The sequence below is a fragment of the Micromonospora sp. NPDC049101 genome (genome assembly GCF_040648675.1).
Lineage (GTDB): Bacteria > Actinomycetota > Actinomycetes > Mycobacteriales > Micromonosporaceae > Micromonospora.
On sequence record NZ_JBEZED010000009.1, the window covers coordinates 1 to 110518 of the forward strand.

113 protein-coding genes and 1 pseudogene (1 of these 114 cut by a window edge) are annotated in these 110518 nt (G+C 72.0%); 57 read left to right on the forward strand and 57 right to left on the reverse strand.

Features of this window, described 5'->3' with window-relative positions; all coding sequences use genetic code 11:
* The 3 genes from AB0B57_RS14230 to AB0B57_RS14240 form a co-directional block, all read right to left on the reverse strand.
* A partial coding sequence (locus AB0B57_RS14230) for a DUF222 domain-containing protein (protein ID WP_357068985.1) occupies positions 1-456 on the reverse strand: 456 nt, incomplete at its 3' end.
* Between the two features lie 94 nt (positions 457-550).
* A complete protein-coding gene (locus AB0B57_RS14235) occupies positions 551-820 on the reverse strand; it encodes a hypothetical protein (RefSeq protein WP_357068987.1) in 270 nt (89 codons plus the stop codon).
* Positions 821-894: 74 nt separating this feature from the next.
* Entirely contained in the window at positions 895-3504 is a 2610-nt protein-coding gene (locus AB0B57_RS14240) for a glycoside hydrolase family 9 protein (protein WP_357068989.1), read from the reverse strand.
* Between the two features lie 260 nt (positions 3505-3764).
* Here AB0B57_RS14240 and AB0B57_RS14245 point away from each other — a divergent pair, with 260 nt between their 5' ends.
* Entirely contained in the window at positions 3765-4490 is a 726-nt protein-coding gene (locus tag AB0B57_RS14245; protein WP_357068991.1) for a protein phosphatase 2C domain-containing protein, read from the forward strand.
* 9 nt (positions 4491-4499) lie between these two features.
* On the opposite strand, the gene hrpB is transcribed toward AB0B57_RS14245, so the two are convergent.
* The 3 genes from hrpB to AB0B57_RS14260 are packed head-to-tail and all read right to left on the reverse strand — an operon-like array spanning position 4500 to position 8213.
* The gene (hrpB, locus tag AB0B57_RS14250; protein WP_357068993.1) at positions 4500-7118 is read right to left on the reverse strand and encodes an ATP-dependent helicase HrpB; all 2619 of its coding nucleotides are present in this window, start codon (positions 7116-7118) and stop codon (positions 4500-4502) included.
* Between the two features lie 28 nt (positions 7119-7146).
* On the reverse strand, positions 7147-7347 hold the full coding sequence (locus AB0B57_RS14255) for a DUF397 domain-containing protein (RefSeq protein WP_357068995.1): 201 nt from the start codon (positions 7345-7347) through the stop codon (positions 7147-7149).
* A gap of 41 nt (positions 7348-7388) precedes the next feature.
* Positions 7389-8213 carry a helix-turn-helix transcriptional regulator gene (locus AB0B57_RS14260; protein ID WP_357069434.1) on the reverse strand — a complete coding sequence of 275 codons (825 nt, stop codon included), beginning with the start codon at positions 8211-8213 and terminating at the stop codon, positions 7389-7391.
* A gap of 184 nt (positions 8214-8397) precedes the next feature.
* On the opposite strand from AB0B57_RS14260, the gene AB0B57_RS14265 reads away from it, so the two are divergent.
* The 3 genes from AB0B57_RS14265 to AB0B57_RS14275 are packed head-to-tail and all read left to right on the forward strand — an operon-like array spanning position 8398 to position 11162.
* Positions 8398-9024, forward strand: a complete 627-nt coding sequence (locus AB0B57_RS14265) for a GPP34 family phosphoprotein (RefSeq protein WP_357068997.1) — start codon at positions 8398-8400, stop codon at positions 9022-9024.
* 45 nt (positions 9025-9069) lie between these two features.
* Positions 9070-10575 carry an APC family permease gene (locus AB0B57_RS14270; RefSeq protein WP_357068999.1) on the forward strand — a complete coding sequence of 502 codons (1506 nt, stop codon included), beginning with the start codon at positions 9070-9072 and terminating at the stop codon, positions 10573-10575.
* Complete coding sequence (locus AB0B57_RS14275; RefSeq protein WP_357069001.1) at positions 10572-11162, forward strand: GNAT family N-acetyltransferase; 591 nt, start codon at positions 10572-10574, stop codon at positions 11160-11162. The genes AB0B57_RS14270 and AB0B57_RS14275 overlap by 4 nt, the downstream gene beginning before the upstream one ends.
* A 108-nt stretch (positions 11163-11270) precedes the next feature.
* Here the strand turns inward: AB0B57_RS14275 and AB0B57_RS14280 are convergent, their stop codons facing one another.
* The gene (locus AB0B57_RS14280; RefSeq protein WP_357069003.1) at positions 11271-12095 is read right to left on the reverse strand and encodes a SigB/SigF/SigG family RNA polymerase sigma factor; all 825 of its coding nucleotides are present in this window, start codon (positions 12093-12095) and stop codon (positions 11271-11273) included.
* Between the two features lie 373 nt (positions 12096-12468).
* Between AB0B57_RS14280 and AB0B57_RS14285 the strand changes: the two genes are divergently transcribed.
* The gene (locus AB0B57_RS14285) at positions 12469-13221 is read left to right on the forward strand and encodes a hypothetical protein (RefSeq protein ID WP_357069005.1); all 753 of its coding nucleotides are present in this window, start codon (positions 12469-12471) and stop codon (positions 13219-13221) included.
* On the opposite strand, the gene AB0B57_RS14290 is transcribed toward AB0B57_RS14285, so the two are convergent.
* Complete coding sequence (locus AB0B57_RS14290; protein WP_357069007.1) at positions 13170-14759, reverse strand: phospholipase D-like domain-containing protein; 1590 nt, start codon at positions 14757-14759, stop codon at positions 13170-13172. The two genes, AB0B57_RS14285 and AB0B57_RS14290, sit on opposite strands and share 52 nt — an antisense overlap.
* Before the next feature lie 133 nt (positions 14760-14892).
* Between AB0B57_RS14290 and AB0B57_RS14295 the strand changes: the two genes are divergently transcribed.
* Positions 14893-15021, forward strand: coding sequence for a hypothetical protein (locus AB0B57_RS14295; protein WP_255508778.1), 129 nt, complete (start codon positions 14893-14895; stop codon positions 15019-15021).
* Between the two features lie 64 nt (positions 15022-15085).
* On the opposite strand, the gene AB0B57_RS14300 is transcribed toward AB0B57_RS14295, so the two are convergent.
* Entirely contained in the window at positions 15086-16072 is a 987-nt protein-coding gene (locus AB0B57_RS14300; protein ID WP_357069009.1) for a pirin family protein, read from the reverse strand.
* A gap of 10 nt (positions 16073-16082) precedes the next feature.
* Positions 16083-16565, reverse strand: coding sequence for a MarR family transcriptional regulator (locus tag AB0B57_RS14305; RefSeq protein ID WP_357069011.1), 483 nt, complete (start codon positions 16563-16565; stop codon positions 16083-16085).
* Positions 16566-16723: 158 nt separating this feature from the next.
* Here AB0B57_RS14305 and AB0B57_RS14310 point away from each other — a divergent pair, with 158 nt between their 5' ends.
* Entirely contained in the window at positions 16724-17257 is a 534-nt protein-coding gene (locus AB0B57_RS14310; protein ID WP_357069013.1) for a GNAT family protein, read from the forward strand.
* Between the two features lie 49 nt (positions 17258-17306).
* On the opposite strand, the gene AB0B57_RS14315 is transcribed toward AB0B57_RS14310, so the two are convergent.
* A complete protein-coding gene (locus AB0B57_RS14315; RefSeq protein ID WP_357069015.1) occupies positions 17307-17795 on the reverse strand; it encodes an FBP domain-containing protein in 489 nt (162 codons plus the stop codon).
* Between the two features lie 59 nt (positions 17796-17854).
* Between AB0B57_RS14315 and AB0B57_RS14320 the strand changes: the two genes are divergently transcribed.
* Positions 17855-18424, forward strand: a complete 570-nt coding sequence (locus tag AB0B57_RS14320; protein WP_357069017.1) for a WHG domain-containing protein — start codon at positions 17855-17857, stop codon at positions 18422-18424.
* A gap of 54 nt (positions 18425-18478) precedes the next feature.
* Here AB0B57_RS14320 and AB0B57_RS14325 read toward each other — a convergent pair whose 3' ends face one another.
* Together AB0B57_RS14325 and AB0B57_RS14330 are read right to left on the reverse strand one after the other, a co-directional pair.
* On the reverse strand, positions 18479-18892 hold the full coding sequence (locus AB0B57_RS14325) for a VOC family protein (RefSeq protein ID WP_357069020.1): 414 nt from the start codon (positions 18890-18892) through the stop codon (positions 18479-18481).
* The gene (locus AB0B57_RS14330) at positions 18889-19896 is read right to left on the reverse strand and encodes a hypothetical protein (protein ID WP_357069022.1); all 1008 of its coding nucleotides are present in this window, start codon (positions 19894-19896) and stop codon (positions 18889-18891) included. The genes AB0B57_RS14325 and AB0B57_RS14330 overlap by 4 nt, the downstream gene beginning before the upstream one ends.
* Before the next feature lie 94 nt (positions 19897-19990).
* Here AB0B57_RS14330 and AB0B57_RS14335 point away from each other — a divergent pair, with 94 nt between their 5' ends.
* Both AB0B57_RS14335 and AB0B57_RS14340 read left to right on the forward strand, forming a co-directional pair.
* Entirely contained in the window at positions 19991-20395 is a 405-nt protein-coding gene (locus tag AB0B57_RS14335) for a helix-turn-helix domain-containing protein (RefSeq protein WP_357069024.1), read from the forward strand.
* Entirely contained in the window at positions 20392-20979 is a 588-nt protein-coding gene (locus tag AB0B57_RS14340; RefSeq protein WP_357069436.1) for a DUF1684 domain-containing protein, read from the forward strand. Before AB0B57_RS14335 ends, AB0B57_RS14340 begins: the two co-directional genes overlap by 4 nt.
* A 51-nt stretch (positions 20980-21030) precedes the next feature.
* Here AB0B57_RS14340 and AB0B57_RS14345 read toward each other — a convergent pair whose 3' ends face one another.
* Positions 21031-21618, reverse strand: a complete 588-nt coding sequence (locus AB0B57_RS14345) for a general stress protein (protein ID WP_357069026.1) — start codon at positions 21616-21618, stop codon at positions 21031-21033.
* 110 nt (positions 21619-21728) lie between these two features.
* Here AB0B57_RS14345 and AB0B57_RS14350 point away from each other — a divergent pair, with 110 nt between their 5' ends.
* On the forward strand, positions 21729-23555 hold the full coding sequence (locus AB0B57_RS14350) for a glycoside hydrolase family 15 protein (protein ID WP_357069028.1): 1827 nt from the start codon (positions 21729-21731) through the stop codon (positions 23553-23555).
* An 84-nt stretch (positions 23556-23639) separates the two neighbouring features.
* Positions 23640-24140, forward strand: coding sequence for a metallophosphoesterase (locus AB0B57_RS14355; protein ID WP_357069030.1), 501 nt, complete (start codon positions 23640-23642; stop codon positions 24138-24140).
* Between the two features lie 94 nt (positions 24141-24234).
* Here AB0B57_RS14355 and AB0B57_RS14360 read toward each other — a convergent pair whose 3' ends face one another.
* Positions 24235-24459 carry a DUF3072 domain-containing protein gene (locus AB0B57_RS14360; protein WP_357069032.1) on the reverse strand — a complete coding sequence of 75 codons (225 nt, stop codon included), beginning with the start codon at positions 24457-24459 and terminating at the stop codon, positions 24235-24237.
* Positions 24460-24538: 79 nt separating this feature from the next.
* Here AB0B57_RS14360 and AB0B57_RS14365 point away from each other — a divergent pair, with 79 nt between their 5' ends.
* Positions 24539-25498, forward strand: a complete 960-nt coding sequence (locus AB0B57_RS14365) for an FAD-dependent oxidoreductase (protein WP_357069034.1) — start codon at positions 24539-24541, stop codon at positions 25496-25498.
* Between the two features lie 110 nt (positions 25499-25608).
* Here the strand turns inward: AB0B57_RS14365 and AB0B57_RS14370 are convergent, their stop codons facing one another.
* The 3 genes from AB0B57_RS14370 to AB0B57_RS14380 all read right to left on the reverse strand — a co-directional run bounded on the left by AB0B57_RS14370 (position 25609) and on the right by AB0B57_RS14380 (position 29853).
* A complete protein-coding gene (locus AB0B57_RS14370) occupies positions 25609-26904 on the reverse strand; it encodes a cation:proton antiporter (protein WP_357069036.1) in 1296 nt (431 codons plus the stop codon).
* A gap of 106 nt (positions 26905-27010) precedes the next feature.
* The gene (locus tag AB0B57_RS14375) at positions 27011-27688 is read right to left on the reverse strand and encodes an HAD family hydrolase (RefSeq protein ID WP_357069038.1); all 678 of its coding nucleotides are present in this window, start codon (positions 27686-27688) and stop codon (positions 27011-27013) included.
* Positions 27689-27714: 26 nt separating this feature from the next.
* Entirely contained in the window at positions 27715-29853 is a 2139-nt protein-coding gene (locus AB0B57_RS14380; protein ID WP_357069041.1) for a SpoIIE family protein phosphatase, read from the reverse strand.
* Between the two features lie 198 nt (positions 29854-30051).
* Here AB0B57_RS14380 and AB0B57_RS14385 point away from each other — a divergent pair, with 198 nt between their 5' ends.
* Positions 30052-30864, forward strand: a complete 813-nt coding sequence (locus AB0B57_RS14385) for a hypothetical protein (protein WP_357069043.1) — start codon at positions 30052-30054, stop codon at positions 30862-30864.
* Positions 30865-30936: 72 nt separating this feature from the next.
* Here AB0B57_RS14385 and AB0B57_RS14390 read toward each other — a convergent pair whose 3' ends face one another.
* Positions 30937-31290, reverse strand: a complete 354-nt coding sequence (locus AB0B57_RS14390) for a DUF6401 family natural product biosynthesis protein (protein WP_357069045.1) — start codon at positions 31288-31290, stop codon at positions 30937-30939.
* 162 nt (positions 31291-31452) lie between these two features.
* Between AB0B57_RS14390 and AB0B57_RS14395 the strand changes: the two genes are divergently transcribed.
* Positions 31453-31902 carry a hypothetical protein gene (locus AB0B57_RS14395; protein WP_357069047.1) on the forward strand — a complete coding sequence of 150 codons (450 nt, stop codon included), beginning with the start codon at positions 31453-31455 and terminating at the stop codon, positions 31900-31902.
* Here AB0B57_RS14395 and AB0B57_RS14400 read toward each other — a convergent pair.
* Positions 31899-32108, reverse strand: coding sequence for a hypothetical protein (locus AB0B57_RS14400; RefSeq protein ID WP_357069049.1), 210 nt, complete (start codon positions 32106-32108; stop codon positions 31899-31901). The genes AB0B57_RS14395 and AB0B57_RS14400 overlap by 4 nt on opposite strands.
* Positions 32109-32266: 158 nt before the next feature.
* Here AB0B57_RS14400 and AB0B57_RS14405 point away from each other — a divergent pair, with 158 nt between their 5' ends.
* Positions 32267-33664, forward strand: coding sequence for an MFS transporter (locus AB0B57_RS14405; protein ID WP_357069051.1), 1398 nt, complete (start codon positions 32267-32269; stop codon positions 33662-33664).
* On the opposite strand, the gene AB0B57_RS14410 is transcribed toward AB0B57_RS14405, so the two are convergent.
* From AB0B57_RS14410 to AB0B57_RS14425, 4 genes are all read right to left on the reverse strand, one after another.
* Positions 33622-33882 (reverse strand): hypothetical protein, encoded by a 261-nt coding sequence (locus AB0B57_RS14410; protein WP_357069053.1) that lies wholly within the window; start codon positions 33880-33882, stop codon positions 33622-33624. The two genes, AB0B57_RS14405 and AB0B57_RS14410, sit on opposite strands and share 43 nt — an antisense overlap.
* Positions 33883-33985: 103 nt before the next feature.
* A complete protein-coding gene (locus AB0B57_RS14415) occupies positions 33986-34447 on the reverse strand; it encodes an SRPBCC family protein (RefSeq protein ID WP_357069055.1) in 462 nt (153 codons plus the stop codon).
* 53 nt (positions 34448-34500) lie between these two features.
* Positions 34501-34917 carry a DUF2795 domain-containing protein gene (locus AB0B57_RS14420; protein WP_357069057.1) on the reverse strand — a complete coding sequence of 139 codons (417 nt, stop codon included), beginning with the start codon at positions 34915-34917 and terminating at the stop codon, positions 34501-34503.
* A 101-nt stretch (positions 34918-35018) separates the two neighbouring features.
* The gene (locus AB0B57_RS14425; protein WP_357069059.1) at positions 35019-36005 is read right to left on the reverse strand and encodes a YihY/virulence factor BrkB family protein; all 987 of its coding nucleotides are present in this window, start codon (positions 36003-36005) and stop codon (positions 35019-35021) included.
* A 179-nt stretch (positions 36006-36184) separates the two neighbouring features.
* Here AB0B57_RS14425 and AB0B57_RS14430 point away from each other — a divergent pair, with 179 nt between their 5' ends.
* On the forward strand, positions 36185-36586 hold the full coding sequence (locus tag AB0B57_RS14430; RefSeq protein ID WP_357069061.1) for a ChaB family protein: 402 nt from the start codon (positions 36185-36187) through the stop codon (positions 36584-36586).
* 70 nt (positions 36587-36656) lie between these two features.
* Here the strand turns inward: AB0B57_RS14430 and AB0B57_RS14435 are convergent, their stop codons facing one another.
* Positions 36657-38090, reverse strand: coding sequence for an aldehyde dehydrogenase family protein (locus AB0B57_RS14435; RefSeq protein ID WP_357069063.1), 1434 nt, complete (start codon positions 38088-38090; stop codon positions 36657-36659).
* 72 nt (positions 38091-38162) lie between these two features.
* Here AB0B57_RS14435 and AB0B57_RS14440 point away from each other — a divergent pair, with 72 nt between their 5' ends.
* A complete protein-coding gene (locus AB0B57_RS14440; RefSeq protein WP_357069065.1) occupies positions 38163-39770 on the forward strand; it encodes an NAD(P)/FAD-dependent oxidoreductase in 1608 nt (535 codons plus the stop codon).
* 160 nt (positions 39771-39930) lie between these two features.
* On the opposite strand, the gene AB0B57_RS14445 is transcribed toward AB0B57_RS14440, so the two are convergent.
* The 3 genes from AB0B57_RS14445 to AB0B57_RS14455 form a co-directional block, all read right to left on the reverse strand.
* On the reverse strand, positions 39931-40698 hold the full coding sequence (locus tag AB0B57_RS14445) for a polyprenol monophosphomannose synthase (RefSeq protein ID WP_357069067.1): 768 nt from the start codon (positions 40696-40698) through the stop codon (positions 39931-39933).
* A gap of 147 nt (positions 40699-40845) precedes the next feature.
* Positions 40846-41847 (reverse strand): SDR family oxidoreductase, encoded by a 1002-nt coding sequence (locus AB0B57_RS14450; protein ID WP_357069069.1) that lies wholly within the window; start codon positions 41845-41847, stop codon positions 40846-40848.
* Positions 41844-42290, reverse strand: coding sequence for an SRPBCC family protein (locus AB0B57_RS14455; RefSeq protein WP_357069071.1), 447 nt, complete (start codon positions 42288-42290; stop codon positions 41844-41846). Before AB0B57_RS14455 ends, AB0B57_RS14450 begins: the two co-directional genes overlap by 4 nt.
* 154 nt (positions 42291-42444) lie before the next feature.
* On the opposite strand from AB0B57_RS14455, the gene AB0B57_RS14460 reads away from it, so the two are divergent.
* The 8 genes from AB0B57_RS14460 to AB0B57_RS14495 are packed head-to-tail and all read left to right on the forward strand — an operon-like array spanning position 42445 to position 51039.
* On the forward strand, positions 42445-44121 hold the full coding sequence (locus AB0B57_RS14460; RefSeq protein WP_357069073.1) for an HAD-IIIA family hydrolase: 1677 nt from the start codon (positions 42445-42447) through the stop codon (positions 44119-44121).
* On the forward strand, positions 44118-45092 hold the full coding sequence (locus AB0B57_RS14465; RefSeq protein ID WP_357069075.1) for a glycosyltransferase: 975 nt from the start codon (positions 44118-44120) through the stop codon (positions 45090-45092). Before AB0B57_RS14460 ends, AB0B57_RS14465 begins: the two co-directional genes overlap by 4 nt.
* Positions 45077-46294: a glycosyltransferase gene (locus AB0B57_RS14470; protein ID WP_357069077.1), complete on the forward strand. Its 1218-nt coding sequence runs from the start codon at positions 45077-45079 to the stop codon at positions 46292-46294. Before AB0B57_RS14465 ends, AB0B57_RS14470 begins: the two co-directional genes overlap by 16 nt.
* Entirely contained in the window at positions 46291-46983 is a 693-nt protein-coding gene (locus AB0B57_RS14475) for an SIS domain-containing protein (RefSeq protein ID WP_357069438.1), read from the forward strand. Before AB0B57_RS14470 ends, AB0B57_RS14475 begins: the two co-directional genes overlap by 4 nt.
* A gap of 16 nt (positions 46984-46999) precedes the next feature.
* Positions 47000-48424: a PfkB family carbohydrate kinase gene (locus tag AB0B57_RS14480; protein WP_357069079.1), complete on the forward strand. Its 1425-nt coding sequence runs from the start codon at positions 47000-47002 to the stop codon at positions 48422-48424.
* Entirely contained in the window at positions 48421-49122 is a 702-nt protein-coding gene (locus tag AB0B57_RS14485) for an SDR family oxidoreductase (RefSeq protein ID WP_357069081.1), read from the forward strand. The genes AB0B57_RS14480 and AB0B57_RS14485 overlap by 4 nt, the downstream gene beginning before the upstream one ends.
* Complete coding sequence (locus tag AB0B57_RS14490) at positions 49119-50072, forward strand: glycosyltransferase family 9 protein (protein ID WP_357069083.1); 954 nt, start codon at positions 49119-49121, stop codon at positions 50070-50072. Before AB0B57_RS14485 ends, AB0B57_RS14490 begins: the two co-directional genes overlap by 4 nt.
* Positions 50056-51039: a DNA topoisomerase IB gene (locus AB0B57_RS14495; RefSeq protein ID WP_357069086.1), complete on the forward strand. Its 984-nt coding sequence runs from the start codon at positions 50056-50058 to the stop codon at positions 51037-51039. Before AB0B57_RS14490 ends, AB0B57_RS14495 begins: the two co-directional genes overlap by 17 nt.
* Positions 51040-51052: 13 nt before the next feature.
* Here AB0B57_RS14495 and AB0B57_RS14500 read toward each other — a convergent pair whose 3' ends face one another.
* The gene (locus tag AB0B57_RS14500; protein WP_357069088.1) at positions 51053-51817 is read right to left on the reverse strand and encodes a TetR/AcrR family transcriptional regulator; all 765 of its coding nucleotides are present in this window, start codon (positions 51815-51817) and stop codon (positions 51053-51055) included.
* A gap of 91 nt (positions 51818-51908) precedes the next feature.
* Here AB0B57_RS14500 and AB0B57_RS14505 point away from each other — a divergent pair, with 91 nt between their 5' ends.
* The gene (locus AB0B57_RS14505) at positions 51909-53531 is read left to right on the forward strand and encodes an MFS transporter (protein ID WP_357069090.1); all 1623 of its coding nucleotides are present in this window, start codon (positions 51909-51911) and stop codon (positions 53529-53531) included.
* Positions 53532-53655: 124 nt separating this feature from the next.
* Here AB0B57_RS14505 and AB0B57_RS14510 read toward each other — a convergent pair whose 3' ends face one another.
* From AB0B57_RS14510 to AB0B57_RS14525, 4 genes are all read right to left on the reverse strand, one after another.
* Entirely contained in the window at positions 53656-54159 is a 504-nt protein-coding gene (locus AB0B57_RS14510) for a hypothetical protein (RefSeq protein ID WP_357069092.1), read from the reverse strand.
* A gap of 67 nt (positions 54160-54226) precedes the next feature.
* A complete protein-coding gene (locus tag AB0B57_RS14515; RefSeq protein ID WP_357069440.1) occupies positions 54227-55858 on the reverse strand; it encodes a RecQ family ATP-dependent DNA helicase in 1632 nt (543 codons plus the stop codon).
* 75 nt (positions 55859-55933) lie between these two features.
* Positions 55934-56884, reverse strand: a complete 951-nt coding sequence (locus AB0B57_RS14520) for a TIGR03557 family F420-dependent LLM class oxidoreductase (protein WP_357069094.1) — start codon at positions 56882-56884, stop codon at positions 55934-55936.
* Positions 56885-56972: 88 nt separating this feature from the next.
* Entirely contained in the window at positions 56973-57098 is a 126-nt protein-coding gene (locus tag AB0B57_RS14525) for a hypothetical protein (protein WP_255421242.1), read from the reverse strand.
* Positions 57099-57314: 216 nt separating this feature from the next.
* Between AB0B57_RS14525 and AB0B57_RS14530 the strand changes: the two genes are divergently transcribed.
* Positions 57315-58805 (forward strand): glycoside hydrolase family 3 N-terminal domain-containing protein, encoded by a 1491-nt coding sequence (locus AB0B57_RS14530; RefSeq protein ID WP_357069097.1) that lies wholly within the window; start codon positions 57315-57317, stop codon positions 58803-58805.
* 9 nt (positions 58806-58814) lie between these two features.
* On the opposite strand, the gene AB0B57_RS14535 is transcribed toward AB0B57_RS14530, so the two are convergent.
* Both AB0B57_RS14535 and AB0B57_RS14540 read right to left on the reverse strand, forming a co-directional pair.
* Positions 58815-59102, reverse strand: a complete 288-nt coding sequence (locus AB0B57_RS14535) for a GNAT family N-acetyltransferase (RefSeq protein WP_357069099.1) — start codon at positions 59100-59102, stop codon at positions 58815-58817.
* Positions 59099-60325 (reverse strand): cysteine desulfurase-like protein, encoded by a 1227-nt coding sequence (locus tag AB0B57_RS14540; RefSeq protein WP_357069101.1) that lies wholly within the window; start codon positions 60323-60325, stop codon positions 59099-59101. Before AB0B57_RS14540 ends, AB0B57_RS14535 begins: the two co-directional genes overlap by 4 nt.
* Before the next feature lie 96 nt (positions 60326-60421).
* Between AB0B57_RS14540 and AB0B57_RS14545 the strand changes: the two genes are divergently transcribed.
* The 7 genes from AB0B57_RS14545 (at position 60422) to AB0B57_RS14575 (ending at position 64754) form a co-directional block, all read left to right on the forward strand.
* Entirely contained in the window at positions 60422-60787 is a 366-nt protein-coding gene (locus AB0B57_RS14545; RefSeq protein WP_357069103.1) for a hypothetical protein, read from the forward strand.
* Between the two features lie 60 nt (positions 60788-60847).
* Positions 60848-61669: a DUF1206 domain-containing protein gene (locus tag AB0B57_RS14550; RefSeq protein WP_357069105.1), complete on the forward strand. Its 822-nt coding sequence runs from the start codon at positions 60848-60850 to the stop codon at positions 61667-61669.
* Positions 61670-61752: 83 nt separating this feature from the next.
* Positions 61753-62934: a mechanosensitive ion channel family protein gene (locus AB0B57_RS14555; RefSeq protein ID WP_357069107.1), complete on the forward strand. Its 1182-nt coding sequence runs from the start codon at positions 61753-61755 to the stop codon at positions 62932-62934.
* Positions 62935-63188: 254 nt separating this feature from the next.
* On the forward strand, positions 63189-63623 hold the full coding sequence (locus tag AB0B57_RS14560) for a phage holin family protein (RefSeq protein WP_357069109.1): 435 nt from the start codon (positions 63189-63191) through the stop codon (positions 63621-63623).
* On the forward strand, positions 63620-63994 hold the full coding sequence (locus AB0B57_RS14565) for a DUF3618 domain-containing protein (RefSeq protein ID WP_357069111.1): 375 nt from the start codon (positions 63620-63622) through the stop codon (positions 63992-63994). The genes AB0B57_RS14560 and AB0B57_RS14565 overlap by 4 nt, the downstream gene beginning before the upstream one ends.
* Positions 63991-64263: a DUF4235 domain-containing protein gene (locus AB0B57_RS14570; protein ID WP_357069113.1), complete on the forward strand. Its 273-nt coding sequence runs from the start codon at positions 63991-63993 to the stop codon at positions 64261-64263. The genes AB0B57_RS14565 and AB0B57_RS14570 overlap by 4 nt, the downstream gene beginning before the upstream one ends.
* Positions 64264-64550: 287 nt before the next feature.
* On the forward strand, positions 64551-64754 hold the full coding sequence (locus AB0B57_RS14575) for a cold-shock protein (RefSeq protein WP_030338233.1): 204 nt from the start codon (positions 64551-64553) through the stop codon (positions 64752-64754).
* A 123-nt stretch (positions 64755-64877) separates the two neighbouring features.
* On the opposite strand, the gene AB0B57_RS14580 is transcribed toward AB0B57_RS14575, so the two are convergent.
* Together AB0B57_RS14580 and AB0B57_RS14585 are read right to left on the reverse strand one after the other, a co-directional pair.
* The gene (locus tag AB0B57_RS14580; RefSeq protein WP_357069116.1) at positions 64878-65072 is read right to left on the reverse strand and encodes a hypothetical protein; all 195 of its coding nucleotides are present in this window, start codon (positions 65070-65072) and stop codon (positions 64878-64880) included.
* 88 nt (positions 65073-65160) lie between these two features.
* Entirely contained in the window at positions 65161-66144 is a 984-nt protein-coding gene (locus AB0B57_RS14585; RefSeq protein WP_357069118.1) for an aldo/keto reductase, read from the reverse strand.
* Positions 66145-66226: 82 nt separating this feature from the next.
* Between AB0B57_RS14585 and AB0B57_RS14590 the strand changes: the two genes are divergently transcribed.
* Positions 66227-67021, forward strand: a complete 795-nt coding sequence (locus AB0B57_RS14590; RefSeq protein ID WP_357069120.1) for a trans-aconitate 2-methyltransferase — start codon at positions 66227-66229, stop codon at positions 67019-67021.
* Entirely contained in the window at positions 67018-68040 is a 1023-nt protein-coding gene (locus AB0B57_RS14595) for an adenosine deaminase (protein ID WP_357069122.1), read from the forward strand. The genes AB0B57_RS14590 and AB0B57_RS14595 overlap by 4 nt, the downstream gene beginning before the upstream one ends.
* A 292-nt stretch (positions 68041-68332) precedes the next feature.
* Here AB0B57_RS14595 and AB0B57_RS14600 read toward each other — a convergent pair whose 3' ends face one another.
* Positions 68333-69736: a HAMP domain-containing sensor histidine kinase gene (locus AB0B57_RS14600; protein ID WP_357069124.1), complete on the reverse strand. Its 1404-nt coding sequence runs from the start codon at positions 69734-69736 to the stop codon at positions 68333-68335.
* Positions 69737-69765: 29 nt separating this feature from the next.
* Positions 69766-70455, reverse strand: a complete 690-nt coding sequence (locus tag AB0B57_RS14605) for a response regulator transcription factor (RefSeq protein WP_030489108.1) — start codon at positions 70453-70455, stop codon at positions 69766-69768.
* Positions 70456-70528: 73 nt separating this feature from the next.
* Between AB0B57_RS14605 and AB0B57_RS14610 the strand changes: the two genes are divergently transcribed.
* Positions 70529-71449 carry an ADP-ribosylglycohydrolase family protein gene (locus tag AB0B57_RS14610; RefSeq protein WP_357069126.1) on the forward strand — a complete coding sequence of 307 codons (921 nt, stop codon included), beginning with the start codon at positions 70529-70531 and terminating at the stop codon, positions 71447-71449.
* A 192-nt stretch (positions 71450-71641) separates the two neighbouring features.
* Here the strand turns inward: AB0B57_RS14610 and AB0B57_RS14615 are convergent, their stop codons facing one another.
* Positions 71642-72628: a DUF1775 domain-containing protein gene (locus AB0B57_RS14615; RefSeq protein ID WP_357069128.1), complete on the reverse strand. Its 987-nt coding sequence runs from the start codon at positions 72626-72628 to the stop codon at positions 71642-71644.
* 189 nt (positions 72629-72817) lie between these two features.
* Between AB0B57_RS14615 and thrS the strand changes: the two genes are divergently transcribed.
* A complete protein-coding gene (gene thrS / locus AB0B57_RS14620) occupies positions 72818-74827 on the forward strand; it encodes a threonine--tRNA ligase (protein WP_357069130.1) in 2010 nt (669 codons plus the stop codon).
* Between the two features lie 153 nt (positions 74828-74980).
* Here thrS and AB0B57_RS14625 read toward each other — a convergent pair whose 3' ends face one another.
* Positions 74981-75709 (reverse strand): D-Ala-D-Ala carboxypeptidase family metallohydrolase, encoded by a 729-nt coding sequence (locus AB0B57_RS14625; RefSeq protein ID WP_357069131.1) that lies wholly within the window; start codon positions 75707-75709, stop codon positions 74981-74983.
* 177 nt (positions 75710-75886) lie between these two features.
* Between AB0B57_RS14625 and AB0B57_RS14630 the strand changes: the two genes are divergently transcribed.
* Complete coding sequence (locus AB0B57_RS14630) at positions 75887-76399, forward strand: HIT domain-containing protein (protein ID WP_357069442.1); 513 nt, start codon at positions 75887-75889, stop codon at positions 76397-76399.
* Between the two features lie 48 nt (positions 76400-76447).
* On the opposite strand, the gene AB0B57_RS14635 is transcribed toward AB0B57_RS14630, so the two are convergent.
* A complete protein-coding gene (locus AB0B57_RS14635; protein ID WP_357069133.1) occupies positions 76448-76930 on the reverse strand; it encodes a hypothetical protein in 483 nt (160 codons plus the stop codon).
* Between the two features lie 98 nt (positions 76931-77028).
* Here AB0B57_RS14635 and AB0B57_RS14640 point away from each other — a divergent pair, with 98 nt between their 5' ends.
* On the forward strand, positions 77029-78087 hold the full coding sequence (locus tag AB0B57_RS14640; protein ID WP_357069135.1) for an aldo/keto reductase: 1059 nt from the start codon (positions 77029-77031) through the stop codon (positions 78085-78087).
* Between the two features lie 354 nt (positions 78088-78441).
* On the opposite strand, the gene AB0B57_RS14645 is transcribed toward AB0B57_RS14640, so the two are convergent.
* Positions 78442-80598 carry an elongation factor G-like protein EF-G2 gene (locus AB0B57_RS14645; protein WP_357069137.1) on the reverse strand — a complete coding sequence of 719 codons (2157 nt, stop codon included), beginning with the start codon at positions 80596-80598 and terminating at the stop codon, positions 78442-78444.
* 250 nt (positions 80599-80848) lie between these two features.
* Between AB0B57_RS14645 and pgsA the strand changes: the two genes are divergently transcribed.
* The 10 genes and pseudogenes from pgsA (at position 80849) to AB0B57_RS14695 (ending at position 88317) form a co-directional block, all read left to right on the forward strand.
* Positions 80849-81478, forward strand: coding sequence for a phosphatidylinositol phosphate synthase (gene pgsA, locus AB0B57_RS14650; RefSeq protein ID WP_357069139.1), 630 nt, complete (start codon positions 80849-80851; stop codon positions 81476-81478).
* A 46-nt stretch (positions 81479-81524) separates the two neighbouring features.
* Positions 81525-82457 (forward strand): phosphatidylinositol mannoside acyltransferase, encoded by a 933-nt coding sequence (locus AB0B57_RS14655; RefSeq protein WP_357069141.1) that lies wholly within the window; start codon positions 81525-81527, stop codon positions 82455-82457.
* A 58-nt stretch (positions 82458-82515) separates the two neighbouring features.
* Positions 82516-83676, forward strand: a complete 1161-nt coding sequence (locus AB0B57_RS14660; protein WP_357069143.1) for a glycosyltransferase family 4 protein — start codon at positions 82516-82518, stop codon at positions 83674-83676.
* Between the two features lie 84 nt (positions 83677-83760).
* Complete coding sequence (locus tag AB0B57_RS14665) at positions 83761-84264, forward strand: hypothetical protein (RefSeq protein ID WP_357069145.1); 504 nt, start codon at positions 83761-83763, stop codon at positions 84262-84264.
* Positions 84265-84412: 148 nt separating this feature from the next.
* Positions 84413-85330 (forward strand): pyridoxal 5'-phosphate synthase lyase subunit PdxS, encoded by a 918-nt coding sequence (gene pdxS, locus AB0B57_RS14670; protein WP_357069147.1) that lies wholly within the window; start codon positions 84413-84415, stop codon positions 85328-85330.
* Positions 85331-85332: 2 nt separating this feature from the next.
* Positions 85333-85935 carry a pyridoxal 5'-phosphate synthase glutaminase subunit PdxT gene (pdxT, locus tag AB0B57_RS14675; protein ID WP_357069149.1) on the forward strand — a complete coding sequence of 201 codons (603 nt, stop codon included), beginning with the start codon at positions 85333-85335 and terminating at the stop codon, positions 85933-85935.
* A gap of 264 nt (positions 85936-86199) precedes the next feature.
* Positions 86200-86952 carry a YebC/PmpR family DNA-binding transcriptional regulator gene (locus AB0B57_RS14680; protein ID WP_357069151.1) on the forward strand — a complete coding sequence of 251 codons (753 nt, stop codon included), beginning with the start codon at positions 86200-86202 and terminating at the stop codon, positions 86950-86952.
* 291 nt (positions 86953-87243) lie between these two features.
* Positions 87244-87939, forward strand: coding sequence for a class I SAM-dependent methyltransferase (locus AB0B57_RS14685; RefSeq protein WP_357069153.1), 696 nt, complete (start codon positions 87244-87246; stop codon positions 87937-87939).
* 23 nt (positions 87940-87962) lie between these two features.
* Positions 87963-88127, forward strand: a pseudogene (locus AB0B57_RS14690) (Scr1 family TA system antitoxin-like transcriptional regulator); the annotation flags it as partial.
* Positions 88120-88317: a DUF397 domain-containing protein gene (locus AB0B57_RS14695; RefSeq protein WP_357069155.1), complete on the forward strand. Its 198-nt coding sequence runs from the start codon at positions 88120-88122 to the stop codon at positions 88315-88317. The pseudogene AB0B57_RS14690 and the gene AB0B57_RS14695, both read left to right, overlap by 8 nt.
* A 246-nt stretch (positions 88318-88563) precedes the next feature.
* Here the strand turns inward: AB0B57_RS14695 and AB0B57_RS14700 are convergent, their stop codons facing one another.
* Complete coding sequence (locus tag AB0B57_RS14700) at positions 88564-90039, reverse strand: RICIN domain-containing protein (protein ID WP_357069157.1); 1476 nt, start codon at positions 90037-90039, stop codon at positions 88564-88566.
* A gap of 200 nt (positions 90040-90239) precedes the next feature.
* A complete protein-coding gene (locus tag AB0B57_RS14705; protein ID WP_357069159.1) occupies positions 90240-93332 on the reverse strand; it encodes an RICIN domain-containing protein in 3093 nt (1030 codons plus the stop codon).
* A gap of 459 nt (positions 93333-93791) precedes the next feature.
* Between AB0B57_RS14705 and AB0B57_RS14710 the strand changes: the two genes are divergently transcribed.
* Complete coding sequence (locus AB0B57_RS14710; RefSeq protein WP_357069161.1) at positions 93792-94412, forward strand: DUF402 domain-containing protein; 621 nt, start codon at positions 93792-93794, stop codon at positions 94410-94412.
* Between the two features lie 89 nt (positions 94413-94501).
* On the opposite strand, the gene AB0B57_RS14715 is transcribed toward AB0B57_RS14710, so the two are convergent.
* From AB0B57_RS14715 to AB0B57_RS14745, 7 genes are all read right to left on the reverse strand, one after another.
* On the reverse strand, positions 94502-95563 hold the full coding sequence (locus tag AB0B57_RS14715) for an ABC transporter permease (RefSeq protein ID WP_357069163.1): 1062 nt from the start codon (positions 95561-95563) through the stop codon (positions 94502-94504).
* Positions 95560-96453, reverse strand: a complete 894-nt coding sequence (locus AB0B57_RS14720) for an ATP-binding cassette domain-containing protein (RefSeq protein WP_357069165.1) — start codon at positions 96451-96453, stop codon at positions 95560-95562. The genes AB0B57_RS14715 and AB0B57_RS14720 overlap by 4 nt, the downstream gene beginning before the upstream one ends.
* 80 nt (positions 96454-96533) lie before the next feature.
* Positions 96534-97253: a response regulator transcription factor gene (locus AB0B57_RS14725; protein ID WP_357069167.1), complete on the reverse strand. Its 720-nt coding sequence runs from the start codon at positions 97251-97253 to the stop codon at positions 96534-96536.
* Entirely contained in the window at positions 97250-98584 is a 1335-nt protein-coding gene (locus AB0B57_RS14730) for a sensor histidine kinase (protein ID WP_357069169.1), read from the reverse strand. Before AB0B57_RS14730 ends, AB0B57_RS14725 begins: the two co-directional genes overlap by 4 nt.
* A gap of 123 nt (positions 98585-98707) precedes the next feature.
* Entirely contained in the window at positions 98708-99655 is a 948-nt protein-coding gene (locus AB0B57_RS14735; RefSeq protein ID WP_357069171.1) for a permease prefix domain 1-containing protein, read from the reverse strand.
* Positions 99652-99993, reverse strand: a complete 342-nt coding sequence (locus tag AB0B57_RS14740; protein ID WP_110564981.1) for a PadR family transcriptional regulator — start codon at positions 99991-99993, stop codon at positions 99652-99654. The genes AB0B57_RS14735 and AB0B57_RS14740 overlap by 4 nt, the downstream gene beginning before the upstream one ends.
* A 128-nt stretch (positions 99994-100121) precedes the next feature.
* The gene (locus tag AB0B57_RS14745) at positions 100122-100721 is read right to left on the reverse strand and encodes a hypothetical protein (RefSeq protein ID WP_357069173.1); all 600 of its coding nucleotides are present in this window, start codon (positions 100719-100721) and stop codon (positions 100122-100124) included.
* Positions 100722-100841: 120 nt separating this feature from the next.
* Here AB0B57_RS14745 and AB0B57_RS14750 point away from each other — a divergent pair, with 120 nt between their 5' ends.
* Positions 100842-102407 carry a protein kinase gene (locus tag AB0B57_RS14750; RefSeq protein ID WP_357069175.1) on the forward strand — a complete coding sequence of 522 codons (1566 nt, stop codon included), beginning with the start codon at positions 100842-100844 and terminating at the stop codon, positions 102405-102407.
* Positions 102408-102442: 35 nt separating this feature from the next.
* On the opposite strand, the gene AB0B57_RS14755 is transcribed toward AB0B57_RS14750, so the two are convergent.
* Positions 102443-102586, reverse strand: coding sequence for a hypothetical protein (locus AB0B57_RS14755; RefSeq protein WP_357069466.1), 144 nt, complete (start codon positions 102584-102586; stop codon positions 102443-102445).
* Between AB0B57_RS14755 and AB0B57_RS14760 the strand changes: the two genes are divergently transcribed.
* The 3 genes from AB0B57_RS14760 to AB0B57_RS14770 all read left to right on the forward strand — a co-directional run bounded on the left by AB0B57_RS14760 (position 102571) and on the right by AB0B57_RS14770 (position 104022).
* Positions 102571-102882: a hypothetical protein gene (locus tag AB0B57_RS14760; RefSeq protein ID WP_357069177.1), complete on the forward strand. Its 312-nt coding sequence runs from the start codon at positions 102571-102573 to the stop codon at positions 102880-102882. The two genes, AB0B57_RS14755 and AB0B57_RS14760, sit on opposite strands and share 16 nt — an antisense overlap.
* Positions 102883-102958: 76 nt before the next feature.
* A complete protein-coding gene (locus AB0B57_RS14765) occupies positions 102959-103693 on the forward strand; it encodes a hypothetical protein (protein ID WP_357069179.1) in 735 nt (244 codons plus the stop codon).
* Positions 103690-104022, forward strand: coding sequence for a transcriptional regulator (locus tag AB0B57_RS14770; protein ID WP_357069181.1), 333 nt, complete (start codon positions 103690-103692; stop codon positions 104020-104022). Before AB0B57_RS14765 ends, AB0B57_RS14770 begins: the two co-directional genes overlap by 4 nt.
* 60 nt (positions 104023-104082) lie before the next feature.
* Here AB0B57_RS14770 and AB0B57_RS14775 read toward each other — a convergent pair whose 3' ends face one another.
* The 3 genes from AB0B57_RS14775 to AB0B57_RS14785 form a co-directional block, all read right to left on the reverse strand.
* Complete coding sequence (locus AB0B57_RS14775; RefSeq protein WP_357069183.1) at positions 104083-104646, reverse strand: hypothetical protein; 564 nt, start codon at positions 104644-104646, stop codon at positions 104083-104085.
* The gene (locus tag AB0B57_RS14780) at positions 104643-105182 is read right to left on the reverse strand and encodes an RNA polymerase sigma factor (protein ID WP_357069185.1); all 540 of its coding nucleotides are present in this window, start codon (positions 105180-105182) and stop codon (positions 104643-104645) included. The genes AB0B57_RS14775 and AB0B57_RS14780 overlap by 4 nt, the downstream gene beginning before the upstream one ends.
* 90 nt (positions 105183-105272) lie before the next feature.
* Positions 105273-105893 carry an L-threonylcarbamoyladenylate synthase gene (locus AB0B57_RS14785; protein ID WP_357069187.1) on the reverse strand — a complete coding sequence of 207 codons (621 nt, stop codon included), beginning with the start codon at positions 105891-105893 and terminating at the stop codon, positions 105273-105275.
* Positions 105894-106042: 149 nt separating this feature from the next.
* On the opposite strand from AB0B57_RS14785, the gene dnaE reads away from it, so the two are divergent.
* A complete protein-coding gene (gene dnaE / locus AB0B57_RS14790; RefSeq protein ID WP_357069189.1) occupies positions 106043-109573 on the forward strand; it encodes a DNA polymerase III subunit alpha in 3531 nt (1176 codons plus the stop codon).
* Between the two features lie 57 nt (positions 109574-109630).
* Here dnaE and abc-f read toward each other — a convergent pair whose 3' ends face one another.
* Positions 109631-110518, reverse strand: partial view of a ribosomal protection-like ABC-F family protein gene (abc-f, locus tag AB0B57_RS14795; RefSeq protein ID WP_357069191.1) — the 3' portion only. Its footprint extends 750 nt past the window's final position; the window shows 888 of its 1638 coding nt (coding positions 751-1638); its start codon lies off the right edge, out of view; the stop codon is at positions 109631-109633.

The following is a 110518-nucleotide window of genomic DNA, read 5'->3' on the forward strand; positions in this document are numbered from 1 at the left end:
GCGCAGCAGGGTGGCGTCGAACTGTGTTGCCCAGTCGACGAGGACGCCGACGGCCTTGTCGGCGGCCTCCGGGCCGGCGCTGGCCTGGACGGTCTCGACGGTGCCGGCGATGACCCGCACCTGCTCCACGTCGACCGACCCGCCGGCCAACGCGTCCCGCACGCCGGGCGGGGCGGTGTCGAGCGTCGCGGCCAGCTCGACCAGGCGGCGGGCCGCGCCGACCCCGAGGCGTAACCGGTCGCGGAGCCACACCGCCGTCGAGGACGCGCCCTGCGCCGTCGCGGTGCCGCGACCGTCCAGCTCGCGCACGAGGGTCAGCTTGACTGCGGCCAGTCGCTGCTCAAGGCGGTGCGTGGCATCCAGCGCCGCCACGAGATCGTGCTCGCTGGCGGCCCAGGCCGCTGTGTCGAAGCAGGCCGCCACGGCAGCCTCGGCCTGCTCCAACGTTTCAATCACGCCAATAGATTAGAACAGGCGTACGACATTCTTCTGTCGTCTGCTCGCCCTGGCGGTAGCGGTGACAGGCCCGGATCAGCGCGCGGGACCGCGGTCAGGGCTCGCCGCCGGAGTCGCTGGCGATGCCACTGTTGTAGGCCTGGTTGTCGTCGCCGCCGTACCCCTCGCCGCGCATGGTGCCCCGGCGGTGGCGGCGCTGACGGTGCCCGCTCGCCTGGATCGCCTGGCGGGCTCGGCGCATCGTCTCGCCGGCTCCGGCCGGTGCGCGACGCCTGCGCCGCCCGACGACCAGCAGCGCGGCCACCAGGAACACGGCGAGCAGCAGGGCGCCCACCCCGACCAGGATCCACACTCGTCCATCCATGTTCGCGATGGTAGGGATGCGGATCCGGCCGAGCTGGTGGCCGCCCGAGGGGGGCGGCCACCAGCCGGGCGTGCTCAGGAGAGCGAGCAGGGGCTGCCGTTGACGGTGACCAGGCCCGGGTTCGGGTTGGCGCCGCCGGAGGTGGTCGCGTTGAAGCCGAACGTCACAGTGCCGCCAGGATTGATCTTGGCGTTGTGTGACTCGTTCTTCGCGGTCACCGTCGCACCGGACTGGGTGACCTTCGCCAACCATGCCTCGCGCACCCGCTGGTCGCCGGTGAACGCGAAGCGCACGCTCCAGCCGTTGACGGCCGTGGCACCGGTGTTGCGGATGGTCAGCTGGGAGGTGAATCCGGTGCCGCCCTGCCAGGTGCCGTAGTTGCTGTAGGTCACCGAGCAGGTGGTGGCCGGCACCGCGCCGGCGTCACCCTGGTCGGCCAGGAACGAGGCGATCCAGGTCAGCGCCGAGTTCCAGTTGATCGCCACCTCGTTCGTCGAGTACGAGTTGATGTCGTCGACGTAGCAGAACTGCGGTGCGCAGCCGGCGAGCAGTTTGGCCACGAACGGGTCCTGGAGGGCGGCGTTCGCGCCACCGGCGAGGGAGCCGGCGGGCGGGCGGGGCAGGTTCGGGTCGAGCTGGTGGCCGAAGATCCGGCTGTGCTGGTTCTCTGCCGCGTGCTCGCCCCACCCGGTGACATAGGAGATGTTGAGGGCGTTGCGGCCGAGCACGTAGTCCATCGCCTGCGTCGCGCCGTCGCGGTAGACGGGGTTGCTGGTCAGGTCGAAGGCGGTGCCCAGCACGATCGCGTTGTTGATGATGCTGCTGTTGCCGCCCCAGAAGTAGCTGTTGGCGTCGCCGGGCATCGGCAGCCCGTACGCCTGCCGGCGGAGCTCGGCGAGGTACGCGTCGGCGGCGGTGGTGACCGAGGCGCGGATCCGGGTGAGGTCGGCGGTGGGCAGCCCGCTCGGCACGGTGGCCAGGTCGAGGCGGCCCAGCGCCGCCGTGCTCTGCCAGCCGAAGCCGCGCGGGTCGAACACGTCACCGGTGTGGTGCGGCGACGCGGTCAGGTCGGTCAGGTAGGTCTGCGCACCGGTGCTCAGGTACAGCTCGGCCGCCGCCCAGTAGAACTCGTCGGTGACATTGCTGTCGTCGTACGCGCCGCCACCGGTGCCGTCGGTCGGGCTGGCGTACACCGCGGGGTGGGCCTTGGCGGCGGCGTAGGCCGTCTTCGCGGCGGTGCCGCAACGGGTCGCGAACGCCGCGTCGTAGGGGGCGAAGAGCCGCGCGCACTGGGCGGCGGTGGCGGCCAGGTTGAGGGTGGCCGCGGTCGACGGCGGGTGCAGCTCACGCGGCTGCGGGTCGTCCTGCGGGGCGAGCGGCAGCCCGGTCCAGTTCTGGTCGTGGATCTTGTGGTGGACCATGCCGGCGAGCGGCTTGCCGGCCGGCACCTGCATGCGCAGCAGGAACTCCAGCTCCCAGCGGGCCTCGTCGAGGATGTCCGGCACGCCGTTGTTGCGCTCGGGCACCCGCAGCGTGCTGTCGGCGAGTGCGGCGCCGCCGTCGGCGGTGGCCGCGGTCTTGGTGCGCTCGAAGGTGTTCAGCAGTTGGTAGGTGGCGATGCCGCCGTTGACGACGTACTTGCCGTGGTCACCGGCGTCGTACCAACCGCCGCGCACGTCCAGCGAGTAGTCGCAGACGCCCGGCTGGCAGGGCACGTTGGTGTCGCCCTTGTTGGGCGCCACGTCGAGGTGCCCGGCGGGGCGGGCGTACTCGTCGCCGATCAGGTCCCCGTCGATGGCGATGCCGCTGCGCTGGGCGTAGAAGAACTGCAGCGAGTCGGAGCGCAGTTGGTCGTAGAGGGTGCCGGAGATGTCGAACGGGCGGCTGGTCTCGCCGTCGACGGTGAGCGTCAGCCCGCTGCCGGGGGTGCGGTAGCTGGAGAAGTCGACGGTCTGCACGTTCTGCCCGGAGGCGGCGTCGACGCCACGCGCGGTGGTGGTGCCACTGGCCACGACGGCACCGGCACCCGTGCGCAGCTGCCAGGGCAGCGGATCGGTGGACTCGGTCACGACCGTGGCGTTCTTCGGGCCGCCGGGCAGGTAACCGACCTGGTTGACGCGGACCCGCGGCCCGGTGTCCGGCACGTACGGCTCGGGCGGTTCGCCGCCGCGCAGCGAGACGTCGTCGAGGCAGATGGTCTGCGTCTGGGCGGAGCCGCCGACCTGGAAGATCAGCTGGGCGCCGGGGTTGGTCTCCGGGACGGTGAAGGTCTGCTCGACGCGCTGGAGAGTGCCGGTCGCGGTGGCGTCCACCGCCGCGTACGTGGTGTACGGGGCGCTGCCGAGTTGCAGCACGGCCTTGAGGGAGGCGCCGGGGGAGGCGGAGACGTCGAAGCCGAGGGTGTATTCGGCGCCCGCGATCAGCGGCACCCCGTCCTGGCCGATGCCGGCGTCCCAGGGGTTGGCCAACCCACCCGCCACTGTGGTGCAGAGCTGGCCGTCGGTGACCGCGAGCGCGCCGGTGCCGAAGGAGAACCAGGGGCTCACGCCCTCGCTGAAGTCGCCGTTGTCGATCTGCTCGGGGGCGTCCGGTGGTGGCTCGGCGTGGGCCGCGCCGGCGCCCGCGCCAGTGAGGGCCAGGGTGGTCGCCGCGGCCAACAGGAGGCGGCGTCGGGATCTCGTCACGGGGAGTCCTTCCGGACGGGTGGGGGACGGTGGTGGTGGCGGATTCCTGGGAGCGCTCCCAGGTATCGGCTCGATGTTTCCAGCGGCGGCACGCCGTGTCAATTGATCTGACTGGATGGTTTCTGGCGTGTGACGAGGGCGGGTGCGGCGGCCGCCGCATCCCGGGACACCGGCGTGCGGACGTGAGATTCACCGCGCCACGCGCCGTCGTCCTGATCTCCTAGAGACAACTGCGCCCTTCGCCTGGCAGGCTGCCTCCCATGACCCTGAAGCTGCGTTCCGTCGGAACGAGCGACCGTGGGCTGATCCGCAGCGGAAACCAGGACGCCCTGCACGCCGGCGACTGGCTCGTCGCCGTCGCCGACGGCATGGGCGGGATGGCCGCCGGCGACCTGGCCAGCGCCCTCACCATCGACGCGGTGGCCCCGCTGGACGTGGAGACCCCCGAGGACGCCCTGGTGGCCGCGCTCGAAGGTGGCATCGCGCTGGCCACCTCCCGGATCCGGCAGGCGGTCGCCGAGGATCCCGAGCGTCAGGGCATGGGCACCACACTGACCGCCCTGCTCTTCGCCCGTACCGGCAGTTGCCTGGCCCTCGCGCACGTCGGCGACTCCCGGGCCTACCTGTTCCGCGAGGGCGTGCTCAAGCAGGTCACCCGGGACGACACGTTCGTCCAGATGTTGGTGGACCAGGGTGTGATCACCGCGGACCAGGCCAGCAGCCATCCGCGCCGGGCCGTCGTCACCCAGGCCCTACAGGGTGACGAGGTCACCCCGTCCTACTCGACGATGGTGCCCCGCGTCGGCGACCGGTGGCTGCTGTGCAGCGACGGGCTCTCCAACGTCGTCCGCCCGGACACCCTCGCCGAGGTGCTCCGGGACTATCCCGATCGGACGGCCTGCACGGCCAAGCTGATCGATCTGGCACTGCACGCCGGCGCACCCGACAACGTGAGTGTCGTGGTGGCCGACGTCCTGCAGGAGTAGGGCCGCCGCTCACCGTCGGCGTGGCGTGACGCGCCGGGTGGGCGTCGCCGTCGCGGGGTCCTCCGGCCACGGGTGCCGGGGATAGCGCCCGCGCAACTCGGCGCGCACCTGCGGGTAGCCGGTACGCCAGAACGACTCCAGGTCGGCGGTGACCGCCACCGGCCGGCCCGCGGGGGAGAGCAGGTGCAGCAGCACCGGCGTCCGCCCGGCACCGACGCGGGGAGCCGTCGACCAGCCGAACGTCTCCTGGAGCTTCACCGCGAGCACCGGTGCGGCCGGGTCGGTGTAGTCCACCCGGACCCGGGAACCGCTCGGCACCTCGATCCGCTCCGGGGCGAACTCGTCCAGGCGGGCGGCCTGCGCCCAGGGCAGCAGCCGGCGCAGCGCCGAGGTCACGTCCACCCGGGCCAGGTCGGCCCGCCGCCGGGCCCCGGTCAACTCCGGGCCCAGCCAGGTCGGCGCGGCGTCGAGCAACGCCTCGTCGCCGACCTCCGGCCACGGTGCGCCCAGATGGTGCCGGAGGAACCCGAGACGCTCACGCAGTGCCCGCGCCGCCGGCGTCCAGGTCAGCAGCCCCAACCCCTCCTGGCGCAGGCCGGTCAGCACCGCCGCCGCCACCTCCGCCCGCTCCGGCCGGTCCAGTCGCCGCTGGAGCAGCTCGATCGCGCCCAGTCGGGTCACCTCCCGGGCCACCACGTCGCCGTCGGACCAGCCGACCTCGCGGCTCGTGCGCAGCAGCGGCCCGGCCGCCTCCCGGGCCGTCGCCTCGTCCACCGGCGAGGCCCGGCGGATCCGGGCCGACGGCGCGCCGGGGGTGCGGTCCGCGACGGCCACCGCCAGCCAGTCGGACCCGGCCAGCCCCGACCCGGCCGCCAGCTCCGCGGCGGTCCCGCCGGTCATCAGGTACGCCGAGCCGCCCGGCCGCCGCACCCGGGCCAACCGCTCCGGGTACGCCAGACCGACGAGCAACCCGGCGGCGAGATCGTCACTCAGGCCACCCGTGCGGTCAGCCCGGTGCCCTTCGGCGCGGTCGGCCGTGGTCCGGTCGCGCTCGGTCCGGTCGCGCTCGCTCCGGCGGCGTGTGGGGCTCGCTTCGGCGCTGGCCGGGGCGGGGCCGTCGGAGCCGGAGGGCAACGCGGCGCGCAGCCGGCGTACCTCGGTGCGCCACCGGGCGGTCGCGCCCGCGTCGACTCCGGTGCGTAGCCGACGCCAGCCGGCGACCAGGTCGTCACCGGGGCCGGCAGCGCTCTCCTCGGCGAGCAGGGCGACCACCTCGGCCGCCCGGTCGGCGCCGACCCGACCGGCGCCGTCGAGCAGCGCCCGGGCCAGCCGTGGGTGCGCGCCGGCGGCGGCGATCGCCCGCCCGCGCGCGGTGATCCGACCGTCGACGTCGACCGCGCCCAGGGTGCGCAGGGTGTCCTGGGCCACCGTGAGCGCGGCGGCCGGTGGCGGGTCGGGCAGCGCGAGCCCGACGCCGTCCGGCGAGCCCCAGGCGGCCAGCTCCAGTGCGAAGCCGGTCAGGTCGGCGGTGGCGATCTCCGGCTCGGCTCGGGCGGGCAGCCGCTCGTGGGTCGCGGCCGACCAGCAGCGGTAGACGTAGCCGGGGGCCTCCCGGCCGGCCCGGCCCGCCCGCTGGGTGGCGGCGGCTCGGGAGACCGGCACGGTGACGAGCGCGCCCAGCCCACGGGCGAGGTCGATGCGGGGCACCCGGGACAACCCGGCGTCCACCACCACCCGTACGCCCGGCACGGTCAGGCTGGTCTCGGCCAGCGCGGTGGCCAGCACGACCCGGCGGCGATCGGCGGGGCGCAGGGCCGCGTCCTGCTCGGAGCCGCGTTGCCGACCGTGCAGCGGCAGCAGCGCGACGGTGTCCCGCAGATCGGCCAGCCGGCCGCTGACCGCCGCGATCTCGCCGGCTCCGGGCAGGAAGACCAGCACGTCACCGGCACGCTCGGCCAGCGCCCGCCGGACGGTGGCGGCCACGTGGTCGAGCAGGGCCCGATCCACCGGCCCGGCTCCGGACGGGGCGATCGGACGCGCCGGCGGCGCCCAGATCCGCTCGACCGGGTGCAGCGCCGAGTCGGCCCGGACCACCGGGGCCGGGACGGACCCGCCGAGCAGCGCGGCGAAGCGGTCCGTGTCCGGAGTCGCGGACATCGCCAGCAGCCAGAGATCCGGGCGAAGGGTGGCCCGCGCCTCCACGGTGAAGGCCAGCGCCAGGTCGGCGTCGAGTTGCCGCTCGTGGCACTCGTCGAGCAGCACCGCGCCCGTGCCGGGCAGCTCCGGGTCGTGGTGCAGTCGGCGGACCAGCAGGCCGGTGGTGACCACCTCCACCCGCGTGGCCGGGCTGGCCCGGCGCTCGCCGCGCACCGCGTAGCCGACGCGTTCGCCGACCCGCTCGCCGAGCAACTCGGCCATCCGGCGGGCGGCTGCGCGCGCGGCCACCCGGCGGGGCTGCGCGATCACCACCCGACCGCTCACCTGGTCGGCCACGGCCAACGGCGCGAGGGTGGTCTTGCCGGTGCCCGGCGGGGCGACCAGGACGCCGGCCCCGGCCGCGTCGAGTGCCGCGACCAGCGCCGGCAGCACCGGGCGTACCGGCAGGTCCAGGGTTACGTCGGAGAGCACGGCCCAGTCTCGCACCGGCGCGGGCGCCTCAGGGGCGACGGACCTCGCCGACGCCGAGCACGAAGGCCCGCCAGGCCGTCGGGCCGAAGGCGAGCGCGGGACCGGAGCGGTCCTTGCTGTCCCGGACGGCGACCTGGCCAGCGGCCGTCGCGACCTCCACGCAGTTGCCGTTGCCGCTGCTGCGCGTGCTGGTGCGCCAGTCCAGCCGGGTCAGGTCGTGCGCCGTCATCTGCGGTACCCCTCGTCTGCGTCGGCATGCCGCCGAAGCGGTCACGCAAAGTAACGAGAAGCGTCCTCCAGGCGGATCAACGATGCCGCCGGATCGAGCGCCAGACGGCACAGCTCCTCGTGGAGAAGGCTATACCGGAGCACCTGGTCGACATCCTCCAGCGCCAGTCCCATCGATAGGTTATCCAGGTAAACCACGGATGCGTCGGCGGTGTCGGCGAAGTTGAGGAGCACGTATGGGGTGCTCATCGCGGGATGCCCGCCGGCCGCGAATGGAAGTACCTGAACTATTACGTTGGGTAGCTGCGCGATGCGACTCATGTGGACCAACTGGTCGGCCATCACCGCGGTGCCGCCCACCGGGCGCAGCAGCACCGCCTCGTTCAGTACCACCGACAGGTGGACCGGGTCGTCGCGGCGCAGCACCTCCTGTCGGCGCAGTCGGGCGGCGACCTTGCGCTCCAGGCCGTCCTCGCCGGCGGTGCGCCGGAAGATCTCCCGGGCGTACGCTTCGGTCTGCAGCAGCCCGGGCACCGACTCGGCCTCGTACGTGCGCAGCGCCGCGGCCTCGGCTTCCAACCCGACGTAGAACTCGAACCACTCGGGCAGCACGTCGCTGTAGCTCTGCCACCAGCCGCGCTGCTGGGCCCCTCGGGCGATCTCGATCAGCGCCTCGGCGTCCGATCCGGTCACCTGGTAGAGCGCGAGCGCCGCCCGGACGTCGCGTGGCTTGATGCCGATCTGCGCGGTCTCGATCCGGGAGAGGTTGCTCTTGGACATGTCGAGCTGACGGGCGGCCACATCGAGGGTCATGCCCGCGCGTTCCCGTAGCTGGCGGAGCTCCCGGGCGATGCGTCGACGGCGCACGGTCGGGCTGGCGGTGGGCCCGGTGGTGGGGGTGGCGGTCACCGTCCGAGTCTGCCACGACAAGATCCGCAGGTCGCCCCAGCACGCAGTGCAACTTTCAAATCTGGGAGTTGCGTTGCAGTAGCTGTCGGTGCATCCTTGCCCGGTCGCGATCACTTGTGGACACACCTGTGCGGGAGGGCCGTTGCTCATCGCCGACGAGTTCTTTCTGATCGCACACAACGACAGTCGTGGCAAGGCCAAACTGCATCCGGCGGCGACCGGCCTCGGACTGGCCGGCGGGCTGCTCGGCGAGCTGCTCATCTACGGACACATCCACGTCGCGGCCGGACGGGTCACCGTCATCGACAGGCGTCCGCCGGCCGACGCCCTCGCGCACACCGTGCTCGACCAGCTCATCGGCGAGTCCCAACACCAGGAACTGCGTACCTGGCTCAGCTTCCTGGCGCAGACCGCGACGGCCTCGGTGGGGGAGCGGCTGGCCCGCGCCGGGGTGCTGCGCCGCCAGGAGAGCCGCCGGCTGCTGCGCACCTCGGTCACCTACCTGCCGATCGACCTGAACGCGGTGGCCTGGCCGGCCACCCGGCTGCGGGCCCTGCTGGACCGGCCGGACCCGCCGAGCGTGCCGGACGCGCTGTTGCTGGGCCTGGTCGTGGCCGCCGGGCTGACCCGCGAGGTGCTGTGGAGCGCCGGCCCCCGCGCGCACCACCGGCTGAACGTCCTCATCCCCGCGTTGCCGGCACCCCTGAAGGAACTCGTCGGACACACCGAAGCGGCCGTCGGCGCCGCCGTGCTGCGCGGTCTCCCCTGACCCCCCGGTAACCCCTACCCTCCCCTCGACAACCGGAGTAGTCGTATGCCCCCGACATCGACAGTCGACCGACCCAGCAACGTCTCCGAGGCCCTGGCCCGAGGCCGCCTCGGCATCCCCTCGGTGATCTTCTTCGTGCTCTCCGCCGCCGCGCCGCTGACCGTGGTGGCCGGCGTCGTCACCACCGGCTACGGCGTCATCGGGGTGACCGGCATCCCGCTGGCCTTCCTGCTGGTGGCCGCGGTGCTCGCCCTGTTCTCGGTGGGCTACGTGGCGATGTCGCGGCGGGTGGAGAACGCCGGGGCCTTCTACGCCTACATCTCCCGCGGACTGGGCCGACCGGCCGGCGTCGGCGCCGCCTGGGTCGCGCTCGTCGCGTACAACGCGTTGCAGGTCGGCCTGTACGGCACCATCGGTGTGGCGGCCGAGCCGGTGCTCGACCGGATCTTCGGCGGGCACCCGCACTGGGCCGTCGTGGCCCTGGTGGCGTGGGCGTTGGTCGGCCTGCTCGGCATGCTCCGGGTGGACATCAACGGGATGGTCCTGGCCGCGCTGCTGGTCGCCGAGATCGTCGTGATCCTCGTCTTCGACCTGGGACAGCTCGGCAACCCGGCCGGCGACCAGGTCAGCTTCGCCACGTTCTCGCCGGACAACCTCTTCGTGCCGGGCGTCGGCGCGGTGCTGGTGCTGGCCATCCTCGGCTTCGTCGGCTTCGAGTCCGCAGTGGTCTTCAGCGAGGAGAGCAAGGACCCGAAGCGGACGGTGCCGCTCGCGACGTACCTCTCGGTGGTGATCATCGCCGGGCTCTACGCGCTGTCGTCGTGGACCATGACGGTCGCCGTCGGGCCGGACCAGATCGTCGCCGAGGCCGGCGAGCAGAGCGTCGGACTGATCTTCAACCTGGCCGCCGCGCACCTCGGCGACACCGCAGTCACCATCGGGCAGGTGCTCTTCCTGACCTCGGTGCTCGCCGCGATGATCTCGTTCCACAACACCACGGCCCGCTACGCCTTCGCGCTCGGTCGGGAGCGGGTGCTGCCGGCGGTGTTCGGGCAGACCTCGCCCCGCAGCGGGGCGCCCCGGGCCGCCTCGCTGGCGCAGAGCGTCCTCGGTCTCGCGGTCATCCTGCTGTACGCGGTCAACGGCTGGGACCCGGTGGTCCAGCTGTTCTTCTGGGGCGGCACCACCGGTGGGTTCGGCGTCCTGCTGTTGATCGCCACCACCTCGGTGGCGGTGATCGTCTACTTCGCCCGCTCCGGCGGCGGCGAGAACCTCTGGCGGCGGGCCATCGCGCCCGGCCTGGCCACTATCGCGCTCTTCGTGATCATCTGGCTGGCCGTGTCGAACTTCGCCAACCTGCTCGGCGTCGCGCCGGACTCCACCCTGCGCTGGGCACTGCCCGCCGTCTACCCGGTGGCGGCGCTCCTGGGCGTCGGCTGGGCGCTGGTGTTGCGCGGCAACCGACCGGACACGTACGCCCGCATCGGCCTCGGCGCGGCGAGCGCCGCCGTCAAGCCGGAGACGCCGGCCACGGTGGGGGTGACCCGATGAGCGTGACCATCGAGCGACTCGGGCCGGAGGAGACCACCCTCGTGGCCAACCGGATCGCCGAGGCGTTCACCGCCCTGAGGGTGACGTACTGGCTGGTGCCCGACGCGAGCAAGCGGGAGGCCGTGCTGGCCGGGGACTTCGAGATCCTGGTCGGCCACGCGATGCGGCACGGCATGGTCCACGCCACCGCGGACCGGGCCTCGGTCGCGGTGTGGTTTCCGTCGGTCGGCGAGCCCGCTCCGCCGCCGGAGGACTACGACGCCCGACTGGCCGCCGCCTGCGGCGAGTGGACCGACCGGTTCCAGCATCTCGACGAGTTGTTCGCGGCGAACCACCCGCACCCGGACCACCACCACCTGGCCTTCCTGGCGACCCAGCCGGGCCGGCAGGGGCAGGGGCTGGGCAGCGCGCTGATGCGGCATCACCACGCCTGGCTGGACGCCAACGGGATGCCGGCGTACGTCGAGGCGAGCAGCCCGCGCAGCCGGGACCTGTACGCGAAGCACGGCTACCTGGCCGGCGAGCCGTTCCGGGTGCCCGACGGCACACCGTTCTGGCCGATGTGGCGGCAGCCGGCCGACGGCTGACCCCACCACCGACGTGCGGAAGGGACCTCCGCACGTGTCACGCGAGCGTGACAACGGGGGTACGACAGAGGGCCGGGTCCGTCGACCCGGCCCTCTGTCGTGACTGGCTCAGTAGGTGCCGTCGAGCTGCCCGCGCAGCTTGGTCAGCGCCCGGGTCAACAGCCGCGAGACGTGCATCTGCGAGACCCCGATCTGGTCGGCGATCTGCGACTGGGTCAGGTTGCCGTAGAAGCGCAGCGTCAGGATCTTCTGCTCGCGCTCGTCGAGGGTGGCCAGCGCCGGGCCGAGGGCGACCCGCAGCTCCGCCAACTCGAACTCGTTGTCCTCACCGCCGAGCATGTCGCCCAGCTCGGTGGCGCGCTCGCCGTCACCGGTCGGGGTGGACAGCGACACCGCGTTGTAGGCGCGGGCGCCCTCCAGACCCTCCAGCACCTCTTCCTCGGTGAGCTTGAGGTGGGCGGCGATGTCGGCGACGGTCGGCGAGCGGCCGAGGGTCTGCAGGAGCGAGCTGTTGGCGTCGGAGATGGCCAGCCGCAGCTCCTGGAGCCGGCGGGGCACCCGGATGTCCCAGGTGCGGTCCCGGAAGTGCCGCTTGAGCTCGCCGATGATGGTGGGGATCGCGTACCCGGCGAAGTCGACACCGCGGGACGGGTCGAACTTGTCGATGGCCTTGATCAGGCCGACCGCGGCGGTCTGGGCCAGGTCGTCGGTCGGCTCGCCGCGCCCGCTGTAGCGGTGGGCCAGGTGGTTGGCCAGCGGCAGCCAGGCCTCGATCGCCCGGTCCCGCAGGGCGGCCCGCGACGGGTGGTTGGCGGGCAGCGCGGCCATGGCGTTGAGCAGATCGGCGGCGCTGTCGGTGAGAGCGCGCGGGTCGAGCTTGGTGGTGGCCTTGGCAGTGGTGCTCGGCTGCTCGGTGATCGTTGGCGCGGTCATGGGTGGTCCTCCCTGCACCTCGTCCGCGGACAAAAAGGTGTGGCACTTTGGTTTAGCTTTCAATGGGCCGTTCGGGACTCACCTTAACCTGATCGTCTCCCGGAAATCTAGCCGAAAGGCTGATGTACTTAAGGTGTGTCGAGGTACGAAAGGTGCAAATAGGGCGCAGGTTGGCAGGTGTGTGATCACCCTTACCCGTTTCCGGACGGCATTCGGCATCGACCAGCACCCGGACTCGTCCGGTCAGCCCCTCCGGCTCCACCGATGGGTCAATACGAAATCCGACATGTGGACAGGAGTGTCGACTATCCGTCGTTGTCCCGCTGGTGGGACCGGCCGTAGCGTCGCTGTACACACCCGGTTCGGAGGCACCGTGCTCGATCCCGCCGCTCCCCAGCTCGTCGTGAACAGCCGCACGCTCTACTTCAGCTGGGTTCCGGCCGACCCGGACGCGGTCGCCGCACTGGTCCCGCCCGGCCTGTGCCCCCGCCCCGACCACCAGGTGTTCCTCAACCAGTACGTCGTCGAGGACGAGACGCAGACCTCCGGCTTCGGCGCGTACTCACTCACCTACCTCGGCGTCTCGCTGCTCGGCGTCGACGCGCCCGGCGGTCTCAACCCGGGCGGCTGGTGGACCACCTACGTGGCCTCCAGTGGGCGGGTCCGTGACTACGCCGCCGCTCGCGGTGCCCCGGTGTGCACCGGCCGGACCCGGATCGAGGTGAGTGGCGAGGCGCTGCTCTCCGAGACGGAGATCGACGGGACGACGCTGATCCGGGCCCGGTGCCGAGTGGGGGAGACCGGCCACGCGATCAGCAGCGGGCACCACCGCTACTTCACCCGCCGCGACGGGCAACTGCTCAGCTCGGTCTACCCGTTCGTCGCCGAGCCGGTCGCCCCGTTCGAGGTCGAGTGGGTGGAGTTCCCGCAACCCGAGCATCCGCTGTACGCGCTCCGCCCGGCCAACCCGCTGACCATCGGCTTCGGCTACTACTCGCCGCGCTCCTCGTTCGCCTACCCGGGTGGGCTGAGCGTGCACCCGGTCGCCGCCCCGGCGGAGTCGACCCGACCGGCTCACCAGGTGCCGGCCAGCCTCGCCCGCAGCGGCCTGCCGTCCGGGTCGTAGACCAGCCGGTACACCGGCAACGCCCAGGCACGGGTGTACCACGGCAGCCGCTCGGGGCGGTGCGGGCGCAGCCGGCCGGGCGGTCGCTCGCCCACCTGGCCGTCGTCGTACCACTGCTGGAGCGCGTCGGCGGCGGCCGTGACGGCCGCGACGGCGTCCGCCGGGTCGAGCAGGTCGGCGTCGTCCGCGCCGTCCGGGTCCCGGTCCAGGTGCTCGCGCCACAGACGAAGTCGTAGGTCCCGGGCGAAGACGCGCGCACCGTCGCCCTGGCCGGCCGGGTCGGTGGGCTCCCGCTGGTCGCGGGTGTCGTCGAGCACCGCGCAGGACAACTCGCTGTCGTGCGTCCAGGACCGGCGGTTGAAGTTGTCACTGCCCACGCTGGCCCAGACGTCGTCGACCACGCACACCTTCGCGTGCACGTAGACCGGGTTGCCGGTGTGGTTCTCCACGTCGAACACGTGCACCCGGTCCGGTGCGGCCCGCTCGCACAGCGACAGCGCCTGCTCGCGGCCGACCATGTTCGGTGGCAGCGCCAACCTGCCGTCCACGTCCGGGTGCCGGGGCACCACGGCGATCAGGTGCAGCTCCGGGTTGTCGCGCAGCGCGTGCGCGAACAGGTCCGCCACCTCGGACGACCACAGGTACTGGTCCTCCAGGTAGATGAGTCGGCGGGCGCGGCGTACCGCCTTGGTGTAACCGCGGGCCACGGTCCGCTCGCCGTCGGGTGCGAACGAGTAACGCGGGCGGACGGCGGGGTAGGTGCGTAGCACCTGGATCTGGTGCGGACCACACTCGGGCGGGTCGGCGGGCTGCTCGGGCAGCGGGTCCGGCCGCAGGTCCGCGCCGCGCAACCGGTCCCGCAGGTAGGCCATCGGGTTCTCCGAGTCCAGCGGCATCGGGTCGGTCCAGCGTTCCCGGAACAGCGTGTCCAACGCGCCGACCACCGGACCGCGCACCGCGAGTTGCACGTCGTGCCAGGGTGGGTTGGGCCCGTACCGCTGTGACATCTGCACCGGCTGCGGGTCGCCGTGGTGCGCGGCGTCGTCGCGCCGGCTGTGGCACAGGTCGATCCCCCCGGCGAACGCGACGTCCCGGTCGGGTGCGCCCGGGTGTCGCAGCACCACCAGCTTCTGGTGGTGCGAGCCGCCGCGCCGGACCCGCTGGTCGAGCAGCACCTCGCCGCCGGCCGCGGAGATCGTCTCGCTGAGGTCGCGATTCTCCGCCTCGCTGTAGGCCAGCACGTCGAGGTGCGAGCGCCAGATCAGGCCCTTGACCACCACGCCGCGCTGGGCGGCCTGGGCGAAGAGCTGGGCCACGGTCGGGCCGTCGGGGCGCAGCCGCTGGTCCGGATCACCCCGCCAGTCGGTGAAGAACAGGTGGTCACCGGCCTGAAGCGCCTGCACCTCGTCGACCAGCCGGTCGAAGTACGCGGCACCGTGAATCAACGGCTCGGCCAGGTTTCCCGTGGTCCAGACGGGTAACCCAGACACCGGGTTGGCGCGTTCCTGCGCGGTGAGGAACCAGTCCTGCGACGGCAACGTCCAGCCCCCCTGGAGGTCGGCAACGTCCTCACGGTAGGACCCCGGACGAGGGTCCGCACGCCAGCCCGGCAGACCGGTGACCTGGCCAACGCCATCGAAGCGACACGACAACAGCCGAGGAGGCCACACCATGCCCCGCGACACGACGAATCCCGTGACCGAGTACCGCGAGCCGGCGGTGGAGAGCGAACGGGGTGCGCTGGTAGCGGTGTTGGTGATGGTGATTCTTGGTGTCGCTGGGATTTTTGCGGTCTCCTGAGGCGGCGCCGGCGCGCCCGTGGTGAACCGGGGGCGCCGGCGCCGAACTCAGTGCCGACGAAGGGTCAGGGCCGGGTGCCCTGGCCGCCGGTGTGCGGCAGCCGCTCGGTGGGGATCACGCCGAGCCGGCCGGCCTTGAAGTCGTCGAACGCCTGGAGCAGCTCGTCGCGGGTGTTCATCACGAACGGGCCGTACTGTGCCACCGGCTCCCGGATCGGCTTTCCACCCATGATGTAGAGGTCCAGCGCCGGGGTGTTGCTGGCCTGCGCGGTGTCCGCGGCGAAGCGCAACGCGTCGCCCGAACCGTGCACCGCGAGCTGGCCGGTGCGGACCGGCCGCCGCTCGGTGCCGACCGTGCCGCGACCGCCGAGCACGTACACCAGGGCGTTGAAGTCGGGCTGCCAGGGCAGGTCGACCTGCGCCCCCGGCTGCACCGTGACGTGGGTGATGGTGATCGGCGTGAAGGTCGACCCCGGGCCGCGGTGCCCGGCGACCTCGCCGGCGATGACCCGGATCAGCGCGCCGCCGTCGGGCGTGCTGAGCAGGGCCGACTCCCGACCCCGGATGTCCTGGTAGCGGGGCGGGTTCATCTTGGCCGAGCGCGGGAGGTTGACCCAGAGCTGGGTGCCGTGGAAGAGGCCACCGCTCACCACCAGGTGCTCCGGCGGCGCCTCGATGTGCAGCAGGCCGCTGCCCGCCGTCATCCACTGCGTGTCGCCGTCGGTGATGGTGCCGCCGCCGCCGTTCGAGTCCTGGTGGTCGAAGACGCCGTCGATGATGTACGTGACGGTCTCGAAGCCGCGGTGCGGGTGCCACGGGGTGCCCTTCGGCTCGCCCGGCGCGTAGTCGACCTCGCCCATCTGGTCGAGGTGGATGAACGGGTCCAGGTCGGTGGTCGACACCCCGGCGAAGGCGCGACGGACCGGGAAGCCCTCGCCCTCGAAGCCGCTGGGCGCGGTGGTCACCGTGCGGACCTTGCGGAATGCGGTGCTCTCGCCGAGGTGGGGCAGGCGCGGCAGGACAACGACGTTGTCGACGGTGATCGCGGGCATCGGGGGCTCCTTAGCGGGTGGCGTGGGTGGACGAGGCGGTCCGGGCCGCTCGCAGGCGGCGGCCGAGCCGGTCGAAGACCCGGGTGAGGCAGGCGACCTCGTCGTCGTCGAGGTCGTCCATGAGGTGGGCTCGTACCGACGCCAGGTGGTGCGGTGCGGCTTCGGACAGGGCGAGCAGCCCGGCGGCGGTGAGCACCGCCTCGCTGCCGCGCCGGTCGTCCGGGCAGGGCTCCTTGCTGACCAGGCCGCGGCGCTGCATGGAGGAGACCTGGTACGTCAGTCGGCTGGGCGAGAAGATGAGCCGGTTGGCCAGCTCGCCCATCCGTAACCGTTGCCCCGGTGCCTCGGAGAGCAGGACCAGCACGTGGTAGTCGGCGAAGCTGAGCTCGCTGTCGGCGCGCAGGTCCTCTTCCAACTGGGTGTAGAGACGCTGACTGGCCTCGATGTAGGCGCGCCAGGCGGCCTCTCGGGTGCGGTCCAGGCTCTCGGTCATGTCCACGACGATAGCACTACTTCAAAATTTAACTACCGGTGTTGAGCGTCGCCTGAGTCACGTTTTCGGCCGTCGAGCGGCCAGCTTCTGCAACTTTGAAGGAAGTGGCCGTGAAATCAGCGGTGCGATGGCGGTGCGGTGTGCCAGACTCCGGCCTCGTGAAACACGTGGAACTCACCACCGCCGACCTGCTGCTGCGTCCCTGGCGAGACGAGGACGCTCCGGCGGTGCGCGACGCCCTGCTCGATCCGGCCATCGCCCAGTGGAACCCGCAGGGTGGCGGCCCGATCGACGACGCGACCGCGCTGCTCTGGGTCCGCCGCCGGGCCGACTGGTCCGCCGGTGACCACGTCTCCATGGCGGTGGCCTCGGCGGCCGACGGGAAGCTGCTGGGTTCGGTGTCGCTGCACCACATCCACCGCGGCGACGCGTCCATCGGTTACTGGACGGCGCCGGCGGCCCGTGGGCGTCAGGTGGCGGTGCGGGCCGTCGTCCGGCTCACCGACTGGGCGTTCACCGACCTGCGGCTGCACCGGGTGGAACTGTGCCACGCCGTGGCCAACCCGGCCTCCTGCCGGGTCGCCGACCGGGCCGGCTACCGCGCCGAGGGGACGCTGCGCGAGTCGTACCGGTACGGCGACGGCCGCCGCTACGACGAGCACCTGCACGCCCGCCTGTCGACCGACAGTTAGGGCCTGGCCGGGGTCCGAACATGCTTCGGCCCCGGCCGCCCGCGAACCGTCACTCGGTGACCTTGCGGAGGAGCGCCGCGAGGGCGGTCTCGAGGCGCTCGATCCGCTCCGGCAGGGGCAGCGGCTCGGGCGCGGGAGGCCCGGCGTGCTTCTTGCCCCGCAGATAGAGCGAGCAGGCGAGGTCGGAGCACAGGTACGTGCCCACGGAGTCACCCTGCCGTCCGCTTGGACCGGCCTTGGGGGCGGTCATCAACGAGACGCCGCCGCCGAGGTGCGTGGTCAGGCAGAACGAACACATGCTGTGCCGCACGCGCCCCGTCTGGTGCGCCGCGGCCCGCAGCACCACCCCGGCCAGTTTGCCGTCGGTCTCGGCGACCAGGTAGGCCCGCTGCGGCGCGGAGGGGTCCCGCCAGCCGAGGAAGTCGAGGTCGTCCCAGGGACGCATCGCAAGATCATTGGGTACGGTCAGCCGCTTCGCCTCGCCTCGGCTGCAATTGACGAAGGAGGCGCGGATGACGGATTCGGTCAGGGCTAGCATAGGGAGTAGCCTAGCTCGCCTAGGCAAACGAATAAGGCAGCTAGGTTGGGGTGTGGTGGATGGCACGTGCAGGAGTGACAGTCGAACGCCTGACGCTGGCCGCGGCCGAGCTGGCCGACGAGGTGGGCATGCAGAACGTCACAGTCGCCGCGCTCGCGCGCCAGTTCGGGGTGAAGGACGCGAGCCTGTACTTCCACCTCAGAAACGCGCAGGACCTGCGGGTCCGGGTCGCCCTGCTGGCTCTGGCCGAACTGGCCGACCGGGTCGGCGCCGCGCTCGCCGGCCGGGCCGGCAAGGACGCGCTGGTGGCCTTCGCCAACGCGTACCGCGACTACGCGCGCGAGCACCCGGGCCGCTACGCCGCCATGCAGATCGACCTGGACCCGGAGACCGCCGCCACCAGCGCCGGCGTCCGACACGCCGAGATGACCCGGGCCATCCTGCGCGGCTACCGGCTCTCCGAGCCCGACCAGACCGACGCGGTGCGGATGATGCACAGCACGTTCCACGGGTTCGTGAGCCTGGAACGGACCGGCGGCTTCCGGCACACCCCGCGCCCCACCGACGACTCGTGGTCGCGCACCCTGGACGCCCTCGACGCCGTCCTCACCAACTGGCCGTCGCGCTGACGGCCGAGCGGGCCTGCGTCCACCCACCCGGCCGGCGCTGAGGGTGTGCTCGGATCAGGGCGCCGCCGGCGCGGTGACGTTCACCAGCCAGTCGGTTCCGAACCTGTCGGTGCACCTGCCGTAGAGCGCGCCCCACGGCGATCTGGCGAATGGCACCGTGACCGTCCCTCGCTCGGACAGTCGCTCCCAGTAGGTGACGAGTTCCGCCTCGTCGCCGCCGAGGGTGATCGACGACCTGCCCCTGACCGCGTCGTCGCCCGGCGTCCGATCGGAGGCCATCAGCACGACCCCAGTCGTCCCCCTGAGCGTCGCGTGGGCGATCAGCTCGTCCTGCGCCGTACCCGTCGACCCCTGGAGATCGCCGAAGGTGGTGATCTCCAGGTTGCCCCCGAACACCGACTGGTAGAACCACATCGCCTGGCGAGTGTTGCCGGTGAAGCTGAGGTACGGGCTGACCCGGGCGGTCACCGTCCCACCTCGGCGGTGAGCGGGCGGCGCTGGGCGCTGCGCTGCCGGAGCAGGACGAATCCGAGGCCCGCCACGAACCAGGTCGCGAGGATGCCGAGGGGCGCCAGGGTGTGTGCGCCGTCGAAGTAGCCGAAGTTGTTGACCGCTCGTACCGCCGCGCCCGGTGGGAGCTTCCCCGAGATCGCCTGTGCCCACTCCGGCAACAGATCGACCCCGATCGTCGCTCCGCTCGTCGCGTTGCCGATGGTCGTGAGGGTGAGGACGGCCAGGGCGATACCCGCCGGGCCGAGCCAGGCCCCCAGCGCCTTGGTCGTAAAGGCGCTGGCGGCGGACAGCAGGATGAGCGAGAGGGCGAGCAGCGGGAATGGTGCGGTGAGTGATCCGTACACCGGACCCGCGACGGTCGCCGCGATCACACCGATCAGGACGGCGAATCCGCCCATCGCGTAGAGGCGGTGCCGCAGCCGCACCTTCGCGGTGGCTGCGGTGAGCCCCTGCGCGAGGACGAACGACGCGAGGGTGACGCCGAACACCACGTAGAACGCGGACAGCCCTCGGCTGTCGTAGGCCGCCAGCGGCACGATGTCGTTTTCCTGGACGGTGGCCCCCGTCTTCGCGGCGAGACCGGCGGCGAGCTGACGCGCGGCGCCGCTCTCGCTGAACCCGCTCGCGCCGGCATAGTCGAGTGTCAGCGTGGTGGGGGAGGTTTCGCCGAGGACGGCGACGGCGTCGCCGTGGCGCACCATGGCCTCGCCGTCCGCGACGCTCGCGACCTCGGTGACGGCCACCGCGTTACCAAATCCGGCCTGTGCGGTGTGCGCCAGCCGCGCGCTGGCCACGGCGATCGGCAGCTGGCTCGGCTGAGGGCTGCGTTGCAGTCCGACATAGACCGCGATGAACGCCGTGCCGATGATCAGCCCGGTGATCACGAGCGTTGTCCAGGCTCGGCGCTGGGTGACGACGGGCGACGCTCCGTCGGTACGTGGATCGGATGGCGACGTCATGGGTGCTTCCTCGGGTAGTGTGGTTTGAATGTCCAACCAAACGAACCGTAGCACTGACGGTTTGAAAACCAAACCAGAGCGGGACACTCTCGCTGTGGCGCTCGACGCAGTCAACGACAGGTGGTCGCTGCATATCGTGCGAGCGCTCGCGTTCGGCGCCTCGCGCTACACCGAGATCCTTCGCGCCGTCGGCGCGCCCAGGGACGTTCTGGCCGCCCGACTGCGAAAACTGGGCGAATCCGGCATCCTTCAGGCCCGTGCCACCGAGACCGGCAAGGTCGCGGGTTATGAACTCACCCAGAAGGGCAAGGACCTCGGGCAGGTCATCCTCGTGCTCAAGCGCTGGGGTGACACCTACAGCGAGGGCGACGTGCCCAGGGTCGACTTCATCCACGAGCTCTGCGGCCAGGTCTTCGTCGCCGAGGTGCGCTGTCAGGCGTGTGGCAAGCCCGTCCGGTCCGGAGAGCTGTCATTCGATCAGGAGTCCCCGGCATGCTGAGCGACCTGGAGTTGGCCGACTGGCGGGAACGGGTGGCCCGGCTGTACCTGTCCGACGTCGACCTGACCGGGTTCCGTGCCGGCCGCGACGAACTCTTCGCCACCCACCCGCAGAGCCCGATCCCGCCGGCCGAGCGGGCCGACTTCACCGGGGTGCGCTACTTCCCGGCCAACCCGGATGCCGTGGTCGAGGCGCCGCTCCGGCCGGCCAGTGGTGAGCTGCGCATCGACACCGGCGGTCCGGACGGGGTGGTGGCGTACCGGCGGGTGGCGGTGGCCGAGACGCCGTGGGGGTCGCTGACCCTGTGGTGGATCGAGGCGTACGGGGGTGGGTTGTTCGTGCCGGTTCGCGACGGCACCAGCGGTCGGGAGACGTACGGGGGAGGCCGGTACCTCACCGACACGGTGAAGGGCACCTTCGGCCGGGGCGTCGAGCTGCTGCCCGGCGACCGGGTCCGGTTGGACGGCAACTACCTCTACAACGCGAGCTGCGCGTACGACGACCGTTGGGCGTGCCCCCTGGCGCCGCCGGAGAACCGGGTCGAGGTCGACATCCGTGCCGGCGAGCTGACGTACCACGACTGAACGGCCGCCCGCCCCGAGTGCTGCCGGGACGGACGGCCGGTCGATCGGCGCTCAGCGGGCGTTGGTGGCGGGGCCGGGCAGCTGCATCCGACCCATCAGCTGCCGCGCCTGGTCGGCGAGCTGCGCGTCCACCGTCACCGCGTACTGGCCGGCGCGCAGTGAGCTGGCCGAGGTGAAGTCCCGCTGCCCGCCCGTCATGGCGTGCGCGACCGCGCCGAACACGGCACCCCAGATCGCACCGATGACCAGCCCGACCAGGATCACCGCCAGCCAGTTGCCGACGGTGAAGATGCCGAACAGCAGGCCGATGAAGAGCCCGAACCAGGCGCCGGTACCGGCGCCGAGCAGCCCGGCTCGACCCGTGGTCATCCGCCCGAGCACCGTCTCCACCAGGGTGAGGTTGGTGCCGACGATGGCGGTGTGCTCCACCGGGAAGCGATTGTCGGCCAGATAGTCGACGACCCGCTGTGCCGCCGGATAGTCCGGGTACGGACCGATCGTCACGGTCGGCGAACCGGTCTGCGGCCCGTGGCCGTCACCGCCCGCCGTCGACAGGCGGCCGGCCGGCCCGGATGGAAGCAGGTCGCCATCCTGTGTGCCGGGCCGCCACGCGGCGGTCGGCCCCGAAGCTGACGTCATGAGCATCCTCCCTCGTCAGCTCCCCGGCTTCCCCTCCAGGCCGACCGGTAACGCGGTGTCCGCCGGGCGTCGGAGGGGAATGAGCACGGGCGGCCCGGGTAGGCAGCCAGGTGAAGAACGGACAGATCAGCGACTACGGTTTCCTCGCCGACGGCCGCAGCGCGGCGCTGGTGGACGCCACCGGCTCGGTCAACTGGTGGTGCCCGGGCCGGTTCGACGCCCCGTCGGTGTTCGGGCGGCTGCTCGACGACGGCGCCGGGCACTGGTCGATCCGGCCCGAGGGCGACTACAGCGTGCACCGCGGCTACCTGGAGGACACCCTGGTGCTGCGGACCGTCTTCCGCACCGCGCAGGGGGAGGTCGCCCTGACCGACGCGCTCGCCTTCGAGCCGGGCTCCCGCGGTCACGACATCGGCCTGCACTCCCCGCAGGTGCTGGTTCGCTCGGTGGAGGGGCTCTCCGGTGCGGTGCCGATGCGCGTGCACTACCGGCCGCGCTTCGAGTACGGCCGCACCATCGCGTACCTGATCGAGCGGGAGGACATGCTGGAGGCGATCGCCGGGGCCGCCCGGCTCACCCTGCGCGGCAGCGTGCGGTTGACCTCCGGCGACGGCGAGGCCGCCGCGACGTTCACCGTCCGCGCCGGCACCAGACACAACTTCACCCTCGGGTACGCCCCGACCTACGACGCCCCGCTGCCGGAGGTGCCGGACGCCGACCAGACCATCGCCGACACCGTCGCCGGCTGGCGGTCCTGGACCGCGCAACATGGATACGACGGGCTCTACGCCGAGCAGGTGCGGCGCAGTCGGCTGGTGGTGCAGGGCATGACGTACCGACCGAGCGGGGCGGTGGTGGCCTCGGTGACCACGTCCCTGCCGGAGGAGCTCGGCGGGGACCGCAACTACGACTACCGCTACGTCTGGGTGCGCGACTTCAGTCTCACCCTGCGAGCGCTGTGGCGAACGGCGTGCTTCGACGAGGTGCAGCGGCAGTTCGCCTGGTTGGGACGGGCGATGGGCCGCGTCGACAACAAACCGGTGCCCATCATGTACGGGGTGCTGGGGGAACGGGATCTCACCGAGCACCGCCTGGAACAGCTCGGCGGCTACCGCGACAGCCCGCCGGTGGTGATCGGCAACGACGCCTGGCAACAGCGGCAGACCGACATCTTCGGCGAGGCGCTGGACGCCGCCTGGTTGATGCGCGACAAGCTGGAGCCGATGGACCAGGAGGTGCGCCACGTCCTCCGGTTGCTCGCCGACCAGGCCGCCCGCGACTGGGAGCTGCCCGACGCGGGGATGTGGGAGGAACGCGGCGTCGAACACCACCACGTGTCCTCGAAGGTGCAGTGCTGGGTCGCCCTGGACCGGGCGGTCCGCTTCGGTGACCAACTCGGCGAGCCGCAGGACGTGGCACGCTGGGCGGATGTCCGCGACAAGGTCCGCGCGCAGGTGCTCGAGCGAGGGTGGAGCGAGCGGCTCCAGTCGTACACCGGGAGTTTCGAATCCGACGACCTGGACGCGTCGGTGCTGGTGATGCCGCTGGTGGGGTTCCTGCCGGCCGACGATCCGCGGATGCGGTCGACGATCCGCGCCGTGGAGCAGCGGCTGTCACACGACGGCCTGCTGCGGCGCTGGGACGGCGACCCGGCGGGGTTCCTCATCTGCTCGTTCTGGTTGGTGTGTTGCCTGGCGCTGGCCGGTGAGCGGGACCGGGCGCACGAGCTGTTCCGGGGGTTGGCGGAGCGGGTCAACGACCTCGGCCTGTTCGCCGAGCAGATCGACCCGCTGACCGGGGAGCAATTGGGCAACTTTCCGCAGGCGTTCTCCCACATCGGCCTGATCAACGCCGCCGGTGTGCTCACCGACGTGGAGCAGGACCCGACCCTGCGCGGTCAGGGCATGCCGCCGTCGTACTTCTCCCCGGTCCGGTAGTGCCGCCGCCGCCGCGCGTGCGCGGTTCGGTAGTGGCGGCGGGCCGCGCGCACGGGGCAGCCGCGAGCCGGGAAGAATGGCGGGATGCGGTTGCTGCTCACGGCGGACACCCACGTACCCAAGCGGGCCCGCGACCTGCCCGGGCCGCTCTGGGCGGCCATCGAGGAGTCGGACGTGGTGGTGCACGCCGGCGACTGGGTCGACGAGTCGCTGCTCGACGCGATGAGCGCGCGTTCGCGCCGACTCGTCGGCGTGTACGGCAACAACGACGGCCCGGCCCTACGCGCCCGGCTGCCGGAGGTGGCCCGGGTGGACCTCGACGGCCTGCGGATTGCCGTGGTGCACGAGACCGGGCCACGAACCGGTCGTGAGCAGCGCTGCGCGGCCCGTTTTCCCGACGTCGACCTGCTGGTCTTCGGGCACTCGCACATCCCGTGGGACACCGGGGCGCCCGGCGGGCTGCGTCTGCTCAACCCCGGCTCACCCACCGACCGCCGCTCCCAGCCGCACGCCACCTACCTGACTGCCGAGATCGACGCAGGCCGCCTGACCAAGGTCACGCTGCACCGCCTGCCCCGCCCCTGACCGTCGGGCCGCCGGCCCCACCCCGCGCCGCGCCCGCGTGGGTGGGTGGGCGGGTGGGGCGCGGGCGGGGTGGGCGCGGCGGGATGGGGCAGGGTTACTGGCCTCGGCCGGTTTCGGCTTGTAGCTCGTCGATGCGCTTGGACGCCTCGGCCTTGGTCAGGTTGCTGGGTAACTCCGCGTTGGCCTCCCGGGCCAGGGTGCCCAGATAGGACTCCTGCGCCGCGGTGGGCGGTTCGTCGCCGGTGACCCACTCGTCCGGGTCCTTGATCGCGGCATGCTGGTCGGCCTGCTCGTTGGCGCGGTCAGTCATCGTCGTCATCCTCTCTTCGAACAGGTGTGCCAGTACCCTGATCTCCAGGGTTCATGCCTGTCCGCCCGCCGCCACCTACGATCACCGAATGGACGTGGACCGGTCGAAGGTGGTGGTGGTCGGGGCGGGCATCGCCGGGGTGGCCTGTGCGGTGGAGTTGACGCGGGCCGGGGTGCCGGTGCAGGTCCGGGAGCGCGGGCACGTCTGCGGCGGCCGGATGGCCAGCAAACGCTTCGACGGCCGGCCCGCGGACATCGGTGCCGCGTACTTCACCGCCACCGACCCGGACTTCGTCGCCGTCGTCGAGCAGTGGCGCGCCGCCGGCCTGGTCCGGGAATGGACCGACACCTTCCAGGCGTACGACGAGAACGGGCGACACGACGTGCCCGGCCCGATGCGCTTCGCCGCCCCGCGCGGGCTGCGCTCACTAGTCGAACACCTGGCCAGCGCGGTGCCCGTGACCGTCGACCGGCTGGTGCTGAGCGTGGACGCCGGACCGTCCGTGGACGGCGAGGCCTGTGCGGCGGTCGCGCTGGCCATGCCCGGCCCGCAGGCCGCCCTGCTGCTCGACCCGGCGCTCACCGACGCCACCCGGGTCGTGCAGGCACAACGCTGGTCACCGTCCCTGGCCGTGGTGCTGCGCTTCCCGACCCGGCGCTGGCCGGACTTCCGGGGCGCGTTCGTCAACGGCCACCCGGTCGTCAACCTCGTCTGCGACGACGGCGACCGGCGCGGTGACGGCGCTCCGGTGCTCGTCGCGCACACCACGCCGGAGTTCGCCGCCGGGCACCTGGCCCAGCCCAGCGGTGCTGGTCCGGCGGTCGAGCAGGCCGTCCGGGACCTGTTGGGGTTGCCGGCGCAGGCCCTCGACGTGCGTGTGCACCGCTGGACGTACGCGAAGCCGACCGGCGGTCCCACCGCTGACACCCACCACCTGGATGCCGACGGGATCGGCCTGGCCGGTGACGCGTTCGGCAAACCCCGGGTGCAGAGCGCCTGGCGCTCCGGTCGGGACCTGGGCCGCGCCATCGCCGCCCGGCTGGCCTGACCCGCCCGCCTGGCAGGGCCGGCCTGCCGGCCGACGGGTTCGGGCGGCCGTCCTGGCCGTTGCGATCGGCGCGGGTCGGCGTGCGTTCAGGTGGCCGCTGACCTACTCGTTCAGGCGTGGCCGGCGGCGGCTACCGGCCGGGCGTCGGGGTCCCGTTCGGCTGGGTCGGAGGTGCGTTCGCCCTCCCGGTCGAGCAGTTGCATGACCGGCGTTGCCGTGATGCCGTGCACCACCACGGACACGAGCACCACCAGCCCGACGGTCGCCCAGAGCAACTCGGCCTGCGGGAAGTCGGCCTTCGTGGTGGCGTACGCGAGGTAGTAGAACGAGCCGACACCGCGGATGCCGAACAACGAGATGACCCAGTGCTCGGCCGGCCGGCCGGGCGCGCCCCGCAGCGACAACCAGCCGAACAGCGGCCGGATCAGGAACACCAGGGCCAGCCCGACGGCGACCGCGGGCCAGGTCAGCGGGGCCAGCAGGCCACCCACGATCGCGCCGCCGAGCAGCAGCAACAGCACCAGGGTGAGCAACCGTTCGACCTGTTCGGCGAAGTCGTGCAGCACCGAGTGGAACTCGTGGGTCCGCTCGGCGGCCCGGATGGCCCGCGCGGCCACGAACACCGCCAGGAAGCCGTACCCGCCGACCACCTCCACCAACCCGTACGCCAGGAAGGTGGCGGCCAGCGCCAGGAAGCCCTCGGCGTGCCGGGCCAGCCGCAGCTCACTGGGCGCGCGGAAGAACAGCTTGCCGAGCAACCAGCCGATCAGCAGCCCGCCGCCGACCCCGACGCCCACCTTCCAGAGCACGTCCACGGTGAACCACTCGGCCAGCCAGTCGCCCGGGGCGAGGCTTGTCGAGGCGATGGCGATGGCGGCGTAGACGAACGGGAACGCCAGCCCGTCGTTGAGGCCGGCTTCCGAGGTCAACGCGAAGCGGACCTCGTCCTCGGAGTCCTCCACGTCGGTCGGCTCGCCGACCTGAACGTCGGCGGCGAGCACCGGATCGGTCGGGGCCAGCGCGGCGCCCAACAACAGTGCGGCGGCCGGCACCAGCCCCGCCCACCACCAGCCGAGCAGGGCCACCGCCGCGATGCACAGTGGCATGGCGATCGCCAGCAGCCGCCAGGTGGACGACCACCGCCGCCAACTCAACGGTCGGTCGATCTTGAGCCCGGCGCCCATCAGCGCGACGATGACGCCGATCTCGGTGAGGTGGGTGGTCAGCTCCGGGTGGGCCAGCGGGTCGGGTGTCGGCAGCCCGACCGGCAGCAGGAACACCAGCATGCCGAGGGCGAGGAAGGCGATCGGCATGGACAGCGGGCGCTGCTCCAGCAACCGGGGCAGGATGCCCGCGAGCAGAGCGCCCAGGCCCACCAGCGCGAACGCCACGTCTACCGGCTCCACGGCACCACCTTTCCGCCGCACCCGCGGGGCGCGGGCAGGTGGTGACAGACCATGCCCCGGCGAGGCCTCGGCTATGCGCGCGCAGGCCGGTGAACCGGAGTGAACCTCATCTGGGTCGGGTCAACGGCGAGTCGGCCAACTCGCCCAGCAGTGCGGCCGGGTCGTCGTACACCGCCACCGCGCCCGCGCCGGCAAGCTCACCGCGGCTGGTGCCGCCACAGGTCACGCCCACGCACGGGATGCTCAGCTTGCCAGCCGCGACGACGTCCCACACCGAGTCACCGACGAAGACCACCCGCTCGGCGGTCAACCCGGACTGCTCCAGCGCGGCGACCAGGATGTCCGGCGCGGGCTTGCTCTGCTGGGCGTCCTCGGAGGAGGTGACCGTGTCGATCACGTCGTCGGCGGCCAGCGCCCGGCGCAACGCGTCCACCTCCGGTCCGGAGGCGGAGGTGGCGAGCACCACCCGCAGCCCGCGCTCGGCGCAGGCGCGCAGCAGGTCGGCGGCCCGGGGCAGCGGCGTGAGTCGTTCCCAGTACTCGGCGTACAGGGTGTCGTGCGCGTCGCGCAGCTTCGGATCGGCGTCCCGGTCCCGCTCGGGGCCGAGCAGGTGGTCGAGGAGCTTGTCCGAACCCATCCCGATCGACCGGTGCACCGTCGCCATGGGCACCGGCTGGTCGGTCTGGCGCAGCGCCTCCCACCAGCTCACCGTGTGCAGGTAGGTGGTGTCGACCAGGGTGCCGTCGACGTCGAAGAGGACTCCGGAGGGCTCGTCGGTACGCATGGGCGTCCTCCTACCCCTCGGGCGTCTCAGGGATGCGCGGCCGGTGGCGTGAGAATCTCGAACCAGACCGTGGAGCCGCGGACCGACGGGTCGGTGCCCCAGGCGTCGCTGAGCTCCTCGATCAGGCCGAGGCCGCGCCCCCGACTGCTCAACGTGTCGGTGCGGGTCCGGGTCACGGTGCCTCGGGTACCGGAATCGGCGACCGAGACCAGGAGTCGTTCGGGGCTGAGATCGATCTCCACCCGGGCGGCGGTGCCGGCGTGCAGCAACGCGTTGGTGGTCAGTTCGCTCGTGCACAGCACCGCCGCCCCGATCACCGACTCGGCCACCTGCCACTCGGTGAGCTGGCCGGTCATCCAGTGCCGAACCCGGCTGGGTGCGGTGGGTTCGGCGGGCACCTCCATGCTCGCCGAGCGGCTCGGCTTGAGCGCGTGTTCGACCGCCAGCACCGCCACGTCGTCCTCGGTGCTGCCCGGCACCGCCGCGGTGGCCACGGCGCACAGCGCGCGGGGGTCGCCACTGCCGGCCTTGGCGACGGCGTCGCCAAGGGTGGCCAGCCCGGCGGTGAGGCTTTGCCGCCGACGCTCCACCACCCCGTCGCTGAACAGCAGCAGGGTGTCACCGGGGCGGAACGCGACAGTGACGGTGCCCGGCCGGCCGCCCAGGCCCAGCGGAGGGCCGGCCGGCACGTCGACGTACTCGGCGAAGGAGCGGCCCTCCGGGTCGCCGCGGCGGATCAGCGGCGCGGGGTGACCGGCGCTGGCCAGGGTCAGCTCTCGACGCTCCGCGTCGATGACCCCGAACGCCACGGTGACGAAGAGCTCGTGGGTGCTGGCCTCCGCGCCCAGGCTGGTCACCAGCCGGTCCAACCCGGCCAGCACCGCGTCGGGTGCCGGGTCGGCAAGTGCCAGCGCGCGCAGCGCGGCCCGGACCTGGCCCATCCGCGCGGCGGCCTGCACGTCATGGCCCGCGACGTCGCCCAGCACCACGCCGAGCGCGCCGCCGGGCAGGAGGAACGCGTCGTAGAAGTCACCGCCGGCGGCGTTGCCGTCCACCCCCGGGTCGTAGCGGGCCGCGACCCGCAACCGGGGCAGGTCCGGCAGGTGCTCCGGCAACATGCTGCGTTGCAACAACTGGGCGGTGCCGTGCTGGGTCTCGAACCGGCGGGCCCGCTCCGCGGCCTGGCCGATCAGCTCGGCCGAGGCGGCCAGCAGCGCCCGCTCGGCAGGCGACCAGGTGTGCGACACCTGGTAGCCGACCGCCAGCCCGCCGCGCACCACCGAGGTGCCCAGGGGCAGGGCCGCCATCGAGCGGATCTTCTGGTCGTGGCGGTCCACCGCGATCTCGCGCAGCGGCTGCCCGTCACGGACGAAGGACGGGCGGCCGGAGCCGGCCGCCTGCACCACCGGGGCCGACCAGTCCGCCGGAGCGCGCCGCCACAGCGGGGGAAGCCGCTCGTCGGCCTCGTCCAGCAACTCGCCGCGGACCCGGCGCACCATGCGCCAACCACCGCCCCCCTCGTCGACCGCGAACGAGGCCTGGTCCGGGTCGAACGTGGTGATCGCGTACCGCAGCGCCACCCGGGCCACGTCGTCGAGGGTGAGCGTGCCGGCCAGCGCCGCGGCCACCTCACTGAGGCTCTGCAACTGCTCGGTGACGTGGGTGGTCTCGGCCGCGACCGTCAACATGCCGACGATCGTGCCGGTGCTGTCCCGCACCGGTGAGTAGCCCCGGGTGAAGACCGCCTGCTCCACCGTGGCGGAGTGCCCACGCACCAACGGCAGGGTCGACTCCTTCTCCAGGAACGGCACCCCCTGCCGGTAGGTGCGCTCGAACACCTGACCGACGCCGGGCAGCGCCCAGATCTCGGCGAACACCTCGGCGGCCGGGCGGCCGAGGGCGCGCGGGTGCTTGGTGCCCAGCAGCTCGGCGTAGCCGGCGTTGTAGAGCAGAACCAGGTCGTCGCCGTACGCCAGGGCCATCGGCATCGGCGAGGCGAGGATCAGCTCGATCACGGCCCGGACCGCCACGTCCCAACTTTCCGGTGGGCCCAGCGGGGTGCCGGCCCAGTCGTGGGCGAGCACGGCAGCGGCCGCACCGGGGCCGGTGGACGCACCCGGGGCCGGAGTTGCTGGCGTGGGGACTCGCCCGACCGTTCCTGGCATGTTCGCAGCCTAGTCGGCCCACCGAAAAAGGCATCCGATCATGGCCGTGGCCCGTCGCCGTCATCGCCGCGATGCCCATTTGGGCAGGTCCGGGCCCCTGATCGTCGGCCGGCCGGGAAAAACGCGGCGCGTTGCGCGGACTGCCCGACCGGTAGCCGGGTATGCGCCCGGCGCAGTCCATGCGACAGGAGGGACATCATGCTGAAGACCCTCGCGGTCCGGCAGGCCGACATCGGCGATGCCATCGCCGACACCTGGAGGTCGGTGCTGCTCTTCATCCCGAAGGCAGTGGCCTTCATCGTCATCCTGGTGGTCGGCTGGCTCATCGCCAGAGCCGTCCTCAAGATCGTGGATACGGTGCTGGAACGGGTGCACTTCGACCAGGCGGTCGAACGTGGCGGTATCAAACGGGCCCTGGAGAGAACGAAGTACGACGCCTCCGACATTCTGGCCAGACTGGCGTACTACGCCGTACTGCTGTTCACGCTGCAGTTCGCGTTCGGAGTCTGGGGGCCCAACGCGATCAGTGACCTGATCAGCGGGGTGGTGTCCTGGCTGCCGCGTGCGTTCGTCGCGATCATCATCGTGGTGGTGGCGGCCGCGATCGCCAACGCCGTCCGGGATCTGGTCACCGGGGCGCTGGGCGGGCTCTCGTACGGCAAGGTGCTTGCCGACCTGGCGGCGATCTTCGTCATCGCGCTCGGTGTGATCGCCGCACTGAACCAGGTGGGTATCGCCACCACGGTGACGACCCCGGTGCTGATCGCGGTGCTCGCCACGGTGGCCGGCATCCTGATCGTCGGCGTCGGTGGCGGTCTCGTGAAGCCGATGCAGAACCGCTGGGACGGCTGGCTGGACCGGGCCGCCCGGGAAGCTCGGGCGGTGCAGCAGCAGCGTCAGGCCAACGCGGCCGGGCGGAGCGACGTGGAGCGGCAGATGGCCGACCGCGGCGGCGATCGTACCCAGGCGATGCCTCGGGTGGACGAGGAAGCTCCGCAGTACCGCGCCTAACGAGGCGCAACGGCACGGCAGGTGGGGAGGGTGGTCCGCGCATCGGTGCGCGGGGCGCCCTCCCCGCGCGTGTCAGGCCCGGTCGAGCGAGCGGGCCAGCGCGCAGACCGCGAGCAGTCGGGTGAGCAGCCACTCCGGGCGACTCCAGTCCACCGGCCCGTCCGGTGCAGCCCACCCGTGCTCCAGGGCGGCAGCCCGGACTCCCTCGGCGTAGCCGGCGAGTGTCGCGGCGGTCAGCGGCTGACGGTCACCGTCGAGGCTGTCCCGCACGGCGGCCGCGTGCTGGTCGACGAGGGCCAACAGCCCCGGTCGCGCGGCGGCGGCCGCGAGCCCGACGGTGCCGAGGGACACGGTGAGGGCAGCCAGGGTGGACCGCGCCGAGTCGACGGCGGTACGGGAGGCGACCCGGTTGAACGGCACACGCATGGTGACCGAGGCTAACCGACAGGTGACGGTGTCGCCGTCGGCCACTCGGCGGATGTCGGCTGCGCCACTGGCGACAGGTGCTGACCGCGAGGGTTGATCCGCCACAGACGGGGCAGCAGGAGAACCACGAGCGTTTCGCGGCACACGGCACGGAGGCAGGCGATGGGACAGCAGCCGGACGGACCGGACGAGCGGCACCGGCGACCGCCCGGGGTGAGCGACGCGACGGTCGACGCGCTCGGCAAGCTCAGCGAGGCGCTGGAGTGCGTGGAGCGGGCCCGGGGGCACCTGTACTCGATGCACCAGCTGATCGGGCACGCCGACCTCACGCTCGGCGACGCCGTGCAGCAGTTGCGCGCCGCCGGGCATTCGCGCCTCGCCGACCGGATCGACACGGAGTTGGTGGGTCGCAACGTCATCGCCGGGCGGTGGACGTTCCAGCTCGTCGAGGACTTCGACGACGGCTACCATGCGCTGTTTCGGGAGCTGGACCAGCAGGCCCGCGACGAGTTGGTGGGCGGGCGACGCCACCTCTACGAGGCGGAGATGAAGGAACGCCGCCGCAGCCGGGGCCGGCCGGGCCACGAGGCCCGACCGGGCGGCGAGGGTTAGTCGCTTGTCGCGTCGGCCGGGCGACGCCGGGCCGCGTCGTCGGCGATGATCACGGTCGCCACCATCAGTGCGACGCAGAGGCTGAACAGCCACGACTCGTCGGCGACCAGCCGGGCGGACACGGGCGCCTGGAGGGCGGCGAGCAGGAAGCCGAGCCAGGCGAGCCGGCGCTGACGCGTCGAGAGGATTCCGGAGCCTTGATGCATCCCGAAATTCTTACGCGAACAAGCCCGCTTGCCGTCCTCCGATCGGCCGATTCTGGATGAGCTGTCCGTTTTCTCGACCGTCCGGACACGACTTCTTCGCGCCACGCGCGATAGGTGGCCTACGGCATTAGGGTGCCCCTGCGGCAGGATGGTGTCTCGTGTCCACCACGCCCGTGCGCCCCCGCGCCTCGCTGCTCCTGCTGGCCTATCTCGCGTTCGTCAGCCTCGGCCTGCCCGACGGCCTGCTCGGTGTCGCCTGGCCCTCCACGCGGAGTGACTTCGACGTACCGACCGAGGCGGTGGGTCTGGTGCTCACCGCGGGCACCGTCGGCTATCTGACCTCCAGCGTCGTGGCCGGGTTCACGCTGGCCCGCATCGGCGTGGGCGCGCTGCTCGCCGGCAGCACCGTGCTGGCCAGCCTGGCGCTGACCGGCTATTCGCTGAGCCCGGTGCTGGCCGTGCTGGTGGGCTGTGCGCTGCTGCTCGGGCTCGGGTCCGGCGCGGTCGACTCCGGGCTCAACGCGTACGCCGCCGGGGCGTTCGGGCCGCGCCACATGAACTGGTTGCACGCCTTCTTCGGCCTGGGCGTGGCGATCGGTCCGCTGATCATGACCGGGGTGCTGAGCGCCGGGCTGGCCTGGCGCTGGGGTTACGGCATCGTGGCCGCCGCCCAGCTCGCCCTGGCCGTGGCGTTCGTGCTCACCATGCGGGCCTGGCACCGCGAGCCGGCGCCGACCGGGGCCGCCGTCGGCGGGACGCTGCCCGCGGACGCCGCCGCCACGGCGCCCACCGGGGCCGCCGCCAGCGGCACGGCGCCCGCCGGTGCCGCCGCTGTCGGGACAAATCCCGCCAAGGACGCCGCGGCCGTGGGTGCCGGGGCCTCTGCGGCCGTGCGGTTGCCGGTCGGGGCGACACTGCGGCTGCCGGCGGTGTGGTCCGGGACGCTCGCCTTCGCGCTGTACGTCGCCATCGAGGTGTCCGCCGGCCTGTGGGCGTTCCTGCTGCTGACCGAGGGGCGCGGCGTGAGCGCGGCGGTGGCCGGCGGCTGCGTCTCCGCGTACTGGGGGAGTCTCTTCGTGGGTCGGGTGGTGCAGGGCGTGGTGGCCGAGCGCCTGGGTGCCACGCAGGTGCTGCGCGCCAGCCTGGTCGGGATGGCCGTGGGTGCGGCGCTGATCGCCGTACCCGGGCCGGCCGCGCTGGCGGTGCTCGGCCTGGTCGTGGTGGGCTTCGCCGCCGCGCCGGTGTTCCCACTGCTCACCCTCACCACCGCCGACCGGGTCGGCGCGGCGCACGCGGACCGGGCCATCGGGTTGCAGATCGGTGCCTCCGGCATCGGTGCGGCGCTCGTCCCGGGTGGGCTCGGTGTGCTGATCGGCCACACATCGGTGCAGGTGCTGGGCGCGGCCCTGCTGGTGCTCGCGCTGGCGTTGATCGCGCTGTACGAGTGGGGTGCCCGTCGACCCACCGCCGGGCGGCCGGTGCCAACGGTGCCGGCTCAGCCCGGCGGGGAGGATCAGACGTCCGGCCCGGTCCGGCCGGTGGTGGAGGGGCGGTAGGCGCGCTGCGGGTCGGTCGCCTCCCGGGCCGTGCCCCGGGCCTCCCCGTCGCGGTCCGAGGCGGCCGGCCCGTGCCCGAACGCGGCTTCCTCGCCGGCGTCGTTGGCCGTCACGTCGTCGGCCTGCCCGTCGAGGCTGGAGCCGGACACCGCCTGTTCCAGTTCTTCCAACGGAAGCCGTTCCTCGTCCCGCCACACCCTGATGTTGTCGTCGGTCATGTCTTCAGCGGTACCCGGGCGCGATGATCGCAAACGGGCGACGAGGCTCGGACACGGCGATGGCCGCCAGGACTCTGGCGGCCATCGGTGTCACTGCTCATCCTCACGGCTGCGGACGGTCCACCGAGCCGCGCCAGGCACCGGTCTCCTGACCGCGCCGCTCGATGTAGGTCTTGAACCGCTCCAGGTCGCCCTTGGCCCGCCGGTCGACGATGCCGAGCTTGTCGCCGGCCTGCTCGACCACCCCGTGCGGCTCGAACTCGAGCTGCAGGGTGACCCGCGTCTTGTCCGCGTCGAGCCGGTGGAAGGTCACCACGCCGGCCTGCTGGGTGCCGTCGGTGGAGCGCCAGGCGACCCGCTCGTCGGGGAGCTGTTCGGTGATCTCGGCGTCGAACTCACGCTTCACCCCGGCGATGTCCACAGTCCAGTGGGTCATCGTGTCGGAGAGCTGCTTGACCTCCGACACGCCCTCCATGAACTCGGGGAACTCCTCGAACTGCGTCCACTGGTCGTACGCGGTGCGCACGGGTACGGAAACCTCGACGTGTTCGGTAACACCACTCATCGGAAAGAACCTCCTTCAGTCGCTGGTGGTTGTCGGATCGGGGGCGATCCCGCTCACCAGCGAGTTGTCTCGTTCTTGTTGCCGAGCGCGGCCCACACCTCGGAAACCGTCTGGTAGAGGGTGCCCTCGGGCAGTCGTTCCAGCGACGCCACGATGTCGTCCGGCGCCTCGTTCTCGCGGGCGCTGGCGATGAGCACCAGCCGGTCGCCCGGCAGCGCGCTCATCGAGATGAACCGGCCCAGCCGGCTGCGCTGCTCGACGTCCGTGGAGCTCATCCCCTGCGGGGTGCCGGTGCGCAGGTCGCCGGCCGGCGCGGTGGTCGTCTCCGGCTGGTCCTCGCCAGCCGGCTCCGGCACCCGCGACTCGTCGACCCGGGAGCCACCGGTCCCCGGCCCCTGCACGAGGCCGCTGACCTCCTGACTCATCTGTTCGTCGATCCTGGGTCCGTGCTTGCTGTTGCCACGCTCCATGCCTTCTGCGCTACCCGGCACCCCGGCCGCTAAACCGGCACCCGGCCACGAACCGGCCCTCGGTCGGGCTCGGCACCGGACATCCGGTCGGAAACCGTCGGTCAGGAGGTCGCGGGCTTGCGTGGCGGCAGCACCGGATCCTCCGGGTCGGGGTCGCCGGCCTGCAACTGGCGTCCGCGCTGCACCTCGGCGTTGATCTGGACGCCCAGCATCAGCGCCGAGTTGGACAGGTAGAGCCAGACCAGGAACGCGATCGCCGCGCCCAGGCTGCCGTAGGTCGTCCCGTACGAGGCGAAGGTGGCCACGTAGAAGCCGAAGCCGAAGGAGACCGCCGTCCAGGACACCAGGGCCACCGCGCCGCCGGGGGTGAGCCAACGGAAGCGGGGTTGACGCACGTTCGGCGCGATCCAGAACAGCAGCGACAGCAGCACCATCATGACCATGGCGAGCACCGGCCACTTCGCCACGCTCCACACCGTGCGGGCCAGGCCACCGGCGTTGATCAGCTCGCCGACCGCGTCGGTGACCGGACCGCTGACGATGAGCGCGAGGGCGACCACCGCGAGCAGCACCAGCGTCACCGCGGCCAGGACGATCTGGATGGGCCGCAACTTCCAGACCGGCCGGCCCTCGGTCACCCCGTAGATGGAGTTCGAGGCCCGGGTGAACGCGCCGATGAAACCCGACGCGGACCACAGCGCACCGAGCAGGCCGAAGCTCAGCAGCAGCTTGGGGTTGCTCTGGTCGAGCACCACGGTGCGGATCACCCCGACCACGCCGCCGTCGTCGCCGGTCACCACCGACCCGGCACCCACCTGGTTGGCCAGGTCGACCACCGTGTCCAGGGTCCGCTCACCATCGGAGACCAGACCGACCAGGGCCACCACCACGATGGCGGACGGAAAGAGCGCCAGGACCCCGTAGTAGGTGAGCGCCGCGGCCCAGTCGGAGCAGTTGTCGTTGACGAAGTTCTGCACACTGCGCACCAGCACCCCACGCCAGGTCCGCCAGCTCAACTGCCGCATCCGCCGGGGCACGGGGGTGCCGGATCCGCCGTCACGCGTCGTGTCGGGCTCCGTGGTCGTCATGCCCGCTCCCTGCGTCCCGGCCACCGGATGACCGGTCGTCCGGTCGGGCCTGCGGCGGCCGGTACCCGGATCACGAAATCGACAAACCCGCTCGTCGCCGTACCCGTACCGCTACGGTTTGCCGCCGCGTCACCGGGGAACGGGCAGGGTGACCCCCAGTCGACACGGAGGAGGACGAGATGCCCGGGCGCGAGGACCTGCCCAGCACGCTGCGACGCTCCCCGGAGAAGGCGCAGCGCACCTGGGAGAAGACACACGACTCGGCGGTGGAGACCTACGGCGAGGGGGAGCGGTCGCACCGCACCGCCTTCGCCGCGGTGAAGCACCAGTTCGAGAAGGTGGGCGACCACTGGGAGCCGAAGGGCCGCAAGGGCCCCAGCGATCAGCAGGCCGCCGGCGGCGGGCCGGAACGGCGCGCACCCACCGCCGGTGGCGTGGACGCCAACGCCACCAAGGACCACCTCATGTCGGTGGCCCGCAAACTCGACGTTCCCGGTCGGTCCAGCATGACCAAACCGGACCTGGTCAAGGCGATCGAGAAGGCCAACGACCGGGCCACCCGCAAGGCTCGCGGCGACTGACCGCCGCCCCCGAGGAGCACCACCGACGCGGTACGGGCGGACGCGCCACCCCTGCGTCCGCCCGTGCTGTTCACCAGTGACCGCCGCCCGGCGCCTCGATGTGCACCGCCTTCGTGGCGGTGAACTCGTCCAGCAACTCCGGGCCGTACCCGAAGCCCTGGCCACTGGCCCGGCGCGGGTGCGCGGCACCCCCCGGCGCCCCGCCGAACACCGCGTTGACCTTCACGGTGCCCACCGGCAGCTCCCGCCAGGCCCGCTGCGCGTGGCTCATCGACGAGGTCAACACGGTGGCGGCCAGTCCGTACGGGGAGTCCGCGGCGCAGCGCAGCGCCTCGTCGAACGAGTCGACGACCACCACCGGGGCGACCGGCCCGAACGTCTCCTCCCGCACCAACGGCATGTCGTGCCGGCAGTCGGTGACCACCGTGGCCGGGTAGAACGCACCCGGCCCGTCCGGCACCTCGCCGCCGGTCCGTACCCGTGCGCCGGCCGCCACCGCCGACGCCACCTGCCCGTGCACCTGATCGCGGTGCCGCCGGTCGACCAACGGGCCCAGGTCGGTGTCCGGTGCCCGGCCCGACCCGACCCGCAGGGCGTCGGCGCGCCGCACCAGCGCGGCCACGAAGTCGTCGGCCACCTCCCGGTGTACGTAGATCCGCTCCACCGCCACGCAGATCTGCCCCGCGTTGGCGAACGCGCCGAGCGCGGCCTGCCCGGCCGCCCACTCCGGATCGACGCCCGCGTCCACGATCATCGGGTCACTGCCCCCGTTCTCCAGCAGCACCTTCGCCCCGGTGCGGGCCGCGGCGGCGGCGATGGCCCGCCCGGTCGCCGTGGATCCCACGTGCGCCACCACGTCGACGTCCTGGGCGGCCAGCGCCGCACCGACCGCACCACCACCAGTGAGCAGCGACAACACGCCGGCCGGCAACGCCTGGTCCAGGGCCCGGGTCAGCAGCCAACCGGTCGCGGGGGTCCGCTCGCTCGGCTTGTAGAGCACCACGTTGCCGGTCACCAGGGCGGCGCCGAGCAGCCCACAGGAGATCGCCACCGGGTCGTTCCAGGGCGTGATCGCGGCCACCACACCGCGCGGCTGGGGGGTCAGGAAGTCCAGCGCGTCCGCCGCGCCGTTCAGCGTGCGCCCACCGCGCAGCGGGGCCAGCTCCGCGTACTGTCGAAGGGTGCCGATGCCCGCCTCGACGCCGCCGCGGGCGTCCGCCAACGGCTTGCCCATCTCGGCGGTGACCGCCGCGGCCAACTCCTCGACGGCCTCCGCCACCGCGTCCGCGGCTCGATGCAGCGCCGCGGCCCGCTCGGCCGGGGCGGTCGCCGCCCACTGAGCCGCCGCGTTGCGGGCCGCCTGCGTCGCCTTGCCGACCTCGTCGGCGGTGGCCACCGGCACCGTGCTGACCGGCGTGTCGTCCGCCGGATCACGCACGACAAGTTCGCCGCCGTCGCCGCCCGCGCCCCACACCCCGCCCACCAACTGCGCAACCGTGTACATGCGGCGCTGGATGCCCCGGCCTCGGCGCGGCAAACGCGTTTCGCCCGGTCGCGCCCCGGGTAGGCGGATCGGATGACTACCACCGCCGCGCCGAGCGTGGACGCCGTCATCGTCGGGGCCGGTCACAACGGTCTCGTGGCGGCCAACCTGCTGGCCGACGCCGGCTGGGAGGTGGTGGTGCTGGAGGCGACAGCGGTGCCCGGCGGCGCGATCCGCTCCGCCGAGGTGACCGCGCCCGGCTACCTGAGCGACCTGTACAGCTCGTTCTACCCCCTCGGGTACGCCTCACCGGTGCTGCGCGACCTCGACCTGGGTCGGCACGGCCTGTCCTGGCGGCACGCGCCGGACGTGTTGGCGCACCTGCTGCCGGACGGCCGGGCCGCCGTGATCAACCGGGATCCGGACGTCACCGCCGCCTCGCTGGAGCAGTTCGCGCCCGGCGACGGCAAGCGCTGGCTCAACGCGTACACCGACTGGGTGGAGGTGGCCGAGCCGATGCTGACGGCCATCACCTCGCCGTTCCCGCCGGTCCGCGGCGGGTTGGGTCTGCTGCGTCGGCTGCGCGTCGCCGGCGCGCTGCGACTGGCGCGACGCCTGGTGGTGCCGGTCCGCAAGCTCGGCGACGAACTCTTCGACGGCGCCGGCGGGCCGGCCCTGCTGGCCGGCTGCGCCCTGCACACCGACCTGTCCCCGGAGGAGGCCGGCTCCGGGGTGTACGGCTGGCTGCTGGCCATGCTCGGCCAACAGATCGGCTGGCCGGTGCCCGAGGGCGGCGCACAGCAGATCACCAACGCGCTGGTGGCCCGGCTACAGGAACGTGGGGGGACGATCCTCTACGGCGCCCGCGTCGACCGGGTGCTCACCGCCCGGGGCCGGGCGATGGGGGTACGCACGCAGGGCGGCTCGCTCTGGCGGGCCCGCCGGGCCGTGCTCGCCGACGTGCCCGCGCCAGCGCTGTTCCTCGACCTGGTCGGCGCGGCGGCCCTGCCGTCACGGCTGGTGGAGGACCTGGCGCACTTCCGGTGGGACGGGTCGACGCTGAAGGTGGACTGGGCACTCTCCGCGCCGGTGCCCTGGACCAACCGGGAGCTGGCCGGCGCCGGCACCGTGCACCTCGGCGCGGACCTCGACGGGTTGACCTACTACGCGGGCGAGTTGGCCCGTGGCGAGCTGCCCCGCGACCCGTTCCTGCTGGTCGGGCAGATGTCGGTGGCCGAACCCAGCCACTCTCCGCCGGGCACCGAGTCGCTCTGGGCGTACACCCACCTGCCGTTTCGCCGGGACTGGCGCGCCGAGGACGTCGCCGGGCACGTGCAGCGGATGGAGGAGGTGCTGGAGGCGGCGGCCCCGGGGTTCCGGCAACGTGTCGTCGGCCGACACGTGGCCGGGCCCGCCGACCTGGAGAGCGACAACCCGAGCCTGGTCGGCGGTGCGCTGGGCGGCGGAACCGCCGCCGCGTACCAGCAGCTCTTCCTGCGCCCGATTCCCGGCCTGGGTCGGGCGGACACCCCGGTGGACCGGCTCTTCCTGGCCAGCGCCTCGGCGCACCCCGGCGGCGGGGTGCACGGCGCACCGGGCGCGAACGCGGCCCGCGCGGCGCTGGCCCGCGACCGTGCCCTCACCGGCCCCGCCTACGCCGCAGCCATAGCCAAGGCCCACAAAACCATCTACCCCACCTAACCCACCCCCACCCCCCACCCCTGCCCCCACCCCTGCCCCCCACCCCCCGCCGAGTCCCGTTGATCATGAGGTTATAGCGGCGACACGCCGATGCGAGTGGCTATAACCTCATGATCAACGGACGGGTGGGGGTGGGGTGGGGAGGGGGTCAGCGGGGGTGTTAGCGGGTTATGTTGCGGTGTTTGCTGCGGAGGCGGAAGGGCATCAGGGCGCTCTCGACCTTGGTCGCGGTGGTCATCTTGGAGATGCCGTCGCGGCGCTCCTCGAAGCGGATCGGCACCTCCAGGATGGTGTGCCCGAGCTTGGTGGCGAGGTAGTGCATCTCCACCTGGAAGCTGTAGCCGTTGGACTGCACCCGGTTCAGACCGATGTCGCGCAGCGCGTCGCCCCGCCAGATCTTGAAGCCGGCGGTCAGGTCCCGGATGCGTACCCGCAGCAGGGTGTGCACGTAGAGGTTCGCCCAGCCGCTGAGGGCCCGACGGTACAGCGGCCAGTTCTCGTCCAGCTCACCACCGGGCACGTAGCGGGAACCGATCACCACGCTCGCCTGGGTGGACAGCAGCGCGCCCAGCATCCCCGGCAGCGCCTCCGGCGGGTGCGACAGGTCCGCGTCCATCTGCGCCACGTACTCGGCGCCGCCCTCGATCGCCCGGGTCATCCCGTCGACGTACGCCCGACCGAGGCCCTCCTTGCCGGCCCGGTGCACGACCTCCACCCGGTCCGGATGTTCGATGGCCAGCTTGTCGGCCACGTCACCGGTGCCGTCGGGGGAGTTGTCGTCGGCGACGAGGATGCGCAGGCCGGGCAGTGGCAGGGCGAGCAGCCGCTCCACAAGCGTGGGCAGGTTGCCCGCTTCGTTGTAGGTGGGCACGACGACGGTCAGGCGTGCGTCCCGCCACGGCGACGGCAGCTGCACAGGCACGATCATGCGGACATCCTCGGTTTGCGGACAGGGGGCTCCCGGAAAGGGTATCCAGTTGTCACATTCGGGTTGAAGAGGCACCCCTACCGGGCGTTGCGCACGGCGGTGCCGTACCGGGTGTGGGCATCGATCCCGCTGGTCGCAGGCGTTGCGTCAGCGTCGGCGACGGGCCACGGCGGTGAGGGCTAGTGCCGCCGCGGCGAGCGCGACACCGGACAGCGCCGGCTTGTGGGTGCCGACCCAGAGCGCCGCCGACCGGTTGCGCGCCCGGTCGTGGAACACGCCCTCGGTGCCCCGGTCCGTGTCGTCGTCGCCGGGCTTGTCGAGATTGTCCCGCCAGGTACGCGGATCGATCTTCTCGCCGGTCTGCTGACTCTCGTAGCCGTCGCGGGCCAACTTCCGGTCGAGCAGGCCGGGAAACAGGATGTCCGCCAGTCGGGCCTGCCACGTCGGGCCGCCCACGTTCAGCTCCCGGGTGCCACGGTCGGCGGCCCAGACGATGGCCCGGGCGGCCAACTCCGGCGTGAAGATCGGCGGCACCGGCTGCGGGTGCCGGGGCAGCCGGGTGCGGACCCAGGAGAACTGCGGTGTGTTGATCGCGGGCAACTGCACCATGGACAGCTTCACCCCGGGGCAGTCGTGCAGCAGCTCGGCGCGCAGCGAGTCGTTGAACCCCTGGACGGCGTGCTTGCTCGCGCAGTACGCCGACTGCAGCGGGATCCCCCGGTAGGCCAACGCCGAGCCCACCTGCACGATCGTGCCCCGCCCGTGCGCCCGCATGTGCCGCAGCGCGGCCAGGGTGCCGTGCACGGTGCCCAGGTAGGTGACCTCGGTGACCCGGCGGAACTCACGCGCCGGGATCTCCCAGGCCGGGGCGAACACCGACGCCATCGCGTTGTTGATCCACAGGTCGATGCCGCCCCACCGGTGCACCACGTCGTCGGCGGCCTGCTGCACCGCACCCGCGTCGGCCACGTCGACGCGGTACCCGCGCACGTCGGCGGCACCGCGCAGGCGACACTCCCGCTCTGCGGCGGCCAGACCCGCCTCGCCCCGGGCCAGCAGCGCCAACCGGGCGCCCCGAGCCGCGTACGCGTGCGCGACGGCCCGACCGACGCCGGCACTCGCCCCGGTCACCACCACGGTCTGCGTCACGATGTCCCCTTCTGTCGGGTGGCGATGTCGGCGAGCCGGTCCAGCGTCTCCCGGTTGCGCAGGTGCAGCACCAGGTCGTTGACCTTGTTGCGGACCCAGCGCAGCGGACCGGCGGCGAAGTCCTCCCCGAGGCGGACCCGGGTGGCGCCCCCGTCGACAGGTTGCAGCGTGAAGGCCACGATCGCCTCGCCGGCCGGCCAGAGACCGGCCTTCAGCACGAGCCGGTGCGGCGGTTCGCAGACCAGCACCGTCGACGCGTCCTGCAGGGAGAACGGCCACGGTCCGGCGCGGTGGTGCAGTTGGCTGCCCACCCGGGGCCAGGCGTCGTCCACGTCGCGTACGTGAGCTGTCCCGACCACCCAGTCGCTGTACGTCCACCCGTCGGCGAGCACGTCGAACACCTGCTGCGGGGGAGCGTCGATCACTTTCTCCACAATCGCCACTGGGCTCCCATACCCTGGGCACGGCAGGGGCTAACGGCTGGCGGGTTAGCTTCTCCGGCACGGCGGGTAAGGCCGACACGGGCACTGTCGGCGGCACCGGTCCGGCGCCTCCGCGGCGACGTTTACTCCTCGGGGCGCAGGGAACCCGCCGGCTGTGCGACAGGACCAGGAGGATCCGTATCAGCGCAGGTCAGCCCGGGCATACGCCACTGCTGACCGCGCCGGTTCCAGGTCCGTCGACAGCTCAGCGGGAGTCCTGTACGACGCGGTGTTGCTCGACCGTGACGGCACCCTGATCGAGGACGTGCCGTACAACGGTGACCCGGAGAAGGTGCGGCCGGTGCCGGGGGCGCGGGCGGCGTTGGACCGGCTGCGGGCGGCCGGGCTGCGCCTGGCGGTCGTGACGAACCAGTCGGGCCTGGCCCGGGGCTTCTTCAGCGCCGAGCAGATGTGGGCGGTGCACGCCCGCGTCGAGGAGCTGTTGGGTCGGTTCGACGCGTGGCTGATCTGCCCGCACGACGACGCCGACGGCTGTACCTGCCGCAAGCCGGCACCCGGCCTGGTGCACGCCGCCGCCCGCGAGTTGGGCACGACCGCGTCCCGGTGCGCGATGGTGGGCGACATCGGCCGGGACGTCGCCGCCGCGCTGGCCGCGGGCGCCGCCGGGGTGCTGGTGCCCACCCCGGTGACCCGGCCGGAGGAGATCGCCGCCGCCGGCTGGGTGGCCCACGATCTGCCGGCGGCGGTGGACGAGATCCTGCGCCGCCAACAGGCCGTGCAACCGGTGACCGCGTCGGGGGACCCGGTGCGGACCGCGTTGGTGGTCCGGTCGGATTCGGCGGGGGACGTGCTGGTCACCGGGCCGGCTATCCGCGCCGTCGCGGCCGGAGCGCAGCGGGTGGTGCTGTTGTGCGGGCCACGCGGCCGTGCCGCCGCCGACCTGCTGCCCGGCATCGACGAAATCATCGAGTACCCGCTGCCGTGGATCGACAGCACGCCGGGGCCGGTCGACCCGGAGTCGGTGCGGAGCCTCACTGCCCGCCTCGGCGCGGTCGGCGCGGACCAGGCGGTGGTGTTCACCTCGTTCCACCAGTCCGCCCTGCCGCTGGCGCTGCTGTTGCGGATGGCGGGGATCGGCCGGATCGCGGCGATCAGCGACGACTACCCCGGCTCGCTGCTGGACATCCGGCACCGGGTGCCGGTGGGTGTGCCCGAACCCGAGCGGGCCCTCTCCCTCGCCGCCGCCGCCGGCCATCGGCTGCCCGACGGCGACGAGCCCGTGCTCCGGCTGCGCCGCGACGCCGTGGCGCCGCGCCCGGCCGAGCTCGGCGACCCGGGGTACGTGGTGCTGCATCCGGGCTCGGCCGCGTCGAGCCGGGCCTGCCCGCCCGAGGTGGCGACCCGGATCGCCGGGGCGCTGACCGCCGCCGGGCATCGGGTGCTGGTCACCGGCGGCCCCGACGAGCGTGGGATCACCGCCCGGGTGGCGGCTGCCGGCGGCACCGACCTGGGGGGTCGGACCGACCTGGCCGGGTTGGCCGCGATCGTCGCGGACGCCAGCGCGGTCGTGGTCGGCAACACCGGCCCCGCGCACCTGGCCGCCGCGACCGGCGTACCGGTGGTGAGTCTGTTCGCGCCGACCGTGCCGTTCGGCCAGTGGGGGCCCTACCGGGTGCCCACCGTCCGGCTCGGCGACGCCGCCGCGCCCTGCCGGGACACCCGGGCGGCCAGCTGCCCGGTCCCCGGGCACCCCTGCCTCAGTGGTGTCGACCCGGACGAGGTGGTCGACGCGCTGCGGACGCTCGCCGTCAGCGGTGGTGGCCGACGATGAACATCCTGCTCTGGCACGTGCACGGTTCCTGGACCACGTCGTTCGTGCACGGCAGTCACCGCTACCTGATTCCGACCACACCCGACCGCGGCCCGTATGGCCTCGGCCGGGCCCGCACCTACCCCTGGCCGGACAGCGCGGTGGAGGTCACCCCGGAGGACCTGCCGGACACCGACGTCGACCTGGTCATCCTGCAACGGCCGGAGGAGATCGACCGGGCGCAGGAGTGGCTGCGCCGCCGCCCCGGCCGCGACCTGCCCGCGATCTACGTCGAACACAACACCCCGAAGGGCGACGTGCCGAATACCCGGCACCCGATGGCCGACCGCGACGACCTGCTCATCGCCCACGTCACCGGGTTCAACCAGATCTTCTGGGACACCGGCGCCACCCGCACCACGGTGGTCGACCACGGCATCGTCGCTCCCTCCGCGACCTACACCGGCGAGCTCGACCGACTCGCCGTGGTGATCAACGAGCCGGTACGACGAGGTCGGGTCACCGGCACCGACCTGCTGCCCCAGTTCGCCGAGATCGCGCCGCTGGACGTGTTCGGGATGGGCGTCGCCGGCCTGGCCGACCACCTCGGGCTGCCCGCCGACCGGCTCACCAGCCACGACGACGTGCCCCAGGACCGGATGCACGCCGAACTGGCCCGGCGGCGCGCGTACCTGCACCTGTGCCGGTGGACCTCGCTCGGGCTCAGCCTCATCGAGGCGATGGCGATCGGCATGCCGGTCGTCGCGCTCGCCACCACCGAGGCGGTGACGGCGGTGCCCCCGGAGGCGGGGGCCCTCGCCACCCGGACCGACACCCTGCTCGACGCCGCCCGCCGGTTCATCGCCGAACCGGCGACCGCGCGCCAGGCCGGCGCGGCGGCGCGAACCGCCGCGCGGGACAGGTACGGCCTCGACCGTTTCCTCGCTGACTGGGACCGGCTGCTGGAGGAGGAAGTATGCGGATCGCGATGATCTCGGAGCACGCCAGCCCGCTCGCCGTCCTCGGAGGGGAGGACGCCGGCGGTCAGAACACGCACGTCGCGGAGCTGTCCGCCGCGCTCGCCGCCGCGGGGCACGAGGTGCGGGTCTACACCCGCCGGGACGCGTTCGACCTGCCGGTGACCGTACGCAGCCCGGACGGGTACGACGTGGTGCACGTGCCGGCCGGCCCGGCCGAGCCGGTGGCCAAGGACGCGCTGTTGCCGCACATGCGGGAGTTCAGTCGGTGGCTGATCGAGCGCTGGCGGGGCGGGGACTGGGTGCCCGAGGTGATCCACGCGCACTTCTGGATGAGTGGTCTGGCGGCGTTGACGGCCGGTCGGCAGACCGGGGTGCCGGTGGTGCAGACGTACCACGCGTTGGGCACGGTGAAGCGCCGCTACCAGGGCGTACAGGACACCAGCCCGGCCCGGCGGGTGTCCTACGAGCGCGAGTTGGGCCGCTCGGTGGACCGGATCGTGGCGCAGTGCCGCGACGAGGTGGGCGAACTGGTCCGGATGGGGGTGCCCCGGTCCCGGATGACAGTGGTGCCGTCGGGGGTCAACCTCGGCACGTTCGCCCCGCTCGGGCCCGCCGCCGACCGCGATCCGGGACGCGCCCGGATCCTCACCGTGGGCCGGCTTGTCGAACGCAAGGGCTTCCAGACCGTGATCCGGGCGATGGCACTGGTGCCGGACGCCGAGTGCGTGGTCGTCGGCGGCCCACCCGAGGGGCTGCTGGAGACCGACCCGTACGCCCGGCGGCTGCGGGCCCTCGCCGAGTCGTGCGGGGTCACCGACCGGGTGCACCTGGTCGGCGCGGTGCCCCGGGAGGAGATGGGCCGCTGGTACCGCTCGGCGGACCTGCTGGTCGCCGCACCCTGGTACGAGCCGTTCGGGCTGACCCCGCTGGAGGCGATGGCCTGTGGGGTGCCGGTCGTCGGCACCGCCGTGGGCGGCATCCGGGACACCGTGGTCGACGGGACGACAGGTGACCTCGTGCCGGCCCGGGACCCGCAGGCGCTGGCCGCCGCGATCCAGGGCCTGCTCGACGACCGGATCAGGCGCTTCGCGTACGCGACGGCGGCGCGTGAGCGGGCACGGGCGCGGTACTCGTGGGCGGCCACCGCCGAGCGGCTGGTCGAGGTCTACAGCGAGGTGGCCGCCGTCCGCCGGCCGGCCCGGGTGGTGGCCTGATGCCGGCGGGGAGCCTGCTCGACACCCACCTGACGAACCTCGCGGCGGCGCTGGTGCCGTACCGGCGGTGTGAGTCGCAGCTGGCGCGCTGGGGTGCGGACCTGGCCCACCGGCTGGCCGCCGGGGGGCGCCTGCTGGTGGCCGGCAACGGCGGCAGCGCGGCGGAGGCCCAGCACCTCACCGCCGAGCTGGTCGGCAAGCTTCACCACGACCGTCAGCCGCTGTCCGCGATCGCGCTGCACGCCGAGACGAGCGCGCTCACCGCCATCGCCAACGACTACGGCTACACCGACGTGTACGCCCGTCAGGTGCGCGCACACGGTCGTCGCGGCGACGTCCTGCTGCTGCTCAGCACGAGCGGCACCAGCCCCAATCTGGTCCGTGCCGCCCAGGCCGCCCGCGACGTCGGCCTGACGACCTGGGCCCTCACCGGCAGGGCTCCCAATTCCCTCGCCGACGCCTGCGACGAGGTGCTGGCCGTGGCGTCGCCGGACACCCAGGTCGTCCAGGAGTTGCACCTGGTGACAAGTCATCTGCTCTGCGAGTACCTCGAACAGGAGTTGCCCGCCGCGCTGGCGGCAGTCGCCGATCCGGTGGCCGTCCACCCCGCGGCGGGGCAGCCGGCACCGGTGCGCACCGGCGTCGAGGTGGTGCTCGACGGTGGGCCCGGACAGCAGGTCGACGCGTGAGGATGGGGAGGCAAGCGTGAGGGGACCGGTGGTGGTGCTCGGGGACACCCTGCTCGACCGGGACGTGGAGGGGGTGGTGAACCGGCTCTGCCCGGACTCGCCGGTGCCGGTCCTGGACGAGACCGCCGCCAGCGACCGACCGGGTGGCGCCGGTCTGGCGGCGGTGTTCGCCGCCGCGCAGGGCGCCGAGGTGGTGCTGGTGACCGCGCTCGCCGACGATGCCGGCGGGGCCCGACTGAGCGCGCTGCTCGCCGCGGCCGGCGTGCAGGTGTTTCCGCTGGCCCTGTCCGGTGCGACGCCGGAGAAGATCCGGCTGCGGGCGCGGGGTCGGGTGCTGCTGCGCCACGACCGGGGCGGTGCGTCCGGGGAGCCGGGTCAGCCCTCCGACGAGGTGCTGCGGGTGATCGGCGCGGCGTCCGCGGTGCTGGTCAGCGACTACGGCCGGGGGGTGGCCCGGCAGCCCGCGCTGCGCGACGCGTTGTCCGCCACCCGCGCGCCGGTGGTGTGGGACCCGCACCCCCGTGGCCCGGCGGCGATCCCCGGCGTCCATCTGGCCACCCCGAACGAGTCGGAGGTGCGTGACCTGGTCCCCGCACTGCCCGGTGCCTCCCGGCTGGCCGCCGCGTCGCGCGGTGCGCAGGGGCTGCGGCGACGCTGGCGGGCCGGTGCGGTGGCGGTGACGCTGGGCGGGGACGGCGCGCTGCTCTGCCATGCCGGGTCGACGCCGTTGGTGGTGCCGACCCCGGGCAGCGCCGAGGGGGACACCTGCGGGGCCGGCGACCGGTTCGCGGCGGCCGCCAGTCTGGCGTTGGCCCAGGGCGCGCTGGTCTCCGAGGCGGTGCAGGCGGCGGTCGCCGAGGCGTCCGCGTACGTCGCCGGTGGGGGAGTGGCGGCGGCACTGCCGCCGCCGGCACGGCCCATGCCGACGAGCGTCGTCGGCCCGGGAGGTGACCGGGTGGGCGTCGCGCCGGTCGCCACGCTGCTTGCCGAGGTACGGGCCACCGGCGGCACGGTGGTGGCCACCGGCGGTTGCTTCGACCTGCTGCACGCCGGGCACGTGGCCACCCTGCAGGCCGCCCGACAACTCGGCGACTGCCTGATCGTCTGCGTGAACTCGGACGCCAGCGTGGCCGGGCTGAAGGGGCCGGATCGACCGGTGATGTCCGAGGGCGACCGCGCTCGGCTGCTGGCCGCCCTGAGCTGTGTCGACGCGGTCCTCATCTTCGACGAGCCGACCCCGGACGCGGCCCTGTCCTGGGTCCGACCGGACATCTGGGTCAAGGGTGGCGACTACGCCACCGGCGGTGGCGATGCCGCCGCCACCCTGCCGGAGGCGGAGGTCCTGAAACGGTGGGGCGGGAACACGGTGGTGGTGCCCTACCTGGACGGTCGCTCCACCACCGACATGATCGTCCGGACGCTCGCGGAGCGGACCCGATGACCGCCACGCGGCCGGGTGCCGGGCCCACCGTCCTGGTCACCGGTGGTGCCAGTGGGCTCGGTGCCGCGGTGGTCGCCGCGGTGGCCGCCTCCGGTGGGCGGCCGGTCGTCCTGGACCGGCAACCGCCGGCCGACGGGGTGTCCTGGACCGAGTGCGACCTGGCCGACACCCGGGCCGCCGAGGTGGCCACCCAGCACCTCGCCGAGCAGGCCGGCGGCCTGGACGCGGTGGTCACCGCCGCGGGAACGGACGTCCCGGGTCGACTCGCCGACGTGCCGGGGGAGACCTGGGACCGGATCATCGCCGTGGATCTGCTGGCCACCGCGGCGGTGATCCGGGCTGCCCTGCCGTTCCTGCTGACGTCCCGGGGCCGCATCGTCACGGTCGCCTCCACGCTGGGCGTCAAGGCGGTCAGCGACGCCACCGCCTACTGCGCGGCGAAGTTCGGTGTGGTCGGCTTCACCCGCGCCCTCGCCGCCGAGCTCGCCGGTCAGGTCGGCGTCACGCTGCTCATCCCCGGCGGGATGCGCACGTCCTTCTTCGACGAGCGCGACCCGCAGTACAAGCCGGGGCCGGACGCGATCCTCAACGATCCCGCCGACACCGCCGCCGCGATCATGTTCGCGCTCAACCAGCCGCCCGGCTGCGCGGTGCGGGAGCTGGTGGTCTGCGCCGAGCAGGAGACCTCGTACCCGTGATCCTCGTGCTGCGCGCCCTCGGCGTCGGCGACCTGGTGACCGCGGTGCCCGCGCTGCGGGCGCTGCGGGCCGCGTACCCCGGTCGGGAGTTGGCGCTCGCCGCGCCCGCCTGGCTGGCCCCGCTCGTCGACCTGGTCGGCGGTGTCGACCGGCTGGTGGACACCGCCGGGCTGGACCGGCCGCCGCGGGTCGGGTCGGCGGTGTCGGTCGCGGTGAACCTGCACGGGCGCGGCCCGCGGTCGCACCGGGTGCTGGCGACCACCCGACCCGGTCGGCTGCTCGCCTTCGCCAACGCCGACGCCGGCCACGTCGACGGTCCGCGGTGGTCCGTCGACGAGCACGAGGTGGACCGGTGGTGTCGGCTGCTGTCCTGGTACGACATCGCGGCCGACCGCACCGACCTCGGTCTGCGTCGGCCCGGGGCGACCGGGCTGCCCACCGGTGTCACAGTGCTGCACCCCGGCAGCAAGATCGCCGCCAAGCGGTGGCCCGCGCGGCGGTTCGCCGCGCTGGCCCGGGCGCTCACCGAGCAGGGCCACCGGGTGTTGCTCACCGGCTCGGCCGACGAACGGGCGTTGGCGGCGCGGGTGGCCGACGCGGCCGGCCTGGGGCCCGACCAGGTGCTGGCCGGGCGGACCGACCTCGGCGCGCTCGCCGCGCTGGTGGCCGGTGCCCGTCTGGTGGTCAGCGCGGACACCGGGGTGGCCCACCTGGCCACCGGGTTCGGTACGCCGTCGGTCGTGCTGTTCGGGCCGGTGCCGCCGGCGCACTGGGGGCCGCCGGTGGACCGCCCCCGGCACCGGGTGCTCTGGGCCGGCGAGGGCGATTGGCCGGGGTGGGACGGGGTAGGAAGCCACCCGACGATGGCGGCTCTGCGCACCGACGAGGTGCTGGCCGCCGTGGCCGAGGTGGAATGGGTGGTGCGGGTCTCCGGTGCGGTTGCGGCGTAGCGACCCGGGTGGACCGGGGTACGGACGGCGCCGGCGCGGACGGGGCTGGCTCTTCGTCGACCCGGCCGGAGATCCGGTTCGGGACCCGCAGGTGCTGGCCCGGCTGCGGGAGCTGGTCATCCCGCCGGCCTGGCAGAACGTCTGGATCGCGCCGCACGCCAACGGGCACATCCAGGCGATCGGGATCGACGCGGCCGGGCGCAAGCAGTACGTCTACCACCCACGGTGGCGGGAGAAGCAGGACGAGGCGAAGTTCGACCACATGCTGGAGGTGGCCCGACGACTGCCGGCGCTGCGCGAGCGGGTGGGGCGGGACCTGGACGGCCGGGGGCTGGGCCGGGACCGGGTGCTGGCCACGGTGGCCCGTCTGCTGGACATGGGGATGTTCCGGGTCGGCAGCGACCAGTACGCGGCCGGCGACGACCCGACGTACGGGGTGTCCACCCTGCGCCCCGAGCACGCCCGGTCCCGGGGCGGCTGCGTGGTCTTCGTGTTTCCCGCGAAGGGTGGCATCGAGCAGGTACGCCGGATCGAGGACCCGGAGCTGTGCCAGGTGTTGCTCAATCTGCGCAGCCGCCGGCGACGGGCCGACCGGCTGTTCGGCTACTGGGACGGCCGGGAGTGGCGCGACGTGCGCAGCGACGAGGTCAACGGCTACCTGCGCGACGCCAGCGGCGGCGAGATGACCGCCAAGGACTTCCGCACCTGGCACGCCACGGTGCTCGCCGCCACCGAGTTGGCCACCGCCGGCCCGGCTCGCTCGGTGACGGCCCGGCGCAAGGCGGTGGTCGCCGTGATGCGCGAGGTGGCCGGCCTGTTGGGCAACACCCCGACGGTGGCCCGTGCGTCGTACGTGGACCCGCGGGTGGTCGACCTCTACCACGACGGGGTGGTGGCGTCGGTGGACCCGCGGGCACCCCGCGAGGAGGCCGAGCGGGTCGTCCTGGAGTTGCTGGAGAAAGCCTGACCGGGCCGCGGGCTCAGGTCGCCGCTCGCCGTTGGATCAGGGCGTCGACGCCGTCGAGGATCCGGTCCAGGCCGAAGGTGAACTCGTCATCGGGGTCGTCGTCCTGGTTGAGCACCCCGGCGGCCAGCACCCGTTGCAGGGCCGGAAAGCGGGCCGGGTCGATGAGCTGGGCCAGCAGTCGGCCGTACGCCGGCATCATCTCACTCGGCTTGGCGCCGGTGGCCTGGCTGCCCTCGGCGATCTGGGACGCGAGGGTGGCCTCGTTGCGCACGTACCCGGTGAGCAACAGCAGCGTGGACATCTTCTCGCCCTCGGCGAGCGCGGTGCCGTCGAGGCAGCGCAGCCCGTCCTCCATCCAGCCGAGTTGCTGCGGGGTGATCGGTGGGCCGGTGATGGGCACGTGCAGTAGCCAGAATCGTTGCCGCAGCACGTCGTGCTCGGCCCAGGCCCACCGGGTCAGCCCGGCGCGCCAGTCGGTGTCCGGCGGGGGCGGGCCGGGCGACGGGCCGTACCCGGCGTCCACCATGAGGGTCAGCAGCTCGTCCTTCGAGCCGACGTAGCGGTAGAGGGCCATCGTGGCGGCGCCCAACTCCTTGGCCACCCGGCTCATCGAGACCGCGGCCAGCCCGTCGGCGTCGGCCACGCGTACGGCGGCGTCCACGATGGCGGGCACGCTCATGCCGGGCCGGGGGCCCTTGGGGGGCCGGTCCCGCAGTCCCCAGGCGTACTCGATGGCCGGCGGTAGAACCGGCCCGCTGTCGTCTGTCTTCGCCGCCACTTTTCCTCCTTGCCTCGCCATCCTAGTTCTGCGTATGGTCTACGCATAACAGCGTACGCCATACGCAGAAGGGGACTGGATCATGACGACGATGACCACACCGGCACCGCGGGCGGGCCGGCGGGAGTGGATCGGGCTCACGGTGCTGATGCTGCCGCTGCTCCTGGTCTCGATGGACGTCTCGGTGCTCTACTTCGCCGTCCCGTTCATCAGCGAGGAACTACGTCCCACCGCCACCCAACAGCTGTGGATCTTCGACACGTACGGCTTCGTACTGGCCGGGCTGCTCATCACGATGGGCGCACTGGGTGACCGGATTGGCCGCCGCCGACTCCTGCTCCTTGGCGCGACCGCGTTCGGGGCGGCGTCGCTGCTCGCCGCGTACGCCGACAGCGCCGCGACGCTGATCGCCGCGCGCGCCGTCCTCGGCATCGGCGGGGCCACCCTGATGCCCTCCACGCTCGCCCTGGTCCGCAACATGTTCCACGACGCGAAGCAGCGCGGCACCGCGATCGGCATCTGGACCGCCACCCTCACCGGCGGCATCGCCATCGGGCCGGTGCTCAGCGGCATCCTGCTGGAGCATTTCTGGTGGGGCTCGATCTTCCTGATCAACATTCCGGCGATGCTGCTGCTGCTCCTGCTCGTCCCGTTCCTGGTGCCCGAGTTCCGCAGCCCGGCGACCGGGCGGTTCGACCTGCTCAGCGCCGCACTGTCGCTCGGCGCGCTGCTGCCGGTGATCTACGGCATCAAGGAGATGGCCCGCGACGGGGTCAGCGCGCCACGGGTGCTCGTCATCGTGGCCGGCCTGCTGGTGGGCGCGCTGTTCCTGCACCGGCAGCGGACCCGGGCGTACCCGATGGTCGACCTCGCGTTGTTCCGCCGCCGCGGCTTCGCCGGGTCGCTCGCGGTCAACGTGCTGGCGATGTTCGCCATCGTCGGCTTCGCCATCTTCACCACCCAACACCTCCAGTTGGTGCTCGGCCTGAGCCCGCTGCGCGCGGCACTGTGGAGCCTGGTGCCGTCCCTCGCGGTGGGCGGAGTCGCACCGGCCGCCGCCGCGCTCGCCCAGCGCGTCGAACGGGCGTACCTGATCGGTGCGGGCTTCGCGATCGCGGTGCTCGGTTTCGCGGTGCTGACCCAGGTCACGCCGGACTCGGCGCTGTGGGTGCTGCTGGTCGGCGCCAGCATCTACGCGGGCGGCCTGGTGCTGGTGATGTCGCTCGTCACCGAACTGGTCCTCGGCGCGGCACCGCCCGAGCAGGCCGGCGTCGCGTCGGCGCTGACCGAGTCCAGCAGCGAACTGGGCGGCGCCCTGGGGATGGCCCTCCTCGGCAGCGTGGGCGCGGCGGTCTACCGGCGGGAGGTGCTCGACGGGCTGCCCGCCGGGCTGCCGGAAGGCGCCCGCGACGCGGCCCGGGAGACGCTGGGCGGTGCCCTGGCCGTGGCCAACGGGCTGCCCGCCGACCTGGGCGACGCGGTACTGCACGCCGCCCGGGTCGCCTTCACCGACGGTCTGCACCTGGCCGCGATCGCGGCAATGCTGGCGATGCTGCTGGGCGCGGTGGCCGCGCTGACCACGCTGCGCGGCGTCCGACCGGCCGACGTACCCGGGGCGCTGCCGGCCGACCCGCCCGCGACCGGGGCGCTGCCGGCGGCTTCGGCGCCGGGCGCGGCTTCGGCGTCGCGCGCCGGGGCGTCGGCCGAGGCGTAGCCGACCGACATGATCGACTCGGTTTCCTGAAAAGCGGGCCGTCCCAGACGTGGGGAAGCCGCGGTTTTCAGGAGACCGAGTCGATCAAGCGCCAGGAGGCCGGCCGAGTCGACAGGCCGGTCGGTCAGTCGGTGAGCACGTGCGCGAGCCGGTCGCGGAAGCGCCGCTCGGAATCGCTGACGGTCTCGCCCCCGATGCCCAGCAGCCCGCCGCTGGACGCGGCGCCCACCACCTGCTCGGCGATCTTCACGAGCCAGTGCTTGTACGCCCCGGCCTCGCCCTCGTCGACCCGCGCGGCCAGCAACGCGCCGGCCTCGCCGGCCCGCAGCAGCACGTCGTCGATGTACGCCGCGGGGTCGGCGGGCGCGATGGCCGGCAACTCCTCGCCGGTGTCCGGGTCACCGACCCGGGTGACGATCTCGCCGGCCACGGCGGCGACCAGCGGGCTGGCCGACTCCCGACCAGCGGAGATGGTCTCCAACCCGGCCGCGGTCTCCGCCATGGTCCGGCGGGTGCCGTCGGACTCGGCGGCGCTCGCCGCGGTCAGCACCGACTGCGGCAGGCCGACCAGCAGCCCCCACTCCCCGTCGGAGAAACCGAACCCGGTGTACGCCGGCTGCTCGATCACGGCAACGCCCCTTCCGCCCTGCTCAGTGTGGTCAATCCACGGGCCCCGCACCGGTGCCCGGGTCAGGCTAGTCCAGGGTCAGCAGGCCCTGTTCGGACACCACGCGCACCGACAACGTCTTGTACCCGACCTCATCGAAGAGAACCGTCATCTTGTCGTCCTCGTAGGAGAGCACCATGCCGCGCCCCCACTCCGGGTGACGCACCTGGCTGTGCACCGGGAACGGCCCGACCGCGCCCTGGTCGGCGACGCTGGTGCCGGCGTGGCAGTTGTCGCAGTGCCCGCAGACCTCGGCCATCTGCTCACCGAAGTAGGCCAGCAGGGTCTGCCCCCGGCAGGCGCTGGTCTCGGCGAAGGCCCGCATCATGTCGGTGCGGGACCGGGTCACCGTCTGCTGGCGCTCCGCCTCGGCCAGTGCCGCCGCGGCGGCCTCGGTCGGGTTGGGGGAGTAGCGGGGCGCGCCGACGCGCTGCCGGGCCCGCGGCTCGGCCGCGCCGATCTGCTCCAGCAGGGAGAGATACTGGCCCAGCTTGCGCGGCCCGAGGCCGGTGGTCTCGCGCAGTTCGGTCTTGGTGGCCGGCTTGCGCCGCAGCAGCGCGGCCAGGTCGCGTAGCTCGTCGGCGTCCGGCAGGCCGCCGCTGAAGAAGCGTTGCAGGCCCACGTCCTCGGCCCGCCAGAGCAGCAGCACCCGGGCCGGTTGCCCGTCGCGCCCGGCCCGGCCGATCTCCTGGAAGTAGCTGTCCGGCGAGTCCGGCAGTGCCATGTGCACCACCCAGGCGATGTTCGGCTTGTCGATGCCCATGCCGAACGCCGAGGTCGCCACCATGATGGGGACCTCGTCGGCGAGGAACGCCTCGTGCAGCTCCGCGCGGGCTCCGGCGGGCATGCCGCCGTGGTAGAACTGCGCCGGGAAGCCGGCGTCGGTCAACCGGGTGGCCAGTTCCTCGGCGGCGCGGCGGGTCGGCACGTAGATGATGCCCGGCCGCCCCTCGTCGCGCAGCATCGTCATCAGGCGCCGCCACCGGTAGTCCTCGTCGGGGCAGTGCGTCACCTCGACGAACAGGTTGGGCCGATCCAGCCCGGAGACCACCACCTCCGGGTCGTGCAGCCGCAGCCGGGCGATGATGTCGTCGCGTACCGGCGGGGAGGCGGTGGCGGTCAGCGCGACCACCGGCGGCCGGCCGATGCCCTCGATCAGGTGCCCGAGCGCCAGGTAGTCCGGCCGGAAGTCGTGCCCCCAGGCCGAGATGCAGTGCGCCTCGTCGATCGCCACCAGCGCCGGCCTCAGCGCGGCGACCTCGGCCATCCGGTCCGGGTTGCTCAGCTGCTCCGGTGTGATGAACAGGAACTCCGCCCGACCCTCGCGGATCTCGGTGATCGCCTGGGCCTGTTGGGTGGGCGACTCGTTCGAGCTGATCCGCACCGCCCGCAGCTCCGGGCGTTGCCGCTCGTTGAGCGAGGCGATCTGGTCCTGTTGGAGGGCCAGCAGCGGGGAGATCACCACGGTGGGGCCGGGGATCAGACTGGCCGGAATCTGGTAGATGGCCGACTTGCCGGCACCGGTGGGCAGCACCACCAGGGCGTCACGTCGCTTCATCACCGCGCGCATGGCGGCCAGTTGGTTGGGCCGCAGCGCCTTCCAGCCGAAAAGGCTGCGGGCCGCGCGGCGCAACGTCATCGAGTGCGTGGACAGTTTCATCGAGGGCCGGAGGTACCCGAGCCCATGACCGCCGAAACGCATCCGGACGATCATGGGCTCTCGGTGATCCGCGGGTCAGCGCAGCCTGGGCAGGACCTCGCGCTGGTAGAGGTCGAAGAGGCCCTGGTAGTGCGGGCCGGTGTTGGCGACGTAGACCTCGTCGAAGCCGGCCTTGGCGTACTTGTCGATCATCTCCAGGTGGGCGTCGACGCTGTTGCCGCAGACGAACGCCTTCTGCACCATCTCCGGCTCGACCAGCTCGGCGGCCTGCTCGAAGTGTCGCGGTGAGGGGAGCACCTGGGACAACTCGCCCGGCACCCCGGCGTTGGGCCAGCGCTCGTACGCGATGCGCACGCCCTCGTCCTCGCTGTCGGCGTACGCCGCCTTGAACCCGGCCTGGCACGGCTTGTCGCCGCCGCCGTTCTCGCGGAAGCGCCGGACCATGTCGCCGTCGGGCATGGTGCTCACGTAGCCGTCGCCGATCCGGGCGGCCAGGTCGATGGCCTTCGGGCCGAAGCCGGAGACGTAGATCGACGGTGGCGTGTCGGGCAGCGTGTAGATCCGGGCGTTCTCCACGGTGTAGTGCTTGCCGCGGTGGTTGACGAAGCCGCCGCCCCACAGCTCGCGCAGCACCTCGACGGCCTCCTCCAGCATCTCCAGCCGGACGTCGGCCTGCGGCCAGGCATCGCCGAAGATGTGCTCGTTGAGGGCCTCGCCGGTGCCGACGCCGAGCACGAAACGCCCGCCGTGCAGCACCGCGCTGGTGGCCGCCGCCTGGGCGATCACGGCCGGGTGGATCCGCACAGTCGGGCAGGTCACCGCGGTGGTCACCGGCAGCGAACAGACCTGGCTGAGCGCGCCGATCATCGACCAGACGAAGGGGCTCTGGCCCTGTGCGTCCACCCAGGGGTGGTAGTGGTCGGAGATCCACAGCGCCTCGAAGCCGGCCCGTTCGGCACCACGTGCCTGTTCCAGCAGCTCGGCCGGTGTGAACTCCTCACTGGACAGAAAGTATCCGATCTTCATCGCTTTCCCTTCGGCGCGCGGACCTGCTGATGGGAAAGCCGTACCCCGGTCGGGGTCGGTCACACCCGGCTCGAAGAGCCGAAAGCGCTCAGCGTCGACCGAACATCGCCCGGATCGCGGCGAGCAGCAGCAGGGCGCCGACCACCAGGCCGAGCAGGCGTACACCGGGGATGTCGGCCGGGCTCGTCGCGTCGGCCAGCAGGGCGGGGTCCATCCCCGCACTCTCCCGCCGAGCGGGCCGTCGGGCAACTGTAAGGTTTATTGACTATTGAATCGCTCGGTGTGACCATGGCATGACCGCCTGCCGGTGGCGGTGCGCCGAGGGCGCGCGAGAGATGGGGTACGGGGGCCGCATGAGCGAGCGCAACCAGCGGGTCGACGGGGGTGCACCGACGCCGGTGATCAAGGCCGAGTGCCAGGAGGGGGTGGCGTGAGCACACCCACCGGGCACCTTCCGGCCCTCGCCGCCGCCGTCCTCCAGCCCGGGTTCGTCGGCACCACCCCGCCACCGTGGGTGTGCCGCTGGCTCGGTGCGGGCCTCGGCTCGGTGGTGCTCTTCGCCCGCAACGTCGTCGACCCCGAGCAGGTGGCCGCTCTGACCGCGACACTGCGCGCCGAACGCCCGGACGTCATCGTGGCGATCGACGAGGAGGCCGGCGACGTCACCCGACTGGAGTCGGTCCACGGCAGCTCCCGGCCCGGCAACTTCGCCCTCGGCGTGGTCGACGACCCCGAGCTGACCGAGGCGGTCGCCCGGGACCTCGGCGTCGAGCTGGCCGCGGCGGGGGTCACCCTCAACTACGCACCGGACGCCGACGTCAACTCCAATCCGGCGAACCCGGTGATCGGCGTCCGCTCGTTCGGCGCCGACCCGGCGCTGGTCGCCCGGCACACCGCCGCCTGGATTCGCGGCCTCCAGGCCGGTGGCGTGGCGGCCTGCGCCAAGCACTTCCCCGGGCACGGCGACACCCGCGTCGACTCCCACCTCGACCTGCCCCGGATCACCGCCGACCGGGACCGGCTGGACACCTGCGAGCTGGTCCCGTTCCGGGCCGCCGTCGCGGCCGGGGTGCAGGCGGTGATGACCGGCCACCTGCTGGTGCCCGCGCTCGACCCGCACCTGCCGGCCACGCTGAGTCAGCGCATCCTGGGTGGGCTGCTCCGCGACGAGATGGGCTTCTCCGGGGTGGTGGTGACCGACGCGGTGGAGATGCGCGCGGTCGCCGACCGGTACGGCTTCGCCGGTGCGACGGTCCGCGCCCTCGCCGCCGGTGCCGACGCCATCTGCATCGGCGGCGAACGGGCCGACGAGCAGTCGGCCCTGGAGCTGCGCGACGCCATCGTGGCCGCCGTCGTCTCCGGGGAACTGCCCGAGGAACGCCTCGCCGAGGCCGCCAAGCGCGTCGGTCAACTCGCCGCCTGGACGGTGGCCGCCCGCACGGCCGGTTCGGTCGGAGCCCGCGACGCCGCCGACGTCGGGCTGGTCGCCGCCCGTCGGGCCGTCCGGGTCACCGCCGACCGGGCCGCGACGGTCGCGTTGCCGTTGACCCGGGCGGCGTACGTCGTCGAGTTCGAGCCGCTGCGCAACATCGCCATCGGCGCGGAGACCCCGTGGGGCATCGGCGCGCCGCTGGGCGAGCTGCTGCCCGGCACGAGCACCGTCCGCTACGCCGAACCCGACGTGCCGGCCGACCCGGGCGCCGGGGCGGGCGAGCGTCCCCTGGTGCTGGTGGTCCGGGACCTGCACCGGCACGACTGGATGCGCGACGCCGTGCGGCGCGCGTTGGCCGCCCGACCGGACGCGGTGGTGGTCGAGCTGGGCGTGCCCGAGGTGGTCACCGGAGCGGTGCACCTGGCCACCCACGGCGCCACCCGGGCCAGTGGACGGGCCGCCGCCGAGGTGCTGACCGGCGCCCGCTGACCGGCCCGCCTACGGAAGGTCGGCCACCAGGTCGGCGTACTCCGGGTGCTTCTCGATGAACGCGGCCATGAAGGGGCACTGCGGCACCACTGTGGTGCCGCGTGCCCGGACCTGGTCCAGGGTGCCCCGGATCAACGCCCCGCCCACCCCCTTGCCCTGGAAGCCCCGGTCCACCTCCGTGTGCGTGAAGACCAGGACCTCCCCCCGCATCAGGTACGCGGTGAAGCCGGCCAGCGCGTCGTCCACCAGGATCTCGAAGCGGTGCTTCGCCGGGTTGTCCTCGACCAGGGTGCTCATCCGGCCATTCTCCCCGCGCCGTCGACCAGCGCGTCCAGTTCGGTGAGCAAGCGGTCCACCTCGTCGGTGGTGTTGTAGTGGTAGATGCTGGCCCGCACCGCGCCGCCGCTGTCGCGCAGACCCATCAGCTGGAAGTACTCGTAGGCGTAGTAGTCGCCGACGGACAGGCAGAACCCGGCGGCGCCCAACGCCTCCTGGGTGGCCGCCGGCGACATCCCGGCGACCCGGAACGAGACAGTCGGGCAGCGCCGGGCCGGCGAGCCGTACACGGTGATCGCCGGCCGCCGTACCAGCCCGGCGAGCAGCCGATCCAGCAGCGCCTCCTCGTGCGCCTGGGCGGCGGCCAGCCCGGCCCGCAGCCGCGTACGCCGGTCGCCGACCGCGTCCGGGTCCAGGCCCGCCAGGTGGTCCACCGCCGCGGTCACACCGGCCAGGAGCGGGAAGCTCGGCGTGCCGTACTCGAACCGGTCCGGCACCGCGTCGGAGGACGGCACCAGCTTCGCCGGGCGCAGCGCCGCCCAGCGGGCCGGGTCGGCCACCATCGCCGCCAGGTGCGGCCCGGACCACTTGTACGCGCTGGTGACCAGCACGTCGGCACCGAGCGCGCTCAGGTCGGTCGGCCCGTGCGGGACCGAGTGCACCCCGTCGACGCAGACCAGCGCGCCGACCGCGTGGGCGATCTTGGCGATCGCCGGCACGTCCGGCATGGTGCCGATGGCGTTGCTGCCGGCGGTCACCGCGACGAGCCGGGTGCGCTCACCGACCAGGTCGGTGTACTGGGCCGCGGGCAGCTCGCCGGTCTGCCGGTCGACCTCGGCCCAGCGCACGGTCGCGCCGGCCGCCTCGGCGGCCTGCACCCACGGACGGACGTTCGCGTCGTGGTCGAGCCGGGACACCACCACCTCGTCACCCGGGCGCCAGGTCGCGCCGAGCGTGCGGGCCAGGGTGTACGTCAGCGCGGTGGCACTCGGGCCCAGCACCACCCCGGCCGGGTCGGCGCCGAGCAGGTCGGCCACCGCCGCGCGGGCCTCGGCCACCAGCTCCAACGACCGGCGACCCGGCACGTTGGCGGCGCTGCGGTTGCCGACCGCCGTCCGCATGGCGTCGGTGACCGCGTCGATCACGCCGGCGGCGGTCTGGGTGCCACCGGCCCCGTCGAAGTGCACGAAACCCTCGGTCAGGGCGGGGTAGGCGGCCCGGGTGCGGGCGATGTCGAAGGGCATGTCCCGGACCCTAGCCGGTGCTCCTGGTGCCCTGGTCAGCCGGCGGTGGATCACCATCGGGTGAGGGCGTCGCGGACGTCTCGTACTCTTGGCGGGGTGACGAACCGACCCGCCACCATCTCCCTGCCCCCCGCCCGCCGCGCCGCCGGTCTGTTCGCCGGTCTGGCGCTCGGCCTCGCCGTGCTCGCCGGTTGCAGCTCGCAGGGCGCCTCCACCGACTGCGGTCTGGACGCCTGCACCGTCACCTTCGAGCGGGGTGTCGACGCGAGCGCCACCATCCTGGGCGTCGAGGCCAAGCTGGTCGGCGCCGAGGGCGACCAGGTGACCGTCGAGGTCGCCGGTGAGCAGCTCACCCTCACCACCGGGCAGCAGGCCGCCGAGGCTGGAGGCTTCGCCGTCACCCTGGACAGCGTCACCGACCAGCAGGTCAAGATCCGCGTGGCGCGCAACCCGGGCAGTTGACCTGGGCGGGCGGTGGCGGGTAGACGTTTGGGGATCTCCAGAATCGGAGATTGTGGCGGCATGTCACTTACCCGTAGCGCCGAAGCCACCGCCTCCCGAACGGCGGACAGCCGGTGGCTGGAAGTTCTCGCCCGGGCCGGCTTCATCGGCTACGGCATCGTCCACCTCCTCTTCGCCTGGTTGGCGTTGCAGATCGCGTTCGGCACGTCGTCCGACGACGGCGACCAGTCCGGCGCGCTGCGTACCCTCTCCGCACAGCCCCTGGGTAAGTTCCTGGTCATCGCCGTCGCGGTCGGCCTGCTCGCCATGGCGATCTGGCAGGCGCTGGAGGCGGCGGTCGGGCACCGCGCCGAGCGCGGCAGGGAACGGGTCATCGAGCGACTCGCCTCGGCCGGCCGGACCATCGTCTACCTCTACTTCGCCTGGACCGCCTTCAAGGTCTTCAAGGATGTCGGCTCGAACAGCGCCGACCAGCAGGAGGCCCTGACCGGCAAACTGATGACCTCCAGCGGCGGCCGCTGGCTGGTCGGCCTGGCCGGGCTGGTGCTCGCCGCGATCGGTGTCGGCCTGGTCATCTACGGGGCCGTCAAGCGGTTCGAGAAGCACCTGAAGACCGGCGAGATGAGCGCCAAGACCCGGACGCTGGCCCGCCGGCTGGGCATGGCCGGTTACATCGCCAAGGGCGTCGCGTACGGCATCGCCGGTCTGCTGGTCATCGTGGCGGCGGTGAACTACGACCCGGAGAAGGCCCGTGGTCTGGACGCCGCGCTGCACGCGCTGCGCGAGCAGTCGTACGGCGTGTTCCTGCTGACCCTGGTCGCCCTGGGCATCGCCGCCTTCGGTGTCTACTGCTTCCTCCAGTCCCGGTACCGCAAGGTCTGAGCTGGTCGATTCCAGGAACGTCGGGCACTCTTGGGCTTTTGCCCGAAGTGCCCGACGCTCTGTCGAAGGGAAGCACCGAAACCGTGCAGAGTTATCTCGAAACGGCCGTCGCCGCGCTGGTCGCGGCGGCGGTCGCCCTGTTCCTGGTCGAGGTCGTCCACCGGTTGACCCGGCGGTTCGGCCGCCGATCCCAGCTGTTGACCGAGTTGACCGACCACGCGCACCGCCCGTTCCAGGTGGCCGGGACGGTCCTGGCCGTGCAGTTCGCCGTCCGGTTCAGCACCGGGTACGCGGTTGGCGAGACCTGGCGCCGGCAGCTCCTGCACCTGCTCATCCTGGCCGTCATCGCCACCACCGCCTGGCTGGTCGCCGCCCTGCTGGTCGTCGTCGAGGACACCGCGCTGGCCCGGTTCCGGGTCGACGTGCCCGACAACCGGCACGCCCGGCGGGTCCGGACCCAGGTGGTGATGCTGCGTCGCCTGACCATCGCGGTGATCGTCATCCTGACCGTCGGCGTGATGCTGATGACCTTCCCGAGCGTGCGGGGCATCGGCGCCGGTGTGCTGACCTCGGCCGGTGTGGTCGGTGTGGTGGCCGCGCTCGCCGCGCAGAGTCTGCTCGGCAACGTCTTCGCCGGCCTTCAGCTCGCCTTCAGCGACGCCGTCCGGCTCGACGACGTGGTCGTCGTCGAGGGGGAGTGGGGTCGGATCGAGGAGCTGACCCTCAGCTACGTCGTGGTGCAGATCTGGGACGACCGGCGGTTGATCCTGCCCACCTCGTACTTCACCAGCAAGCCGTTCCAGAACTGGACCCGGACCGAGTCGGCGGTGCTCGGCACCGCCGAGTTCGACGTGGACTGGTCGGTGCCGGTGCAGACCATGCGGGAGGAGCTGCGCCGCCTGGTCGAGGGCACCGAGCTGTGGGACGGGCGGGTCTGCGTCCTGCAGGTCACCGACGCCACCGGCGGGATGGTGCGGCTGCGTGCCCTGGTCAGCGCCGCCGACGCGGGCAGTCTGTGGGACCTGCGTTGCCTCGTCCGCGAGCACCTGGTGGCCTGGATCCGGGACAACCGCCCGACGGTGATGCCCCGGCTGCGTACCGAGCTGGGCGACGCCAACAGCAACCTGCCCTGGCAGTGGGTGCAGCCGCGCCGCCCGCCGCGCCGCCTGTCCGACACCGAGGCGCCCGACGACGCCCGCGTCTTCGGCGGCAGCGACGACGGCGACGCCCGCAGCGAAGCCTTCGTAGGCCCCGAAGAGCGTTGATCATGAGGTTATTGCCATCCCACCCGGCGTGTCGGGGCAATAACCTCATGATCAGCAGCTCGGTGGGGTGGGTTGGGAGGTTTGTTTGGGCTTGGGTGGGGGATGTGCTGCCGGACTTCTCTGGCGTGATCGCCCGGAAGCCGAACCTTCGGCGCGGCGTCGGACAACGGGAACGGTGGGCCGCTCGCCGCGTTTTAGGATTGACGAGCGGCAACTCCGGGCATACAGCGCGGTGATAGGGAAAGGAGGACAGCATGGCTGACGTGGCGAACGCCCGCACATCCCACAACGGGAGCGAGCCCTCCACCGCCGAGTTGGTGCAGCGGGCCACCGAGCAGGTCTCCCGTCTCATTCGGGACGAACTGGCGCTGGCCCGGGCGGAGTTGACCCAGAAGGGCAAGCACGCGGGCATCGGGATCGGCCTGTTCGGCGGCGGCGGCGCGCTGGCGTTCTTCGGCCTGGGTGCCCTGGTCGCCACGGCGATCCTGCTGCTCGACCTGGTGCTGCCCGCCTGGGCCGCCGCGCTGATCGTGGCGGTGGCCTGTTTCCTGGTGGCCGGCGTTCTCGCCCTGGTGGGCAAGAAGCAGGTCAGTCGGGCCGTCCCGCCGGTGCCGGCGGCCACGGTCCGCAGCCTCCGGGCCGACGTGGACACCGTCACCGCCGCGGTGAAGGACAGGGGGCGGCAATGACCGGCAACGGGACCGGCGACACGGAGGCCCTCCGCGAGGAGATCCGCCGCACCCGGGTCGAGTTGGGCGAGACGATGGAGGCGTTGGCCGCCAAGGCCGACGTCAAGGCCCGCCTGAAGGAGTCCGCCGAGCAGGCCAAGGAGCGGATGCGCGAGCAGGCGGCGCAGACCGTGGCCCGGGTTCGCGGGCAGGCCGTGCGGGGCGTCGGGATGGCGCGGGCACAGGCCTACGAAAAGGGTGGGTTGGTACGCGCGCAGGCGTATGACAAGGGTGGGTTGGTGCGCCGCAACCCGGTGCCGTGGGCGGCCATCGCGGCCGGTGCGGTGGCCACCGTGGTGGTGCTGATGATCGTGCGGGGGAGGCGTAGGTGAGCAAGAGCATCGGTAGGGTCGCGTACCGGCCGGTCGGCGTGTTGTTGGGTATCGCCGCGGGCACGGTGGCGGGTGCGATCTTCCGGCAGGTCTGGAAGGTCACCGCGGGCGACGGTGAGGCGCCCAGCGCGACGGACGAGGATCGCGGCTGGGGTGAGGTGCTGGCCGCCGCGGCGTTGCAGGGCGCCATCTTCGCCGTGGTCCGGGCTGCTGTGGACCGCGGTGGCGCGGTCGGCGTCCGACGGATGACCGGCAGTTGGCCAGACTGATCGCCGGCGACTTCAGCCCCCTCCCCGCATCGATGGGAAGGGGGCTTTCGCATGACATCGGACGCCGCCCAGCGGATCTCAGGCATCCGTCAGGTCACATGTCGGAGAAATTCGTTCCAGGGGTCGTGACAGACTTTTTGCGTACGTGATTTGCTGGTCCACGCTGTTGCGAGATGGCGTGGGTTGAGAGAAGTCTCCTTCGTGGGGCCGCCTCAGACGCCGCTGCTCGAAAACGGCCAATTGGCCGCACGGCGTGCACGGCCACCAGTTGTTAGAAGGAGATACACATGGCTCAGGGAACCGTGAAGTGGTTCAACGCTGACAAGGGCTTCGGCTTCATCACCGTCGATGGTGGGGGTGCTGACGTGTTCGTCCACTTCTCGGCCATCCAGACCAGCGGCTACCGCTCGCTGGAGGAGAACCAGCGGGTGGAGTTCGAGATTGCACAGGGTCAGAAGGGCCCGCAGGCCGAGCAGGTCCGTCCCATCTGAGTGAGACGGCCGGCTCGCCGGCCAGTGGGATGACCCGGCCAGGGTCGATGCGAAGCCCCGTATCCCGTCCGGGATGCGGGGCTTCGCTCATGGCGGGGTCGGGCGCCAGTGTGGACCGGCGGGTCAGTTGCGGCGGCGTGAGCGCAGGCCGAACCAGAGCACGACCAGCCCGGCCAGCGCCACGAGCGGGCCGAGCACCGCCCAGATCTTCTCGTCGGTCATGACGCTGCCGCTGACGTAGCCGAGGCCCTGCACCGTCCACACCGCACCGATCACGACGGCCAACAGGCCGAGCGTGAGCGCAAGCCAGCCCCTCATCGCGTCCCCTCTCCGCCGCCGGGTGCGGCACGCCGCCCTCCAGCATCGCCGGCCGGGCGGCGCGACGCGAGCACACCGGGTGCGCGAGTCACCACCGGTCGTGCACCTGCGGGCGGATCAGCTCGTCGTAGATCTCGCCTACGGCGGTCAACTGGCCGTCGGTGAGCGGCGAGAGGGCCGCCGTCGCGGCGTTGCGCCGGGCCTGGTCGGCGTCGCGGGCCCCGGGGATGACGACTGTGACGCCCGCCTGGTCCAGCACCCAGCGCAGTGCGAACTGCGCCATCGTGCGGTCCGCGTCGACGAGCGGGGCCAGCCGGCGTACGGCGGCCAGGCCCCGCTCGTAGTCGACTCCGGAGAACGTCTCCCCGACGTCGAAGGCCGCGCCGTGCCGGTTGTAGTTGCGGTGGTCGTCGGCGGGGAACTCGGTGTGCTCGTCGTAGCGGCCGGAGAGCAGGCCACTGGCCAGTGGCACCCGGGCGATGATGCCCACCCCGGCCGCCGCGGCCGCCGGCAGGACACGCTCGAGCGGCTTGTGCCGGACCGCGTTGAGGATGATCTGCACGCTGGCCACCCCCGGTCTGGCGATGGCGGTGAGGGCCTGGTCGCAGGTCTCGACGCTGACCCCGTACCCGGCGATGGCCTTCTCGGCGACGAGGGTGTCCAGGCCGTCGAAGACCTCGTCGGAGGAGAAGACCTCGGTGGGCGGGCAGTGCAGCTGGACCAGGTCCAGGGTGTCCATGCCGAGGTTGGCCCGGGACCGGTCGGTCCACTGCCGGAAGTTGTCCAGGGTGTACGCCTCTGGCCGCTGCTCGACGCGGCGACCCATCTTGGTGGCGACGGTCAACCCGGCGTCCGGCCGGGACCGCAGGAAGCGGCCGATCAGCTGCTCGCTGCGACCGTCGCCGTACACGTCGGCGGTGTCGAGGAAGGTGACCCCGGAGTCCACGGCGGCGGTGAGCACCGCCATCGCGTCGTCCTCGCTGACGGTGCCCCAGTCCGCACCGAGTTGCCAGGCGCCCAGGCCGACTGCCCCGACGGTCCGGCCGAGCCGGTTGAAGCTGCGCTGTTCCATGCCCCGAGCCTAGTGATCGGGTTGCCCCGCTGCCAGGCGAGCCGTACCGTTGCAAGACGGACGTACGGTTTGGGAGGCAGTGATGTGGGACCCGACGACCTACCTGCGCTACGGCGACCAACGATCCCGGCCGTTTCACGACCTGGTCGCGCGGATCCCGGCCGAGCACCCCCGGGCGGTGGTCGACCTCGGCTGCGGCCCCGGCCAGCTCACCGCCACCCTCGCCGAGCGCTGGCCGACGAGCCGGGTGCGCGGCCTCGACTCCTCGCCCGAGATGATCGACCAGGCCGCCGCCCTCGGCGCTCCCGTCGACTTCGCCGTCGCCGACCTGCGCGACTGGCAACCGACCGGCGACGAGGACGTGGTGGTCAGCAACGCCGCACTCCAGTGGGTGCCCGGGCACCAGGAGCTGCTGCGCCGCTGGGCCGCCCAGCTGCCCGCCGGGGCGTGGCTCGCCATGCAGGTCCCCGGCAACTTCGCCGCCGCATCGCACCGCGCGTTGCGGGCGGTCGCCGACCAGCCGACCTGGCGGGCCGACGTCGCCCCGCTGCTGCGCGCCGACCCGGTCGACGACCCGGCCGACTACGCGGCGCTGCTGGCCGCCGCCGGCTGCGCGGTGGACGCCTGGGAGACTACCTACGTGCACCTGCTGCCCGCCCGCCCCGCCGGGGAGCACCCGGTGCTGGCCTGGATGGAGGGCACGGCGCTGCGCCCGGTCCGGGCCGCGCTGGACGACGCCGGCTGGTCGGCCTTCCGGGCCGAGCTGGGGGTACGCCTCAGCGCCGCCTACCCCGTGCGGCAGGGTCAGGTGTACTTCCCGTTCCGCCGTGTCTTCGTCGTCGCCCGCACCGGCGACCGTGCAGAGGAGAGCCCGTGACCGACCTGCCCGCCTTCATCGCCGGCCTGCCGAAGGTGGAGCTGCACGTGCACCACGTCGGCTCCGCCTCGCCCCGGATCGTCGCCGAGCTGGCCGCCCGCCACGAGGGCCGCACCCCCGTGCCGGCCGACCCGCAGGCGCTCGCCAGCTACTTCGAGTTCCGCGACTTCGCGCACTTCGTCGAGGTGTACCTCAGCGTGGTGGACCTCATCCGCGACCCGGAGGACGTCTGGCTCCTCACCCACGAGGTGGCCCGGGAGTTGGCCCGCCAGCAGGTCCGGTACGCGGAGCTGACCATCACCCCGTACTCGCACGTGCGTCGGGGCATCCCCGCGCCGGCGTTCTGCGAGGCGATCGAGGACGCCCGCAAGCGCGCCCTGGCCGACTTCGGCCTCGACCTGCGGTGGTGCTTCGACATCCCCGGCGAGGCGGGCCTGCCCGCGGCGGAGGAGACGCTGCGCATCGCGCTGGAGGAGCGCCCGGAGGGGCTGGTCAGCTTCGGTCTGGGTGGCCCGGAGATCGGCGTACCCCGGCCGCAGTTCCGGCCCTACTTCGACCAGGCCCGCGCCGCCGGGCTGCACTCGGTGCCGCACGCGGGGGAGACCACCGGGCCGCAGACGATCTGGGACGCGCTCAACGAGCTGGGCGCCGAGCGCATCGGGCACGGCATCTCCGCCGCCCAGGACCCGGAGCTGCTCAGGTACCTGGCCGAGCGGCAGATCGGCATGGAGATCTGCCCGACGTCGAACATCCGGACGCGGGCGGTGGCCACCCTCGACGAGCACCCGCTGCCCCGGCTGGTCGAGGCCGGGCTCCTGGTCACCATCAACTCCGACGACCCGCCGATGTTCGGCACGACCCTCAACGACGAGTACGCGGTGGCGGCCCGCCTGCTCGGCGTCGGCGCCGAAGGGCTGGCCGGGCTGGCCCGCAACGCGGTGGCCGTGTCCTTCCTCGACCCGGCCGGCAAGCAGCGGATCGCGGCCGAGATCGACGCGTACCTCGCCGCCGCCGGCTGAGCCGGCTGAGCCCGTCGGGCCCGGCGCCGGCTGAGCCCGTCGGGCCCGGCGACGGCGGTAGCCCGTCGGGCCCGGCGCGGTGCGATCGCGTGGGGAGCAGGGCGCGCGGCGGGAGCGTGGGTGTGGGGGGACCTGTGACTCCCGCCGCGCGCGCGGCTTCACCTGCCGTGGGCGCGTGTCCGCTCGGCCGGTGAAACTGGTGGGTTCCTGCTCTGATCCTGTCAGTCGGCGACCGGTCCAGCCCGATCGTTAACCGCGATCTAAGGAAGACTTGCGACGGCCCACAACCCGGTCAGTCGTCGGTGGGACGCTGGCGCGGCCACCGACGGCCGGCGGCCTTCGTGTCCCGGGCGTCGCGGGCCATCCGCCCGACCAGACCGAATCGGCTGACCTGCCGCGGCGTCGCCTCCGGATCGGCGAGCAACATCACCACGCTGGCCCCGCCCAGCCGGGCGCGGTCGATGCTCACCGACCCGTTGGCCTGCAACGCCACCCGCTTGGCGATGTCCAGGCCGAGCCCTGTCGAGCCCTGGTCGCTGGCGCCCCGGCGCAGCGCCCGGTCCGGGTTGGCGATGCCGGGACCGGCGTCGTCGATCCGGATCGCCACGTAACCGTCGCGCCGGGACACCGCCACCTCGAACGCGGTGCCCTGCGGGGTGTAGCGGAAGACGTTGCCGATCACCGCGTCCAGCGCGGCGGCCAGCTCGGCCCGGGGCACCGGCGCGGGGATGCGCAGTTGCGCGCCGTTGACCCGGTGCGGCCGGTTCTGGTCGCCGGCGAGGGCCGCCCAGAACACCATCCGATCCCGGACCACCTCGCTGACGTCGCACATCGCCGGCCCGGCCTCGTGCGCCACCGACTTGCGGGTCGTCTTGATCAACACGTCGATCTCACCCTCCAGGGTGACGATCGCCTGTCGGATTCGCCGGATGCCGCGAAGCCGGTCCAGCTCCGCCGGGCTGAACGAACCCACGCTCGTGTCGTCGGACTCCAACGCCTCCGCGTCCAACCGCAACACGGTCAACGGGGTACGCAGACGATGCGACAGGTCGGCCACCAACTCCCGCTCGTCGGTGCGGGCCGCGTCCAGCCGGTCGGCCATCCGGTTGAAGGCGTACCCGGCCTCGGCCAGCTCACGGGGACCGGTCGGCTCGATCCGTACGCCCACGTCGCCGTCGCCGATGGACAGCGCGGCCTTGACCAGACCTCGGGTCGAGTCCACCGCGCGGGCGGCGACCCGGTCGACCACCAGCACCGCCGCGCCGGCCATCGCCGCCCCGACCGCGAACAGCAGCAGCCAGGTGCCGCCGGCACCCTCGCCCAGCGTCGAGTCCGGCAGGAACACCTCGACCACGGCCGTGCGGTCACCGAGGACGACCGGGTCGAGCCGGACCACGCCCCCGTCCACGTCGACGACCAGCGACCGCCGGTCGGCACGGGCCCGGTCCAGGTCGGCGCCGCTGGCCTGACCAGCGGACTCGTCCAGCCCCAGGCCGTGTACGACCGGCCGGGTCGGAGCGCCCTCGGCGCTCGCCACCACGGCCCGCTCGACCACCGCCGGGTCGGTGCTCACCGCCAGCGCGCCGGTCACCAGCGCGCTGCGCCGGGCCGCGTCGGCGATCGCCTTGTCCCGGCTCTGCTCCCGCAGGCTGAGCCCGAGGGGAATCAGGAACGCGAGCGCGACGAGGCTGCACATGCCGGCCGTGAGCAGGGCCAGCGCCGTCCTCAGTCCGGTGCCACCAGCCGGAACCCGACCCCCCGCACGGTGCGCAGGTAGCGCGGCTTCGCCGCGGACTCGCCCATCTTTCTGCGGAGCCAGTACAGGTGAACGTCGATGGTCTGATCCTCGCCGACCGATGGCTGCCGCCATACCTCCTCCAAGAGTTCCCGGCGGGACACTACCCGCCCGGGTCGTGCGGCGAGATACGCCAGCAGGTCGAATTCCTTACGGGTCAGCGCCAGCGGCTCCCCGTCGAGTTGGGCGCTGCGCTCGCCCACGTCCACCCGGAGCCCGCCGACGCTGTGCACCGCCGGCTGCACCGTCCGACTGGCCCGTCCGGCCCGGCGCAGCACGGTGGTGATCCGCGCGTCCAGGTGCGCCCCGGTGAACGGCTTGACCATGTAGTCGTCCGCGCCGGCACGCAGCAGCTTGACCACCGACTGCTCGTCGTCCCGCGCGGTCGCGATGATGATCGGGACGTCGGTGATGCCGCGCAGCATCCGCAGCGCGTCCGAGCCGTCCAGGTCCGGCAGGCCCAGGTCGAGCACCACCAGGTCGGGTGTCTCCGCAGCGACCCGGCGCAACGCGTCCAACGCCGTACCCACGGCGTGCACGGCATGCCCCCGGTCGGTGAGGGACCGCAGCATCGCACCGCGTACGACGTGATCGTCTTCGACCAGGAGCACGGAGGCCACGACAAGACCGTACTTGGCCTGGCAAGTTGATCGCGTTGCGACGTGCCTGGCGAGGGGGCAAGCTGGTACGACGATGTCGTTCACCCTGTTCGCCGATGCCCGCCTGGCGCTCGCCCGGGACAGCCTCGCCGGTCTCTCCACCGGCGACGCGCTCGGCGCACAGTTCTTCCTGCCGAGGGCTGGGCCCCCGGATCTCGCCGGGGGCGCACTGCCGCCGGCCCCCTGGGAGTGGACCGACGACACCGAGATGGCCTGCTCGGTCCTCGCCGAACTGGCCCACTCCGGCGGCATCAACCCCGACCGGCTGGCCCTGGCCTTCGCCGGGCGGTGTTCTCCGCGCCGGGGCTACGGCGTTGGCGCGATGACGATCCTGCGGCTGATCCGCACCGGCACCCCGTGGCCGCTGGCCGCCGCCTCCGCCTTCGACGGCCAGGGCTCCTGCGGCAACGGCGCGGCGATGCGGGTCGGCCCGCTTGGCGCGTACTTCGCCGACTCGACCGCGCGTGCCGCGGCGCAGGCCCGCGCCTCGGCCGAGGTGACGCACGCGCATCCGGAGGGAATCGCCGGTGCGGTCGCGGTGGCCGTCGCCGCCGCGCTGGCCGCCCGGGCCCGGCTCGACGGCCATCGGCCGGCCCCGGAACGACTGCTCGCCGGGATCGCCGCCGCGCTGGACCCGGGCACCGAGGTGCACCGGAGTGTGAGCCGGGCAGCGGGGCTGCTCGGCCGGCCACTGGATCGGGTGGTGGCCGAACTCGGCAACGGCTCCCGGGTGACCGCCCAGGACACCGTCGGTTTCACCCTCTGGGTTGCCGCCACCCACCTCGACGACTACCCGGCGACGATCCAGAGGTGCGTCCAGGCCGGCGGTGACCTGGACACCACCGCCGCCATCGCCGGAGCGATCGTGGCGGCGTACACGGGTGTCGGCACCCCCGGCGGCGTACCCGAGTCGTGGCTGTCCGCCCGCGAACCGCTACCCACCTGGGCAGCCTGACCACCCGGGCGGCCCTGTGCCCGTGCTAGCCGTGCTGCGCTGGACGCCCTGCCCCAAGGTCAACTCGGCTTCCCGCAAGTCGGGGCCTCCGCGCGGCTCGGATGCCACGGTTTCCGGAAAGCCGAGTGGATCAGCGCCACATCGGGCTGTCCGTGCGGCCTGGATGCCACGGTTTCCGGGAACCCGAGTGGATCACCTCGATGCTGCGGGAACGGCGGGCTGAGGATCGGCGGGCTGGCGGTCGGCCGGCGTCGCGGTGTCGTTCACGCGGCTGGTGATCGTGGTGGGGGTCGCCGGCTCGTTCGCGCGGCTGGTCTTCTTGGCGGGCGTCGCGGTGTCGTCCGCGCGGCCGGTGATCTCGGCGAGGGTGGCGGCCTCGTCCTCGTCCGGGCCGCCGGTGACCTCGGCGAGCGCGGCGGCCTCGGCCGGGTCGCGTCGGCGCCACCGGCTGACCAGCCAGCCGATCGCCGCACCGCCGCCCAGCCCGGCCAGCAGGCCGGCGGCCAGCATCCCGTCGGCGTTGCCGGACTCCTCGTCGGCGCCGCCCGCATCGGCGGCCGGGGCGTCGACACCGCCGTCCGCGGCTGGCGCGCCGGCGGCCGGGCCGCCGTGCCCGCCGTGGGCGGCCGGACCCGCCGCACCGGGTGCCGCCGGCAGCAGGTTGAGCGCCGGGGCCCGGTGCGGACCTGCGGCGTCGGCCCACCGGACCACCGTGCCATCGGCGTACGTCTGGACGACCTCGAAGGTGAGCCGCTCCGCCTGGGGCAGCGGGCCCATGGACAGCGCCAGCCGGGCCGGCCCGGGGTCGCTCTCGCCGACCCGGACCCAGGTCACCGCCGTGGTCACCGTGCTCACCCCGGAGGAGTGGATACCGGCCACCGGCTTGTCCAGCGTGCGCGAGCTGATCTTGGGTGCCCAACCGTTCACCGACATCGGGTAGACCTCGGCGATCGGCGCGTCGGCGGGCAACCGCACCTCGATCTGGTTGGTCCTCGTGCCGGCCCGCTCCTCCGGCACGGTGAACTCCAGACGTACGGCGTCGCCCTGCCGTGCCTCGGTCGGGGTGGTCGTCACGTCCACGGCCTGCGCCGTACCGGGCCAGAGCAGCAACCCGGCCGCGGCGAGCGCGGTCACCGCCCCGATCCGCCGCCGACGTCCACCGCCGTGCGTGCTCGTCATCTTGTGCCCCCATCCCTGTCGACGCGACCGGCACCGGTTTCCGACCACACCCTCTAGTTCGGCTCCGGGGCACGAAAGGTTCAACGCCAACCGACAGGAAGGTGCCGTTCCCGACCGTGGGTGGGTGGACCGATAGCATCGGCAGGAGCCGAGGATCGGCACCGTTTCGTACCGCTTGGAGGAGTCACCGTGTCCGCACCCCGTACCCCCGCCGTGGCCGACCCCGTCGTCGTCGCCGCCGGGACCACGGCGGCCGACGCGGTGGCCGCGGCCGGACTGCCCGCGAACGGCCCCAAGGCGATCGTCGTGGTCCGCGACCCGCAGGGTCAGCTGCGCGACCTGGACTGGGCGCCAACCGAGGAGACCGTCGTCGAGCCGGTCAGCCTGGACTCGCCGGACGGGCTCACCGTGCTGCGCCACTCCACCGCGCACGTGCTCGCCCAGGCCGTGCAGGACATCTTCCCCGAGGCCAAGCTGGGCATCGGGCCGCCCATCGAGAACGGCTTCTACTACGACTTCGACGTCGACAAGCCGTTCCAGCCCGATGACCTCAGCAAGCTCGAGAAGCGCATGCAGGAGATCATCAAGTCCGGGCAGCGGTTCCGTCGCCGCCGCTTCGGCAGCCTGGACGAGGCGCGCGCCGAGCTGGCCGACGAGCCGTTCAAGCTGGAGTTGATCGAGGTCAAGGGCGAGGGCCTGGACACCGACGAGGTGATGGAGGTGGGCGGCGGCGAGCTGACCATCTACGACAACCTCGACGCCAAGGAGGACAAGGTCTGCTGGTCGGACCTGTGCCGGGGGCCCCACCTGCCGACCACCCGCCTGATCGGCGCGTTCAAGTTGATGCGCTCGGCCGCCGCGTACTGGCGCGGGTCGGAGAAGAACCCCCAACTACAGCGGGTGTACGGCACCGCGTGGCCGACCCGAGACGAGCTCAAGGCGTACCTGAAGCTGTTGGAGGAGGCCGCCCGGCGCGACCACCGCAAGCTCGGCGCGGACCTGGACCTGTTCAGCTTTCCCGACGAGATCGGCTCGGGCCTTGCGGTCTTCCACCCCAAGGGCGGCATCATCCGCCGCGAGATGGAGCACTACTCGCGGCGGCGGCACGAGGAGGCGGGGTACGAGTTCGTCAACAGCCCGCACATCACCAAGGCGCAGCTGTTCCACACCTCCGGTCACCTGCCGTACTACGCGGACACCATGTTCCCGCCCATGCAGTTGGAGGGCGCGGACTACTACCTCAAGGCGATGAACTGCCCGATGCACAACCTGATCTTCAGGGCGCGCGGGCGGTCGTACCGGGAGCTGCCGCTGCGGATGTTCGAGTTCGGCACCGTCTACCGGTACGAGAAGTCCGGTGTGATGCACGGCCTGACCCGGGTGCGTGGCCTGACCCAGGACGACTCGCACATCTACTGCACCCGCGAGCAGATGGCCGACGAGCTGTCCACGCTGCTCAGCTTCGTGCTCGACCTGCTGCGCGACTACGGCCTGGACGACTTCTACCTGGAGTTGTCGACCCGGGACGACTCGCCCAAGTTCATCGGCGCCGCGGAGGACTGGGCGGAGGCCACCGAGGCGCTGCGCACCGCCGCCGAGACCTCCGGCCTGGACCTGGTGCCCGACCCGGGCGGCGCGGCGTTCTACGGGCCGAAGATCTCCGTGCAGGCGCGGGACGCGATCGGCCGGACGTGGCAGTTGTCCACCCTTCAGGTCGACTTCAACCAGCCGGAGCGGTTCGGCCTGGAGTACCAGGCGGCCGACGGCAGCCGGCAACGGCCCGTGATGATCCACCGGGCGCTGTTCGGGTCGATCGAGCGGTTCTTCGGGGTGCTCACCGAGCACTACGCGGGCGCGTTCCCGGCCTGGCTGGCGCCGGTGCAGGTGGTGGGCATCCCGATCCGTGAGGACCACACCGACTATCTGCACGGCTTCGTCGCGGCACTGCGCGCCGAGGGCATCCGGGCCCAGGTGGACGCGGGTGACGACCGGATGCAGAAGAAGATCCGTACGGCCCAACAGCAGAAGATCCCGTTCATGGTGATCGCCGGTGACGACGACGTGGCCGCCGGCACGGTGTCCTTCCGCTACCGCGACGGCTCCCAGCGCAACGGGGTGCCGATCGCCGAGGCGGTGACCCACGTCCTGGACGTGGTCAGCTCCCGCAGCAACGTCGGCCCCTCGGCCGCCGCGGAGTAACACCCGCGCCGGCTCGTCGCGGTCGTGCGTGGCCCTGCCGCTTGATCGTGCTCGATCCAGGAAGTAGTGGCCTCCCTCGTGTGGGAGGCCACTACTTCCATGTTCGAGCGCGATCTTTGCCCGGCGGCGGCGCCCGGCGGCGGCGCCGGCGGGTCAGATGCCGCAGCTCGGTGCCGACCAGCCCCCGACCGCCGCGACGTGGGTGTGGTCGTTGTGGTCCGGGTAGCCGGGGCCGAGGATCTGTCCGAAGCCGTGGTAGCGGGCCTGCTGCGCCAGTCGGCAGAACGACGGTGACCCGACCAGGTCCACCGCGTCTCCGTACAGGTGCCGGCTGTTCGACGCCCCGCCGACCGCGCTGTTGCAGGCGTAACTGCGGAAGCTGCTGCTGATCGAGATGGGCACGTCACCGAGGGCGTGCCGCAGGGCCTGGAGTTTCCACATCGAGACGAGCGCGTTGGCCCGCGCGGTGCTCGCCGCGACCGCGCCACCGGACCAGTCGCTGTTGCACTTGTTCAACTCGGCGTAGCTGAAGTTGGCCGGCGTGCAGTCGTCGTCCTGCAGGGCGTAGAGCCGGTTGAACGTCTGCGCGCCGGCGATGCCGTCCGCGGACAGGCCGTACGCCTGCTGGAAGCGGATCACCGCCGAACGGGTGGCCGGGCCGAACGCGCCGTCGATGGTGAGCACGGCACCGTAGCCGGGGTAGCCGGCCACCCGGATCTGGAGTTGCCGGACGTCTTCGCCGGACGCTCCCTGGGACAGGGCTCGACCCCAGGTGTAGCAACCGTCCGCCTGAGCCGCACCGGCGGTGAGGGTGACGCCGGCCACTGTGGTGGCGGCCGTCAGCGCAAGTGCCGCGAGGAGCCGGCCGAGCCGTTGGATCATGAAGCCCTCCATCGATGCATGCATGCTTGTAGATGGATGGATCTTTCAGGCTTTGGCGATCATCCGTCAAGAATGTGCGGCAACGAGTTTTCCCGACGGCGGGTGTCGCGGCCCGACCGGGCGGCTCCGTAGGATCGGCTCGTGACAGGGGCGGAACGGCACACGGACATCGGCGGCATGGCGGACGGCCTCGATCGGCTCTGGACGCCACACCGGATGACCTACATATCCGGCGAGGACCGCCCGGCCGAGGGCTACGAGAAGCCCACCGGCTGCCCCTTCTGCCGGGCACCCAACCTGCCGCCGGAGGAGAGCCTGGTGGTGGCCCGCGGTGAGCACGTCTTCGTGGTGCTCAACCTCTATCCGTACAATCCCGGGCACCTGCTGGTCTGCCCCTACCGGCACGTCGCCGACTACACCGACCTCGACGTCCCGGAGACGACCGAGCTGGCGTCGTACACCCAGACCGCGATGCGGGTGATCCGCAAGGTGAGCAACGCGCACGGCTTCAACCTGGGCATGAACCAGGGCGGCGTGGCCGGCGCCGGCATCGCCGCGCACCTGCACCAACACGTGGTGCCCCGGTGGGGCGGCGACGCCAACTTCATGCCGGTGATCGGCCGCACGAAGGTCCTGCCGCAACTGCTCGGCGACACCCGCGACCTGCTCGCCCGCGCCTGGGCGTCCTGACCGCCGGCCGTGCGGCGTCCGACCGCGCGGGCGTCCGCGCCGGGCCTGCTAGTCGGCGCGCAGCAGCGTGGTCAGCTCCGGCCAGGTCTCCACCCGGTGTACGCGGGGCAGCAGCGCGGCGTGTGCGGCGACCTCCGCCGGCCGGGGCCGGAACAGGAAGCGGTGCGGCACCGAGTCGAGATAGCCGAGCACCTCCAGCTTGTCGTCCACGAAGTGGGTCAGCCCGAGTCGCCGGGCGATCGGTGCCTTGTCCGGTCGGGTGCGGCAGAAGTGCACCCGCTGCACTCCGATGCCGGTGCGCGCCGGAAAGTCGTGGTGGGCCAGCCACTCCCGGGTGCGCCGCTCGGTGGACGCGCCGCACGTGGACACCAGGTGCACCTCGTCGAACGCCGGACCGAGCGCGGCGAGCGCGTCGAACGCCCCGGCGACGGCGGGGGTACGCAGGTAGTGCGCGCCGAAGAACGACGTGTCCGCGTCGTCGTCGGCCGGCTCGATGAGCACGCCGCCGATATCCACACCCAGCCGTCGCATGGCGCCGATCATGCCGCACCCCGACCGTCGCCGGGCACCCGCGTGTCCGCCGCCGGATCTGCTACGCCCCGGCCCTCCCGAGGTGGCACGATCGGCCGATGGCAGTCACGACACGGACGTTGGGGCGCAGCGGCATCGAGGTCAGCGCCCTCGGCATGGGGTGCTGGGCGATCGGCGGCCCCTGGGCAGAGGGCGCCCAACCGCTGGGCTGGGGCGCGGTCGACGACGACGAGTCGGTGCGGGCGGTACGCCGGGCGCTCGATCTGGGCATCACCCTCTTCGACACCGCCGACACGTACGGTGCCGGGCACGGTGAGCGGGTGCTCGGCCGAGCGCTCGCCGGCCGCCGCGACGACGCCGTGATCGCCACCAAGTGGGGTTACACCTTCGACGAGGCCAGCCGGCAGGCCACCGGCGAGGACGCGTCGCCCGCGTACCTGCGCAGGGCCGTGACGGCTTCCCTGCGTCGGCTCGGCACCGACCGGATCGACCTCCACCAGCTGCACCTGGCCGACCTGTCGGTGCCGCGGGCGCAGGCACTGATCGGGACCTGCGAGGACCTGGTCGCCGAGGGCCTGATCCGGGCGTACGGATGGAGCACCGACCGCCCCGACCGGGCCACCGCGTTCGGTCACGCCGCGGCCGGCGCCACCGCGGTGCAGCACACCCTGTCGGTGCTGCGGGACGCCCCGGAGCTGCTCGCCGTCTGCGACAAGTACGACCTGGCCAGCGTCAACCGAGGCCCGCTGGGGATGGGGCTGCTCACCGGCAAGTACTCGGCCGGGTCGGTGCTGCCCCACGACGACGTACGCGGGTTGGCCCCCGGCTGGTTGGAATGGTTCCGTGGTGGCCGGCCGGCGCCAGAGTGGCTGCGCCGGGTCGGCGCGGTTCGCGCCGCGCTCACCGCCGACGGGCGTACCCTCGCCCAGGGGGCGCTGGGCTGGATCTGGGCCCGCAGCGGTCGCACCATCCCGATCCCCGGCTGCCGTACGGTGGCCCAGGTCGAGGAGAACGCCGCCGCGCTGCACCGGGGCCCGTTGCCGGCGGACCAGTTCGTCGAGGTGGAACGCCAACTGGCGGCCCTGCGCACCGCAGCCCTCCGCGACGCCGACCGCCCCCACCGGCCCTCTTCCACGCACCCCACCATCCACCCCTGACCAAACCCCCCACCCCGCCCATGCCCGACCGCCCCATGCCCGTCCATGCCCGCACTGCGCCGCTAGTCAGTGTCGATCATGGAGTTGTGGTTCCCCTTGAATCAGGCATAACTAGCATCTTCTGCCCACCGCAACTCCATGATCGACGCGCGAGTCGGGCCGGGCCGGGCCGGGCCCGAGCCGGGTCGGGTCGGGTCGGGGGCTCAGGGTCGGGGTCGTCGATCAGGTGCGCTGGGGAGTTGGGTTGGCCGGGGTAGTTGTTCGCCCTTTGCTCTGCTTCGACGAGTGCGACAACCATGACGCTGTTCTCGTCGCGTCGAGTGAAGCAGAGCAAAGGGCCCGGGACGGCCGGGGTTACGGGGTTTGTTCCTTGCGGATCTGGTCGGCCAGGTGCGCGGGCATGGTGTCGTGGCGCACGAAGTGGCGGCGGAAGGTGCCGGTGCCGGCAGTCATGGAGCGCAGCTCGACGGCGTAACGCAGCAGCTCGGTGGCCGGCACCTCGGCACGGACGAGGGTGCGGCCCTCGGTGTCCGGGTCCGGTTCGGTGCCGAGCACCCGGCCACGGCGGCCGGACAGATCGCCCAGCACGGCGCCCACCGAGCCGTCCGATACCCGGATGGTGACCTCGTCGATCGGCTCCAGCAGCGCCGGCTGACCACGGTCGGCGGCGTCGCGTAGGGCCAGCGCGCCGGCGGTCTGGAAGGCCGCGTCGGAGGAGTCGACGCTGTGCGCCTTGCCGTCGACCAGGGTCACCCGCAGGTCCACCACCGGGTGGCCGGCGACCAGGCCGCGCTCGAGTTGGGCGCGGACGCCCTTCTCCACCGACGGGATGTAGTTGTGCGGCACCGCGCCGCCGACGACCCGGTCGACGAACTCGAAGCCGCTGCCCTGGGGCAGGGGCTCGACCTCGATGTCGCAGACCGCGTACTGGCCGTGCCCGCCGGACTGCTTCACGTGCCGGCCGTGCCCCTTCGCGGGCACCGTCAGCGTCTCGCGCAGCGACACCTTGACCGGCTCGGTGTCCAGCTCGACGCCGCCGACGCGCAGTCGGTCGAGCACCACGTCGGCGTGCGCCTCGCCCATGCACCAGAGCACCAGCTGGTGGGTCTCCGGGTTGCGCTCCAGCCGCAGGGTGGGGTCACCGGCGACCAGCCGGGCCAGGTTGCGGGCCAGGGCGTCCTCGTCGGCGCGGCTGCGGGCGACGACCGCCACCGGCAGCAGCGGCTCCGGCATCTCCCAGGGGGCGATCAGCAGCGGCTCGTCCTTGGCCGAGACGGTGTCGCCGGTCTCGGCGGTGCCCGACTTGGTGATCGCGCAGATGTCGCCGGCCACGCAGAACGGCACCTCCCGCAGGGTGGCGCCCAGCGGCGTGTAGATGTGCCCGACCCGCTCGTCGGCGTCGTGGTCGGGGTGGCCGCGTTCGGCCATCCCGTGCCCGCAGATGTGCACGGTCTGTTCGGGGCGCAGCGTGCCGGAGAAGACCCGGACCAGGGAGACCCGCCCGACGTGCCGGTCGACGGTGGTCTTGACGACCTCGGCGACGAGCGGCCCGTCCGGGTCGCAGGTCAGCGGCGGGCGGGGCGAGCCGTCCACGCCGGTGACCGCCGGCAGCTCGTGCTCCAGCGGCGACGGGAACGCGGCCGTCAGCACCTCCAGCAGCACGTCCAGCCCGACCCCGGTCTCGGCACAGACCGGCACCACCGGGTAGAAGTGCCCCCGGGCGACGGCCTTCTCCAGGTCGTCGATGAGCACCTCGTCGCTGATCTCCTCACCGTCGAGGTAGCGGTCCATGAGGGTCTCGTCCTCGCTCTCGGCGATGATCCCCTCGATCAGCTCGTCGCGGGACTCGTCGATGGCCCGCTGGTGCTCCGGGTCGGGATCGCGGACGTCGGCGGGCAGCCCGGCGGAGTAGTCGAAGACCCGGCGGGTGATCAGGCCGAGCAGACCCTCGGTGGACACCCCGTCGTCGCCGAACATCGGCAGGTAGAGGGGCATCACGTTGTCGCCGAAGAGGCGTTGGCAGAGCGCTACCGTCTCGTCGACGTCGGCGCGGGGCTGATCCAGGCGGGACACCGCGACCGCGCGGGGCAGGTCGACCGCCGCGCACTCCTCCCACAGGGCGACGGTGGCCGCGTCCATGCCGCCCGCCGCGGAGACGACGAAGAGCGCGGCGTCGGCGGCCCGCAGCCCGGCGCGCAGCTCACCGACGAAGTCGGCGTACCCGGGGGTGTCCAGCAGGTTGACCTTGATGCCGTTGTGCAGCAGCGGTGCGCAGGACAGGCTCACCGAGCGCTGTTGGCGGACCGCCGCGGGGTCGTGGTCGCCGACCGTGGTGCCGTCGACCACGGCGCCGGCCCGGCCGATCGTGCCGGTGGCCGCGAGCAGGGCCTCGACAAGTGTCGTCTTGCCCGCTCCGGAGTGCCCGACGAGCACCACGTTGCGAACCCGTTCGGGTTCGGTCACCACCGGCGTGCCGCCGGTGGAACCCTTCTCCTGACTTTTCTGCGCCATGGGGCGCACCTCCCTCAGCCGGTGGTGGGTGGCGACTGCCGCGCGAGGTGGAAGCGGCCCGGGGCGAGTGCGCGGCAGTATCCTCCGGTGGTCTGCTGGACAACGGGAACGGGACGGGCGGACGGGTGAGCTGGCTCACCCTCCGGCTCGATCTCACACCCGTTGTCGGGTAGGCACAAGCCTCTCCCGGGCGGGTCGGAGGGGCGGCCGTATCGGCGGACCTGGGCGGACCGTTATCGTGGGGACCGCCATGGCGAAGATCTTCCAAGTGTCGGCCCGCGCGGGGATGACCCGCGTCGTCGAGCCGATCGCCCGTGCCCTGCTGCGCGCGGGCGTAACCCCCAATGCCGTCACCGTCGCGGGCACCGTTGGTGTGCTCGTCGGCGCGCTCGGCTTCGGTGCCCGCGGCCATCTGGTCGCGGGCGCGTTGATCGTGACCCTTTTCGCGCTCACCGACCTGCTCGACGGGACGATGGCCCGGATGAGCGGCGGCTCCACCAAGTTCGGCGCGTTCCTCGACTCAAGCATGGACCGGGTCGCCGACAGCGCCGTCTTCGGCGCGGTCGCGTACTGGCTGGCCACCCAGGGTGACCACTCCGGGGTGGCCGCCGCGCTGGTCTGCCTGGCCGTCGGTGGCCTCGTCTCCTACGTCAAGGCCCGCGCCGAGGGGCTCGGCATGACCTGCAACGTGGGCATCGCCGAACGCACCGAGCGGCTGCTCATCGTCGGGGTCGGCGGGATCCTCACCGGCGTCGGTGTCGATCATGCCCTGGAGATCGCACTCTGGCTGCTCGCCGCGGTGTCGATCTTCACGGTGGGGCAGCGGATGGCGCACGTCTACCGCCAGGCCCAGCAGCTCCAGCCGGACGGCCAGGCGTGAGCGGCCCGTCGACGGCCCGGCGCCGGACGACCGGCGGCCGGGCCGCGTGAACCTCACCGAGCTGGGCTACGTCGCCGGGTGGCGGGTGGTCCGCGCGCTACCCCGGCCGCTGGTGGCGGCGGCGTTCCAGGCGGGCGCCGACCGCGCCCACCGCCGCCCCGGCGGGAGTACGGCCCGACTGCGCGCGAACCTGCGCCGGGTGGTCGGGCCGGAGCTGCCCGAGGCCGAGCTGGACGATCTCGTCAAGCGCGGGCTCCGCTCGTACGCCAGGTACTGGATGGAGGCGTTCCGGCTGCCCGCGTTGAGCCGGGCGCAGATCATGGCCGGCTTCCGAATCGACGGCGCGGAGTTGCTCGCCGCCGACGTGGCCGCCGGCCGGGGCGCCGTGGTGGCGCTGCCGCACGCCGGTAACTGGGACGCTGCGGGCGCCTGGGTGGCGACCAACGGCTGGCCGATCACCACGGTGATGGAACGGCTCAAACCGGACGGCGTGTACAAGCGTTTCATGGCCTTCCGGGCGGGTCTGGGGATGGAGATCCTGCCGACCCACGGCGGGCCGCGTCCGGCGTTCGACGTGCTGCTGGAACGCCTACGTGCCGGTGCGGTGGTGCCGTTGCTGGCCGACCGGGATCTCTCCGCCCGCGGCGTGGAGGTGGACTTCTTCGGCGGGAAGACCCGCATGCCGGGCGGGCCGGCGCTGCTCGCCCTGCAGACCGGTGCGCCGCTCTACGTGGCCTCGATGTGGTACGAATCGGATGCGGCGTGTGCGTCGCTCGCCGGCCCGCTGCCGGTGCCGGTGCCCGAGGCGGGGCCCCTTGACCAGCGGGTCCGGTCGCTGACCCAGCTGATCGCCGACGGTCTGGCGGCGGGCATCGCCCGGCATCCGGAAGACTGGCACATGTTGCAGCGGATGTGGCTGGACCAGCGGGGGTCGGGGGACGGCACGGCGCTGCCCTCGTCGGCCCCCGATCGGGCCTGAGGAGGTGGGGGGCACGGTGGGACGGTGTTCCGCGGTCGTGGGCGGGAGGCGCTGACGCATGCGGATCGGCATCGTGTGCCCGTACTCCTTCGATGTCCCCGGTGGGGTGCAGAACCATGTGATGGACCTGGCCGAGGCGCTGATCGCGCTCGGCCACGAGGTCAGCGTGCTCGCACCGGCCGACGAGGACTCGCCGCTGCCGGAGTACGTGGTGTCCGCCGGTCGTGCCGTGCCGCTGCCGTACAACGGCTCGGTGGCCCGGATCGCGTTCGGGCCGGTCTCCACCGCCCGGGTCAGGCGTTGGATCATCAACGGCGACTTCGACGTGCTGCACGTGCACGAGCCGCTCACGCTGAGCCTGTCGCTGTTGGCCGTGCTCTCCGCGCGCGGCCCGGTGGTGGCCACGTTCCACACCGCGATGACCCGGTCCCGGGTCCTCGCCGCCGCGCAGGGTGTCCTCCAGATCGTGTTGGAGCGGATCACCGCCCGGATCGCGGTCAGTGCGCTGGCCCGCAAGGTGCAGGTCGAGCACATGGACGGCGGGGCGGTGGAGATCCCCAACGGGGTGGCGGTGGCCAAGTTCGCCGACGCCGAGCCGTTGTCGGGCTGGCCGGGGGAGTGTGCCCCGGGCACCGGCGGCACCCTGGGCTTCCTGGGCCGGTTCACCGAGACGCGCAAGGGCTTCCCGGTGCTGCGCGACGCGTTCGTGGCGTTGGCCGCCACCCGGCCCGGGCTGCGGTTGCTCGTCGCCGGCCCGGGGGACCCCGACGACCTGTACGACCAGTTCCCGGCCGAGCTGCACGAGCGGGTCACGTTCCTCGGCCTGGTCACCGAACCGGACAAGGCGCGGATGCTGCGCAGTGTGCACCTCTACGTGGCACCGAACACCGGCGGCGAGTCGTTCGGCATGATCCTCACCGAGGCGTTGGCCGCGGGCACCACGGTGATCGCCAGCGACCTGGACGCGTTCCGGCGGGTGCTCGACGGCGGGCGCGCCGGTCGGCTCTTTCCCACAGGTGACCCGGTGGGGCTGCGCGACGCGGTGACCGAGTTGCTGGACGACCCGGCCGGGCGGGCCACGCTGAGCGCGTGCGGCGATCAGGTGGTGGCGAATTTCGACTGGCCGGTGGTTGCTCGCCGCGTTCTGGAGGTGTACGCAGCGGCGATCGAGGCAACCGACGGGCGGGTCATCGACCAGGAGTGGGTGGGGCTGGGCTGAGCCGGTGTGACGCATGGTGCGGACGACGACCGGAGTGACAGGCGTGGCCGCGCCCAATCGGAGGCGGAACGGAGCAGCACTACGATGCCGCACATGTGGTGGGTGGTGGCCGCGATCGTGGTCGTGGGGCTGGTCGGGGCGTACCTCATCTGGACCGCCGGCCGGGTGCAGCGGTTGCAGGGCCGCGCGGAGCTGGCGGCCCGGGCCCTCGACGCCCACCTGCTGCGCCGCGCCGCGGCGGCGGCCGTGCTGGCGGAGCGGCGCTTCGGTGTCGAGCTGTACGCGGCGGCCCGCATCGCCCTGGACGCCAGCCCGGACGAGCGGGAGGCGGCGGAGAACGACCTGACCCGGCAGTTGCGGGTGGTCCAGTTGGATCCGGGCGATCCGGACTGTGCGGCGGTCATCGCCGCCAGTCGCCGGCTCGCGCTGTCCCGGCAGGTGCACACCGACCTGGTCCGGGATGCCCGTTCGGCGCGCAGCCGCCCGCTGGTGCGGGTGTTGCGGATGGGGCGGGGTCGGGAGTGGCCGCGTTACTTCGACATCGACGACCCGACCCTCACGGTGCCGGCGGACGTCCCCACGAGCTGACCCGGGCGGTCGCTGCGGTCGCTCGGGAGTCGGTGACCAGGGCCACAGTGCAGGCCACCGGGGGTCTGATTGGCTGTCGGTACGGCGTTGGTCCGCGCGTAGCATTTTCGCTGCCACCACCCAGAGCACGTCCAAGGAGCGATGACCCGTGCCCGAAAACACCGTCTCGAACCCCGGTACGGCCCCCGTCGTCGGCACCGCCCGCGTGAAGCGCGGCATGGCCGAGATGCTCAAGGGCGGCGTGATCATGGATGTGGTCAACGCCGAGCAGGCCAAGATCGCTGAGGACGCCGGCGCGGTCGCGGTGATGGCCCTGGAGCGGGTACCCGCCGACATCCGCGCGCAGGGCGGGGTGTCCCGGATGAGCGACCCCGACATGATCGACGGGATCATCCAGGCGGTCTCCATCCCGGTGATGGCCAAGGCCCGCATCGGTCACTTCGTGGAGGCGCGGATCCTCCAGTCGTTGGGCGTGGACTATGTCGACGAGTCCGAGGTGCTGACCCCGGCCGACTACGCGAACCACATCGACAAGTGGGCGTTCACGGTGCCCTTCGTGTGTGGCGCGACGAACCTGGGCGAGGCGCTGCGGCGGATCACCGAGGGCGCGGCCATGATCCGCTCCAAGGGCGAGGCCGGCACCGGTGACGTCTCCAACGCCACCACCCACATGCGGAGGATCCGCCAGGAGATCGCCCGGTTGTCCTCGCTGCCGGCCGACGAGCTGTACGTCGCGGCCAAGGAGCTGCAGGCCCCGTACGAGCTGGTCAAGGAGGTCGCCGAGAGCGGCAAGCTGCCGGTCGTGCTGTTCACCGCGGGCGGGATCGCCACCCCGGCCGACGCGGCGATGATGATGCAGCTCGGCGCGGAGGGCGTGTTCGTGGGCTCCGGCATCTTCAAGGCGGGCAACCCGGCGCAGCGGGCCGCCGCGATCGTCAAGGCCACCACCTTCCACGACGACCCGGACGTGCTGGCGAAGGTCTCCCGTGGTCTCGGCGAGGCCATGGTCGGCATCAACGTCGACGAGATCCCGCAGCCGCACCGCCTGGCCGAGCGGGGTTGGTAGGCATGGGCGCGCCCACCATCGGTGTGCTCGCGCTCCAGGGGGACGTCCGCGAGCACGTGGCGGCGTTGGCGGCGGCGGGCGCGGACGCCCGCCCGGTCCGCCGTCCGGCGGAGCTGGACGCGGTGGACGGCCTGGTCGTTCCCGGCGGCGAGTCCACCACCATCAGCAAACTCGCCGACATCTTCGAGATGCGCGAGCCGATCGACAAGCGGATCGCCGACGGCATGCCGGTCTACGGCTCCTGCGCCGGCATGATCATGCTGGCGACCGAGGTGCTCGACGGTCGATCCGACCAGCGGGGCTTCGCCGGCATCGACATGACCGTCCGGCGCAACGCGTTCGGCCGGCAGGTCGACTCGTTCGAGGCGCCGGTGACCATCACCGGGGTGCCGGGTGAGCCGTTCCACGCGGTCTTCATCCGCGCACCGTGGGTCGAGCGGGTCGGCGCCGGCGTCCAGGTGATCGGCTCGGTGGCCGGCGGGCCGGCGGCCGACCGGATCGTGGCGGTCCGGCAGGGCAACCTGCTGGCCACCTCGTTCCACCCGGAGCTGACCGGTGACCTGCGCGTGCACGCGTACTTCGTGGATCTGGTCCGCGCCGCCTGAGCGGTCCGGCCACGCTGCCGCCCGGGCATGTTCTCCGCCCCCGCGTGGTTGTCCTTCGGGTGGCCCGGGTGCCCCGGCGGCACCCCGAGCCGGTGCCGGATGTGACACGCCCGGGTGTGACCTCGGTAAGATTGCCGCGGTTCGGCAGGGCCGTCGCCCGGCGCGGCATTTCCCGCGGAGCCGACCGGCCGCCGACCCGCCGGATGTGGCGCGTAATTCGTGCGGCAGTCGATGCAGGCGTGGAATGACAGACGGAGGTAGAAGATGTCCGGCCACTCAAAGTGGGCGACGACCAAGCACAAGAAGGCCGTCATCGACGCCAAGCGCGGCAAGATGTTCGCCAAGCTGATCAAGAACGTCGAGGTGGCCGCGCGGATCGGCGGCGGTGACCCCACCGGCAACCCGACGCTCTACGACGCCATCCAGAAGGCGAAGAAGAGCTCGGTCCCGAACGACAACATCGACCGTGCCGTCAAGCGCGGCTCCGGCCTGGAGGCCGGCGGCGCCGACTGGCAGACGATCATGTATGAGGGGTACGGCCCGAACGGCGTGGCCATGCTCATCGAGTGCCTCACCGACAACCGCAACCGGGCGGCGACCGAGGTGCGCACCGCGCTGACCCGCAACGGCGGCTCGCTCGCCGACGCCGGCTCGGTGTCGTACATGTTCTCCCGCAAGGGCGTGGTGATCGTCCCCAAGGAGGGCACCAGCGAGGACGACGTGATGCTGGCCGTCCTCGACGCTGGCGCCGAGGAGGTCAACGACCTCGGTGAGGCGTACGAGGTGGTCTCCGAGCCGACCGACCTGATCGCAGTGCGGACCGCGCTCCAGGACGCCGGCATCGAGTACGAGTCGGCCGAGTCCTCCCTCGTCCCCAGCATGAACATCCCGCTGGACGAGGAGGGCGCGCGCAAGATCTTCAAGCTGATCGACGTTCTCGAAGACTGCGACGACGTGCAGAACGTCTACGCCAACTTCGACGTCAGCGACGACGTGATGGCAGCGGTCGACGCCTGAGCCTGTCGAGGCGAGCAAGGTACGGCTGAGTTCCGGGAGATGCAGCAGCGAGCCCCAGCCTCACACCGAGGCTGGGGCTCCCCTGCGTCTAGTGGGCTGTCCACGAACGTTTGCCGGGTTCAGACACGTCGGACGGCTTGTGCCGCCTGGCAACAGCCGGGTGCGGGATCAGTCGACGAGGACGGCCGAGGTGCTCATGACTGTTGACCTTGCCCCAAGGTGAAGGCCCACTGTCTGTGGCGAGCGAGGTGAGCGCTTGTCGCTGACCGAACACCAAGGAGAGGGGCTTGTATGGATGACGACGTTCTCCTGGCAGAACAGATGGCCTACTACCGGGCCGGTGCGGCCGAATACGACCGGCCCTATACAGAGCACGAAGACCTGCAGAGGCTGCTGGCTGTCGTCGATGAACTTCCGATCGCCGGGAATGTGCTCGAGTTGGCCTGCGGAACGGGTCAGTGGACCTCGCTGCTCGCCGCGCGGGCACATTCGGTGACAGCTGTCGATGCGGCAACCGAAGTGTTAGCCCTGGCTCGGGCGCGCACCGCATCCCCTACCGTGCAGTTCATTGAGGCCGACCTGTTTGAGTGGCAGCCACCACGACGCTACGACACCGTGTTCTTCGCCTTCTGGCTCTCCCATGTCCCGCCGACACGCTTGCCCGACTTCTGGAACACCGTCGCCACCGCGCTCGCGCCGGGCGGCAAAGCAGTCTTCATCGACGACGGCCCCGCCGTAGCCGCCAGCGAAGAAGTCCTCGCGAACCAGCCGACCCCGGCGGTGCTGCGCCGGCTCGATGACGGCAGCCAGTACCGCATCGTGAAGGTATTCCACGACGCTCAGACCCTCACGGACGTCCTCACAGCGCTGGGGTGGTCGGTCGGCATCCGACCCATGGGCGGGAACTTCATCGGAATTGCAGAACCGCCGACCAACCCAGCCGAAGAACCCGCAACTGACGCGGTGAAGCTCGGTGATGTGGGCTAGCCAACCGTGAGCGGTTTGCGGCCGAGCCGAGCACGGTCTACAGCGAATCGCTGACGGGCGCGTTATATCTAGACAAGCCCGCTGAGGTGGATGCGTACGCTGGAGCATGGTCAGAGCTGGTCGCGCTGGCGCTGACCGAAGAAGAGTCACGGAAGTTGATGCACGATCTCAGGGAGAGTCATGCGTGACCTGACTGACGCCATCTGGCGCAAGAGCACTCGTAGCGGGAACCAGGGCAACTGCGTCGAAGTTGCCGACAACCTGTCTGGCGTGGTCGGTGTACGGGACAGCAAGAACATCACGGGTCCGGCCCTGATGTTCGGCCCCGACCAGTGGCAGACCTTTATTGGCGGACTCCGGGCTGATGCCCTGAGCTGACCGCGCTCCGGAGAGGACGACCTACCAGGGTGCTCCGGCTAACGACTCCAGATACAAAGAAACCCCCTACCCGAGATGGGTGGGGGGTTTCGCCTGTTCGGTTCCGAGAATGCTCGTCCAGGACGACCCGCCACCCGGTCGGCTCTACCTGTGGCACGTTCCCACGCCTGTGCGGTCACGGTTATCGACAACCGGGTGTGGCAGACCGTGCCGCACGGTCTGCCACACCGCCTCGGTGAGCCCCGGTCAGACCGCGGTTCTTGTCCAGCGCTGGTTGTTGCCGCTTCCGCAGGTCCACTGCTGGATGTCCACGCCGTCTCCGGTCCCTGACTGGTACACGTCCAGACACTTGCCGCTGTGCCGGGCCACGAGCCGGAAGTTGCTCCCCTGGGACTGCCATTGCCACTGCTGGTTTTGGCCGTTGCCGCACGTCCACTGGACGATGTTCGCACCGTCCGCGGTGGAGGCGGAGGCGACGTCGAGGCACTTGCCGCTGTTCTGGTTGACAATGCGGAAGTAGCCGCTACCGGCGTCCTCGAAGCGCCATTTCTGGTTGCTGCCGCCCAGGTAGCTCCATTGCTTGATCTCGGCGCTGTTGGCCGTGGACTGCCCGGTCACGTCCATCGCTTTGCCGCTGTTGACGTTGTTGATCCGGTAATGGGTTCCCGAGGGCGGGGGCGTCGTCGGGTCGCCGCCGCCGATGGTGTCGCCATAGGCATACCGGATCCGGTCGGCGCCGGAGGTGTTGCGGATGGTCAGGTTGAGGTTGGTGCCGCTGCCGGTGAGGGCGAACATCGAGTACCAGTCGTGACCGGAGCCGGAGTTCTTGCCGCCGAGGGCGGGCCAGTAGGTGCCGCCCATCTGGTTGTCCCGCATGACCTGGGCCATGGCGCGGATGTGGCGCACGAAGTTGTCGGTGCTGTTCGCGTCGGCGTAGTTGAGGCCGTTGTCCATGGGCCCGCCGAACTCGGTCGCGACCGCCCGGGAGGCACAGTTGCCCAGACGCGTCTGCATGTGACTTCGCCAGGCGTCGTAGGTCATCGAGCCGTAGAAGAACGCGTAGTGGTGGAAGGACAGCAGGGTCGAGTTGAAGCGGCTGTCGTTGCAGACGTCGCGCAGGTCCTGGCTTGCGCCAGTGCCGCCGATGAGCACCCGGCTGGGCACGGCCGAGGAGTGGGTGCTGAGCCAGTTGGCGGCGATGTCGCGCCACTGTGCCGAGCTGTAACCGCCCGGCTCGTTCATTGGCTCGAAGTACACGTTGGTGTTCGAGCCGTAGGCGCTGGTCACGCTGGACCACATGGTGTTCCACGCGGCGAGGTTCGCGATCCTCGCGCCGGAGTTATGGTCCGTCCAGAAGGCGAGGATGACCTTGAATCCACGGGCAGTAGCGGCGTCAATGGCGCCCCGGTAGGCGTTCCACCAGGTGGTGTTGGCCACCGTCTGAGTGTTGATCGGCAGCCGGACGGTGTTGATCCCCATGGTGGCGGCCATGTCGTCGTAGAGCGCGTTGGCCTTGGCCTGCACTGTCGCGTAGCTGTCGGATTGACTCAAGCCCTGCACGACGAGCGGGCTGGTGCTGAAGTTGTCACCCAGTTGAGCCCAGTTCATGCCTCGGAACTGGCTGGTGGCGGCAGCGGCTGGGCCGGCGGTAGCGGTGATGGCGATTGCCGCCGCGGCAGCCGTGGTCGCCATCACCGCACTGGTGGCCACGAGCCTGGCCATTCGCGACAGGGGGCGGCTGAACATGGCAGATCGCATATGCGTCGTCCTTTCTGTTGGGGGACGGGACGATGCAGGTCCTATTGGTGTCTGGTCGCTGTTGCGGCGGCACGCTACGGCATGAGCTGACTGATCCAGGATCGGTCAGAGCCGAGCGCGGGTGGTCCGCCTCTGTCGCTTGCTGCTGATGGCCAACGGACGCATCACGGCCGGACGGCCCCGACGGCATCCACGACGAGAGTGCCGCTGCGCACCATGATCTCCACGGTGTGCGTGCCGGCGCTGAGGTTGCGCAGGGCGTACGTCTGATAGAACTCGGGAGAGGCGAGCGTGCTCGCTGCGGAGTTGACCACCGCACCGTCCACCTTGACCTGCAGGACGGCCGAGCCGTTGTTCGGCCCGAGGATGTCCAGTCCGGTGCCGGCGAACGTGTAGGTCAGCGTCGAGCCGCTTCCCTGGCTGGTAGACAGGCTTCGCTGAACGTTGTACATGCCCTTACCGTTTTCGTGCGCCCAGGACCCGCCGTACACCAGCTTCCTGGCGGGCGGGTTGGCCAGGTCGGACATTTCCAGGTTGTCCAGTACCTCGGAGTAGTACGGCGGGCTTCCGTCGACCGTCTCCACCCGGAGGTTGTCAAACCGGGTGAAGTAGTAGCCGCTGCCCAGCGTGATCCGGCCGGACAGCTTGGGATTCGGGTCGGTGTAGCTGGCCAGTGTGACGCCGTCGAGGTAGGCGGTCACCGTGTTTCCGACGCCCCTCAGCGCGATGTTGTGCCACGCGTTGTGCGCGGTGTTGAACCCAGCGATCCGCACGCCGCCGGCGCCGCTGACCACGTTGCCGCTGGCGACCGCGCTGTTGTTGACCAGCAACTGCCAGCCCCCGTCGAAGGTGAACCTCACCGAGTACGGCGCACCGTTGTCACCGTGCTGCTCGCGGATGCCCAGCCGGGCGTGGTTGGCGCCGTTCTGGGTGCTGCTGTTCTCGAAGGAGACGTCGACACTGGCCTTGTAGTTGAGCCACCGGCTGTCACCGATCCTGGTGACCGCGTCCCCCCCGTTCCACGCACCGCCCAGGCCCTGGCTCGGGCCGTCCAGCTGCTGGCGTAGCACGTAGTTGGTCGATCCGTCCGGCTGGTAGGCCTCGAAGGCGCCGTTGCGGTCACTGGCGTAGCGCGGGATGACGCTCTTGGCGCCGCCACGCGAGGTGATGAAGTCCTCGGTGCCCGTGATGGTGCCGCCACTGCCGATCACCGGGACCGTTTTGCCGGAGTAGTCGAAGCCGTCGGCGTAGAGGATGTTGTCGCTGGTGCTCTGCACGTCGCCGGAGATGTCGGTGTCCAGCACGGTGCGCTGGCCCTCCACCGGCAGGGGTTCCAGGTACTCGGGCTTGGTGTGGTTGGCCAGCGTCGTCACGGTGACGACCGAGTTCGGCCTGACCGTCACGGTGTACACCCCGCCGGTATCGGCCGGGACGCTGCCGAGGTGCTTCAGGTAGTTGGCGTTGAACGCCTGGCCGGGGTCGGCCGCGCGGGTTTCCCACACCTGTAGGGCCGGAGCGCCGGAGTAGGCCATGTTCACCGGCTGGAGGCGGTACGACTGGGTGTACTCGCTGTCGTTCATGAAGACCGTGGAGAAGTTGCGCCGGTCGGGCGCGGCGAGCGTGAGATAGCTGGGCGTGCCGTTGCGTCCGACCACCGGGTTCGTTCCGGTCGCTCCGGTATAGCTGGATTCGGGGACGGCGCGCCAGATACCGGCCGTGTTGCTGGGGTTCTCCCAGCCGGTCTTGGCGAACCAGCTGAAGTGCCGCAGCACGTCGATGGCGGCGTCGTAGTGCAGCCAGCCCGACCAGGGATCACGGGCGCTGACGACCTCCTTGTAGGAGTACTGCCCACCCTCGTAGAAGGACCCGATGGCCGGTTGGTAAATGAAGTTGGTCCGGCGCGAGTTGACGAATCCCTTGATGATGGTGTTGCCCATCTCCAGCGCACTGTTGGTGCCGCCGAAGCCGGTTCCGACCACCGACGGGGACCGCATGTTGTTGTTGGGGCGGAAGGCGGAATTGCCGAACGTCGCCTGTGCTTCGCTGTTCCAGATCTCCTTGTCGTAGTCCGTCGCCAGGCGCTTGAAGTTGCCGGCGCTGTCGTCGTCGGGGCTGTAGTGGTAGCCGGCCGCCGCCACCACGTCGCGCAGGCCGGCGTCGCTGATCATGCTGCCGCCGAACGACCCGACACCGACCTCGTCGGAGATGACGACCTTGAGCTGGTTGTACCGGGATTGCTCTGTCGAGTTGGCGAAGTCGGCACTGTCGGTCCTGACCCGGTTGGCATAGGTCTTGGTCCAGTTCAGGTCCGCCCCGCGCTCGTTGAGACCCGGGTTGACGTAGTCGACCATGAACCCGTAGGTCCGGTACGCGCTCAGGATGGTCTTCTTGAACCAGGTGTAGACCTTGTCGTTGCTGTTCACCCAGCCGGGGGAGTTCCAGCGCAGCAGGGACACCTTGACGTTCGGGTTGACCTTCTTCGCGTCGGCCGCGAGTTGGAAGCCCTGCGCACGCTTGACGTTGGGGGTCTCGGACTCCCAACGCATGGTCGAGGGGTCCGGTCCGGTGGAGTTGTTGCGGTCGTTGCCCATCTCGATCTTCACGTTGGTGAAGACCGGACTCTCCCCACCGAAGAGGACCCGCAGCAGCTGCGCGTACGCGGTCGGGCTCTGGGCCTTGTAGTCCATCAGCAACTCGCTGGTGCTGTTGGCGCTGAGCGCACCGAAGCCCTTGAACGTCAGGCCGTTGACGTTGCCGGCGCGGATGTTGTTGCCGTCCACCGTGATCGTGCCCGATCCCGGAGTCGACACGTCAGTGACGATCCACTGCTGGTTGGTGCTGCCGCTGTTCGCGTACTGGACGAGGTTGGCGCCGTCGGACGTGCTGCCCCCGCCGTCCAGGTACAGCCCGTTGGCCCGGTTCCTGAACTTGACGTAGCCGCCGGAGTCCTCCCGGGTCCACTGCTGGTTGGTGCTGCCGCTCTCACTCCACTGGCCGCAGATGGATCCGCCAGTCGTGCGGCCCATCCCGTCCAGGTACAGGCCGGTGGCCCGATTCCTGATCCGGACGTAGTCGCCGACGGCATCGATCGTCCACTGCTGGTTGTCGCTGGACGACGAGGAATACTGGCCGACTGCGGCGCCGTTGGTGGTCCGGCCCATGCCGTCGATGAACTTGCCGGTGGCCCGGTTGCCCAGTTTGACGTAGGCGGCGGCTGCTTCCATGGTGAGGCCCACTGGCGTGGCTGCGACAGGCATGGCTACCACGTACGCCAGGGCAAGCGCGACGACCGACAACAAGCTCAGCGCGGTGGGCCTGACGCGGGCACGGCGCGGGCGGGCTGCTCCCGGAGTCTGCCGAGGCGGAGCGGATCGAGGGCTGGTCATGAGATCTCCAGTCAACCGGTCAGGGTGTGGCAGGCGACGCCTCGGACTCGCCAGCATGCGGTGTCCAGAGGTGGCACGTCATCGTCTGATCGCATCGATTCATATATATACCATCCGGATCAAGAGATGTCAGGAACCGGACCGAGACGTTCAAGAAAGTTCAGAACCGTTCGCAAAGCGCCAGCGGGAGCCGGCGACGGTGACGATGGTGTGCGTCGGGGTCTGTCCCGCGGTGAAGCTCGGTGATGTGGGCGAACCGCATCCTCTTCGCTGCTCAGGAGGGCTCTCCGGGGGGACGTGTAGGCTCGCGTCGAACGTGGAGGTGGGCACGTGGCGGCAGACCGGTTCGCACCGGGTGACGTGGTCGTTCGGCGCGAGATCCTGCGCGGCGAGGTGTGGTTCGGCTGCCCGACGATCTGCGTCGAGGACTCGGCCGACCTGCTCGCCCTCTACCTGCCGCCAGGGGCCGAGTTCGGCTTCCCGACCTCCGGGGCCTTCCCGTGCGGGCGGCACCCGTGGCAGACCGCCGGGCACCGCTCCTGGTCGGGGCACGGCAAGCTGATGCTGCACCGCCCCGGCGAGGCGCACTCGGTCGACGTGTTCTGGACCGGCCCCGGGCGCGACTTCGCCGGCTGGTACTTCAACCTCCAGGACCCGTTCCGGCGTACGCCGATCGGGGTGGACACTCTCGACCACGAGCTGGACCTGTGGTGGGGCGCGGACGCCGACACGTACGTCTGGAAGGACGTGGAGATCTTCGCCGAGCGCCTCGTCGAGGGGCGCTACCCGGGCATGGCGGATGCCATCCAAGCCGAGGGCGACCGGATCGCGGCGCTACTCGACGCGGGGGAGCACTGGTGGGACCCGGCGTGGGCGAAGTGGGAGCCCGACCCGGCCTGGCCGGTGCCTCCGCTGCCCGCCGACTGGGACCAGGTGCCGCTCGCCCGCTGACCTGAAACCAGGTGACGCCCGCCCGCTGAGCCCCGAACGGGCGCCGGTGCCCGATCAGGACACCGACGCCCGTGGGGCGAACCACCGGCTCAGCCGATCGTCTCCCGCTCCCGCCACGCGGTCCGCAGGGAGGTCCGGCCGTTGGTGCGCAGCAGCGACCCCTCGTACACCCGGGACCCGGCGAGCAGGAACGCACCGGCGGCGAGCAGCAGGATGACGAGCGAGACGAACGGTTCCCAACCGGCCGCGTCACCGGTGAACAGCCGCAGTGGCATCGCCGTGGGCGACGAGAACGGCAGGTAGGACAGCACCCGCATCGCGGTGTCGTTGTCGTTCAGGAAGATCACCGCGAAGAACGGCAGCATCACGGCGAGCTGCACCGGCGTCGACACGGCGGCGATGTCCTCCTGCCGGTTGGCCAGAGCGCCGGCCGCCGCCCACATCGCCGCGAGCAGCACGAAACCGAGCAGGAAGAACGGCACGAACCAGCCGATCGCCGGGGCGAGCAGGCTGAGCAGGCCGCCGCTGTCGCCCAGCTGGAGGCCGATTACCGCCACCACGGCGAGCAACGCGATCTGCGCGAACGCCAGGATGGCGCCGGCCACCACCTTGCCGGCCAGCAGCGCCCGCACCGGCACGGCGGCGACCAGGATCTCCACGATCCGGGTCTGCTTCTCCTCGATGACGCTCTGCGCGATCTGCACACCGAACGTCTGCGAGGTGATGAAGAAGACGAACGCGAAGACGAACGGCACCAGGAACGCCACCACGGGGTCGACCGCGTCCGGGTCGAGCAGTTGCACCGAAGGCGCGCTGCTCAACGCCCGGACCACGTCGTCCGGGGCCTCGTCCATGGCGAGCACCTTCGGGCCGGCGACCACCGCGGCGTCCACGTCGTCGTCGCGGACGGCCTGCTCGGCGGCCCGGTCGTCCGGCACCACCCGGACCTCCAGGCCGGCGGCGCGCAGCGGACCGGCCGCACTCTCGGTCACCGCCACCGTGGACGGCCCGCCGGAGAGCAGCGGCGGCAGGATGGTGCCCGCCGCGGCGATCAGCAGGAAGAAAAGGGTGCCGAACAGGAAGGTGCGGTCGCGCAGCTTGACGCGGATCTCCCGTTCGGCGACCAGCCTCGTGGCCTGGGTGATGTTCACTGGGTGACCTCTCGGAAGATCTCGGTGAGCGAGGGGCTGACCGGGCGGAAGGCGCGGACCGGACCCCGCGCGAGGGCCGCCCGCAGCACGGGCTGCTCGTCGGCGCCGGCCGGCAGGTCGAAGACCACGCGCGGCCCGTCCAGCTCGACCAGGGTCACTCCGGGTTCGTCGCGTACCCAGCCGGCGTCGGTCGCCACCACCAACTCGTAGCGGGGCACGGTGTACGAGTCGCGGAGCTGCTGGCGGCTGCCGGCGGCCCGGATCGTCCCGTCCGCGATGATCACCAGGTCGTCGCAGAGGCGCTCCACGACGTCGAGTTGGTGGCTGGAGAAGAGCACCGGTGCTCCGGCCGCGGCGCGTTCCCGCAGCACGGTGACGACGGTGTCGACGGCGAGGGGGTCGAGGCCGGAGAACGGCTCGTCGAGCACCAGCACCTCGGGGTCGTGCACCAGCGCGGCGGCGATCTGGGCGCGTTGCTGGTTGCCCAGGGACAGCGTCTCCAGCAGGTCGTCGCCGCGTTCACCGAGCCCGACGCGGTCCAGCAATGCGTCGGTGGCCCGCCGTGCGGCGGGGGCGTCCAGGCCGTGCAGCCGGCCCAGGTACGTCACCTGCTCCCGGGTGGTCATCTTCGGGTAGAGGCCGCGCTCCTCCGGCATGTAGCCGAAGCGCCGCCGGTCCTGCCGGGTCAGCGTGGTGCCGCCCCAGCTCACCTCGCCGGCGTCCGGGGCGAGCACACCCAGGATGATGCGCATGGCGGTGGTCTTGCCGGCGCCGTTGGCGCCCACGAAGCCGGTCATCCGACCGGCCGCCACCTCGAAGGACACGTTCTTGAGCACCTGCCGGTCGCCGAAGCTACGGTCGACGCCGTCGAGGCGAAGCGTTCTGGTCACCCGTCCACGCTAGATCGAACAGCGTGTCCCGCCGTCCGCCCGGTGGGTGAGCGGGCGGTCCGTCGCGCGGCGGATGGCGGTCAGCCGCCCGGCCGGACCACCCCGTTCTCGTACGCGAACACCACCGCCTGCACCCGGTCGCGCAGGCCGAGTTTGGCCAGCACCCTGCTCACGTGGGTCTTCACTGTCGCCTCGCCCAGGTGGATGGCCGCGGCGATCTCCGCGTTGCTCGATCCGGCGGCGAGCAGCACCAGCACCTCCCGTTCCCGTGGGGTCAGCCCGGCCAGTGCGGCGTCCGCCTCCGGCCCCCGGTGGGCGGTGCCCGCGGGGTCTCCGGGGCGGGCGAACGTGGAGATCACCCGGCGGGTGATCTCCGGGGCGAGCAGGCCGTCGCCCCTGGCCAGCACCCGGATCGCCTCGATCAGTTCCTCCGGTGTGCCGTTCTTCAACAGGAAACCGCTGGCCCCGGCCCGCAGCGCGGCGAACAGGTAGTCGTCCCGGTCGAAGGTCGTGAGGATCAGCACCGCCGGCCCACCGGGCCCGTCGGCGGTGATCTGCCGGGTGGCCTCCAGGCCGTCCATCCCGGGCATCTCCACATCCATGAGTACGACGTCGGGGCGGGTGGCGCGGGTCATGCGGACGGCCCGTTCGCCGTCGGCCGCCTCGCCGACCACCTCGATGTCGTCCTCCACCTCGAGGATGACCCGGAAGCCGGTGCGGACGAGGTGCTGGTCGTCGGCGAGCAGCACCCGGACGGCCCGACCCGTCGCCGACGTCTCGTGGGCGGGGAAGGCGCTCATGCCGTGCGCCTGGTGTCGGCGGCCGGCTGCCGTTCGTCGCTCGGCTCCCGCTGCGCCTGCACCGGCGGGTCGGCCGGGGCCAGTGGGAAGCGGGCGCGGACCCGCCATCCGCCGCCGGCACGCGGCCCGGCCTCCAGGTCGCCGTCGTGCGCGGTGACCCGTTCGCGCATTCCGATCAGGCCCAGCCCGACGGCGTCGGCTCGGCCGCCGGTTCGTCCGTCGTCTGTCACGTCGACCTCCACCTCCCGGGCCAGGTAGCGGACCCGCACGTCCAGCAGGTCCGCCCCGGCGTGCTTCAACGTGTTGGTCACCGCCTCCTGGGTCACCCGGTAGGCCGCCTGCGAGACCGATTCGGGCAGCGCGACCGGGTCGCCGTACACCCCGAGGGTTGCCGTCAGGCCCGCGGCCCGGGCCCGCTCGACCAGCTCGCCGATCCGATCGACGTCGCCGGCGGCCGGCGGCGCGGCGTCGGCCGTGCCGGAGGTCCGCAGCACGCCCAGCATCCGGCGTAGCTCGTCGACGGCGGTGCGGGCGCTCTGCTCGATGGCGGTGAGCGCGGTGCGGGCCTTGCCCGGGTCGCGGTCGAACACCCGGCGGCAGGCCGACGCCTGCACCCCCATCACCGACACGTGGTGGGCGACCACGTCGTGCAGCTCCCGGGCGATCCGGACCCGTTCGCCGAGCACCGCCCGTTCCCGGGACTCGGCCTGCGACCGACGCAGGTCCTCGGCCTGGGTACGCAGCTCGTGTTCGCGGCGCGCGGCCACCCAGGCGGTCTCGCCGAAGAAGTAGGCGAAGCCGAGCGTCAGCACATTGATCAGCACGCCGCTGACCATCGCGGCGAGCACGGGTGGCACCGGGCCGACGGCGTCGTCGAAGGCGTCGGGTGGGATGCGGTCGATCGTCACGGCGTAGTAGATCCCCAGCCAGGCGAACATCGTGATGATCACGCTGATCCGCAGCCGCCGGGCCAGCCGATGGTCCTGTCCCCAGGCGCCTGCGGTGTAGAGGACGCAGAACATCGCCCAGGCGGAGAACTGGGTCTCCGGCGCCGATCGTGCCTGCGCGGCGACGAACACCACCGAGACGATCAGCAGGGTCGCCGCCGGCCAGCGCCGCCGCCAGATCAGCGGCAGCGTCACCGCGACGGTCCAGAACAGCTGCTCCGGCCCGGACGGCGGCGGGCCCAGCAGGAACGCCCCGGCGCTGCGGGCCAGGGTGAGGCTCACCAGCGCCAGCCCGGTCACTCCCAGGCCGATCCACAGGTCGTTGCGGCGCTGCTGCGCCGTCGGACCCGGACGACGCCACTCCTCCGGCTGTCCCACGGTCATCCTGGAACGATGCCACGCCGCCCGGCGCGGGCATCGAGCGGGCGGACCGGGTGCCGGTCGGGCCCGACCCACGGGCGGCGGCCCGACGCGGGGTACGCGCCGGGCCGCCGGGTGGGTTCTCGCTCACGCCGTCTGACGGCGGGTCTTGATCGCGGTGTCGATCAGGTCCCAGATGACGACCACGGCGGCGCCCAGCGCGATGGCCAGGCCGAGGGCGTCGCGGTTGTCCGACTCAGCCAGCCAGGTCAGGCGCACGCCCAGGGTCGGGTTGAGCAGCCGGTCGGAGAGCGCCAGCCACACCAGCGGCACCGCGAACGCCAGGTTGAGCAGCGCCTTGGTGCCGAACAGGGCCCAGGTCCAGCGCCCGATCCGGTACTTGACGACCTCGAAGACCACGCTGGCGACCAGCACGACGATCAGCGCCGGCAGCCAGAAACTCCACAGCGCCGGGTCGAGGATCGGAACGTTCTCGCCGTCGGTGCTGGGCACCCAGGACTGGAAGTGCTGCAGGAAGAGGTACCCGATGGTCGCCACCGACATGACCACCGACGCGATGGTGTCGGCGAGCGGGATGCCCCGGCGCACCGGCGTGTCGGGCAGATCATCGAGGTTCCACTCCGGCACGTCCACACCCGACTGGGAGCGCTCGATGAGGACGAAGACCAGGGTGAGCCAGAAGCAGATGTGCACCGTCACGTGCAGGGCGACGACGATGCCTGGCCCGATGGCGCCGAAACCCTTGCCGCTGGCGGCTTCGACGACTGTGACGATCGTGCCGGCGAGCGCCGGGATGAAGCTGAGCAGCAGCTTCAACAGTCGCAGCCAGAGCAGGTAGTAGGTCGGCCCGATGAGCTGTAGCTGGCGGTCGGCGTACCGGGCGGCCAGCACGTCCGGGTTGCCCAGCTCGGTGAGCACCTCCCGCTCGGCGGTGGCCGGGTCTGCGCCACCGTCGGTCCGGCCCTCGATCATGTCGTCGATGGAGGCCCGCAGCTCGGTGGCGATCTCGTCGCGACGCTGGGCGGGCACCGAGCGCAGGGTGGCGGCGAGGTAGCGGTTGGTCAGGGTGTTCATCGGTCCACTCCTTGGATCAGCCCGGTGATGGAGGTCTGCACGGCGGCGAGGTCGTCGAGAAGCCGGCTCAGCATCGACTCGCCCTCGTCGCTGGTCCGGTAGAACTTGCGCGGCCGGCTCTCCTCGGTGTTCCACTCGCTGGTCAGCAGCCCCTGGTCCTCCAGGCGGCGCAGCAGCGGGTAGAGCGTGTTGGCGTCCACCGGAAAGCCGTGGTCGGTGAGCCGTTGCAGCAGTGCGTAGCCGTAGTCCGGTCGGCGCAGCGCGACCAGGCTGGCCACCACGACGGTGCCTCGACGCAACTCCTGTAGGTGCGTCCGTAGAACGTCCTCGCTAACCATGTGTCACACCATAGTGTGTGTCACACAGCATTGTCTACAACCACATCATCGTGCCGCTCACAGATCTATGCGCCGGACAGCATGCGGGCGCCCGGCACGAACCGGGCGCCCCGCATGCCTGACACCGCTCAGCAGGCCGAACCCTGGCGGAAGTTCCGCTCGACGAAGTCGGCCGGCCCGACCTGGAAGTAGCCCACGCCCGGCCGGATCGGGTGCCCGGTGAACAGCTCGACCCGCGAGCCCACCCGCACGAGGTACGCCTCGGCGTCCCCCGCGTCGTTGCGGATCAGCGAGCCGCGCCGGCCGTAGATCGCCGCCAACTCGTCGAACGACATCCCGACCGTGGCACCGGCGGGGGACCGCGGCGGTGCGGTGGCCGTACCGACCTCCACCAGTCGCCCGTCGCGGAAGGCCAACAGGAGCACGCCGGCCCAGGAACCGGTCACGCCCGCGTGCACCACCCCGGCACAGCCCGGCGCGGTCCAGTCGATGTGCCCGTCCGCGGTGAGCGTGCGCAGGCTGGCGCCGATCCGGTACACACCGGCGCCGGCGACGCTGAGCACCTGCGGGTGGCTGTGCCCGACAGCGGCGGCGAGCGGGCCGCGCGCCGAGGCAGGCGCGGTGCCGCCGGCCCGGGCTGCCGCCGCTGCCGGACCGGCGACGGCCGCCGGGGCCAGCGTGCCGAACGCCAACGCGGCGGTGGTGAGGAGGATCGTGGGACGGTTCATGGTGGCTCCTTCGGTGATGGGTCTCCTGCCCTGTTAGTCACCGCGCCGGGGCCAACGGTTCGTCGGGTTTCCGACCGACCCGGTCTACGCTCCAAAGAAACGCCGGCCGGGGGTGACGCGGTGACGGCTCCGCTGCGAATCGGGCCCTACGCCATCGAACGCCTGCTGGGCGTCGGCTCGTTCGCGACAGTCTGGCTGGGCTACGACCCGGCGCTCGACGCGCACGTGGCGATCAAGGTGCTGGCCGAGAACTGGAGCCACGACCTGCGGGTCCGCGAACGCTTCCGCGACGAGGCCCGGCTGCTGCGGCGGCTGGAGCACGAGCGGCTGGTGCGGGTGCACGCCGTCGGTGAGCTGCCCGACGGCCGACCGTACGCGGTCCTGGCCTGGGCGGACGGGGGGAGCCTGCGGGACCGCCTGGCCACCGGTGAGCTTCCCGCGCCGGCGGCGCTGCGGCTGCTCGGCGAGATCTGCGCCGGGGTCGCCGTGCTGCACCGGCACGGCGTCGTGCACCGCGATCTCACCCCGGGCAATATCCTGTTCCACTCCGCCGGTCCGGACGACCCGGACGCCGAACGGGTGCTGATCGCCGACCTCGGTCTCGCCAAGGCGCTCGCCGCCGCCTCCGGGCTGACCGCCCGAGCCGGTACCCCGGGTTACATGGCCCCCGAACAGGACGACCCGGGCGCGGTGGTCGACACCCGCGCCGACGTGTACGGGCTCGGCCGCCTCGGCATCCGTCTGCTGGCCGCCGATCCATCGGACGGGCATCCGTCCCGGCCCGACCCGCCGGGGCACCCGCCAGACCCGCCGGGACAAGCGCCAGACCCGCCGCGGTACGCGGCCAGAGCCGACCCGACACGGCACGCCCCGGAGATCCGACTGCGGGCGGGCGTGCCGCCAGCGGTCGCGGCGGTGCTCGCCCAGGCCACCGCCCACCACCCGGCCGACCGCTATTCCGACGCCGCGACCCTGCACGCCGCGCTGACCCGCGCGAGCGGCCCGGTGGGGCGGCCCGTGAGCGGCCCGACGGAGCGGCCCGTCGCGCCGACCCCCGCGAGCGGCCCGGTGGGGCTGGCTGCGGCGAGCGGGCCCGCGCGACAGCGGCCGGCACCTCGGCGCGGGGACCGTCGCCCGTACCGGTTGCGGATGGCCGGGGCCGCTGTCGTGGCCGTCGCCGCCGTCGGTGCGGTGGGCGCCGAGCCGGGTGGCGCCGGGTCGGCTCGGCCGGTCGGCGGCACGTACACGACCGGGCCGTTGACCGTGGTGTTGCCGGCCGGCTGGTCCGCCGCGGGGGCGACCTGGGCCGGTCAGTACGGCGCCGACGGCGAACCCGAACCAGCGCTGGTGATGTCACCGCAACCCCGCCGGTGGGCCGCCGATCCTCACCTGCCCGGCGCGTTCGTGGGCCTCTCCGCCACCACTGCGGCACGCACCACCCCGGCCGGGTTCCTGGCCGAGCGCACCCACGGTGACTGCGCGCCCGCCCCGGCCCGCACCACCAGGCAGGCGGACGTCGAGTGGACGGTGGTGACGTACCGCTGTGACCGGGGCCGGCCGAGCATCGTCGAGTCGGCGGGCCTGCATCCCGCCCGACACGCCCTGGTGTACGCGCAGATCACCCCGCCGGTGGACAGCGGGCCCGACTTCGTGGACACCCTGCTCGCCGGAGTGCGCCTGCGGTAGGTGCGGCTGAACGCGCCCGTGGTGCTCTGGCGGAGCTACGCGCGGGGAGCCGGCGCGACCCTGCGCGCCGCCATCGAGTCGTCGTCGCACCCAGCCCGGCTGGTGCAGACCAACCCGTACGCGCACTGGCTGATGATCGCCGGGGTGGTCGGCACGGCGGCCGGTGTCGAACGGATCATCGAGCAACCGGGCGAGCGCCGGGCGCGCGATGGCCGCGCTCGTCCTGGGCGGTGCCGGGCTGGTGCTGTGCGGTCGGGCGGTGCTCGAGTACGAGGTCTACGAGCGGTTGCCGTTGTCCCACGTCCTCGGTGTCGTCGTGACGATCGCTCTTGCCCCGGTCGCGCCGCACCTGCCCGGTCTGGCGGTGAGCGTCGCCGCCGGCCTGGTGCTGCTGGGGGTCGCGGCTACCGAGTTCCTGCGGGCCCGGCGCCGAGCAAAACGGAAACCTGGCCGCTCGAGGTGCGGCCGTGCCTGATCTCCCGCACGGTACGGACCGCGAAATGCGGTCGGACTCTCTTGTGCGGATAGGTCTGTAATGCAAAGCTAACTGCATGACACACGAATCCGCTCCCCAGGCGGACGGGCCTCACGAGCTGTTGGCGGCCGTGCGCGACCTGACACACCAGGTCCGTGTCGCCCAGCGCGGCACCTGGTTTCCACTGCTGGTCTTCGCGGTGATCACCCTGGTCGCGATACCCGTCTACCGGTACGCCCCCTACCTCGACCTCTTCGACACCTGCCGATCCCGCCCGCAGCACACGGTCTGCATGGCTCCCAACCCCGCGCAGCTCGGGTACTGGACTGTCGCGCTGGTGCTCGCCTACGCGGCGATCGCAGGCTTCTACGTCAGGCAGTCCCGACGCCGTGGCGTGGGCACCCCGATCCGCCCCTACGTCGTCGTCGGCGTCGCGTTGGCCGTACTGATGGCAGCCGTGTCGATCTGGCTGACGTTCCACCCGCTCATCCCCGTCCCCGCCGACCCCTTCTCCACCGACCCGGTCGAGATCGAGGCCGGGCCGGCGGCATGGCTCATCAACGGGCTGGCCAGTCCCATCGCGGTCATCGCGCTGGCGCTGCTGGTGCTCGCGTGGGTCGAACGCAACTGGGCGCTGCTGGCGTACAGCCTCGTCTACCTGGCGATCGTGATGGTGCAGGGCGGCCAGGTCATCCACTCGACCTCGCCGTGGTTCTTCCTGCAGTACCTGCTCGTCCCGGCGGCGCTGCTGCTGCTCGGCAGTGCCGCCTTCGCCCTGATCCGGCCGACCACCGAGGCTTCGGGGCGATGACCGACCATCCCACCAACGGCCTCGACGACGTGGTCCACCAGCGCGTCCGACTGGGCATCCTGGCCATCGCGCACCAGGCCCGCCAGGTCGAGTTCGGTTTCCTGCGCACCACCCTGCAGCTGACCGCGGGCAACCTCGGGCAGCACCTGACCGTCCTGGAAAAGGCCGAGCTGATTGAGATCGAGAAGGGCTACGAGGGCAAGCGCCCACGCACCTGGGTGACTCTCACCGCTGCCGGTCAGGCAGCCCTGCGCGATGAGATCGCCCACCTCAAGCAACTCATCCATCAGGTCGAACAAGCGGAGACGGCGCCGACCGCCGATCGGTGACCGGCGGGCAGCCGACGTGTGCCGTCTAACGAACGAGATTCATGACCCGGGAGGCAGGACCTAGCGGACCACCACGGTGATGGTGTGCTCCCGGCCGTCCTTGGGGACCGTCACGGCAACGGTGCCGGGGCGGACGAAGCGGACGTCCACCACGCCCGCCTCGTACTGCTGGGAGACCAGCTCCGGGCGGTCCACGGTGACGAGCCCCGGCCCGATGCCCTGGATCCGCAGCACCGCACCGGTGGCGAAGCAGAGTGATCGCAGCAGCTCGATCTCGGTGTCGGCGAGCGGCAGGTCGTAGCGGACCGCGCCCTGGCAGGCCGGCGTCGCGTCGGTCGGCGGGGGAGTCGTTCGGGGCGTACCCCTGGTTCTGGTGGGTGTGGGCGGTGTCGCGACCGGGCGTGCGCTTGTCGGCGGCGGTCGCGACGGCGACCCGCCCGGCACGGGCAGGGCCGGGATCGTGGCGGTCGCGGAGGACACGGCGGTCGCGGCGGGCGTCGGTGTCGACGGGCTCGGGCCGGGCGGTTGGACGGGCAGTGGCGAGACGGCGTCGCTGCCGCAGGCGGCGACCCCCACGGTGGCCGCGAGGACGACGACGAGCCGGCGCAACGACGCCCGGCTCATTCGGCGCCGAGTCGTTGCCGGACCTGCCGGCGGGCCAGGTGCAACCGGGACTTCACCGTGCCCACCGGCATGTCGAGCAGGGCGGCGATCTCGGGGTAGCTCAGCCCGAGTACGTCGCGCAGGGCCACCACCTCGGCGAGGTCGGGATGGACCGAGTCGAAGGCGTCCAGCAGGTCGAGGCGGGTGCCCGCGACCACGCTCGTCCGTCGCGGGTCGGCCCGGTCGGGCAGCGGTACGCCGTCAGCCTCCACCCGCCAGCGGCGGCGCAGCGTGCGGTAGGTCGAGCGGGCCCGGTTGGCGGTCAACCGGTGCAGCCAGGTGCGGAACGAGGAGCGTCCCTCGAACCGGGTGATGCCGTTGGCCAGCGCCAACAGCGTGTCCTGGCAGGCCTCCTCGGCGTCCTCCCGGTTGGGCAGGAACCGTGCGCACAGCCGCAGCACCTCCGGGCGCACCGCGACCAGCAGGGCGTCCAGTGCCGCCGGGTCGCCGTGCGCGGCGGACCGGGCCAGGGCGTCGACGTCGTCCGCGTCGGGCATGCCGGGTGTCCAATGCTCGCCGGTGCCGATCCCCGAGCGTACGACCGCCGACGCTGTTTGACACCGCTCCGGTCCGCCACCCGACCCGCCCTATTCGAAGCGGGACACGTCCCCGGCGCCCCGGCGCAGGATCTCCGGCTCCGGGCCGGACAGGTCGATCACGGTCGTCGGCTCCTTGCCGCAGTCGCCCGCGTCGAGCACCGCGTCGAGCTGGTGGTCGAGCCGTTCCTTGATCTCCCAACCCTGGGTCATCGGCTCGTCGTCGCCGGGCAGGACCAGGGTGCTCGACACCAGCGGCTCGGCCAGCTCGGCCAGCAGCGCCTGGGTGACGGTGTGCCGGGGCACCCGCACACCGACGGTGCGCTTCTTGGGGTGCAGCATCCGGCGGGGCACCTCCTTGGTGGCCGGCAGGATGAAGGTGTAGCTGCCCGGGGTGGACGCCTTGACCAGTCGGAAGACCGAGTTGCTGATCTGCACGAACTGGCCGAGCTGTGCGAAGTCCCGGCAGACGAGCGTGAAGTGGTGCCGGTCGTCGAGGTGGCGGATCTGGCGGATCCGATCCAGGCCGTCCGGGTTGCCCAACTGGACGCCGAGCGCGTAGCAGGAGTCCGTCGGGTAGGCGACCAGCCCACCACCGCGGATCAGGTCGGCGACCTGGCCGATGGTCCGGGGCTGGGGGTTCTCGGGGTGCACGTCGTAGTACCTCGCCATGCTGATCAGCCTAGGCGCTCCCACCCGGCGACGAGGAGACGCGGGCCACGGCCGTCGGCGCGGGCGGTGGAGCCGTCGAGATCACCTCGGTAGGGTAGGTGCCGGTCGGCTCCGACCAACAAGATCCACACCGCCGGGGGGCGCCAGGCATGGCCGATTCGTTCGCGCATCTGCACGTGCACACCGAATACTCGATGCTCGACGGAGCGGCCCGACTCAAGGACCTGTTCATCGAGGCCAACCGGCTCGGCATGTCGGCGGTGGCGATCACCGACCACGGCAACATGCACGGCGCGAACGACTTCTACAAGCAGGCGATGGCCGCCGGGATCACCCCGATCCTGGGCGTCGAGGCGTACGTGGCGCCGGAGTCGCGCTATCACAAGGCGCGGGTCAAGTGGGGTCGGCCGGAGCAGAAGAGCGACGACGTCTCCGGTAACGGCGCGATCACCCACAAGACGATGTGGGCGAAGAACGCGCAGGGCCTGAAGAACCTGTTCACCCTCAACTCGCGGGCGTCCATGGAGGGGCACTACATCAAGTGGCCCCGGATGGACATGGAGCTGATCGCCGAGTACGCCGAGGGCATCATGGCCACCACCGGCTGCCCGTCCGGCGCGGTGCAGACCCGCCTGCGGCTCGGCCAGTTCGACGAGGCCCTCAAGGTCGCGGCCACCTACCAGGACATCTTCGGCAAGGACAACTACTTCGTCGAGATCATGGACCACGGCCTCTCCATCGAGAGTCGGGTCCGCGAGGGTCTCACCGAGATCTCCCGCAAGCTGAACATCCCGCCGGTGGTCACCAACGACTCGCACTACACGGTCGAGGAGCAGGCCACCGCGCACGACGTGCTGCTCTGTGTGCAGACGGCCAGCAACATCGACGACCCCAACCGGTTCCGCCTCGAGGGCGGCGGCTACTTCATCAAGAGTGCCGACCAGATGCGCGGGGTCGACTCGTCCGAGTTGTGGCAGCAGGGGTGCCGCAACACGCTGCTGGTCGCCGAGAAGGTCGACCCGACCGGGATGTTCGAGTTCCACAACCTGATGCCGCGCTTCCCGGTGCCCGACGGGGAGACCGAGGAGTCCTGGTTCCGCAAGGAGACGTTCGCCGGCCTGGGCCGCCGCTACCCGAACGGCATCCCGGAGGGGCACGTCGTCCAGGCCGAGTACGAGCTGGGCGTCATCAACCAGATGGGCTTCCCGTCCTACTTCCTCGTGGTCGCCGACTTCATCCAGTGGGCGAAGAAGCAGGGCATCGCGGTGGGCCCGGGTCGTGGTTCGGCCGCCGGCTCGCTCGTCGCGTACGCGCTGGGCATCACCGACCTGGACCCGATCCAGCACGGGCTGATCTTCGAGCGGTTCCTCAACCCCGAGCGGGTCTCGATGCCGGATGTCGACATCGACTTCGACGAGCGTCGGCGCGGTGAGGTGATCAAGTACGTCACCGACAAGTGGGGTGAGGACAAGGTCGCCCAGATCGCCACGTTCGGCACGATCAAGGCGAAGGCCGCGATCAAGGACTCGGCCCGGGTGCTGGGCTTCCCGTACGCGGTCGGCGACCGGATCACCAAGGCGATGCCGCCGGCCGTGATGGGCAAGGACATCCCGCTCACCGGCATCTTCGACAACAAGCACCCCCGCTACGCCGAGGCCGGCGAGATCCGTGGCCTGTACGACTCCGACCCGGACGTCCGCAAGGTGATCGACACGGCCAAGGGCATCGAGGGTCTGATCCGGCAGACCGGTGTGCACGCCGCCGGCGTCATCATGTCCGCCGAGCCGATCATCGAGCACATCCCGTTGATGCGCCGCGACGCCGACGGGGCGATCATCACGCAGTTCGACTACCCGACCTGCGAGTCGCTCGGGCTGCTGAAGATGGACTTCCTCGGCCTGCGCAACCTGACGATCATCGACGACGCGGTCAAGAACATCGAGCTCAACCACGGCCTCAAGCTCGACCTGCTGGCCCTTCCGCTGGACGACAAGCCCGCGTACGAGCTGCTGGCCCGCGGTGACACCCTGGGCGTGTTCCAGCTCGACGGTGGGCCGATGCGGTCGCTGCTGCGGCTGATGAAGCCGGACAACTTCGAGGACATCTCCGCCGTCCTGGCGCTGTACCGGCCCGGCCCGATGGGCGTCGACTCGCACACCAACTACGCGCTGCGCAAGAACGGCCTCCAGGAGATCACCCCGATCCACCCGGAGCTGGAGGAGCCGCTGCGGGAGATCCTGGCCCCCACCCACGGCCTGATCGTCTACCAGGAGCAGGTGCAGCGCGCCGCGCAGATCCTCGCCGGCTACACGCTGGGTCAGGCGGACCTGCTGCGCCGGGCGATGGGTAAGAAGAAGAAGGAGATCCTCGACAAGGAGTTCATCCCGTTCCGGGACGGCTGCCGCGAGCGCGGTTACTCCGACGAGGCGATCCAGGCGGTGTGGGACGTCCTGGTGCCGTTCGCCGGGTACGCCTTCAACAAGGCGCACTCCGCCGCGTACGGCCTGGTCTCCTACTGGACCGCGTACCTGAAGGCGCACTACCCGGCGGAGTACATGGCCGGGCTGCTGACCAGCGTCGGTGACGACAAGGACAAGATGGCGCTGTACCTGTCCGAGTGTCGCCGGATGCGCATCCAGGTGCTTCCACCGGACGTGAACACCTCGGCCGGCCCGTTCACCCCGGTCGGCAAGGACATCCGCTTCGGCCTGGCCGCGGTGCGCAACGTCGGTGCGAACGTGGTCGCCTCGATCATGCGCTGCCGCCAGGAGAAGGGCGACTACACCGACTTCTACGACTTCCTGTCCAAGGTGGACGCGGTGGTCTGCAACAAGAAGACGATCGAATCACTGATCAAGGCCGGTGCGTTCGACTCCCTGGAGCACCCCCGCAAGGGCCTGCTCGCGGTGCACGCCGACGCCATCGACGCGTACGCCGACGTGAAGCGCAAGGAGGCGGTCGGCCAGTACGACCTCTTCGGTGCCGGCTTCGGTGACGCCGACACCGGCAGCACGACGGTGATGCCGACAATCGGTGACAGCGAGTGGGACAAGCGCGACAAGCTGGCCTTCGAGCGCGAGATGCTCGGCCTGTACGTCTCCGACCACCCGCTGTTCGGCCTGGAGCACATCCTCGGCGCGGCGGCCGACACCACGATCGCCTCCCTCGCCGAGGACGGCGCGGTGCCCGACGGGGCGGTGGTCACCCTCGCCGGCATCCTGTCCGGGGTGCAGCGCCGGGTCACCAAGCAGGGCCGCGCCTGGGCCTCGGCCACCCTGGAAGACCTGGCCGGTGGGGTGGAGGCGCTGTTCTTCCCCAACACCTACGAGGTGATCGGCCAGTACATCGCCGAGGACGCCATCGTGGTGGTCAAGGGCCGGGTGGACCGCCGCGACGACACACCCCGGATCATGGCGATGGACATGTCCATGCCGGACGTCAGCACCAGCGCCACCAACAAGCCGGTCACCCTCACCATCCCGGTACACCGCTGCACACCACCGCTGGTGGAGCGCCTCAAGGAGACCCTGGTCCTGCACCCCGGCGACACCGAGGTACACGTCAAGCTGCAGAACGGCGGGCGCACCACCACCCTGCGGCTGGGCCCGTTCCGGGTGGCGGCGACGACCGCGCTGATGGGTGACCTGAAGAGCGTCCTCGGCCCGGCCAACGTGAGCTGACGGGGCCGCGACCCGGCCGGCGCGTGCCGGCCGGGCCGCGGACGGCCGGGCTCAGGCTCAGGCCCGGTCGGGTGCCCCGATCTCCCGCAGCTGGCCGTCGGCCAGCCGCAACCAGCGCCGCACGCCGATCTCGGCCAGGAACCGTTCGTCGTGGCTGACCACCACAAACGCACCCTGGTACGCGGACAGCGCGCTCTCCAACTGGGCGACGCTGACCAGGTCCAGGTTGTTCGTCGGCTCGTCGAGCAGCAGCAGTTGCGGCGCCGGTTCGGCGCAGAGCACACACGCCAGGGTGGCGCGCAGCCGCTCACCGCCGGAGAGCACCCCGACGGGCAGGTTCACCCGGTTGCCCCGGAACAGGAACCGGGCCAGCAGGTTCATCCGCGTGGCGTCGGGCAGGCTCGGCGCGTACGCGGCGAAGTTCTCCGCCACCGTACGGTCGAGGTCCAGCAGGTCCAGCCGCTGCGACAGGTACGCGATCCGCCCGTCGCCGCGCTTCAGCTCACCGCCGGACGGTTGCAGGTCGCCGTTGACCAGGCGCAGCAGTGTCGACTTGCCCACGCCGTTGCCGCCGGTGAGGGCGATCCGCTCCGGCCCCCGGATCACCAGGTCGGCGCCGTCGCCGCCGAACAACTCCCGGTCGTCGAAGCGGGCCCGCATCCCCTGGCCGGAGAAGACCGTGCGCCCGCCCGGGACTGTGGTGTCCGGCAGGTCCACGACGATGCGGTCCTCGTCGCGGACCGCCCGGCCGGCCTCGTCGAGTCGGGCCTTGGCCTGACCGAGCCGGGCCGAGTGTGTCTCGTGAGACTTTCCGGCGGACTCCTGCGCGTTGCGCTTCATGGTGCCGGCGAAGATCTTCGGCAGGCCGGCGTTCTTCAGGTTCTTCGAGGCGTTGCTGGCCCGCCGGTCGGCGCGTTCCCGGGCCTGCTGCATCTCCCGTTTCTC

Bases quoted from the DNA above. Each gene is read 5' to 3' on its own strand.
- AB0B57_RS14520 (WP_357069094.1), bottom strand. From the start codon at position 56,884: ATGAAGATCGGATACTTTCTGTCCAGTGAGGAGTTCACACCGGCCGAG.
- AB0B57_RS14275 (WP_357069001.1), top strand. From the start codon at position 10,572: ATGAGCGTGACCATCGAGCGACTCGGGCCGGAGGAGACCACCCTCGTG.
- AB0B57_RS14300 (WP_357069009.1), bottom strand. From the start codon at position 16,072: ATGCCCGCGATCACCGTCGACAACGTCGTTGTCCTGCCGCGCCTGCCC.
- AB0B57_RS14785 (WP_357069187.1), bottom strand. From the start codon at position 105,893: ATGGCGAGGTACTACGACGTGCACCCCGAGAACCCCCAGCCCCGGACC.
- AB0B57_RS14590 (WP_357069120.1), top strand. From the start codon at position 66,227: ATGTGGGACCCGACGACCTACCTGCGCTACGGCGACCAACGATCCCGG.
- AB0B57_RS14430 (WP_357069061.1), top strand. From the start codon at position 36,185: ATGCCCGGGCGCGAGGACCTGCCCAGCACGCTGCGACGCTCCCCGGAG.
- AB0B57_RS14440 (WP_357069065.1), top strand. From the start codon at position 38,163: ATGACTACCACCGCCGCGCCGAGCGTGGACGCCGTCATCGTCGGGGCC.
- AB0B57_RS14445 (WP_357069067.1), bottom strand. From the start codon at position 40,698: ATGATCGTGCCTGTGCAGCTGCCGTCGCCGTGGCGGGACGCACGCCTG.
- AB0B57_RS14385 (WP_357069043.1), top strand. From the start codon at position 30,052: ATGCTGAAGACCCTCGCGGTCCGGCAGGCCGACATCGGCGATGCCATC.
- AB0B57_RS14630 (WP_357069442.1), top strand. From the start codon at position 75,887: ATGGCGGACGGCCTCGATCGGCTCTGGACGCCACACCGGATGACCTAC.
- AB0B57_RS14365 (WP_357069034.1), top strand. From the start codon at position 24,539: ATGGACGTGGACCGGTCGAAGGTGGTGGTGGTCGGGGCGGGCATCGCC.
- AB0B57_RS14745 (WP_357069173.1), bottom strand. From the start codon at position 100,721: ATGAACCGTCCCACGATCCTCCTCACCACCGCCGCGTTGGCGTTCGGC.
- AB0B57_RS14705 (WP_357069159.1), bottom strand. From the start codon at position 93,332: ATGCCTGTCGCAGCCACGCCAGTGGGCCTCACCATGGAAGCAGCCGCC.
- AB0B57_RS14345 (WP_357069026.1), bottom strand. From the start codon at position 21,618: ATGACGTCAGCTTCGGGGCCGACCGCCGCGTGGCGGCCCGGCACACAG.
- AB0B57_RS14380 (WP_357069041.1), bottom strand. From the start codon at position 29,853: ATGCCAGGAACGGTCGGGCGAGTCCCCACGCCAGCAACTCCGGCCCCG.
- AB0B57_RS14735 (WP_357069171.1), bottom strand. From the start codon at position 99,655: ATGAACACCCTGACCAACCGCTACCTCGCCGCCACCCTGCGCTCGGTG.
- AB0B57_RS14540 (WP_357069101.1), bottom strand. From the start codon at position 60,325: ATGCCCTTCGACATCGCCCGCACCCGGGCCGCCTACCCCGCCCTGACC.
- AB0B57_RS14770 (WP_357069181.1), top strand. From the start codon at position 103,690: ATGACCGACCATCCCACCAACGGCCTCGACGACGTGGTCCACCAGCGC.
- dnaE (WP_357069189.1), top strand. From the start codon at position 106,043: ATGGCCGATTCGTTCGCGCATCTGCACGTGCACACCGAATACTCGATG.
- AB0B57_RS14420 (WP_357069057.1), bottom strand. From the start codon at position 34,917: ATGGAGCGTGGCAACAGCAAGCACGGACCCAGGATCGACGAACAGATG.
- AB0B57_RS14700 (WP_357069157.1), bottom strand. From the start codon at position 90,039: ATGGCCAGGCTCGTGGCCACCAGTGCGGTGATGGCGACCACGGCTGCC.
- AB0B57_RS14600 (WP_357069124.1), bottom strand. From the start codon at position 69,736: ATGTGCAGCCTCGTCGCGCTCGCGTTCCTGATTCCCCTCGGGCTCAGC.
- AB0B57_RS14725 (WP_357069167.1), bottom strand. From the start codon at position 97,253: ATGAGCGCCTTCCCCGCCCACGAGACGTCGGCGACGGGTCGGGCCGTC.
- AB0B57_RS14740 (WP_110564981.1), bottom strand. From the start codon at position 99,993: ATGGTTAGCGAGGACGTTCTACGGACGCACCTACAGGAGTTGCGTCGA.
- AB0B57_RS14685 (WP_357069153.1), top strand. From the start codon at position 87,244: ATGGATGACGACGTTCTCCTGGCAGAACAGATGGCCTACTACCGGGCC.
- AB0B57_RS14360 (WP_357069032.1), bottom strand. From the start codon at position 24,459: ATGACGACGATGACTGACCGCGCCAACGAGCAGGCCGACCAGCATGCC.
- AB0B57_RS14515 (WP_357069440.1), bottom strand. From the start codon at position 55,858: ATGAAACTGTCCACGCACTCGATGACGTTGCGCCGCGCGGCCCGCAGC.
- AB0B57_RS14505 (WP_357069090.1), top strand. From the start codon at position 51,909: ATGACCACACCGGCACCGCGGGCGGGCCGGCGGGAGTGGATCGGGCTC.
- AB0B57_RS14400 (WP_357069049.1), bottom strand. From the start codon at position 32,108: ATGCATCAAGGCTCCGGAATCCTCTCGACGCGTCAGCGCCGGCTCGCC.
- AB0B57_RS14465 (WP_357069075.1), top strand. From the start codon at position 44,118: ATGAACATCCTGCTCTGGCACGTGCACGGTTCCTGGACCACGTCGTTC.
- AB0B57_RS14695 (WP_357069155.1), top strand. From the start codon at position 88,120: ATGCGTGACCTGACTGACGCCATCTGGCGCAAGAGCACTCGTAGCGGG.
- AB0B57_RS14425 (WP_357069059.1), bottom strand. From the start codon at position 36,005: ATGACGACCACGGAGCCCGACACGACGCGTGACGGCGGATCCGGCACC.
- AB0B57_RS14575 (WP_030338233.1), top strand. From the start codon at position 64,551: ATGGCTCAGGGAACCGTGAAGTGGTTCAACGCTGACAAGGGCTTCGGC.
- AB0B57_RS14315 (WP_357069015.1), bottom strand. From the start codon at position 17,795: ATGCTAGCCCTGACCGAATCCGTCATCCGCGCCTCCTTCGTCAATTGC.
- AB0B57_RS14765 (WP_357069179.1), top strand. From the start codon at position 102,959: ATGACACACGAATCCGCTCCCCAGGCGGACGGGCCTCACGAGCTGTTG.
- AB0B57_RS14775 (WP_357069183.1), bottom strand. From the start codon at position 104,646: ATGAGCCGGGCGTCGTTGCGCCGGCTCGTCGTCGTCCTCGCGGCCACC.
- AB0B57_RS14235 (WP_357068987.1), bottom strand. From the start codon at position 820: ATGGATGGACGAGTGTGGATCCTGGTCGGGGTGGGCGCCCTGCTGCTC.
- AB0B57_RS14485 (WP_357069081.1), top strand. From the start codon at position 48,421: ATGACCGCCACGCGGCCGGGTGCCGGGCCCACCGTCCTGGTCACCGGT.
- AB0B57_RS14355 (WP_357069030.1), top strand. From the start codon at position 23,640: ATGCGGTTGCTGCTCACGGCGGACACCCACGTACCCAAGCGGGCCCGC.
- AB0B57_RS14660 (WP_357069143.1), top strand. From the start codon at position 82,516: ATGCGGATCGGCATCGTGTGCCCGTACTCCTTCGATGTCCCCGGTGGG.
- pdxT (WP_357069149.1), top strand. From the start codon at position 85,333: ATGGGCGCGCCCACCATCGGTGTGCTCGCGCTCCAGGGGGACGTCCGC.
- AB0B57_RS14640 (WP_357069135.1), top strand. From the start codon at position 77,029: ATGGCAGTCACGACACGGACGTTGGGGCGCAGCGGCATCGAGGTCAGC.
- AB0B57_RS14295 (WP_255508778.1), top strand. From the start codon at position 14,893: ATGCCCCGCGACACGACGAATCCCGTGACCGAGTACCGCGAGCCGGCG.
- AB0B57_RS14280 (WP_357069003.1), bottom strand. From the start codon at position 12,095: ATGACCGCGCCAACGATCACCGAGCAGCCGAGCACCACTGCCAAGGCC.
- AB0B57_RS14565 (WP_357069111.1), top strand. From the start codon at position 63,620: ATGACCGGCAACGGGACCGGCGACACGGAGGCCCTCCGCGAGGAGATC.
- AB0B57_RS14255 (WP_357068995.1), bottom strand. From the start codon at position 7,347: ATGACGGCGCACGACCTGACCCGGCTGGACTGGCGCACCAGCACGCGC.
- AB0B57_RS14645 (WP_357069137.1), bottom strand. From the start codon at position 80,598: ATGGCGCAGAAAAGTCAGGAGAAGGGTTCCACCGGCGGCACGCCGGTG.
- AB0B57_RS14625 (WP_357069131.1), bottom strand. From the start codon at position 75,709: ATGATCCAACGGCTCGGCCGGCTCCTCGCGGCACTTGCGCTGACGGCC.
- AB0B57_RS14375 (WP_357069038.1), bottom strand. From the start codon at position 27,688: ATGCGTACCGACGAGCCCTCCGGAGTCCTCTTCGACGTCGACGGCACC.
- AB0B57_RS14550 (WP_357069105.1), top strand. From the start codon at position 60,848: ATGTCACTTACCCGTAGCGCCGAAGCCACCGCCTCCCGAACGGCGGAC.
- AB0B57_RS14755 (WP_357069466.1), bottom strand. From the start codon at position 102,586: ATGATCCGTTCGACACCGGCCGCCGTGCCGACCACCCCGGCGATCATC.
- AB0B57_RS14390 (WP_357069045.1), bottom strand. From the start codon at position 31,290: ATGCGTGTGCCGTTCAACCGGGTCGCCTCCCGTACCGCCGTCGACTCG.
- AB0B57_RS14470 (WP_357069077.1), top strand. From the start codon at position 45,077: ATGCGGATCGCGATGATCTCGGAGCACGCCAGCCCGCTCGCCGTCCTC.
- AB0B57_RS14535 (WP_357069099.1), bottom strand. From the start codon at position 59,102: ATGAGCACCCTGGTCGAGGACAACCCGGCGAAGCACCGCTTCGAGATC.
- AB0B57_RS14525 (WP_255421242.1), bottom strand. From the start codon at position 57,098: ATGGACCCCGCCCTGCTGGCCGACGCGACGAGCCCGGCCGACATCCCC.
- AB0B57_RS14330 (WP_357069022.1), bottom strand. From the start codon at position 19,896: ATGACGTCGCCATCCGATCCACGTACCGACGGAGCGTCGCCCGTCGTC.
- AB0B57_RS14395 (WP_357069047.1), top strand. From the start codon at position 31,453: ATGGGACAGCAGCCGGACGGACCGGACGAGCGGCACCGGCGACCGCCC.
- AB0B57_RS14610 (WP_357069126.1), top strand. From the start codon at position 70,529: ATGTCGTTCACCCTGTTCGCCGATGCCCGCCTGGCGCTCGCCCGGGAC.
- AB0B57_RS14680 (WP_357069151.1), top strand. From the start codon at position 86,200: ATGTCCGGCCACTCAAAGTGGGCGACGACCAAGCACAAGAAGGCCGTC.
- AB0B57_RS14615 (WP_357069128.1), bottom strand. From the start codon at position 72,628: ATGACGAGCACGCACGGCGGTGGACGTCGGCGGCGGATCGGGGCGGTG.
- AB0B57_RS14580 (WP_357069116.1), bottom strand. From the start codon at position 65,072: ATGAGGGGCTGGCTTGCGCTCACGCTCGGCCTGTTGGCCGTCGTGATC.
- AB0B57_RS14585 (WP_357069118.1), bottom strand. From the start codon at position 66,144: ATGGAACAGCGCAGCTTCAACCGGCTCGGCCGGACCGTCGGGGCAGTC.
- AB0B57_RS14305 (WP_357069011.1), bottom strand. From the start codon at position 16,565: ATGACCGAGAGCCTGGACCGCACCCGAGAGGCCGCCTGGCGCGCCTAC.
- pgsA (WP_357069139.1), top strand. From the start codon at position 80,849: ATGGCGAAGATCTTCCAAGTGTCGGCCCGCGCGGGGATGACCCGCGTC.
- AB0B57_RS14270 (WP_357068999.1), top strand. From the start codon at position 9,070: ATGCCCCCGACATCGACAGTCGACCGACCCAGCAACGTCTCCGAGGCC.
- AB0B57_RS14320 (WP_357069017.1), top strand. From the start codon at position 17,855: ATGGCACGTGCAGGAGTGACAGTCGAACGCCTGACGCTGGCCGCGGCC.
- AB0B57_RS14415 (WP_357069055.1), bottom strand. From the start codon at position 34,447: ATGAGTGGTGTTACCGAACACGTCGAGGTTTCCGTACCCGTGCGCACC.
- AB0B57_RS14635 (WP_357069133.1), bottom strand. From the start codon at position 76,930: ATGCGACGGCTGGGTGTGGATATCGGCGGCGTGCTCATCGAGCCGGCC.
- AB0B57_RS14560 (WP_357069109.1), top strand. From the start codon at position 63,189: ATGGCTGACGTGGCGAACGCCCGCACATCCCACAACGGGAGCGAGCCC.
- AB0B57_RS14730 (WP_357069169.1), bottom strand. From the start codon at position 98,584: ATGACCGTGGGACAGCCGGAGGAGTGGCGTCGTCCGGGTCCGACGGCG.
- AB0B57_RS14245 (WP_357068991.1), top strand. From the start codon at position 3,765: ATGACCCTGAAGCTGCGTTCCGTCGGAACGAGCGACCGTGGGCTGATC.
- AB0B57_RS14665 (WP_357069145.1), top strand. From the start codon at position 83,761: ATGCCGCACATGTGGTGGGTGGTGGCCGCGATCGTGGTCGTGGGGCTG.
- AB0B57_RS14410 (WP_357069053.1), bottom strand. From the start codon at position 33,882: ATGACCGACGACAACATCAGGGTGTGGCGGGACGAGGAACGGCTTCCG.
- AB0B57_RS14780 (WP_357069185.1), bottom strand. From the start codon at position 105,182: ATGCCCGACGCGGACGACGTCGACGCCCTGGCCCGGTCCGCCGCGCAC.
- AB0B57_RS14435 (WP_357069063.1), bottom strand. From the start codon at position 38,090: ATGTACACGGTTGCGCAGTTGGTGGGCGGGGTGTGGGGCGCGGGCGGC.